The organism is Streptacidiphilus sp. PAMC 29251, from assembly GCF_054208735.2.
In genome coordinates, this window is record NZ_CM135725.2 from 5,040,033 (window position 1) to 5,150,853 (window position 110,821).

Here is a 110,821-nt window from a genome sequence, read left to right on the forward strand (position 1 = left end):
CTGTCCCGGCGCGTGCCCGGGCCGGCCCCGCAGATCCTGCGCCACCGCGGGATCACCCTGGACCGGGCCCGTCGGCAGGCGTCCGTCGACGGCACGCCGCTCGACCTCACCCCCAAGGAGTTCGCCGTGCTGCAGGCCCTGCTGGAGGCCCGCGGTGAGCCGGTCACCCACCGCGACCTGCTGCACCGGATCTGGGACGAGCACATGGACGCCCGCACCGGCGCGGTCCGGGCCACGGTCAGCCGGTTGCGCCGCAAGCTCGGCGACACCGACGCCGTGTCCGCCGACGACGGAAGCGGCTACCGGCTGTGCTGAGATCCCCGCTGGCCAGGCTCCCGTTCCGGGCCCGTCTCGCGGCCGCCATCTCGCTGTGGTTCACCCTGGCCACCGCCGCCCTGCTGGCCCTGGTGATCACCCTCGCCGCACACGGCACCGTGCAGACGCTGCACGCCATCGTCGGCGCCACCGACCTGGGCCGGTCCCAGCCCGCCACCTCGGCCGGCCCCGCCCAGCCCTGGTCCGGTACCACTGCCCCGGCCGCGAACGGCAGCCGGCAACCGATCGCGATCAGCCTCGCCGACCAGGTCAAGAACGCCGCCCTGCACCAGATGCTGCTCTGGTCCGGCCTCGGCCTCCTGGTGATGGCCCTGGCCGGCAGCGCGATGGGCTGGTGGCTCGCCGGACGCGCGGTGCGCCCGGTCCGCCGGGTCACCGAGACCGCGCGCCGGATCAGCGAGGAGAACCTGCACGAGCGGATGGCCAGCACCGGCCCCCACGACGAACTCCGCGAACTCGCCGACACCTTCGACACCATGCTGCAACGACTGGACCGGGCCTTCGACAGCCAGCGCCGGTTCGTGGCCAACGCCTCCCACGAGCTGCGCACGCCGCTGGCGGTCCAGCGCGCCAGCATCGAGGTCGGCCTCGCCGACCCGCTCCCGGCGAACCTGCACGAGGTCCGCGAGGACCTGCTGGCCGTCAACAGGGACGCCGAGCACCTCATCGCCGCCCTGCTGCTGCTGGCCCGCAGCGACCGGGGCCTGGACCGCACCGAGCCGGTGCGGCTGGACCTGGTCGCCGCCGCCGTGCTGGCCGAGCTGCGCCCGGTCGCCGAGGACCGCGGCATCGCCGTGCGCACCCTGCTCCAGCCGGCCGGCCTCGACGGGGATCCGGTCCTGCTCAAGCACCTGCTGTCCAACCTGGTGCGCAACGCGCTGCAGTACAACCATCCCGGCGGCGAGGTCGAGGTCACCGTCACGGCCGACCGCCTCAGCATCTGCAACAGCGGTCCGGTGGTGCTGCCGGAGCGCGTCCCCGACCTCTTCGAGCCCTTCCGCCGGCTGGACCGCGACCGGCTGCACGGCCCCGGCCACGGACTGGGCCTGTCCATCGCCCGCTCCATCGCCTCGGCGCACCAGGCCGCCCTCACCGCCGCCGCCAATCCCGACGGGGGCCTCACCGTCGAGATCCGCCTGCGCGCGGTGCCGGACGCCGGCTGAGCGGTCGGCGGCGTCGCGCGCGCTGCCGGCTACCAGGACCCGGCTACCGGGACTCCGGCCTGCGGCGGGCGTCCAGCCACTCGGCCCGGTTCCACATCACCGGCGTGCCACCGACCGGCTCGAAGCGGATGTCCGGGTCCTCGCTCTGGACCAGGCAGAGCATCCGCTGCCCGAAGATCGCCGCGCGCCGGGCATGGTCGGCCAGCAGGTCCAGCACGATCTGGGCGGATCTGGGGCTGGCCCGGGCGAACGCCTGGTAGCCGGTGAAGCCGAGGACAAAGCCCGCCGCGTCCTCGGGCACCCCGTAGTCGCGGGACCCCACGTCCCGCAGGCAGTCGTTGAGCGCGTCCAGATTGGCGCCGTAGTAGTCCGGGAAGTCCAGCGCGGCGGCGATGTCCCGGTGCAGGTCGGCGTCACCGGCCCAGCCGGAGGCGTCCAGCACCACCACCGCGTAGCGGTGCTCACGGAAGAGAGCGGTGCTCTCGTCGAAGAGCTCCCGTCGCCAGAACAGGGTGACGAAGGTGTTCGCCACCATCCGGTAGTACAGGTCGTCGTCGGGACGGGTCTGACGAGCGGCGTCGGAGGCGGTCACGTCGGCCGAGACTACTCCGCGGGCGGATGATGGGGGCATGGAGATCCGTGTCGAAGCCACCGAACTGCCCGGACGCTCATGCGCGGCCGGCCCCGACTTCCCCGGCGCCGACAACATCCACGTCGGCCTGCAGCGCAAGGACCGGCCCGGCGAACTGCTGGACCTGCACCCGGGTGACGCCCCGTCAGCCCGGTGGACGGTGCCGTGCACGGCCGTGGCCACACCCGCCGGCACCGAACTCAGCGGCCCCTACGTGCAGAACCGGCTCGGCGGACGCTTCCTCTACCTGTCCTGGGGATCGGTCGATCCCGCCGGGGAGTTCAGCATGTTCCGCCGCGCCAAGCTGATGCTCGACGCCGTCCCGGCCGACACCCTGGCCGCAGCGCTGCGCTCCGGCGGGCTGGTCGCCCGACTCCCGCTCACCGACGCCAAGGGCCGGCCGCTGTGCGGCCGGGTGCCCGCGACCCTGGTGCACTGGGCCGCGGCGCCGGCCCCGGCGCCGCAGCCCGAAATCTGACCTCACGTTCCGCCGCTGCCGCGCGTCTTCCCAGCAGCAGCAGAAACACTGCCGCAGAGGAGGGCTCCCGATCATGGACTCACGTCACGCGCTCGTCGACACCGTGCTGGGCGCGGTCACCGTGGTGGCCTCGGACCAGGCCGTCGTCGGCCTCTACTTCTCGCACCACTGGTACCTGCCTCCCGCCGACAGCATCGGCCCGAGGGTCGAGGTCCAGGGCGACGCCCTGCTGGAAGCGGTACGGACCCAGCTGACCGAGTACCTGGCCGGGGACCGGACCGCCTTCGACCTCCCCACCGCCACCCAGGGCAACCCGCTCCAGGAGCGGGTCTGGGCCATGCTGCGGGAGATCCCCTACGGCGAGACCACCACCTACGGTGAGCTCGCCGAACGGCTCGGCGACAAGGCCCTGGCCCAGGCGGTGGGCCAGGCCAACGGCCACAACCCGATCTCCATCATCGTGCCCTGCCACCGCGTGGTGGGAAAGAACGGCAAGCTGACCGGCTACGCCGGCGGGCTGGAACGCAAGCAGTTCCTGCTCGAGTTGGAGGAGCCCGAGTCGGCCAGGGCCGCCAAGCTGTTCTGACAGCCCGGTCGAACAGGAGGGTGATGAAGCAGCCTTTCGAACAGGTGGTGTCCGAGCACGGCGACACCGTGCTCCGGGTGTGCCGGGCGGTGGTCGGCGTCCACGACGCCGACGACGCCTGGTCGGAGACCTTCCTGGCCGCGATGCGCGCCTACCCGGACCTCCCGGCGGACGCCAATCTGCAGGCCTGGCTGGTGACCATCGCCCACCGCAAGGCCATCGACCTGGTCCGCGGCCAGCAGCGACGCCCGCTCCCGGTGGAGACCCTGCCCGAGCAGCCCTCGGCGATCGGCCTGCCGGAGTCCGCCGACCACGACCTGTGGGACGCCGTCAAGGCGCTGCCCACTAAGCAGCGGCAGGCCGTCGCGTACCACCACTTCGCCGGCCTGCCCTACAAGGACGTCGCCGAGATCATCGGCGGCACCGCGGAGGCGGCCCGCAGAGCCGCCTCCGACGGGATCAAAGCCCTGCGGACCACCGTCCCCGACGCATACGCGAAAGGAGCAACCCCATGAACGACGAAACTGCCCTGCTCGCCCGGGCCTCCGCCGAACCCGGCGCGCTCGAACGGCTGCACCGCAGGCTGGAGCAGGCCGCCGCCCGCGACGGGCTCCTCGACGTGGCGTACACCACCATCGACACCCCGGTCGGTCGGCTGCTGCTCGCCTCGACCCCCCGCGGACTCGTCCGCGTGGCCTACCAGGTCGAGGACCACGACAAGGTCCTGGAGACGCTGGCGACCAGGCTGAGCCCGCGCGTCCTGCGCGCTCCGCGGCGGCTGGAGCAGGCGGCCCGGGAGATCGACCAGTACTTCGCCCGGTCCAGGACCAGCTTCGACCTGGCGCTGGACCTGTCGCTCTCCAGCGGGTTCCGGCAGCTGGTGCAGCGCCACCTCCCCGAGATCGCTTACGGGCAGACCCAGAGCTACGGCGAGGTCGCCCGGCTGGTCGGCAACCCCAGGGCGGTCCGCGCCGTCGGCTCGGCCTGCGCGACCAACCCGCTGCCCGTCGTCGTCCCCTGCCACCGCGTCGTCCGCACCGACGGCACCCTCGGCGGCTACGCCGGCGGCCCCGCCGCGAAGTCACTGCTGCTGAACCTGGAGACGTCAAACCTGGAGACCCCGCAAGCAAGTTGACGCTGCGGCGGTGCCGTCACCGCCCCGCGCCCACCGGGTTCCAGAGCTGGCGCCTGCTGTAACGGGGCTGCCACAGCAGCCGGTTGAGGTAGCCGACCGGAGCCGGCAGGGCCTTGAGGAACTGTCGCCGCTCGGCCGCCGGAGCGCCGTCGAGGATCCAAGGAACGTAGACCGCCGCGCCCTTGACCCCCTGGCGGCGGCGCATCTCCCCGGCGAAGGCGCGCCAGTCCGCCCGGGTCAGCGCGGACTGGATCAGCGGGAGGGTGCTCGTCTCCTCGTGCTCCAGGTGGGCGACCAGCGCCACCGTGAGCTCCCGCAGCGGCCCGGCCAGAGCACCGGGGCCGGCGGGGCCGCTGGACCCGTCGGCCAGGGCCTTGTCGACGGCCGCCAGCAGCGGATCGATCTGCGCGTGCTCCGCCTCCATCTGCTCCAGCAGCACCAGGTCGCGCGGGTCGGTGACGGCGCCGAGCAGGCGGGGCCAGAGCACCGTGTCCTCGACGGTGTGGTGGAGGTGCAGCTGGGCCTTGAAGTTCTCCCAGCCGGCCCGTACCTCCGGGGTGTCCGCCCGGCCGGCGGCCGCGGCCTCGGCGAACCGGTCCAGGTCGCGCCGGAAGGCGTGGTGGGTCACGTACATCATGGTGAAGTCGATGGTGTCGGTCATGGCTGCTACTCCTACTGCTGGAAGGCGGCGGCCTGCTGGAAGGCGGCGGCGTGGTCGGCCGCCCAGTCGGCGAAGCCGAGCGCGGGACGGCCCAGGAGCCGCTCGACGGTGTCGGTGGAGGGCCCGGGGCGCCGTCGGCACTCGGCCAGGTAGCCGAGCAGCCGGTCCGGCACGTCCTCGCTGAGGCCCTGGGCCAGCATCGCCGCCCTGACCTGCTCCGGGGCGACCTCCTCCCAGCTCAGGTCCCTGCCGACGGCCGCGCCGATCAGCCGGACCTTGTCCCGCTGGTTCAGCGGGCGCGGGCCGGTGAGCGCATAGGCCCGCTCGGCGTGGGTGTCCTCGGTCAACGCCCGGACCGCGACGGCGGCGACGTCCCGTTCATGGATCGCCGAGGTGGCGGCGTCGCCGTAAGCGCCCCGGACCACTCCGGTCCCGCGGATCTGCGGAGCCCAGGCCAGGGCGTTGGCGCTGAAGTCGCTGCACCGCAGAAAGGTCCAGCGCAGTCCGGACGCCCTGGCCGCGTCCTCGACCGCCCGGAAGCCCTGGGCGAAGCGCTGGTACCCGCCGCCGTACTCCACGGTGACGGCCGACAGCACCACCACCCGCCGCACCCCGTTCGCGGCGGCCAGCGCCAGCAGCTCGGCGGTGGCGTCCCCGACCGCACGCGGGCTGAGCAGGATCGCCTCGACCCCGCGCAGGGCCGGCGCCAGCGTGGTCGGATCGGACGGATCGGCCCCCAGCACCTGGACGCCGTCCGGCAGCCGGGCCGCGGCCGCGGCCGGGTCCCGGGTCACCGCCGTCGCCCCGGTACCGCGCTCCAGCAGCAGTTTCAGGGCCTCGCGCCCCACGTTCCCCGTCGCACCGGTGATCAGCATCATGACGTGCCCTCTCCGGGATCCGGCTCGCGCCGGATACCCTGGCCTCGTAGGCCATAAGTTATGAGGACGATATCATATGAGTTTCGTAGTATCTGAAGACGGAGCGGATCCACGGCACCACCGGCGGCTGCAGACCTCGGTCCGGGAGTCGCTGCGTGAGCTGAGCGTTCAGCTCTCCCTGCTGAACAACCAGGTCGGCGCCAGGCTGAAGCTCAAGGAGGTCGACGTGGACTGCCTGGACCTGATCAGCCGGCACGGTCCGCTCAGCCCCAGCGCCCTCGCCCGCCGCGCCGGGCTGCACCCCGCCACCATGACCGGCATCCTGGACCGGCTGGAACGCGGCGGCTGGATCGCCCGCGACCGCGACCCCGCCGACCGCCGGGCCGTCCTGGTCCGCGCCCTCCGCGACCGCAGCGCCGAGCTGTTCCAGCTCTACGCGGGGATGACCGGCTCGATGGAGGCGATCTGCGACGACTACTCGGACGCCGAACTCACGCTGCTGGCCGATTTCCTGCGCCGCACCGTCGACGCGGGACGGCAGGCCACCGACGAATTGGCGGCCGACTGAGGCCGGGCGAAACCGAGGCCGGGCGAAATCGGTTGGCTCAGATCCCCAGCGAGGGTGCGGGGAAATGAATCTGCAACTGGTAGACGAGTTGGGCCCACCAGCCGGTGATGAGCAGAATTCCGACCATCACCAGCATTCCGCCGCCGATGCGCATCACCGCCTGGTAGTGGCCCTTGACCCAGCTGAACGCACCGAGCGCCCGCCGAAAGGCCACGGCCGCCACGATGAAGGGAACCCCGAGGCCGAGGCAGTAGACAGCGGTCAGCAGCGCGCCCCGGCCGGCACTGGCCTGATCGGCGGACAGGCTCAGGGCGGCGGAGAGCGTCGGCCCGATACAGGGCGTCCAGCCGATACCGAAGACGATGCCCAGGACCGGCGCGCCGATCAGTCCGACCATGGGCTTGCGGTGCGTGCGCAATTCACGCTGGGTGAAGCCGGGCACGAATCCCATGAACGCGAGGCCCATCAGAATCGTCAGACCGCCGGTCACCAGGTCGATCATGCGCTGGTGCGCCAGCAGTTGACGGCCGAAATACCCGAAAAGCGCGCCCTCGGAAACAAAGACCGCGGTGAAGCCGGCGATGAACAGCACGGCCCCCAGCAGCATCCGCCCGCGCCGGCGCCCCTCGGCGTCGGCCAGGTCGACGGCCGAGAACCCGGTGACATACGAGAGGTAGCCCGGCACCAGCGGCAGCACGCAGGGGGAGAAGAACGAGACCAGGCCGGCCAGCATCGCGATCGGGACGGCCAGCAGCAACGCACCCGAGGTCACCGTCTGGCCGTCGCCGAGCGCCAGCAGGATCGGCGCCGCAGCGGTCAGGCCGTGAGTCGGTGGAGGGAGCATACCCATGAGTCTCCCACGCCCCTTTTCAGCGACCGCAGGCCCCCGCCCCCCAGTCGTGGCCCGGTTCAGAACGCGTACCTCACCCGCAGCCACGGCGCGTGGGCCGCAATCAGCTCCCGCAGCCGGACCAGGGCGTCGTGCTTGATGCCACGGGCATAGCGGACATTGAGGGCGCCGTTCTCCGAGCGTTTGGCCTCCTGGGCGGCCGGCTGCCACAGCAGGTCCTCGGCCCGGGGATGCCAGCCGAGGTTGACCTCGTGGAGCTGCTGGTTGTGGGTCAGCATGATGATCTCGGCGGCTGCCTGCTGCTTCACCCGCGCCGGGAGGACGTCGTCGAGGTGGGCCAGCAGCCCGCCCCAGTCCCGCTGCCAGCCGGGGCGCAGCACCACCGGCGAGAGGTTGAAGTGGACCTCGTAGCCCGCGTCGAGGAAGTCGGCCGCGGCGGCGATACGGTCCGCGACCGGGCTGGTGCGGATGTCCAGCAGCCGGGAGTCGTCCGCGGGCATGAGCGAGAACCGCACCCTGGTGCGGCCCTGCGGGTCCAGCCCGAGCAGGTCGGGATTGACGAACTTGGTGGCGAACGAGGCCTTGGCGGTGCGGAGCAGGCGGAACGCGGCGATCAGGTCGGCGGTGTTGTCGCAGACCAGGGCGTCGACGGAGCAGTCGCCGTTCTCGCCGATGTCGTACACCCAGGACTGCGGGTCGCACTGGTTGGGCTCCCGCTTGGGGCCCTGCGCCCGGACATGGCGACCGATGTGCGCGGTGATCGCCTCGATGTTGGTGAACAGGGTGATCGGGTTGGCATAGCCCTTGCGGCGCGGGACGTAGCAGTAGGCGCAGGCCATGGCGCAGCCGTTGGCGGCGCCGGGGGCGATCCAGTCCGCCGACCTGCCGTTGGGCCGGGTGCTGAGGGACTGCCGGACGCCCAGCACCAGGATCTCGGTCTTGACCCGGGTCCAGCGGGCGACATTGCCCTCGTTGCCGTGCAGGGAGGGGATGCGCCAGTGGCTGGCCACCTCGGTGACCGGGACGCCCGGCAGCCCGGCCAGGATCTGCCGGCCGCGCGGGGAAGCGAGGGCGGCGGGTTCGGCGTACACCTCCCGCACGTCCAGCATCCGCCGCGCCTGCGGACTCCCCCGAAACCCGCCCCCGCCGGGCGGGGCGGCGGGCCCCGCCTCCTCCCAGCCGAACAGCGGAAGCTGGTCCACGGCACTGCTCCTGTCCTGTGTCACCAACTGGCCGTACCCGCCGGGCCTATGATCCCGCCATGGTCATAGTGATGGTCCTCTTCGCCACGCTCGGCATCGGAGTGACGGTATTCCGCGCGGTCAGGCGACGGTGGTTGGCTGCCGCCGCCTCACTCCTGGGAACGGCCTGCGCCGAGATGGGCTACGCCAGCGTGATCACCCATCAGTCATGGCTCGCCGCCGCTGCCACGGTGGTGGCCTTGGGCGGCTCCGCAGCCCTGTTGGTCCTCATGCGCCGCAGCGAGCGACCGACAGCCGAGCAGCAGCCGGACTGAGGAGCGCGAACCAGCCGATGAGCGCATGGCACTGCACCGGGATGCGGTGGGCGACCACCGGACCGGCGTTGACCTGGTCCTCCCCGACCGGCGGTGAACAGGAGTCGCGACTCCCGCTGCCGGGCGGCCCGCTGGCGTTCACGGTGACCGGCGAGCGCCGCTGCGTCGGCATCTGGCGCAACGGACGCCGCCTCGCCTGCCCGCTGCGCACCGAAATCGCCGGACGGACCACCAACCCGCTCTGCCCGGACTGCGCCGCCCTGGACCGCCGCCACTCCATCGCCGCCGACACCGCCCTCGACGACCCGCGCCCCTTCCACCTCTATCTGGCCTGGTTCGGACCGGACCTGGTCAAGGTCGGCATCACCGCCGCCGAACGCGGCCGGCAACGCCTGCTTCAGCAGGGCGCCCTGGCCCACACCTGGCTCGGCCAGGGCCGGATCGCCGGCGTCCGGCGCACCGAAGCGGCGCTCGGTGCCGCCCTTCAGCTCCCGGACCGGATGTCCCACGCCCGCAAGGTCACCGCCCGTTCCATCGCCTCCCGACCCGGCCAGGCCGCGGCGGAACTCGCGGCCTGTCACCACGCCGCCCAGGCCTCCACCGCCTGGCCGGAGACGGTGACCCGGCTGCCGTTCACGGCCCAGGACCACCTGGCCGCCTACCACCACGACCGGGCCCGTCCACTCCAACCGGACCGCGCCGTCGGCCACTTGGCCCCGGACGACACGGTCGCCGGCGACCTGGTCGCGGTGGTCGGCCCGGACGCCTACCTCGCCGGCGAGGACGGCGTCCTGCTGCTGGACCTGCGACTGCTGGCCGGCTGGCCCCTGGCGAAGGCCCAGCGGCCACGGACGACAGCGGCGACCAGTCCCCTGCCTCGGTCCGCCCCCGACGAGGCGCAGCACGGCCTCTTCTGACACCGGGCCGGGCGCGAGCCGGCTGATTGGCGCACCCCAGGGAAGGCTTCCGGGTCCATCCGCACCTGGAGCTGACCGTCTCGGTGGCGCGGTCCGTCAGCCCGGTCACCGGCTCCAACTGGGAAGGCGTCGGGGTCACCCCGGACGTACCGGTCCCGGCCGAAGAGGCCCTGGAGGCCTGCCTGCAGCACATCCGGGTTGCGTCGCCCGCATAGGATTCCGAGAATGCGCACCCCCTTTCCCGCCGTGGCCGCCACCACGCTGCTGACCGCCGCCCTGGCGCTGCCGGCGGCCACCGCGTACGCCGCCGATCCCGCCCCGACCCCGGCGGACGTCACCGCCGCCGTGTGGTGCGGCGGAAGGCCCTCCGACGGCACCGCCCTGGTCTTCGTCGACACCCGGTTCTCGTCCAGCCTGCTCAGCTACGGCAACGAGTCCCTGACCGCCACCGGAAAGCTCCTGGTCCAGCAACCCGACGGAACGCTGACCCCCTACGCAGGCCCGTACGCCCTCGGGTTGGAGTTCGGGACCTACGGCGTCAGGACGAGCGGCGGGACCGTGGCCGCCGACGGCAGCTTCACCGTCTCCAATCCCATGCCGGAGTCGTCGGGCCGGCAGCAGCTCGCGCTGTCGGTCGCCATCGACCGCATGGCCTTCTGCGGGCCTTCGGCAGCGTCCGACCCGGTCACCGAGCCGACCCGGATCGTGCTGGACCACACCGGCGTCTCGGACGTCGCCGCCTGGAAGCCCACGACCGTCAGCGGAACCCTGGAGTACCAGGCCCAGGACGGAACTTGGCACCCCGCCACCGGCCAGCCGCTCACCCTCTCCGGCCCGGACGTGATGCAGTCCGCCACCACGGGCGGCGACGGCCGCTTCTCCTTCACCCAGACCGTGGAGAACAACCCCACCCACTGGACCCTGAACGCCTGGGACCACGTGGCCGGCTGGGACGAGTACCTGACCGGCACGTCCGCCGGTTTCGACGTCGCCTCGGTCGTCCAGAGCGCCACGCTGCACCTGGCCTCGGCGAAGGTCGACGCGCACTCACGGCTCTCGGTGTCCGTGACCGCCGACAGCACCGACGGCGCGGTGCCCGGCAACGTCCTGTACCTGCAGCAGTCCGCCAACGGCAGGACCGGCTGGACCACGGTGGACCGGATCCCGGCCAAGCCGCTCCCGGCCGACAGGAGGGTCACCCTGACCGTCGGCAACCCGCACGGCTACTGGCGGCTGTACTCGCCGGCCGCGACCCGCTTCCCGGCCGCCTACAGCAACACCGTGCACACCACGGTCCACGCGACGAAGCTGACCGGCGGCAAGCCGAACCACACCACGGTCCGTAAGAACGGCTCCATCAGCTTCAGCGGCCACCTCTCCCAGCAGGCCGCCACCGGGCCCTGGACACCCGTCGCCCACAGCTATCTGACGCTGCTCTTCCGCCCGCTGGGCGCCAGGACCTGGCAGGTGGCGGGCCGGGTGAGGACCGACAGCCACGGTGCCTACCGCATCAGTGCCAAGGCCACCACCGGCGGCACCTGGACGGTCGCCTGGTACACCCCCGACAGCGCCCACGTGGACGCCCAGGGCCCGCAGACCTACGTCCACGCCTGACCGCGGTCAGTGGCCGCCCGCCGGGGCGGAGAAGTTCGCGAAGCAGTTCCTGATCACCTTGAGCGCCGGGGTGTTGAGGATGTCCATCGGGTCGGCGGCGGTCACCTTGGCGCTGGACGCCAGGGTGGAGTTCTCCAGGTCGAGGTACCACCAGAAGATCCCGGCCACGTGCCGGGCCTTGGCGACCTGGCAAGCCGCGGTGTCCCAGTTGACCTGGATCTGCGGATCGAGGGAACCGGAGGCCTTCCACACGTACGGGGCGCTGTAGGCGCCGTCCTGCGGGACGATACCGACCTCGGAGAAGGTGAGCGTGGACAGCTTGCCGGCGGAGTACGGGTCGAGCGCCGCGTTCCAGCCCTTGACCAGATCGGCGACCGTCGCCGTGTCGTCGGCGTGCTTCATCGGGAAGTACGCGTCGATGCCCAACCGGGCGTTCGGAATGCGCACCGTTTCGGCGGCGATCCGGTCGAAGTTGACGCTGTCGACGAGATCACCGCTGTAGATCGACGCCAGCCCGCCGGTCAGGGTCTTCCAGTCGGCGGTGTACTTCTCCATGGAGGTCAGTTCCGTGCTGACGTTGAAGGCGTCCACGTGCTGCTGTTCGGCCAACCGGGCATAGGGCGTGAGGAAGCGGCGGTACGAGGCGAACCAGGCGCCGCGGTCACTGGGGGTGATCGACCCGCGCCAGGCCTTGGCGTCCTCGGCGGTCAGCGCCGCCTCGTTCAGCGTGGGGCGCAGCGTCACCCGCAGTCCGGCGGCTTTCGCGGTGGCGATCAGCAGGCTCAGTCGCGCCGTGCTGGGAGTCATCGAGTGAGCGGCGGAAAGACTGTTGGAACTGACCCCTCCGGTGACGAAGGGGAAGGAGATGGATATCCAGTTCGCGTTCAGCCGGACCACGTCGTTCACCGTGGCGTCGATTTTCGAACGAGTGGTCCTGTCGCTCTCCGAGGGGTTGGCCTCCCAGAAGACGTCCACCCCGAGTTGCGTCTGTCCCGGGACCCAGGGATGGGCGACCCTGGCGACGCCGGGGTAGCCCTTGGCGCTGGTCGGCGTCGGGCTCGGGGTCGGCGTCGGGGTGGCTGTCGGCCGGAGCGTGGCGATCGCGGCCGGGCTGCTCGTCACCGGTGAGTCGTCCCACGGCAGCAGGTCCCGATGACGACGCTGAGCCCGCACAGCGCCGCCAGCCCGGAGACCAGCAGGACGGCGTCGCGTCGAACCGTGTGAAAGCCGCCCTTGCTAAGCCGGCTTCGCGATGACGACAAACTTGTTCTCCTCACGCTTGATGAACCGCCACAGTCCGCGGATCGCACCCCAGGACTCCAGCAGCGAGAAGAGCGGGATCAGCAGGAGGACGGCGATCATCTCGTGTTCCGTGCGCCGGGTGCTCACCGAGACCCGGCAGTTGATCTTCAGCCCTTCCCAGTAGGTCCAGACCGCATAGGCCACGTTGAGGGCCCAGAGCGGCAGCACCGCGTCGGTGACCGGGCTGGTGTTCATGGTGCCGGTGAAGGAACCGACGAGCAGGATGACCGCGATGTGCTGGAGCGGGGCCAGCAGCCAGGCGGTCACCGAGTAACCGATCATGGCGCGCTCCCGGAACGGGATGCTCTTGTTCGTCGCCAGGCCGATCAGTCCCCAGGCCCAGCGGTCGCGCTGCTTGACGAAGTCGCGCAGGGTCGCCGGGGAGGCGCCGTAGCAGCGGCCGTTGAACCAGCCGGCCTGGCCCGGATAGCGCTTGGCGAAGATCAGCGCCCACTGGGCGTCCTCGACGATCGCCTTGGGGCCGAAGTCCCAGCCGATCTCGGCCTCGATGTTGGCCCGCATCACCAGGAGTTCGCCGTGCACGCCGGCCAGCGGGGTGCCGTGCCCGGTGAACACCGAGAACTGGGCGAAGTCCGCGGCCGGCCGCGCGGAGTCGGCGAGCCAGGTGAGCTTGTTGTGCGCGTTCTCCCTCGGGTAGGTCAGGATTCCCTGGCCCATGTGCTTCGGGGGATTGCGCCGGTCGCCGCGGCGCTGCTTGACGATGAACCGGGCCAGGGCGAGGGCGGTGTCCGATCCGACGGCGGTGTCGTCGTCCATGTGCAGGACCCACACGTCGTCGCGGGCCTCGTCCTCGGCGATCCGGACCTCGTTGGCGTAGTGGTTGGCCCGCGCCTTGAACCGGGTGCCGTTGGCGGTCCGGTAGGCCTTGGGCACCTCCAGCACCCGCACCCAGGAGTAGCGGCGGGCCAGCTCGGCTATCTGCTCGGTCGCGGCGCAGCCCTCCTCGGTGACGATGTCCACCCGCATCGCGGGGAACCGTCCCGGCAGGTACCGGCAGTAGGAGACGACCGAGCGCTCCAGGGCCGGGTAGGTGTCCTCCCGGCCGATGGTGGGCACCACCACGATCAGGCTGTCGATGTCGACGACGGGGGCCTGGTCGCCCCAGTAGTTGTCGATGGACCGGATGTGCCTGCGGGTGGCCAGCAGACCGCACGCACCGATCAGCGACCCCACCACGGGGAGCGACCACCAGACCGTGAGCAGCCAGCTGAACCAGCTGCGCGGTCCGTGGTCGTAGAGCAGGAGGAAGCAGAGCACGATGACGAACGGCACGACCATGGTCTGGATCGACGGACGCCACGCGAGCAGTTCGCGCAGCTGCACCGCGCTCGCCGGAAGCTCTCCGCCGATGTCGAGGACCGGGATGACCAGGGTCTCCGAGTTCACACCGGAGAAACTCGCCTTGCCCCGGACCGGTAGGCCCGGCTCTTCGCCGTCGTCGTCGCCGTCACGGGGGAGGACGTGCTCGGTCGTCAGGCCAGTCACTCGAACCCCCCGCATCCAATCGATCTTCCGCATACCTTCACGTGTGGAAGGTGATCGTAACGCACACCATCAAGACCATGTTCAACCGAGGTCTGTGCGTTTATGTCGTATTGCGGACAGAAATTCCCCAAGAACGGATTGACTGCCCTCATCAGCCATACCGTAGTATTCATCCGCTTGAGGCTCCTGCTGATGCATGAAGCCGCCGGGCCCAGTGGCAGCAGACTTCGGTGGGCGGATCAATATGAGTGCGACAGCGGTGACACCCCCTCAGCCCGAATCCACCGATGAATGACCTGTCCGAGGCCTGGACATAACGACGCGGATGCCCTCTGACCTGGGACGATGGGACTTCCTACAGAACCAAGTCGCCAGAACGAGAGAACATCCGCGAGATGCAATCCTGCCATGCCGCCACAGCGGTTTCCGCCGTCTTCGACGAGCCGAACCTGATCGCCGATGCCGGGCTGCTGTCGCTGGTCCGGCTGGCCGAGCGGGCCGGCCTGCGGCAACTGGCCGCGTCCGCGCTCCGCATCGAGGGCGCCGACAACAGCGGCGGAGCCAACCCGGCCGCCAAAGTGATGTCGCTGATCAGCGCGATGTGCGCGGGCGCGGACAGCATCGACGACGCGGCGCGGCTGCGGCACGGCGCGATGGACCGCGCCTTCACCTCGGTCCGCGCGCCCTCCACCCTGGGCACCTTCCTGCGCTCCTTCACCCACGGCCACAACCGCCAGCTCCACCGCGTTCACCGCGACTTCCTGGCCCGACTGGCCCGCAGCACCCCACTGCTGCCCGGCGCCGACACACTGATGTTCATCGACATCGACCCCACCCACCGCCGCGTGTACGGCCACGCCAAGCAGGGCGCGCAGGTCGGCCGCCTCAAGGGCCAGCGCACCCTGCACCCGATCCTGGCCACCCTGTCCACCCCGATCGCCCGGCCCGTGATCGGCGCGGTCCGCCTGCGCCGCGGCAAGGCCGCCGACGTCCGCGGAGCCGAGAGCTTCGTGAGCGAGGCCCTGGCCATAGCGAAGGAGACCGGCGGCACCGGGATCCGCCTGGTCCGCGCGGACAGCAAGTTCTACACCGCCGACGTGGTCGCCGCCTGCCGCCGGGCCGGCGCCCGATTCTCCCTGACCACCGGCATGAACCCCTCCATCGCGGGCGCGATCTCCCGCATCCCGCAGGAGTCCTGGACGGCGATCCGCTACCCGGACGCCTTCGTCGACCCCGACACCGGCGAGATGGTCTCCGACGCCGAGGTCGCCGAGATCCCCTACACCGCCTTCACCGGCCGAAGGAAGTCCGAGCACGTCACCGCCCGGCTGATCGTGCGCCGGGTCCGCCGATTGAACGCCGAAGTGGCCCAGGGTCAGGGCGAGTTGTTCACCGCCTGGCGTTACCACCCCGTCTTCACCGACAGCTCCTTCGCGGTGCTGCAGGCGGAACTGCACCACCGGCAGCACGCCGTGGTGGAGCAGGTGATCGCGGACGGGAAGTCCGGGCCTCTGGCCCACCTGCCGTCCGGGAACTTCCAGGCCAACGCCGCGTGGCTGACCCTGTGGGCGATGTCGCACAACCTGCTGCGGGCCGCCGGTGCGCTGACCTCGGTCTTCCACGCCAAGGCCACCACAGCGACCCTGCGCGCCCACCTGGTCCACGTCCCGGCCCGGCTCGCGCGCACCGCGCGCACCAAATTGACGGTGCATCTGCCCGAGCACTGGCCCTGGCGCGACGCCTTCACCGCCCTGTTCGAGGCCGTCCACTCCCCACCGCCGCGCCCGGCGGCCTGACCGCCACAAGATCCCGCACCGCGACGGCCCGACGGCCACCGGCGACAGCGCCACCAACCGCTCCCGACCCCGCACAACCCCTCGGACAGGCCGCGACCCGCGCACGGCGGCTACCGCACACCCTCAACCTGTTGCCCCCAGCGGCCGACCGTCCACGGGCAGGAGAGCAACCCCGAAATGATCAGCCGGTGGATTCGGGCTCAGGTGTCCAGTGATCGGCGGGGTGCCCGGTCCGGCCGCGTACGCGTGCCCTTTCCGCCACGGATGGGACGCCAGCCGGCCCTGGACGGGATCCGCGGCGGCGCCGTGCTGCTGGTGATCCTGGCCCACACCGGAGCCCTGACCTGGGGTTGGGTGGGCGTGGACGTGTTCTTCGCGCTGTCCGGCTTCCTGATCACGACCCTGCTGTTCGAGGAGCGCGAGCGGAACGGCCGCGTCTCGCTGCGTGCCTTCTATCTGCGCCGGGCCCGCCGCCTGCTGCCGGCCCTGTTCATGCTGCTGGCCTTCATCACCGTGATGCAGACCCGGTTCGGACTGTTCCCGAGCTCGTGGCCGCTGTGGAAGCAACTGGCGTCGACGCTGCTCTACCTCAACAACTGGGTGATGGCCTCGGGGGCGAGCCCGCTCGGGCCGCTCACGCTGACCTGGTCACTGGCCCAGGAGGAGCAGTTCTACCTGTTCTGGCCGGTCCTGCTGTGCGTGATGTGGCGGCTGCGCTTCCGTCCGACCGTGGTGCTGCTGTTCCTGGCGGCCGTGCTGGTCGGGGTCTACTGGTACCTGCCCCGGTTCGGTTTCGACGCCGATCCCAACAACTACTACTGCATGCCCGACCGCTTCGCCGAGCTGCTGATCGGCTGCACGGCGGCGGTCCTGCGCAGGTACCGGGCAGTCCACCACCTACTGCGCTGGAGCCTGCCCGGCCTGGCCTTCCTGGTGACGATCGGCTACGCGGCGCAGGTCACCGGGTACGAGCTCAGGCCGCGCCTGCTCGTCGCGGCCGTCGCCGCCTCCCTGCTCGTGCTGCACGGGGTCACCGGGCCGCGCAGCCTGCTCTCGCGGGTGCTGGGCCTGCCGCCGCTCCGGTACATAGGCAAGATCAGCTACGGGCTGTACCTCTACCACATGGCGATGCTGATGCTGCTGGAGCAGGCGCTGCCCGACAGTTCCTGGAAGTTGCGCACGGCCGTCATCCTGCCGCTCGCGGTCGGGGTCGCCAGTCTGTCCTGGCACTTCATCGAGTCGAAGTTTCTGGTCACCGCCGCACCGGCCCACTCCGTGCCCACCACGGTGGAAGTGGCAAGGATCACGCCGACCGATCCGGCGGACAGCCGCCGGGGGCGTCGCGATTCCGGACGGCGCAAGCGTTCCGCCGATGCCTGAGACGATGTGCGGCAACAGGAGCACCGGGCCGGCCTGTGCCGCCGACCAGCGTTGCTGCGATTCTGCTACGGGCCGGTTAATTCCTGCGAAATTCAATATGCCATTCCGGGGCGATCTGCGCCCGCTTTGGTAGATTTATGGTCGCTACAAGCCTGTAAATCGGACATAATCGGCCGTGGCCAGCAATGATCTCCACGTGATATCAATCAACTCGAGATCCGCGCCTTCGCGCCAATCCGCGTGCCCCTGCCAATGGCCCGGCCCGGACCAGACCCGCACTCCCCCATAAACCCGCAAGGAACTGAACTCATGGCACAGGCGCTTCTGTTGGTGGGCGGCAAGGGCACCCGGCTGCATCCGCTCACACTCACCCGACCCAAGCCCATGGTCCACGCGGCGGGCGTCCCGATCATGGAGCACCTGCTGGGCCGGGCCCGGGACGCGGGCATCACCAGGCTCGTGCTGGCGACCTCGTACCTTCCGGAGGCGTTCCAGTCGTACTTCGGCGACGGATCGCGGTTCGGTCTGCAGCTCCGCTACGTCACCGAACGGACCCCGCTCGGCACCGGCGGGGCGATCCGCAACGCGGCGCGGGAACTGACCTGCGGTCAGGACGAGCCCGTGGTGGTGTTCAACGGCGACATACTCTCCGGCCTCGACATCGGCGTCCTGCTGGAACGGCACCGCGCCTCCCGGGCCGCGGTGACCCTGCACCTCACCCGGGTGCCCGACCCGCGCGCCTTCGGCCTGGTGCCGACCGACCCGGACGGCAGGGTGCTGGAGTTCCTGGAGAAGCCCAGCACCCCCGAGGAGATCGTCACCGACCAGATCAACGCCGGCTGCTACGTCTTCCGGCGCTCGGTCATCGACGCGATCCCGTCCGACCGGGAGGTGTCGGTCGAGCGGGAGGTCTTCCCCGGACTGCTGGCCGCGGGCGAGTTGCTGCACGGCATGGTCGACGACTCCTACTGGCTGGACCTCGGCACCCCGCAGGCCTTCGTCCGCGGTTCGGCGGACCTGGTCCGCGGTCTGGCCCCCAGCCCGGTGCTCTCCGGCGTACCGGGCGAGTCACTGGTCCTCCCCGGCGCGCTCGTCGCCGACTCGGCGGTGCTCACCGGCGGGACGACCATCGGACGCGGAGCGGTGATCGAGGAAGGGGCCCGGATCCACCGAAGTGTGGTCCTGGACCACGCACATGTGGGTGCGCGTGCGGTGGTGCGGGATTCGATCATCGGCGAGTACGCGACCGTGCTCCCCGACGTGGAACTGGCCGGCGCCGTCATCGCGGACCGCGGTTCCAGCAGCTCCGACAGCTCTGACAACTCCGACAGCTCCGACCGGCAGGTCCTCAGCACCGTGGGCGCCTGAACCGAGCCCGCGCAGTTCCTCCGGTCAGGACGTGATCGTGATCGAGTTCGCGATCTGGTCCATCACGCTCAGCGCGGGGGCCTGGTCACTGTGGTCCAGGCAGATCTGCAGGACCGGCACGGCGGTCGCGGTCGACGACGGGCTGATCGCGATCACCCCGCAGTAACTGTCCGGCACCAGCGTCTGGTTGGCCAGGGTGGGAACGTGCCACAGCGCCAGGTATCCGCTGTGGCCCTGGATGCTGACCGCTGCCTGCTTGACGGGTGCTTGGTTGGGCTGGCTCTTGTTGGCCAGCTGGGCGGCGTAGAGCAGTTGGCCCATGCCCAGCACCAGGTTCCGGGTGTTCGACCAACTGCCGCTGAAGGCCCGTGTGTTCTGCACCGCAAGTCCGTGCGCACACACTCCGGTCCCGTGTCCGGGGCAGCGGTAGGGAAGGTCCGCGTACCGGGCGTCGGACGGGGACTTCGGGTCGATCTGCTGCTGCCAGCCCGCCGGAAGCATGAAGGACATCTTCGACTGCGGACCCCCGATCCGCTGACCGCCGGCGATCGCGACGCCGCCGACCGGGGCGGTGCCGAAGAAACCGTGCGGGCTGAGCGGGTCGGCCACCGTGGACGAGGCGGAGGGCGTGGCGATGGCCGTCGGGGTCGGATCGGCGGCGGGGCTAGCGTGCGACCTGCCGACGAAGAAGCCACCCGTCGCCGCCACCAGCGCAAGCACCAGTCCACCGACACCGATCAGCAGCCTGTTGCGCTTGGCGTTGGGATCCACCGTCTCGAACACCACGGGCTGGGGTCGACCGGCGAGCGGCGGTTCCTCCAGCCGGGGCGGAGCCGCCCGCCGCAGGGGCTGGTAGGCGCCGAGCGCGGGGGACTGCGTGGCCGGAAGCAGGTCCGAAGCACCGGTGCCGGTAACGGAGTTCATACCGAGGGGCCGCACCGGCGAAAGCTGTGTGGTGGCGAAGTCGGGCCCGGCCTGAGGAGGCTCGGTACTGTCGCCGGCCGGCTGGGAGTGCTCGGTCCAGGACGCACCGTCCCACCAGCGAACCGTGTCTTCCTTGCCGGACGGATCGTCATACCATCCGCTCGGTGTACTCCCAGTCGTCATGACCCGTAATCTTATCGGATCAGAAGACGACAGAAGCGATGATCCAGGTGGCCGAAATCCGGCCCCCCGCTTCCATCCGTAGGCCCCGGATCACCCTCAGTCGACCGATCCTGATCAGGCTCACTGACGGACAGCTCTGAGCTCGCGGATCAGGGCTCGGACGGAGACGCTTGCGGCCAGCTCCGGAGTGGTGAGGTAGCCCACGGAACGGGTCGGCGCTCCGGTCCGAGATCGGTGATCTCGATTCCGTCCGGTGCTTCGTTCAGTGAGAGCGCCGGCATGATCGCCATGCCGAGACCCCTGCTCACCATCGAGAGCACTGCTCCGTCGTCCTCGGTCAGAAAGGTCGCCTTCGGAATCCAGTCCTGCCCGGCCCACCACTGGCGGGTGTAGGAGCCGCAGTTCTCGTGCCAGTCCACCAGCGGCAGGGAGCGCGGGTCGGGGTGGCCGGCCGGGTGCACCAGCGAGTAGGGCTCCTCGATGAGTACGTCGCCGACGAGCCCGGCGAGCCCGGCGGACTCGAAGCCGGCCCCGGCGCCGATGCCGGCCCCGACCGTTGCGATGCCCAGGTCCGCGCGCCCCGCGGCGACCTCCCCCGCGGTGCCCGCGCCCAACTCGCGGACGACACGCACCTGCGGTTCGATGCCGGGGTGGCGGGCGGTGAGACGCTCCAGGACGGGCGGCAGCAGATGGAGGGCGGCGCTACGGAACGCCGCGATGCGCAGCGGGCCGGCCACCGTGCCCCGCTCGGCGCCGCGGGCCTCGGCGGCCAGGGTGTCCAGGAGCCGCAGGACCCGGCGGGCGTGGGCAGCGGCGGCGACGCCGGCCGCAGTGGGCGTCGCGCCCTTGCGGCCGCGTTCGAAGAGGACCGCTCCGACCTTGCGTTCGGTCCCGCGGATGGAGTGCGAGACCGCGGACTGGGTCAGCCCGAGGACTTCGGCGGCCGCCGAGAACCCCCGCTCGCGGTCGACGGCCACCAGGATGCGGAGCTCGTGCGGGGCGAGGTCGGTGGCGGCAGCCGCGGTGGGTGGTGCGGGGGCTCTCCGGGCTACGGCTGCCATAGGGGGTCCCACCTGCTTCTATGAGGGCCCTTCATGGATCGGGCGGTTGCATGAACGCAACCCTCTGCCCGGCCTCCGCATTCCTCCGTACGGTCGCCGTCATGTCCGAGACCGCGCTCACCGTGCACCAGACCGCCCGTCCCCATGGCTTCCCCACCCCCGACCACTTCGCCTTCACCGAGTCCGCGATACCCGAACCCGGCCCGGGAACGGCGCTGGTGGAGAACCTGTACTGGTCCGTGGACCCGTACCACCGCGAAATGATGGACGGGGACTTCGCGCTGAACGCCCCGCTGGAGGGCCGCACCATCGGCCGGGTCGTGGACTCCCGCGACCCGGCGCTCCGCGAGGGCGAGATCGTCTTCCACCGGCAGGGCTGGCGCACCCACACGGTCGTCACCCCGGCGGAGGCGCGTGCCATCCCCCGTTTCGACGGCGTTCCGCTCTCCGCGCACCTGAGCATCCTCGGCGGCACCGGCCTGACCGCCTACGTCGCTCTCACCCGCATCGCTCAACTCCGCGAGGGACAGGACGTGTTCGTCTCGGCGGCGGCCGGCGGTGTGGGCACGGCCACCGGGCGGCTAGCCCGGCTGATGGGCGCGGGACGGCTGGTCGGCAGCACCGGCAGGGCGACGAAGGCCGCCTACCTCACCGAACACGTCGGCTACGACGAGGTCTTCGACTACCACGACGGTCCGGCGGCCGAGTTGCTCGCCAAGGCGGCGCCCGCCGGGATCGACCTCTACCTGGACAATGTCGGCGGGGAGCAGCTCGAAGCGGCGATCTCCGCGCTGCGGGAGTACGGACGAATCGTGCGGATCGGCACGATCTCCCAGTACAACAGCACCGGCGCGCCCCACGCCCTGCGCAATCTTCCCGACATCGTCGAGAAGAGCCTGCGCATGGAGGGCTTTCTGGTCAGCAACTACCGTGATGTGCAAGAGGAGTTGTACGAGTTCATGGTGCCGCACCTGCAGAGCGGACGCGTCACGCTCGACGAGACCGTGGTGGACGGCTTCGGCGGCATCGTGGACGGTTTCCTGGGGATGCTGCGGGGCGAGAACCAGGGCAAGCTCATCGTCCGGGCGGACGGCGCGTCCGGTGCGGGCCTCTGAAGGACCGGGGACGGGCGAGGGGCCGCCGGTCAGGTTCGACCGGCGGCCCCTCAACGTGCTGGATGTGCCTCAGGGGGCGTAGTAGCCCAGGACGTCGGCAGCGATATTCGTGGTGCCGAAGCGGTTGTAGAAGTCGACCTGCCCCGCGTTGACGCTGACGACCACCAGGTTGGAGATCGTCTGCTTGGCGGAGAAGTCGATCCCGGTGCTGGCCGGGGGGGTGGGGCCGTGCGGGAAGATGCTCACGAACCCGTTCGCGGTGGGAGCGACCACGGTGACGTTGAGCACCACCGCGGTGGCGTTGCCGGGGACGCCGCCGACGCCGGTGACCGGCACCGCCGTGGTCTTACCGGCAGTGAGGGCCTTGAAGCCGTTGGTTCCGCCGCGGGTGTGTCGACCAAGTGCGTCGGCGCGAGGGCGTTGAAGCTGGTGCCGCCGGTGGTGCTGTAGTAACCGGTGACATCAGCCGTGGCGTCGACGGTGCCGGCGAAGTTGCTGATCGTGACGTTGCCGTCGCTGTCCACCGGGACGATCACCGTGTTGGCGAGAATCTGCTTCGCGGCGAAGCTGACGCTGGTCGCGGCGGCCGGGCCGGCGTTGCTGGGGTAGACCCCGAGGTAGCTGCTGTTGGTGCCGTTGATCGCGGTGACGTTCAGGGCGAGTGCGGTGACACCGGCCGGGATACCGGGGGTGTCGGTCGCCTTGATGGTCACCGTGGAGCCGGCGCCGAGCTTGGCGGCCGTGCCGCCGGGCTCACCGACGCCGGAGCGGGTGTCCAGCATGTGCGCGGCCGGAATCGGGGTGAAGCCGGAGCCGCCGGTTCCGGTGCTGCTGAAGTAGCCGGTGACGACCGCGGCGACGTTCACGGTGCCGAAGCGGTTGTAGAAGTCGACCTTGCCGCTGCTGGTGACCGGGACGACCACCGCGTTGGGAACGGTCTGGCCCTTGACGAAGGTCAGGGTCGCGGCCCCGTGGCCGATGCCGTTGCCGGAGACGCTGACATAGCTGCTGGTGCTGGGGTTGATCGCGGTGACGCTGAGGGCGACCGCGGTCACGCCGGTGGCGGGGACATTGTCACCGGCGGCGTTGTTGGTGACCGTGGCGGTGTAGGTGGTGTTGGCGGGAATCGGCGTGGTGTAGTCGCCGACGTGGTACGCGGCCCGGGTGTCGAAGACGCGGACCGGGGTGATCGGGAAGAAGCTGCCGCCCGCGCTGCTGGCCTTGGTGCCGCACAGCTGGCCCACCAGCCCGGCATACTTGGGCGTGCCCAGACCGGTGGCCATGTCGTAGCCGGCCGTGGCGGCGTACTTGCCGCCCTTGTAGCCGGACGGGGTCCAGTCGTTGTTGCCGGAGGTGATGTCGGTGAAGGCGGAGCCGTAGGTGGAGCGGGCCGCGTTGTAGACGATCGGGTTGAGCTGTCCGACCCGGCCGTTGGCCTTGCAGTCGGCCGTGGTGGTGGCCAGGGCGACGATGGAGGCCCAGGTGGGTGCCGCGGCGCTGGTGCCGCCGAGGATGTACCACTTGCCGCCACCCGTGGTGATCGGGTAGCCGGCGCCGGGGTCGGCCAGGGCGGAGACGTCGGGGACCTGCCGGCAGACCTGGCCGGAGGCTGCGGAGCAGGTGTTGCTGTAGCCGGAGCCGGCGAAACCGGTCTGGTAGAGCAGGTCACCGTTACCGGTGTTCCAGCGGTTCGAGACACCGCCGCCGCCGGCTCCGCCGGTGCTGGCGCCGTAGTTCCAGGTCGCCTGCTTGAGCGTGGAGCCGCTGCCGTTCATCCAGGTGCCGCCGACCGCGGTGACGTACGGCTGGCTGGCCGGGTCGTCCACGGCCAGGCTGGCGTCGTGGCCGCCGCCGTCGCCGTTGCAGTCGGTGGAACCGGCGTCGCCGGAGGCGGAGACCACGGTCTGACCCTGGGCGGCGGCCTCGGCGAAGATGTTGTTCTCCGCCGCGAGCTGGGCATCGCTGGGGTTCAGGTCACAGGTGCCCCAGCTGCTGGAGAGGACCTGGGCCTTGTTGTCGCTGACCATCTGCTGGTAGACGTCGAGGACGTTCTGCTCCGAGGCGACATCGGCGTCGGGGCCCTCGTAGTCGATGACCGAGGCACCCGGAGCGAGCTCCATGATGTCCTCGATGTCCAGAGCGGCCTCGACGCCAACGCCACTGGTCGGGGCGGCCGTCACGGTGTGGCCGCCGTCGACGGTGACGGTGCTCCAGGCGGAGCTGATGCCGAGGCAGGACTTCCAGTCGCTGATGGCCGACTCGAGGACGTCCTCCAGCTCGAACACCGCGACCGTCGTTCCGGTGCCCGCCGTGGTGGTGTGGGGCAGGCCGTAGGCCGCGGCGAGGGAGGAGGGGCTGTAGTAGTCCCGGGTGTCGAGCTTGTCGTTCGACTTGAGGAGGTTGGTCAGGCTGGCGCAGAAGTTGGGGCCCGCGGCGTTGGCGGTGAGCGCCCGGGAGCCGACCGCGGTGCCGGTGGTCTTCCCCGCCGCGACCGGCGTGGTGTGGTGGCTCTTCATCACGCTGAGGTTGTTGAGGCCGGTGATGCCGGACACCTCGGCGGCCACTCCGCTGGGCAGCGAGGGGGCGGAGGTGTTCAGGTAGCTCTCGGTCCCGTCGGACAGCTTCACGTTCGTGAAGCCGGTGCCGAGCGCGTGCGAGGCCGTGGCGACGCTGGCGGTGACCGGGATGGACAGGCCGTCCTTGCTGAGGGCGCCCGGCTTGAGCCCGGCCGCGCGCAGGGCCTGGGTGACGCTGTCGACGGTGCTCTTGGAGGGGCCGAACGCCGAGGCGAACTGACCCGTCGCGAGGTAGTGGTGGTAGTTCGCCGACTTCGGGTCCGCGACCTGGGCGACGAAGGCGCTCAGGGCCGCGGGGTCGCGCGGCTCCAGGTTCACGGCCAGGTGCAGCGTGGTGTCCGCCGCGACGGAGCCGCTACGGACCGCTCCGGCGGGTATACGGGGCGCGCTGCCGATTCGCTTGGGGGTCAGTTTGGCCGCGTTGTCACCAGCGGTGGAAACCGCCTGGGCGGTGCCGGCGAGGCCGGCGACGAGGCTGAAGGCAGCGACGGTCGACAGCGCTGCGCAAGCGGCTGTCCGGGCGGACCCGGACCAGGGGGAGAGCATGCAGAGTCTCCTCGAAGCAATGGGCGTTACATGGGCTCTGTTGGCAGGAAGCTGGGCGAGAAAGCACACAGGGCAGCTGTCAGCTTCTGTGGAGAGACGCCCCCGCATGGTACTGATGCGTTTATCTGATGAGCCGCTTATTACTACCAGAGCCTGTGAAGCTTCCGCCCACCGGGGTGGCCGTCGTTACCGCCGCTCCGTCCCGCTGGGAACGGGGGCCGGGTCGAGCGGGTGTGGGCAAATCACCCTCCGCGGCATAAAGGATGCGAAAACTTTCGATGTCCGCCGCAGGCGAACCGGATTGGCACGCAAAGGAATTGGCGACGGCCTTCGGTGCACGCGTACATTTCACGCACACAAGTGCCACAGCCGCTTTGTCTCTATCGTTCCAGGGGGACTTTCCCGCGTGAGTATCCGCACGACCATTCCACGCGTCGCCTCGACCGCCCTGATCGCGGTCCTGCTCGCGCTCCCCGCCACGGGGGCGCGTGCGGCCGAGGACCCGAGCTCGGCACCGACGCCGGGGGCGTCCGCCCCCGCCCCGCCCTCGCCCTCGCCGAGCGACTCCGCAAGCCCGACCGCTTCACCGACCGATGCACCGACGGGTTCGCCCACGCCCCCGTCGTCCGCGTCGACCGGTCCCAGCTCCCCGGCGTCGCCGACGGACGCACCGTCCACCGATCCCTCGGCCTCCGCTTCCGCCTCCACCACACCTGAGCCGACCTCCACCCCCACGCCGACCTCGCTCCCCATTGCCACCCACGCCGCGGAGACGCCGTGGGCCACCAGCGGCCAGAACGGCTACCCGGACCACGGCCGGGTGGCTGTCTGGGCATGGGTCCAGGGCGCCACTCCAGGCAGCCTGAGCACCAGCGCCGAGATCACCGCGATCACCATGCACTTCGCTCTGCACGGTGCCCCGGCGGGCACTCCGGAGGCCGGCACCCAGTCCGACTTCGGCACCAAGCGCACCGAGAACGGTTCCTGGGTCGTCTCCACCGACACCAAACTGCCGCAACTCGGCCTGTACGACCTCTCGGCGGAGCTCACCGACAGCAACGGGAACCACGTCCTGGTCCCCGACGTGGGGCAGTTCGAGTACTACCCCGTGCTGACGGTCCTCTCGCGCAGCGCCAGCCCGAGCACGATCGACTTCGACCACCACACCGTCGCGATCACCGGGAAGGTCTCCCTGGTCGACCCCCGCGACGGAAGCAGCCTGCCCACCGCAGGCACCGCCCTCACCCTCACGGACGACTACTTCAGCAGTTCGGGCAGCATCGTCGCGACCGTGGACGCCGACGGCGACTACACAGCCGACACCGTGGTCGACCAGGCCAACGCCGACTTCCACGCCGTCGCGGCGAGTTGCCCCACCACCGCCTTCCCCTGCTACCTGGCCCCGGACCAGCAGCCCGAGACCGCGGTGAACGCGGTCACCGAGCCCACCCGCATCCGGATGCTGACGCCCACGACCCTGTACGGTCCGCTGCACGGCAGCGTCACCTTCGCCGGCATCGTGGAGCACCTCTCGGGGAGCACCTGGCTGCCCACCCCGGGCATGCACATCAACGACACCGGCGGTCCCGAGGGCTACACCCAGAAGGTCGCCACGACCGGTGCGGACGGGATCTTCCACTTCAGCACCAGCACGACCAGCAGCCACAGCTTCGACGACTACTACAACTTCAGCCCGTTCCTCGACAGCGGATCGTCCGGCCCCACCGTTCAGGCGCATGTCGTCGCGGCGTCCTCGATCGCCTCGTTCAAGGTGACCGAGGACGTCTACGCCGACGCGCTGATCAGCGGCAGGATCACCGCCGCCACCGGAACCCCCGGTGGTCTGGTCGACGTCCAGTACTCCGCCGACAACCGGCACTGGTCCCGGGTGGGCACGGTCAAGGAGCCCTACGGCGACCTCGGGATCACCGCCTACAACGGGACCCACGCCGGGTGGTGGCGCGTCTACTACCGCGGGACGTCCGACTTCGCCCCGGTCTACAGCAAGAGCGTGCACATCGCCCGTACCGTCACCAGGATCACCGGCGGGCGGCCCAGTACCGCGCATCCGCGCCGCAACCAGTACGAGGCCTTCTCCGGTTCACTGCAGCAGTACGGCCACAGCTGGACGGGCATGGCGCACGCCAAGGTCGGGCTGTTCTTCCGGCCCACTGGCAGCAAGACCTGGTACCAGATGGCCACGACCAGGACCGACGCCCACGGCAGGTACTCGCTTCGTGCCAAGGACCCCGAGGGCGGCACCTGGTGCGTCGCCGACATCTGGCCCGACGCGACGCATCTGATCGCGGACGGTCCGGCGGTCTGGGTGGGCGTCCACTGACCTCGCCCCGCTGAGGCGGTACGGACGGAAGAACGACCTGTGGCCCGGCGCCGTCCAGCGTGATCACCGATCCCCCCCGGGCGGCGGTGTCGCGCGGGGGCCGAACTACGGGGCATGGCGTGTCAGCTGGTGAAGTCCATGTACTTCCAACTGGTGTACGTGGTGGCGTTCACCGAGTCGCCGGAGGCGCCCTCGACGTAGACGGCGCGGACGCGGGCGCGGAGGGACTTGCCCGGGGCCCCCAGTTTCACCGCCACCTTGCCGCTGCCCGCGAGCCCGAAGTACTCGGAGTCGGAGGTGTACCAGTGGCCCTGGTAGTAGACCTGCAGGTCGAGCCGCACCATTCGGCCCTTGTAGTAGGGCATGGAGGTGGTGAAGACCGGCGAGGTCGTCCGGTGGAAGTACGCGTACGTGGTGGAGCCGATCTTCGCGCTCTTGTACTGCTTCGACAGCACCGTCGAGACCCGGGTGTACGCGTACGAGTGGGTGCTGACCGTCTTCGACGCGGTGCGCTCGTCGCCCGCGTAGACGGTGGTGAACGTCCAGTTGCGGTGCATGATCACCGAGACCGACAGGTTGCCGGCGGAGTTGACCGTGCCGCTCTTCAACAGCCGCTTGCCCTGGTCGGCGCCGTACGGGTCGCCGTAGATCGCCACCGTGCGGTTCTTGTACTCCGCGCCCAGGTGCACCGTGTAGGTGGCCTTCGCGCCGTAGGAGTAGTGCTTGCTGTTGTTGGTGACGGTCAGCGTGGGCACGGTGCGGGAGACCGCGACCTTGGCCGGGGTGCTGACGGCGGTGTGCGTGGTGTCGCCCGCGTAGGAGACCGTGTAGGTCACCGTGCCGCCGACCGTCGGGGTGTCGCTGAAGCTGAATGTGCCGCCGGAGCCGGTGGTGACCGATGCCAGCGCCTTGCCCTTGGGTAGTCCAGGTCGGTACGGGTGACCGTCAGCCTGACGCCGGTCGGCAGCGGCACTGTGGCGCTGATCCTGCCGGTGACGGTGAGCTTCTTGGCGCGGGTCGCGCCGGCGGGGGCCTTCACCGACAGTGTCGGCACGCTGAGCGTGGGACCGGTGAAGACCTTCAGGGTGTAGCTGTCCGCGCCGTTGCCGGAGGAGTTCTGGACCTGCTCCAGTGCGTAGACCTGGGACCCGTCCGGGTCCCAGGCGACCTGGACCGAGGCCGCGCCGGTGGCGTAGGTGCGCACCGGCTGGGCCGCGTTCGGCTGGAAGATCCGGACGTCGCCGCCCTTGTCGACCTGGGCGACCAAGCCGCCTGGGGAGATGTCGGCGGTGTCCCACTCGTTCTCGGCGGGGTAGGTGCCGGTCTGGACGTAGGAGCTGCCGCTGTAGCTCATCCGGTCGTAGCCGTCGAGCAGCAGGCCGCCGCCGGGGATCAGGTCGACGTCCTGGATCTCGTCCGGGGTCCCGGCGCCGTAGCCGGCCACCTCGTTCTGCAGTTGGGGCGTGCCGCTGGAGAGGTCGAAGAGGCGCGCCTCGCTCGGGGACTGGCCCTGGGTGAGGCCGGTCAGCTCGTTCGGCTCGGCCGTGGAGGCGCTGAGCAGCTCCGGGTTCCAGAGCTCGTTCTGGGCGACCTGAGCCAGCGCCACCGTGCCCGACGAGTCCACGGAGCCGAGGTTGCCGTCCCACTGGTCGCCGTAGCTGAACCAGAGCTTGCCCGCGGCGAAGGCGACGCTCACCGGGCCGTCGTTGGTGGCGATCGCGTAGCGGCCCTTGACCGCGAGGGTGGCCGCGTCGATGGCCACGATCTGGTGGGCAGTGGGCGAGGCGGCGTACACGGTCGAGCCGTCCGCCGAGACGGCAAGGCTGTCGACGCCCGCGATGCCGGTGACCGAGCCGAGCTTCACACCGTTCCGGTCGGCGGCGTAGACGGTGCCGGCGGTGGTGTCGCCGACGAAGACCCGGTCCAGCGGGCCGTCAGCGACAAGGCCGCCGACCGAGGTGGTGGTGACGGCGGTGGCCGCCGACGCGGTTGCCGCGGTGCTGATACCGAGCACGACCGAGCCGAGCAGGATCGCGGCCGCGGTCGCTATGGATGTGCTGCGCGTGCGCACAGGTGTATGCCCCCAAAGACGTGAAGAGCCCGGCGCGGTGGGGCGGTCGGGACGGACTGCTCCGCCCCCTCGCAGCGGCCGTCCGCGCAGCTCAGGCTGTCGGCACGGAGTGTAAACCATCGCTGCGACAGTCCGCCCCGGCTTTCCCGTGCACCCCGCCGCCGGCACTGTCGGAGCCGCTTCGTTGACACGGAAGTCGAGCTGACGGCCGGGTGGGTCGGCCCGAACCCTCCCGAGGCTCGGGCCCCACGACTGACAGCCGACGATACTCGTACCCCTACTGGTTCGGCACTGCCTCGGGCGTCGCCTCGTCCGTCGCGGAACGGCGTCAGCCTTGGATGCGTTTGGCCAGCGCCGCAGCAAGTACAGCAGCCACGGGAGTACCGAAGAAGCAGATGAGGATCCAAAACGATTCGCCGCTGGCAAACGTGATCACCAGGTTCTCAGCGAAGAAGGCAGTACTGGCAGCGAAGGCAGCACGCCCCGGGTGGGACGGCGTCTTCGTGGGCTCCTGCGGCAAACCAACTGGTGACTTGGCCAGGGCCAGCGCGGCGCCTACCGCCAGGCCGGGAAGCAGCCCGAGAGCCCCTCCGACTGCGATGGCCTCTATGCCTATTGCCAGGCTGAGGAGGCCCAAAAATCCAGGGCCGCCCATGAATTGGACAGCGGATTCGATTGCGTCGCCCACCATGATGATCGCAAATGGCGCTGCCGATACAGCCATGCCATACGCGGCTCCACGCAACACGATTGTCGACCTGAGCTGCATTGTTTCCCCCCGGCGGGGATTATGACACGTGATCAGCACCTGCCCAAGAGGCCCTGCTCCGCAGGACCACGAACCGTCCCCTTGAACGGCTACCGCACAGCCGATCCCCAGGCCCCGGATCCAGTACTGGCGCGAGCCGCTCTCTCACCCGCAGTGAGGGCCATGAACCCAGAAACCCGGTGTCATCCGCCTGCCCAGCGCGTCTAGGCTGCCTGCCTCGGCTCCGCCGTCTGGGCCCTGCGCACCACCACGTCCTACGAGGACGCCCTCCGCACCGCCGTGGACCTCGGCGGCGACACCGACACCGTCGCCGCCGTCACTGGCGGCCTCGCCGGCGCGGTCTACGGACTCGACGCCATCCCCCACGGCTGGTCCGCACCGCTGCACACGCCACTCCCCGGAACCGGCGGCCGCATGCTGAACGCCGACGACCTGACCCTTCTCGCCCTCCGGCTCGACCAGCCCTCCCGGGCCTGACCGCGGAGGAGTCAGTCGATCGGGGGCCATGCACCATTCAGCAGGTGGCGGGCCCCCTCGACGATCCGGTCCTGGTCCAGGCCCACGGCCGCCCCGGCGACCCGTCGACCCGTCGACCCGTCAGATGAACAGCTCGCGCGGGTCGATCGCCAGGTACACGGCCCAGGCCTGCCGACTGTGCGGCAGCAGCCCCCTGCCGTCACCGGAGAACAGGCTCAGCGTGCCGTCGTTGGCGGCGGCGTAGAGGTCGTTGTGCCCGTCCCCGTCAGCGTCGCCGACCGCGAAGAGTCGCACGGACTGGGGCACTCCGCTGGTGATCAGGTGCCGTACGCCGAGCACGCCCGAGGCCGTGCCGGGGTACAGCCACAGCTTGCCCTTGCTGTCCCGGGCGGTCAGGTCGGGTCTGCCGTCACCGTTCAGGTCACCGGTGCCGACCAGCGCGGTCATCCCGTTCCAGCCGGCGCCCAGCGCGCGCCGACCGCTCAACGTGCCCCGGGCGTTGCCCGGGTAGACCCACAGGTTGCCCTTGGCGTCCCTGGCCACCAGGTCGTTGCGCCCGTCCCCGGTCAGATCGCCGATGCCCACGAGCGCGGTCATCCCGTTCCAGCCGGCACCCAGCGCGCGCCGGCCGCTCAGCGTGCCCTGGGCGTTGCCCGGATACAGCCACAGATTGCCCTTGGCGTCCCGGGCGATGACGTCCTCACGCCCGTCGCCGGTGAAGTCACCGTGCCGCACCAGGGCCGTCATGCCGTTCCAGCCGGGGCCCAGGTTCCTCTGGGTGCCGTCTCCGTTGAGCACCCACAGGTTCCCCTCCACCGAGCGCATCAGCAGGTCGCTCCGGTCGTCACCGCGGAAGGAGCCGAAGTCGTGCGGCGTGGGGGACGTGGACCAGATGTACTGCGGCGATTGCCAGAGGATGTACTGCGCTCCGTCCTCGGCTTCGTGCCTGGTCGGTGCGAACCGAATCGACCCGATGTGACCGTTCATCCCGACGAACTTGGTCTTGCCCCAGTCGTAGTGCGTAGCGTCGGACGATGGGCGGGTGGAGATCAGGTTGTAGCCGGCGCCCGGAGGGGACGAGTAGTTCGTCGAGGGGAACAGGGATACGTACGAGGAGGTCCGGTTGACGAAGGACCTGGTCCGGGCGCCGGCCAGGCCGAGGTCGCGGTGGCTGCCGTGGTAGATCCACATCGTTCCGTCGGCGATCTCCCCCGAGAAGAGGCAGAAGTCGCCCCTGGGACAGCGGTCGCCGGTCATGCTCGAGTCCGAGGCCGAGGCCGCTGTGGCCCCGGTCAGCGAGCCTGCGAGCACGCCGAGCAGCGCCGTACCCGTCGCCAGAATCCGGGCGACCCGACCCGCCACCGTACGTCCCACCATGGTTTCCCCCGCTCCCACCACCGCACATCCGTGCGAGTTTCGGTGAGCAAAGTACTACAGCACCCTGCCCTGCCTCGGCTGATCGGGCCAAAGCACTCCACAGCGTCGACGGCGTACGCGTGACCGTGCAGTCCCGCGCTGAGCTCGGCCACCTGCTCGGAGGGCGGGGTGACCGTGATGCGCGTGGGGCTCCTCAGACGGGTTGCCGCCCTTCCCGCTCCGGCGACCCGGGCGGGTAGTCACTCGGCAGCCATCTCCCGACACTGAGCATCCGGGTCTGGTACTGCTTCGTGTCAGGTGCCAGGAGCCGATTCAACCCGAGGTCGTCAACGTCCATCCACGACTGAACCACCCGGTTGTCCGGCTGGTTCACGTTCCCGACGACGCACGTCAGTGCCCCCTGCACCAGCTCCACGCCCTTCGATGGCGACTGCACCCGCGCCGTGAACGGAACGAACAGAGCAACGCGCGTCAGCACGAACCCACGGTCCTCAAAGTTGGGTGCCAGGTCGTCGTAGTCGAGATGGCCATCGCCACGCGGGACCGGCGTCTCAGTAAGCGTCAGCCGACTCAGCAAGGCACCAGCCTCCCGGTCTTCGAGGTGGCCGGCGACCCGCTCACGAATGAAGCCGAACGGATCATCGAAGAACTGGGCGAATAGCTGGACAGGCTTGTCCGCGCGCACGAATGCGGCGAAGGCCTCCGAGTCCTGGATGCCCCTCCCACCAGGTACCTCATCCATGCCCTGTCCCCCATGCTCTGTCGAAGCCCGGCTACCGCTGACCCCAGCCAGCGTAGGGCCGTGACCAGAATCAATCGGCCGCTTGGCATCCCCCGCGGTCGCCTTGCTGAACCACCGCCAACCAGCTGCCAACCCCCGCCATGAACCAACCGGCGCCCGCCGACTGGGCCGTGGACATCCCGGAGTCGAAGCGCGACCGCCGGAGACCTCGTCTTGACCGATGCCGAGAGAGCAGGTGCGGGCGCGGACACCCTGCCCATGAGTTGACGGTTCCCGTGTGCGAACATGTGACGCCTGTGCAGGGGGAGTACGCAGGCGGGGGACGCACAAGCATGCCCTTGGCTCGGAATCCCGGACGGGGAGCGCACTCTATGAACACCATCCACCGAGCGTCGTCCGCCGTGGTTTTCTGCCTGGTACTCGGCATCGCCACGGCCGCCTGCGGCACTACGACCACGACGCAAGCCGCGTCCGCCCCGGCGAGCCGAGCCGCCGCGGCTCCAGAGGACCCGCTGGCCTCGCTCGGCGGTCCCGCGACAGTCGCCAAGGCGTACACCGACCTCGGCACCGCCGCGTCGGTCCATATCGTCAGCCATACCAGCGATGGCAGCCAGGAGAGCAACGTCAATCTGCAGATAGAACTGGGCAAGGGCTGCTCCGGCACCGTGAATTGGACCGGAACCGGGTCGATCCAACTCGTGGTCATCGGCACTCGGCTGTGGATGAAGCCGGACGCCGCCTACTGGAAGGCCGAAGGCAAAGCCGTTCCTGCCGGCGTCCACGGCAAGTACCTGCTCGGCTCCACGACGGATGCGCGCTTGGCCTCGATAGCCGGCTACTGCACCATGACCAAGACCATGGCAGCCGGAAAGTCGGACCTGTCCGGCATGAAGAAGGGCGCGCCGACAACCGTCAACGGCCAGAAGGCGCTGAACATCAGCGATACCAAGTCCACCTGGAGTCTCATCGTCTCCGACACGGCCACGCCGGAGATACTGCAGGTCATGCAAACCGTCGGCGCAGCAAGCGGCTCGTCGCAACTCGACCACTACAACGTGCCGGTGACGCTCACGCCGCCCCCGTCGAGCGAGGTCGTGGATGGCACCGCGTACGGCATGTGATCCATAGCAGGGCATTTCGGCCGACACCACGCCCAGGATCTCCGCGATCACGGCGGACCCCGGCCGTCGCCCTCGGTCCGGGACGTCATCGGCCTCTGGCCCACTGCACTGGCATGCTGGCTTGTCGTGGTCTTGAGAACGATGATGATGCTCATGGGGAACCGCGACGACGAACTCATGGCACTGTTTCGCAGCCTGGATGACCCTGACTGGATGGAGCGTCCCGCGAGCTTCGATGGCGCAGCAGTCGTCGAGCGCTTTGATCGACTGGTCTCACGTGTCGAAGACACGTTCTACTACCAGTGCTCAGCCGATCGTTGGACTCAGGATTCCAGCGAATTCGCTCGTTTGACGATTCCCGAGCAGGCGACCGTGTGCAGGGAGCGGATCGTCATCTGTGTGAGCAAGTTCGGCAACCTGGCCATGACCGCAGCGGAAAACCCAGGTGCTTACCTGGACCTGGACGATGCGATGACCGAGGGCGCGATAGATAGTGGTGACCGGACCCGCGTCGAGGCCCTGCTGACCGATGCTGGCTACGTCGTCGTCTCGGAGAGCTTCCTCGGCCGCCGGTACGACGGGGTGAGTGACCTCGCGCGGTATCACAGCGCGCAGTATCCACCGGATTGGTGGGACAGGTTCTTCGGCGTCATGTAGGTCGGACGCCATCCATCCATGATCAGCGGGCCTCACCGACAGCAGGGAACGCACTCGCCGGCTCCCAACCCTGGGCGCGCGCCCTTGACGACGTGCCCAAGTCTCCGGGAGCCGATGGCCCGGATGGGGCCACTCGACACCTCGGACGGCGGCGCTGGTCTACCAGCACGCCAGCAGTGATCGGGGCCGGGTGATCGCTGAGGCCCTGACGCTGCTTGCTCCAGCGGTCAGGGAGAAAGGCGAAGACGAGGGCAGGGCAACTGGCTTGCCTGCACCGGTCTGATTGGGACACGCTGACCTGGCACCGGTCGGGGCACCAATGAACCCCAAGCCTTTGGCATGGGGTTCTGCGTGAGGTGGGGGCGAGAAATGGGCAAGAGAAAGCGCGCGCCATCGTGGGCACAGGTGCCGACGAGCATCACGATCTTCGCAACGCCGGAAGGCTGGCGGCACAGCATCTGGGCGGGTGGGTTCCTCTGCGGGCGCCTGGACCTGCCCGCGGGGGCCGGCGACGACGACGCCAAGGCGGCCGCACAGACGTTGATCATCGGCCTCGCCGCGGATTTCCATGACGTCGCCCTGGAGATCGACTGGACCGCCGGCGAGACTCCACACTCCTGGAACGGTGAGGCGCGCCGAGTAGGGACGTGAGGCGCCCGGCCCAGGCTTCAGGACCGCGCGGGGTCCCTCCGGGCGATCGGGCAAGCAACGGGCACGCGGACTCGAATTGGTCTAGATAATAAAGAACCCCGGCCGCTTGGCCTGGGGCTTTGCACTGGAGCGGGTGACGAGAATCGAACTCGCGCTCTGAGCTTGGGAAGCTCTCCAGCTTACGCGGCGTTTCCGCAGGCCAGAGGCTTGCAGCTTGCCAATTCGCCCCTGCTGAAGCTGAATTATTTGACCCTCATTGTCCGCCGCATACCGCTCCTACCGGTGCGCTACCCGTGCGCTCGCTTCGATCCGGCCGACCACATGAGGAGGCAAGGAACCCCACATGTCGGCACCCACGCCGACGTCCCCATGCCCGGGCAGGCGCGGCTTGAGCCTCCCGCACCAAGCTCACGAGCACTCGCGCGCTCGGATGACCACTCGTACAGACCTCCGATTGTCGGCAGCCTTCGCCTTGCCCTCCTAGCGATGTTCACTGGAGGTCACCAGCCACAACACTCCGTACACACTTGCCGGTCCCCCGGGACCAACTGCGGGAGGGCGTCATGAGCTCGAATCCGGAGGACTCTGCCGACACGATTCCCTTACCGGGCTGCCTGCGGGGGGACGGTGTCTGCGTGATGGGGAACCAGCCACGCAGGAAGCGCCGCTTCGGGCAGATCCGCCAGTACCGCTCGGGGCGGTGGGGAGCGCACTACCTCGGCCCGGACCTCCAGCGGCACCGCTGCCCGCACCCGCTGGCCACCAGACTCGAGGCAGTGGGATGGCTGTGCGGGATCGAACAGCACCTGTCACGCGGTGACTGGCGCAGCCCCAAGGGCGGAAAAGTCTCCTTCCGGATCTATGCCTCGTCCTGGGTGGAGGAACGCGTCCTTGCCGCCACCACCGTGGACCTCTACCTCCAGCTCCTCAAGAAGCACCTCCTGCCCTACCTCGGCGACTGGGACCTGGACGAGATCACCCCACCGCGCGTGCGCACCTGGAGGGCCCAGCGGCTCAAGGCGACCGGCCCCACCGTGATCGCCAAGTCCTACCGGCTGCTGAAGGCCATCCTGGAGACCGCGGTCGACGACGAGCTGATCCGCCGCAACCCCTGCCGGATCCCCGGCGCGGGCAAGGAGCACGCACCCGAACGGCCCATCGCCACCATCAGCCAGGTCGACGCCCTCGCCGACGCGGTAGGGCCGCGCTGGCGGCTCATGGTCTACCTCGCCGCCTACGGACCCGCCCGCCCCGAAGAACTCGCCGCCCTGCGCCGCCGCGACGTGGATACGGAGTTCGCGGCCGTACGCGTAGCCCGGGCCGCCCCCGAACTGCACACCGGTCAGCGGGCACTGGGGGTCACGAAGTCTCCCGCCGGCGTGAGGATCCTGATCCTGCCGGGGTTCCTTCGGCTGGAGATCAAAGCCCACCTCGAACTGTTCGCCGATCCCGGGCCCGACGGGCTGCTGTTCATCGACGAGCACGGCACTCCGGTCAGCCGCTCGATCCTCGGGCGCAGGTGGCGCAAGGCTCGCACTACCGTCCGCCTCCCCGAGGACTTCCACTTCTACGACCTGCGACACACCGGCCACACCCTGGCTACCCAGAACGGCGCCACCCTGAGAGACACCATGGTCCGCGCCGGCCAAGTCTCCGAGCGCGCAGCCCTGATCTACCAGCACTCCAACCGACAACGGCAACAGGACATCGCCGACGCCCTCGATCACGCAGTTCGAGCCCACCGCCAACGCCCCACCCAACGCACCGCTGGACCCGCACGGCCCTGACGCCCCCGAGGCCGGCAGCGGTGGACCGGTTCCCTCTCTACGAGCCGCTCCCGCGGAGCTGGAAGCCTGGCGGGTAGGAGCGCCGCAGTGCGGATCGCCCCTACGCCGATGGAAGTGCGTCCGGAGGCGTGCGGGCGGACGTGTAGTCCGGATTACCCCTGCGCTGGCGGGGATCGTGCCACGCGTGCAGTACTCGAAAGGACCAGTTACCGCGTTCGACGGATGCGGATCGGACCGCGAGCCTGAGCCGGTGTGATGGGGTGACCACCTTGGGTGATCTGGACCTTACCCGCTGCGGCCAGACGCCACGCGGCCCGGCGGGTCGGTTCCATCAGCGCCCGCCACCCGTCGTCCTCCCCCGTGTACGCCGCCCGGGCAGCATCGGAGGGGCAGATCGTGGCCCCCGGCTCCCGGTGATCCAGAAGGGACATGATGGCCTGCTCGACCATTGTGTCGACCTGCCGTTGCTCCTGCGCAGCCATGCGGACTCACTCCTCGACATCCAGCTTCTCCAGGCCCTGTTCCCATCGTTCGCGGCGCTGCTGCGCGGACAGTTCCCACCAGGGCGTGCCCCGCTCCCCCAGAGCCGTCTTCGCCGTGTGCACGCGGGACCGGGCCTTGTGCTCCGCCTCGGCGTCCCCGGCGGCCAGGGCTGTGCGCACGGCACGGCGGCCCGCCATCAGATGGTGCCGCAAGCGGTCGGCCGTGGCCTCGGGCAGCGAAGGGTCCGTCGCGCGCCATCGGCGACCGCCGATCACGACGTGGTGGCCGTCCGGCGTCTTCTCCGGTGGTTCTCGCTGGGCACGCACGAACACCATTCTCCGGCGCACCTGCCGAAGGCGCGAGCGGCCCAGGCCCAGGAGCTGCGAGGACAGGCTCGACGCCTCGGGAACCGAGTGGCGACTGGGTGCGCCGCTGGCGTTGAGGCGTGTTCGGGAACGTCGCCGGGTGGGGGTCACCTCTGGGCGTCGTGGTCGGGGACCAGGCGGGGGCCAGGTGGGTCTCTTGGCAGTGCTTGCGGTGGCCGGTCCAGCGCTGCTGGGGTCACCGTGCTTTGTGGGCGGCGTCGGCGTGCCCGACGCCGATCCGTTGCGATGGCTGCTTGCGCAGTATGTGGCGTCGAAGGCGCAGGCAGTGCGGGAGTGCGGGGCAGGCGAGGGGCGCCGTCCAGAGCGGAATCCTCGGCGCCGAGGGCACCCCGGTGACAGGGCTGTTGCAAGGTCGGGTAATCTTGTGAACTCGCTGGTCAGCGTGCCGTGTCCGGGATAGACGAAGCTCCGTTGTGGTCGATGACCTCACAAGTCCTCGACAAACAACGGAGCTTCGGTGATTCCTGAGTCTGCCATGTCCAGTCGGCTTCCATGGGGCGCGGGGAGCGTGTCGCCTGGTGCCACGGTGTTCGCGCTGGTCAACGGCTTGCGTGACCCGCGTGATCCGCGTGGGCGGCAGTATCCGCTCGGTGCGGTGCTGCTGGTCGCGCTGTGCGCGCTGTCGTGCCGGTTCGAGTCGTTCCGGGCGATGGGGCAGTGGGCGGCCGCGGCGCCGGCGTCCACGCTGGAGCGGCTCGGATTGCGCCGCTGCGGGGTCTTCGGGCTGGTCAGGGCGCCGAGTGCGTCCACAATCCGCCGGGTAGTCGGTGCTGTGATGCCCGGCGGGCTGGAGGGGCTGCTGCGAGCCTTTGCGGTCCAGGCGCGGGAGGTGGCGGTGGACGGCAAATGTCTGCGGGGCTCGCGGGACCAGGCCGGGCAGGCGGTGACGGTACTCGGGGCGATAGTGCAGGACGGCACACTGGTCGCGCAGCAGCGGGTTCCCGACAAGACGAACGAGATCACCGGGTTCGCGGCGCTGCTGTCGGTGCTGGACCTGGCGGGGGCGGTGGTGACGGCGGATGCTCTGCATACGCAGCGTGACCATGCCCGGGTGCTGGTCGAGGAGTTCGGTGCACACTACGTTTTCACGGTCAAGCGCAACCAGCCCGAGCTGTGGACGGCGTGCCGGGCGGTGCCCTGGGAACGGGTCAGCACGTCCTCCCGGTCCACGGTCCGAGCGCACGGCCGGGTGGAGACCCGCATCATCCAGGCCGTGACCTGGAACGATCTCGACTTTCCGCACCTGCGACAGGTGGCCCGGCTGACTCGGCACCGCACCGACAGCAAGACCGGGAAGCGTTCGCGGGAGACGGTGTACGTGATCACGGACCTGTCGTCGGCGCAGGCCGACCCGCAGATGATCGGGGCTTACGTCCGCGGCCACTGGGGAGTGGAGAACAAGATCCATTACGTTCGTGATGTTGCCTTCGGCGAGGACGCCTCCCGCATCCGCACCCGCCACGGAGCCCAGAACATGGCCACCTTGAGGTCAGTCGCCATGAACTTCCTCCGCAGGAGCGGGAGTTCCATCGCCGATGCACGTCGAGCCATGGCCCTCGCGCCCCACACAGCCCCGCTCGAACTCTTCGGCATCCCTACTGACCTGCACGTTCACCCATGAAATCCGACCTTGCAACAGCCCTGCCCCTCAGATGCAGCCGTCCACCGAGATCTTACTCAGCCCGAGACCGATCATGCGGTCGTACGCCTCCCGGGCCAGGGCGTGCACCTGTTCAGCGATCCCGAGTCCGGCCCACTCCTTGACGCGGCGTCGGATCGTACGGTCGGAGCATCCGGGCGTGGCGATCCGCTCGTAGCCCGAGCCGTGGACCAGCGCGAGCACGATGTGCTCGAAGACCGTCCGGTCCGGGACCCGGCGTCGGTGACAGCCCAGCGGATGGTCCGCGGCGAACTCGCCACGGGCGGGCAGGAGCGCAGCGAACTGGTCCCAGAGGGGTTCGAGCAGGCAAGATGGCAACGCGGGCACGGCCGTCCTTCGTGATCACTGAGCGTAGAGAACATCCCAATGCCGTTGTCAACCAGCCGCCGTGACTGCCGGTATTGCTTGGTAGCACGCTCCGTCGCGGAGCATCGCCCACAGCACGTTCACCCGTCGTCGCGCGAGCGCGATCAGGGCCTGCTTGTGCCCCTTGCCCTCGGCGCGCTTTCGGTCGTAGAAGATCCGCGAAGCCGCGCAGGATTTCAGGCTGGCCATCGAGGAGAGGTAGAAGACCCTCAGCAAGCCGCGGTGGTAGCGGCGGGGGCGGTGCAGGTTGCCGCTGACCCGTCCGGAGTCCCGGGGAGCTGGGGCCACGCCTCCGTAGCCGGCCAGGCGGTCGGCGCTGGCGAAGGCATCCATGTCACCGCCGGTGGCCGCAAGGAACTCGGCCCCGAGCTGGCTGCCCATCCCGGGCAGGCTGCGGATCACCTCGGCGTGCGGGTGCTCGCGGAACCTCGCCTCGGTGAGGGCGTCGAGCTCGGCGATCTCCTCGTCCAGGGCCATCACAGCCTTGGCCATCCGGATCACCATCGCGGCGGCGAGCTTCTCGCCGGGCAGTGCGGTCTGCTGGGCCTGGGCCGCCTCCAGCACGGTCTTCGCCAACGACTCGGAGCTGCGGACCTTGCGGTTGCGCAGCCAGGACTCGATGCGCTTGGCCCCGGTGCGGCGGATGGCGGCCGGGGTCTGGTAGCCGGTCAGCAGGACGATCGGACCCTTGTTCGTCAGGTCCAGTGCGCGTTCCAATGCGGGAAAGTATTCCAGCAGTTGGGCACGCAGCCGGTTGATCTGGCGAGTGCGGTCGCTGACCAGGTCGGTGCGGCGGGTGGTGAGGATGCGCAGGTCGACCGCTATCGGGTCGCCGGGCCGCAGCCGGCCCAGGTCGCGGCGCATGCGGGCCTGGTCGGCGATGACGAAGGCGTCCTTCGCGTCGGTCTTTCCCTCGCCGCGGTAGGTGCCCGTGGCACGGTGGACGGCCAGACCGGTGAGGTAGGCCATCGGCTGGTCGTGGTTGAGCAGCAGGCCGATCAGTAGCGCGGCGCCGCCGTGGTTGATGTCCACCGCCCACAGCACATCACCGTCGATGCCCAGGACGTCGCGGATCAACTCCAGCAGAGCCGGCTCGTCGTTCAGGACACGACGCGACAGCAGCCGCTCGCCCCGCTCGTTGAGCACCACGCAGTGGTGATGCTCCTTGCCGATGTCCACTCCGGCCCAGACCTGCGGCACAGCTACCTCCGTCAGCTTGTCGTCAACAAATCCCGCAGACGACCTCGCCGACGTAGTCCTACAGAGCGATCAAGTCGCACATCCCAATTGGCGGTCGGGTCGTCGCGGGGCTCCGGGCGGCCATGTTCTCTGAGCCATCCGATCGGCTCCTCCATGACAGCCATACCCAGAGCCCCCGGGCCCACCGATCTTACGAGTGACCAGTTCGAACCCTCTTGAAAAGTAGGACTCCATGATCACCTGGACCCGTGCCCGCACTGCATCCACCCCACCCGATCACTCGACAGCGACTGCCTATTGCCGGTCGGTCTTACTGATCGACAAGTCCCTGTCAGAGAGGGGAACGCAGACAACCTGGTGCGGCAGCTCAATGCCCGTAACCGCGATCACGGGCAAGTATGACTCGGCACCACGACTCCTCCTGGCGGCCACGCTACCGCCCCGGCATTCCTGCCACGCCGGGACACAGTCCTGAGGCGCGTGGGAGCGGCAGGCCCAGACCGGTGCTCGGTGGCGCTCGCAGCCGAAGCCCCGTCCGCTCGTCGGCCTCTCTGCCTCAAGGGGCGCTCACGGGGACAGTGGAGCGATGCGGGTCACGACGTAGATCTCCCGTTGCCGCCCGCCCGCGTACCGGGCGACGGTGACCTGGACGAGGGCCTCGATCCTCTTGCCCAGCAGGTCGTCCCGCAAGCGTGGGGTGACCGCGGCCTCGGTGCGTGCGCTGATGGTGGTGCCGGAGTCCAGCTGGATCAGGACCGATCCCCGGCGCAGGCTGGCCTCGATGAGCTCCCCTTCGAGCAGACGCGCATCCGGCTCGCTGAACCGGACGTCTTCGCTCAGGCCCTTGAGGCGCAGGGCGGCTCCGGTGCTGAGCGAGACGGTGCGTGCTTGGTCGGAGTCGGGCTGCCAGGTCATCTTGAGGCTGGCGTCGTGTTGGGCTAGGACTCCGGTGAAAGTGGCCAGGTGGCCGAGTGCTCGTTGGCCCAGGGGGAGGAGTTTCTCCAGGAGCTGTTCCTGGGCTCCTGCGGACTCCTGGTCCTGGGCCAGGTCGGTGATGTCCAGCAGCGTCCCAACGGCGTCCGGGAGCAGCCTCGGGGTGGATCCCGGCGGTGGGGCCTCTCCTGCGTCCAGTGGCAGGTGTCCCTGTCTCCAGGCGGGTGCGGCCGTGTCGGGGCCGTAGAGGTGCAGTCCGTAGGAGGAAGGGAAGGCCGGGGCGGAGCGCAGTTGGGTGGCGGCGGTGATGTATCCGGCTACCTGTCCGGCAATCGTCGGTGTGCCCTCCAGCGCCTGGGCGACGGCGGTGACGAGGTTTTGGAGGGAGGTGAAGAAGGTGCCGAGCAGGGAGATCGAAGCGCTGTGGTCGATCACTGCGGGGCCGTCCAGGGCCAGGTCCAGCTTGGCTGCCCCGCTGGGCTCCTGGTCAGGTGGGAATCCCGCCTGGCTCAGGAGGCGGTCGCGTTGCTCGCGCAGGAGGCTGGCGTGGGTGGGCGGCGGTCCTGGCCGGGTGTCGGGGGTGCGCTCGCGCAGCCACCGGCGAGCGGCTTCGCGGTCGCCGCCCGGAGGGAAGGCTGTGTTCACAGTCGTACCTCCAGGTAGCCGCGGCGGGTCGTCGGCGGCGTGGTTGCGCTCGTGCCCTGGGTGGCCGGGGCGCGGCGTGCACGTTGCCAGATCTCATCGTAAAGACCCAGGGACTCTCGCCTTTCGCCGTTCTGACAGTTTTGGGGTCTCAGGCGGCGGCGTTGGTGCTGGCGGCGGCCCATGCCTGTTGGACGGCGCGGATTTCCTGCTCGGTGGGCTGACCTGGGCGGGTGGGCACAAATCGGGCGGCGATGATCACTCGGCGGAGCTTGGCGACCATGTCGGACAGCGAGGGGTCGGTCTTGCTGGTGTACCAGGGTGCGCGTCGGCGGTGCTCGGCCACGTCGCCGGGCTGGTGCCCGTGGAGCGCGTACCAGGCCACGGTGATCGTGTAGCAGTACAGGCCGAAGGGCACGGTGCGCTCGACCGCGGCGCGGGTGCGGTTGTGGGCCTGGCCGGCTCCGAGCAGGCCGCGGGCTTCGGCGAAGGTGACCTCGATCGACCAGCGCCTCGCGTAACGGGTGATCAGCTCAGCGGCGCTGCCGGCCAGGTCGGTGGTGACCAGGGCGAGGTCGTAGCCGGTGTCGGTGGCGTCGTCGCGCAGCATGATCACGCGTACGGTGCGGGCGTGGAAGGAGCCGTACCACAGGCAGGTGACCTCGGCCAGGTACACCTGCTCGGTGCGCTGGTAGCGCGTGACCCGCACGGGAGCGAAGTCGGCGGTGGCCGCGAGTTGGGCGGGCGTGCCCAGTCGCGCGCCTTTGAGCGCGGGGCGCCCGCGTTTGCCGGTCGGGGCGGGGCCGGGGCGAACAGTACCGAGGAGGCGGGCAGCCGGGTGGTGAAGGTGCAGGTCGCGGGCAGGTCGCGCAGGGCCCTGCCGTGGTAGGCGGCGTCCGCGACGACATGGATGCGTCGTGCGTGGTGGCAGGCCGCCAGCAGTCGGATCATGGACGCGGCGATGTCGACCTTGCTCACCCCCTGCTTGGGGCGCCACAGCCGGGCCAACAGCGGCAGGCACACCGGCCGGGCCAGGAAGGGCAGGTCCACGACCAGCCCGAGCACCACGAAGCAGGTCCCGCGCCCGACACCCCGGGGGCCGGTGGCCGCGCCGTCGTGCTGCCAGGCCGCACCGAAGACCTTCTTCCCGCGCCGCTTGAACAGCGTGTCGTCCACCGCGACCGTCAACACCGCACTTTCGGGCAGGAGGTGGCGCACGACCAGGTGGGACAGGGAGACGCCCAGCAGGTCGGGGTTCCAGCTCGCGCGGGAGAAGAAGGCGTGGGCGCGGTCGTGGGACCAGGTGCGTGTCAACCCCGCGCCGGTGAGCATGCCGGTCACCGTGCCCCGGCCGGTCTGTGCGATCAGGCCCGTGACCAGCGCCGCGAAGGTGGTGAACGTCGGCGCGGTGAAGCAGCCTTGCAGGAACGTCAGCACCGCCAGCAGCGAAGCGGGTACGGTCGAATCCGGAAGCATCGGCGGGTCCCTTCACAGCAGGTGACGCAAGCACCGCCGATGCTTCTCCGCTGCCCGGCCCCGCGCCGCCGGATCAGGCCCCCATCACTCACACGAGCACCCCCACGACGACTGTCCGTTCTGGCCTGTTCGATGGTCGGTCAAACTGTGATGAGCTGGTCTGATCAGTTCCACCGAGACGTTGGTGAGGATGATCGCTCTCAGTAGTTCTGATGATTGTTGGAGCTCGTCAGGCCGTGTGCATCAGCCGGAAGCGCTGGGCCAGCACCTGGGTGTCGTCGTCGACGGTGAAATCGGGGTCGCCCAGCTCCTCACGCACCTCTGCGCTGTGCCAGAGCCTTTCGTGCACAGCTCGCCACTCGGCCACTGACTCGTAGTCCTCGCCCTCGTCGAGGGCGTGCTGCAGGTCGACGTCGGCGAGTCGGACTATCCGGACCTCAGTCAGTTCGATCACCGCGACCCGGCGCTCTTCGGAGTCGACCACCGCCGACAGTTGGCCGACCTTGGGCAACGGCTCGTTCTCCCGCTCGTATCCCAGGACCAGCCCTGAGGTAGAGGTCTTGTCGCCGGACAGGACCGCGGCGACCAACTGGTCCCGCAGCGGCCCGGGGAACTCGAACTCCATCAGGGGAAGATCATTGAGGTTCATGCCACGCAGGTTACCGAGCCTGTGGCCCGGAGGCTCACGCATTTTTCACCATGCCATCGCATCCTCAACTCCACTGAGAATCAGCAAGATGAGCGAGAGCGGACAACGACCAACGAAATCGTCGAAAGTCGAGGGGACTGGAAGGCCTGCAGATTGTGCGCGCCCATCTGCGGCCGTAGATCGTCGACCGCCAGCTGGTCGGGCAGGCGCGTGAAGTAGGCGTCGATCCGCAGGTTGAACTGCTTGATGCACGACTCCCGGGTGCACAGCTGCTCGATGTAGACCAGGTCCTGGGTGTCCAGGGCGTCGTATGCCTCGGGGTCGAAGCCGTAGAAGACGTCGATGTCCGAGGGATCGGGTTTGGAGCTGATGAAGCTTCCCGCCATCCAGGTCCGCGGCTCCTGGCCCAGCAGGGTCTGCAGGATCAGCACGTGCTCGGACCAGTTCTCCCAGAGGTCGGCTCGGCGCTGTGATCGGGAGAAGGCCGGTGCCGTGACGAACTGGTCCCGGACCTCGTCGGCTGTTGCCGCGTACCGGCCCAGGGGGAGCAAGCCGGTGGCCGGGTCGAGCGGCGGGATCATGGACGGCTCCGGCAGTCGAGATCGGGTTGGCCGACTCACCTTCTTCCGCCAGATCGGCGGCTCCGTCGCCCTGGCCATCGCCGGCAGCCTGTACGCCGACACCCTCACCCACAACATCGGCCACGGACTGCACCACGCCCAGGCCACAGCCACCGCCAGTGCGCTGCCCTGGCTCTGCGTCATCGGCGCGACCGCCACCTTCCTCGCCGCGGCCGTCCTGCCACCCCCCGCAGCCCCCTCAAGCAGAACGCCTCCACCAGCGCCTCGCTCAGCTCCCTGGCCTAATGATCGTCGATCTTGAGTGGTGCTGGTCGAACAGGGTCTCGTTGGAGTGATCGCGGCAGGTGCGAGACATGAAAGCAGGGCCTCTTGGTAGCTCGTTGGGCCTCTACGCCAATACCCCACGGACATGTCGGACGCGCAGTGGGCCGCGGTCCGTCCGCTGGCGCCGGTGCCGGGCTGGCTGCAGGGGCGCGGCGGGCAGCCGGAGGCGTACTGCCGCCGGATCCCAGGCTGCGGCGATGTCCGGCGCCCCGTGCCCCGGATGCGTGTGGTCGGCGAACGCGGTGCTGGTGACAGCGGCCATGGCCGGGGCGGCGGCCAGGACGGTCAGTGTGCGCTTGGCTGTGCGGATCTTCATGGCATCTTCCTCGCTGGTGTCGGTCAGTCGGCGGCGTCGGCCGATGAGTGACGTGACGGTCAGGGTAGGAGGATGATCTTGCCGAGGGCGGTGCGGCTGGAGGATTCGGACAGTTGCAGGGCGGCGGCGGCCTGGGTCAGCGGGAAGCGGGCGGCGATCTGCGCGCTCAGGGTGCCGTCGCGCAGCAGGCCGAAGAGTTGGGTGAGGTCGGTGCGCATCCGGGTCCGGAATGCCTCGCGCTTGGCCGACTCCGGCTTGCCGTGGCCCGCCCAGACGTCGTAGAAGCTCGCGTGCTTGCGCGTGGGCAGGTAGTTCCAGAGCGCCAGTTTGGCCAGCAGTCTCAGGAAGTCGAAGATGATGGGGCTGGTGTCGTTGAGTTTGGCCGCGATGCTGTAGACGACCAGCGTTCCGGTGCGGTTGAGCAGCCGGTAGGAGCGGTTGACGCTCGCGTCGCCGCGGTGGTCGAATACGGCGTCCACGCCTTGGGGGGCCAGCGCCCGGACCCGGGCGGCCAGGTCGGTGTCCCGGTAGTCGATCGGCTCCACACCCAGCGCGCGCAGCGCGTCGTGGTGGCGGGGGCTGGCTGTGCCGATCACGCGGACGCCCGCGTGGCGGGCGAGCTGCACCAGGACCGTGCCCACCCCGCCGCTGGCGCCCAGCACCAGCACGGTCTGGCCGGCCTGCACCTTCGCGCTGCGGTGCAGCATCTGGTGGGCGGTCAGGCCGTTGACGACCAGCGTCTCCGCCTCCTCGGCGTCGACGCCGTCGGGCACCTCCACCAGGTCGGCGGCGCTCAGCAGGACGGCGCTGGCCCAGCCGCCGGTCTTGGTCAGCGCGGCGACCCGGCGGCCGACCAGCGCATGGTCCACCCCGGGGCCGACGGCCTGGACGACGCCGACCAGGTCGTAGCCGGGCACGAACGGGAAGGCAGGCTGGCCGTAGTAGCGGCCCCTGCGCATGGCGCTCTCGGCGAAGGACACGGCCGTCGCCTCGACCCGCACCAGCGCCTGCCCTGCGGCCGGGGCCGGCAGCTCGCGCTGGACCCGCCGCAGGCCCGACGCCTCGACCTTGCCCGGCAGCACCATCTCGGTCGCGGTCACGGTGGCCCCGGCGGTGGCATTGGTTTCGGTCATGGCCGACTCCTCAAATATTTGCGACTGTCCATCGCTCTGTTAAGAGTCGTAACTATGCTCTCTGACGTCATAATGAGTCAAGTGGTAACTTTGAAGGGAGGCGAAGCGCGATGCCGGAGCCGGAGATGATCCTGCGCGAGCGGCCCCGGCGCCAGACCATGAGGCAGGTCAGGGCGGCGGCCGTGCCGCAGGTGGAGGAGAGCGGCGCGGAGGCGCTGTCGCCGGCCGGGATCGAGGCGGTGCCGGCGGGCCTGCGCCACCGGTACGTTGCCGCGGTGGGACCTACGCTAGGCGTTACTAGCCGTCGCGTGAAGCAAAACCCATCCGATCCCGGATATGTCGTTACTATGCGAGGATGACTAACAAGCCAGCGGTGAGCAGGCGTGAGCGGTTGCGGGCCCAGACGCTCCAGGAGATCCAAGACGCGTGCTTCGCGATCATCGACGCGGACGGCGTCGACGCGCTGACGATCGCGGCGATCGCACGCAGCATGGCGATGTCCGCCCCTGCGGTCTACCGCTACTTCCCGTCCCGGGACGCCCTGGTGGCGCACCTGGTGACCCTGTCCTACCAGCAGCTCACCACAGCGATGGGCCAAGCCGTGGCCGCCAGTGGACAAGAGCCGCGCGCGCGGGTGCAGGCACTGGTGGCCGCCTACCGCGGCTGGGCGCTGGGCCACCGACGCCGCTACGGGATGCTCTTCGGCGAACGCGCCGCGGACCTGCCCCCGTCCGCAACCGCGCAGACCCCGCTGGACCAGGCGATGGCACTGCTCATCGACATGCTCATGGCCGTCCAAGGCGCCCCGCCGCCCGACAGCACCGGCGACGCCGCCCTTGACGGGCAGTTGCAGCAGTGGGCCCGCGCGCAGGAACGGGCCGACACCCCGCCGAGCGCCGCCCGCGTTGCCATTGTGATCTGGACCCGGATCCACGGGATCGTGAGCCTTGAACTCACCGGCATCTTCGACAACCACACCATCGAGGCCCAGCGGCTCATCGACCTGGAGATCGACGACGCCGTCCGTTCCCTGGGGCCGGCCAACGCGAGAACTCAACGGCGTTGACCTGGCTTCAGCTCTTGGGCTGTGGCCTCCGCCGTCGGCGTCTTCGGCATCAGCGCCGTGATCGTCCCGCCCCAGCGCTCGCCTGTGGCGACAACGAGGCTACCCGCAAAGGTTACTGGGGAGCAGCGCCGGATCCGGCTCGTCTACGAGATGAGCGGGCCAACGGTGCCCGCTGACAGCGTGACCCGCGTCAGCTTCATGACCACATTTAGTTGCGGCGACCCGGCGACGGTCGGGTCGGTGCCTACAAGGTCCGGTGCGAGGGCGTTGCCGCCGAACGACAGGTCGGTGATGTACCCGAAGGCGCGGTGGTCGGCGGGGTCGTGCAGGGCTGCCACGACCATCGAGCAGTCGTAACCCCGGGGAACAGTCGTCACGGTGCGTCCTATCTGCTGGCGTATCGGTCGACGACAACGATGCGGCACACATACGAGGTCATACAGCGAGAACGGAAAAGTCGCGGACCCGTCACGATCCTTTGCGCAGAGCGGAGTTGCTGGATATACCAGCCACCTCCTGGAGCCGGCCCTCGGCCGCCAGGGCGCCCCGCCGGCGGGGGCCCGGCCCGGCGGTACCCATATTCCGAGTACCCCTCTTTGCAAAACGCGGTGGCCGACTTCACAGGTTGTGGTGTCAGTCAGGAGGGACGGTCGGGTCCAGGCTCCGGCTGCTCGGCGGACTGGGATGGGGGCTGGTCGAAATGGACGTCGACCTCTTCGGTGGGCTTGTAGGTCTCGGTGGTCGCGTAGGAGGTGTAGGCGCGTTTGTCGGCGCCGGTCAGCGTGATGTCGTCGGCGAAGGGCGCGAGCAGGTTCCGCGGCCACAGCCGCTTCGCGCGTACCACGCCGCACTGCGCGCACAGCAGGAAGGTCAGGACTCCGGCATAGATCCAGGTCAGCAGGCCGAGCACGATTCCGAACATGCCGTAGGTGGCGGTGGCGCCACGCAGCGTGTGGTTGATGCTGTAGGTGCCGACAGCAAGGGCTCCCTGCCAGAGCACGGCGGCGGCCAGGGCTTCGGGCCACAACTGGGAGCGGTGCAGGCGGTGGGCGGTCAGGATCCGGTAGGTGAACCGGAGCAGGGCGGTGTTGACGGCCACGGACAGGGCCACCGCCCCCAGTCGGGTGCCCCAGGCGATGTCCAGGCCGAAGGCGTGGGAGGCGGCCGCTAGTGCGGCCAGGGCCGCGGTGGCCAGGACGCCGAGGCCGAGCAGCGCGACCAGGAGCAGGCTGCGCAGGCGGGCCTTGAGCGGGTTGGGGCGCTGGTGCTGGGGCACGGCCCAGATGCGGTTCAGGGCGCTCTGGGCGGCCTGGGCCACGCCCAGGGCGCCGTAGAGGCTGCCGGCGATTCCCACCGCCAGGGCGAAGGGGTTGCCGTGGAAGGAGTGGATGTTCGCGCCGATCTGGTCCCCGACGACGGGGAACTGGCGCAGCGTGGAGTGCAGGACCTGCTGCTGCAGGTGCAGGTCGTGGTGCAGGGCGAAGCCGAGCCCTGTGGTGAGCAGGAGCAGTAGCGGGAACAGTGACAGGAAGCCGTAGTAGGTGATCTGGGCGGCCAGGTAGGTGCCCTGGTCGTCGACGAATTTGTAGACCACGGCCAGGGGCAGGCCGATCCAGCGGTGACGGCGCTGGTAGCGGTCCAGGCGGGTGACGAGGGTGCTCAACAGCGGTCTCCTGCGGTTAGCGAATCTGCTCCGCATGCTGGCCGACACGTCAGGGCACCGGTCCGGGTGTCGACCGGGCTGCGTCGTAGGGCCGCGTTCGGGGCGGTGATACGCAAACTACCCCGGCCGCGAGCGGTGAGACACGGAGAACGGGGCGACCACGGCCGACAGCCCACCATGGTCGCCCCGCAGGGCGCGGTGCCCCCTTCGTACAGCCCGAGGGCTGCTCGGCGGCAGGGAGTTCACGGTCTCCTGTAGGTGCCGGGGTCCTGGTTTCTCCTTCCTGGGAGGTGCCTGGCAGAATCGGCCGCGTGCAGCTTTCCGAGCAGTTCACTGTGAGCCCCGAGCGGGAGGCCGGCATCCTGCCTCAGGTCAGGAGTTCGATTCGCAAGCGCAAGGCGGCGGTGACCACCGGCTTGGCGCTGGCCGGGCTGGGTGTCTCCACGTACTACGGCGGCCTGCTCGGTGCCGCTGCCTCCCGCCACCCGATGGCGGACCACCTGGTGGCTGGAGGCAGCGCACTGGTGTTCCTGGTCTTCGCGCTGGTGGCGGTACGCGGGGCGACGCAGGACCTGCTGTCCTTCGTGCCCTCGCGCTTCGGCGACAGCAGAGTGACGACCCTGCGGGTGCTGTGCCTGCTCAGCGGCTATGCCGTCGTCGTCCTGGGGGCCTTGAGCCTGCTGCACGTCCCGTGGAGCCGGCTGATCCTGGGCGGTGCGCTGACCGGGGTCATCGTGGGCATCGCGGCCCAGCCGGTGCTGGGCAACATCTTTGCCGGCCTGGTCCTGCTGACCGCTCGCCCCTTCCACGTCGGCCAGGACGTGTGCATCCAGTCCGGGGCGCTGGGAGGCCGGATCCAGGGCCACGTGACGGACATGACCCTGCTGTTCGTCGAGCTGCGGACCGCAGAGGGCACGGTACTGCTGCCCAACTCCGCCGTCCTCAGCGCCGCCATCACCCCCCGCCCCCACCCGCCGACCGCTGCAACGCCGGATTCCTCCCCACAGCCGAAACGCTGACCGGGCCCCGCCCCGCCCCCATCGTCCCGGGTGTGCTGGGCGACAAGCGATGTGATGGCCCGTCGGCTGACCGGCTTCGCCGCGCCGTCCTGGCGTGGTGCGTGAAGGACTCGATGACCAGCGTGGCAGATCTGCCCGGGCGGCCAGCGGACGGGCAGGACGTTCGTCTGCGGCCCAAGATCCCCGGCGGGCGCATGCCGTACGCAGGCCGCCCGGACTCACCCGGATGCCTCCACGCCCCTACGCCGCGGACACGGGCCGAAGGAGGAGGATAGAGGCGGCCAGGAGTCCGAAAGCTCTTGTGCCGCTTGCCGGTGGCTCGGATTGCCTCTTCACCCGGCACCGAAGGTCTCCGTCCGACTCCGGGCGGAGACCTTCGCCCTCACGGCGCGACCACGACCCGCACGGGATGCTCTTGGGTGCGATGAACCTGCTGGGCCGCATCAAGGCCCTTGACCCACTGCACCGGGCAAGCGGCGGTCAGTTCGCGGTCTACAACCGGATCTTGCCGACCGTGTCCCCCCGCTGTTCAACAGCTCTGACAGGGTTACGCGGCCCTCCTTGAGCTTGTTCAGGCGCTCGCTGCGGTCGCGGCGCACTGCCAGTGCTTTGGCCAGCGCCTCGGCGTGGTTGGTGTCCGTGAGTGGGGGAAGCGCTACAGCCGTCTCAACACGGAGAGCGGGTCAGCGCTTGAGGGCCACGCCCGCGTAGACGGAGCACTCGACGTCGCTGAACGGCTCGGTGTCCGTATCGGGTCGCCAGGTCGGGCAGGAGACCAGTCCAGGGGAGATGATGTCCCAGCCCTCGAAGAAGCGCGTGAACTCCTTCAGGGTGCGAACCTGGGCGGGGGTTCCGGCGGCGTGGTAGGCCGCCACGACGCGCCCCCACTCGGCGGGGGCGAAGTCGGGGGTGGCGTGGGACATCACCAGCGCACTGCCTGACGGCAGGCCGGCCTTGTACTGCTCGACGATGTCGAAGGCCCCCAGGGCGTCGGGCACGAAGTGCAGCAGCGCGTTCAGGCTCAGTGCGACCGGCTGTTCGAAATCGAGGTTCTGGCGGACCACGGTGGACTCCAGGACCGTCTGGGGGCTGGTGGCGTCGGCTTCCACGTAGGCGGTGCGGCCCTGGTCGGTACCGATCAGCAGGTGGCGGGCGTGAGCCAGGACGATGCGGTCGTTGTCGGCGTAGACGACCTTGGCGGCCGGGTTGACCTCTTGGGCGACCTCGTGGACGTTGGGTGAGGTGGGGATGCCGGTGCCGATGTCGAGGAACTGGGTGAAGCCGGCCTGGGCCAGGACCCGGGTGGAGCGTTGCACGAAGGCGCGGTTGGCCCGCGCCGAGCTGCGCAGCCAGGGGGCACCGGCCAGGGCCTGGCCGGCGGCCTGGCGGTCGGCCTCGAAGTTGGTGACCCCGCCCAGGAAGTAGTCGTACATCCGCGCCGTGTGAGCGCGGTCCAGTTCCAAGTCGATGCCTTCGTAGTCCGTCACGTCGCTCCCCCGCGGTGGTCCTCGGTCGCCTTGATTCCACCTTGCCTGGCGGGCCCTGGCGAATGCTGGCGAATCAGTGGGATCGTGCCCGAACGGGGAAGGCGTCACTGGTCGCCCGCATGGCGAAACCGGGCCGCATCCCCGGCCTGCGGGCGTGGTGGTGGAGGAGGGGCGGTCGGGGCTCCCGGGTCCTGATTGGTCACGATTCGGATTCGCTTGCATACGCAGAGCATCGATGCGATTCGATGCTCTTGTAAGAAAGCAACCGGCGCTGCACTGGCGCGCCGGTCGAACAGAGAGCAGTCGAGCGTGAACAACGATGACCGTCCGGCTCGTGCGCACAGGGGAGGAACGCTGGTGGGTGAACTCGGCGAGGAGTCCAGCGCTCCTCAGCGCCGCCGTCTCAAGCGCCTGACCTTCCAGGCGTTCTGCGACACCCACGAGCGGGCCTGGACTGCTTTAGCGCGTACGCAGATCGGCGACCAGGCCACCGCGGACCTGGTCGTGCTGTCCATGAAGACCCACCTGTCGCGGGTGTGGGACACCGCGATGCGCCACCCCGTACCCGCCGCCTACGCCTGGCGCATGATCACCGTCCACGTCAACGACTGGCTGGCCGACGAGCCCCAGGACCAGGTCGAAGCCACCACCTTCACCAGCGTCATCAACTCCTTCCGGGCCATGGCCGCACACGCCCTGGAGGAAATGCCCGAACAGATCGGCCTGTACTCCGCGATCCTGGCGCTGCCCGACCGCCAGCGCACCTCGGTCATCCTCCGCTACGTCCTGGACCTGGACGAGGCCACCATCGCCGAGTACCTGGAACGGCCCATCGCCACGGTGCGCTCCAACCTGCGCCACGCCCGCGAGCGCCTGGCAAAGCAACTCAAGATCAACTGCCTGCCCGACCGTGGAGGCCAGCCGTGACCACCCTGCCCCCGCCCCCACACCAGCACCTGGAGCAGCCGTCCCAGCCTGCGGCGGCTCCCCTGTGCGGAACCGAGCCGCCGACCGTCGCGGTCCCGCGGCCGGTGCGCGCCCATGCCCAGCACATCGCCGAGGCCCGCCAAGCCCGCTACACCACCGCCCCGGTCAACTCCCCCACCCGCCACGAGCAGGCCGAATCCGAACTGCGCACCCTGGTCGCGGTGCTGATGGACGCCCCCGAGGCCTCAGCTGGCCTGCACGCCCTGGTCAACGAGCGCCAAGTCCAGCCCGAGGGCGCGGAGATCTTCGCCGCCCTGCTCTACCTGACCGGCCGCACCGACGCCGCCGAGTTCTGGTGGCGCTTCGCCGGCGGCTCCGGCAGTTCCACCGCCGCCTACTGCCTGCACCTCTACCACCTCTCCCAGGGAGAGCCCTCCGACGCCGAGTACTGGTACGGCTGGTACAAGCACCTGACCACCAACCAGCCCCCACGCGCCCGCGTCCTGACCGCCACCCGCCCCCTGCTGCCCGCCGACGTGCGCCGCGACATCATGATCCGCTCCAAGCTCGGCCTGGACCTGCGCCTGCCCGCCGCCATCGAAACCGTCATCAACCAACTCCCCGTCACCGACGACGACCCCGACTTCGGCGAAGTACCCCAACCCACCGGCTTCACAGCCCACGACCTCCAACTCCTCACCACCGGCTGAGTGCGGTGATGCCCACCGCTTCAGCCCTCGCGGACCAGCGCACCTCCTCGATCACCCCGCCTACCGTGGGGCCGTCCAGGTCGGGCACGGGTGCCAGCGTGTCGTGCCGGTCCTGGGGCAGCTCCGTCGCGGCCAGAGCCGCGACGGAGAACAGGGAGTGTGGAGGGAAGCGCACGCGCTGACCGGGAGGGTGCCGGGGGCAGGGCCGGGGGTGGTCGGACCGGCCCTGCGGGCGTCAAGCTGGTGCGACCAGGGAGCGGGCTGCTGCGTCCTCGCCGGCTTCCAGGAGGGTGGCGGCGCGCCCCACGATCTTCGCATCCGGGGTGCCGACCACCTCGGGGTCCTTGTCGGTGTAGTCGAAGCGGGCCAGGACGCTGCGCATGGCCTCGATGCGCGCACGCTTCTTGTCGTTGCTCTTGACCACCGTCCAGGACGCGTGGGCGGTGTCGGTGTCCTGGAACATCGCGACCTTGGCCTGCGTGTACTCCTCCCACAGGTCCAGCGAGGCCAGATCCATCGGGCTGAGCTTCCAACGCCGTACCGGGTCGATGCGGCGAATCGTGAACCGGGTGCGCTGCTCGGCCTGCGAGACCGAGAACCAGAACTTCACCAGCAGGATGCCGTCGTCGACCAGCATCCGTTCGAACATGGGAGCCTGGTGCATGAAACGCTGGTACTCGTCCTGGGAGCAGAAGCCCATCACGCGCTCCACACCGGCGCGGCTGTACCAGGAGCGGTCCAGCAGCACGATCTCTCCGGCCGAGGGCAGGTGGGGGACGTAACGCTGGAAGTACCACTGGGCGTTCTCGCGATCGGTCGGCTTGGGCAGGGCCACCACCCGGGCGCCGCGCGGGTTCAGGTGCTCGGTGAAGCGCTTGATCGTCCCGCCCTTGCCGGCCGCGTCCCGCCCCTCGCACACGATCACCAGCCGCTGGCCGGTGTGCTTGACCCAGCCCTGCAGCTTCAGCAGCTCGATCTGCAGCTGACGCTTGCTGCGCTCGTACTGCGGGCGCGTCATTCGCTCGCCGTACGGGTAGTCCTCGCGCCAGGTCTCTACGGCGGTGCCGTCGGGCCGCACCAGGACCGGCTCGTCCTGGTCGCTGTAGTCCACCCGCATTCCAGCCAGCAGATCGTCATCGCCCGCTCGCTCACTGTCCGCTCCCATCGACAGGCCCCTTCCTCACCGACCGCTTCGCACGTGGCCGCCCGGCCACACACCAGACGCCTGCCCCGCCGCGCCGGTCCGAAGAGCCCGCCATGGTGATATCGGCCACCGGCAGCAGGTCGAGGATGCGGGAGCAGACACTGACGGTGCTCATACACGGCAGAGGTTCCTCTTCGGCCGTAGGCCCGACCCGAGGAACGCGTAGCTGACACGAAGAAGAGCAGAACCGGCAGCTCACAGCTTGATCATTGTTGGGGCGTCAGGTCTGGATGGGGTCGAAGCGGACGGTCAGGCCGAGGGCGTTTGCTTGGCGGATGATTCGCTTGAGGGCTCGTTCGGGGTTGGCCTGGGTGTGGTGATCGGCGCCGAGGTCGCGGTAGGGGACGTGGTCGTGCAGTACGTGCCAGATCGCGATCACGATTTTGTGCATGACGGCGACCAGGGCGCGCTGGTTGCCGCGGCGGGCGGCGATCCGCCGGTAGTAGGCGGCCAGGTAGGTGTCCTTCTGTTTGATCGCGGCCATCGCGGCGGTGCCCAGGATCCGTTTGAGGTTGGCGTTGCCGCGGCGGATGTGCGTGGACTTGTTCACCCCGGCGGACTCGTTCATCCCCGGGCACACCCCGATCCAGGAGGCGAGGTGGCCAGGAGTCGCGAAGTGCGCCATGTCGCCACCGGTCTCCGCGAGGATGATCTGCGCGGCCCGGGCTGCGATCCCGGGGATGGAGTCCAGGTTCCCCAGGTCCTGGTCCCTGTCCGCGCTACGCAGCAGTTCGGCGATCCACTCGTCCAGTTCGGCGGTCACGGTGGCCAGGTGGTCGATCTGGGCCAGGAGGTGCCGGCACATGCGGGCGTGGTGCCCGGTGAACGTGCCGTCCAGCGCCGCGGTCAGGTCGGGGATTTTCTTGCGGGCGGTGGAGACGGCCAGGTCGGCCAGCTGTGCGGGGTCGCGTTCGCCCTCGATCAGCGCGGCCAGGATTCGCCGGGAGCTGACCCCGGTCACGTCGGTGAGCACCGAGGTCAGCTTCAGGCCGCTGTCCTCCAGTTCCTTCTCCAGCCGCTGGACCTCGCGTACCCGCTCGACGCCCAGTTCGGTGCGCCGCCGGGTGACCTCGCGCAGCTCGCGCACCGAGCGCTCGGGCACGAAGGAGGCCATCACCATTCCCGAGGCCGCCGCGCGGGCCAGGAACGCCGCGTCCGAGGGGTCGCTCTTGCGTCCGCGGATCCCGCGCAAGTGTGCGGGGTTGACCAGCATCAGGTTCAGGCCGGCGTCCTGCAGCGGGTAGAACACGCAACGCCAGTAGTCCGATGTCGCCTCCAGGGCGACCACCTCCACCGCGCGCTCGGCCAGCCACTGGGCCAGCCGTCTCATCTCGCCGGGGACCGTGTCGAACCGTTCCGTTTCCAGCGCCCATGTTCCGGACCGCTTCGGGTTGGGGACCCGCACGCACACCACGACGAACCTCTTGCCGACATCCACGCCTGCCGCACGCAGGAACAGCACCTCGTCGCGCACAACCGCCTTCGCCATCGCCCACCACCCACCCTTCCACCGAGGAACCGTCAGGAGCGGACCGCCCGAGGGGTCAAGGGAAGTGAAGAAACTGACACACGTGCTCCCGCACGGCCATCGGCCGGCCTGGCACAAACCGTAGTTCCCGTGCAGACCCCAGTGCCATTCTGGATAGCGAGCTCGAGAGCACCACAGTTACACCGGCATCCCGGACGGCCCGCCCCTATTCTTCCCTGACCCGTGGAGTCCGCGCAGCGTCCTGGGAGCTCTGGATTGGCACACACGGCTGGTCGGCCTCGGGTGGAGCGTTCTCGGTAGCGGCCCAGCTGGCGAGGAGGGTGAGGGCGTCGTGGTCGGGGGTGCCTGGTGCGGCGCGGTAGGCGGTGAGGGTCAGGCCGGGTGCCGGCACGGACAGACGCGGTGCCGGCGTTCGCGGCCGGTTGGGGCCTCAGGTGTGCTTGCTGCCGGTCAGGTGGGCGTACAGGACGACGTTGCCCAGGTATCCGGTACGGCTGCTGTACCCGCCACCGCAGGTGACCAGGCGCAGTTGGGGGTCCTTGGTCGGACCGTAGACGCGGCTGTTGGGGAAGGCGTCCTTCTCGTAGACCTCGATGGCGTCGACGGTGAACAGGGCGGCGGTGTGGTCCTTGCGGTCGATCTCGATGGTGTTGCCCTTGTGGAGGGAGCCGAGGTTGTAGAAGGCGGCGGGTCCCTGGTGGGTGTCGACGTGCCCGTCCAGGATGGCGTTCCCGGCGGTGCCCGGGGCGGATGCGCCCCGGTACCAGCCGACAAGGTTCTGGTCGGTGTCGTCGGGCGTCTGCAGCTTGCTGGCGCCGTCCAGGCCCAGCGGGGTGATCGGGGCGTCGACCCCGATCGCGGGGATCTTGATCCGCAGCGGCGCCGAGGCGGGCAGTCCCTTGGTCTGCGGTGCCCGGGTGGGTACCGCGGGCGGGTGGGCGTGCTGCGCGGTTCCTGCTGCTGTGGTGGGGAAGGCGTCGACGGCTGTCGGCTGCGGCGGGTGCTGGGACTGTGACCCGTCGTAGATCAGCCACGTTCCCGAAGCAAGAGCGGCAGCCAGCGCCAACCCGAGCGCCCCGCGCTGCCGGGTGCAAGAGGCGAGCCTGGGATCCCGGTGAAGGGCGCGATGCGCCCATGACCGCACCCTGGGCCGGCGGCCGACAGGCGTGGCAGGAGACACGGGGGCGATTCCTTCCGATGTCCGCGAGGTCGATGAGCCCGGGGTGGAAGTGCCGGATACCGGCCGTTGGACACCCCCCGGGGGAGACCAGTCCGCTCCATGCCTCGGGCCTGGCAATCTCTCCGTAGTCGCCGGGCCTGGTCGCCCGGTGAGACCGCCGGGCCTGGCCGTACCCGGGGCGATCGCCCCGGGTACGGCCAGGCCCGGTCAAGCACGTGTGCCGGCGCGGGCTACGCGGGCCAGGTGAAGTTGGTGACGTCCCCGCCGGTGACGACGACCCGGGCGACGGGATGCCGGTCCTCGGCGGGGTGCCAGATGTTGTAGGCGCCCGCCGTCAGGGACGGGAAGACGGCGGCGTACTGGACCGGTCCGCTGCCGCGTCGTTCCCGCACGGCCACGTGCGTCCTGACGGTCCCGTCGTCCACCGGGCTGAGTTCCACTTCGGTCCCGAGCAGGTCTGCTGGGGTGTGGATGACCAGGGCGCCGACGTCTCCGCCGATGTCGACCATGACGCTGCCCTGGTGGCTGGGTCCGTAGACCTCCCCACTGGCGTGGCTGCTCCCGGCCACGTGCGAGTGCCCGTCCGCATGCAAGTGCCCGTGCGCATGAGCAGGGTCGTGGTCGTGGGCTGCTGGTGCGGTCAGTGGCGCGCTCACGAGGCGTCGGTGTCCGCGTCCGGGCCGCCGGCCGAGCCGGTGGGGGCGCCGACGGTCTCGGGGTGGAGTCCGGCCCGGTGCTTGAGGACTGCCGCACCGGCCAGGGCCGCACCGGTGACCAGGGTGGCCCCGCCGACGATCTTGGCTGTGTCCTGGCTGTGCTGGCCGCCGCCCAGACCGGTGTCCGGCCCACCGTAGGGGGTCGTGTTCAGGTCCGGGGCCGGAGTGTTGTCGTTCGGGTTGAAGTAGCCGCCGTGCGGGGTGCCCAGGTAGGGGAAGCACCGCAGGTAGTGCACCGTGTTGTCGGCGCTGACGTCGGTGTTGCTGGAGGTCAGGCCCTGGGTGATGGCGCCTGCGGCCTTGTCGGGGGTGTAGGTCTTGTCGACGAGCGCGTAGGTGGCTCCGGCCAGGGCGCGCAGTTCGATGGTGGTCACGTCGTCGAACACGCGGCGTCCGTTGGGGAACCCGGCCGCGTCCATGCCGATCAGGCCGAGGTTGCTGGGGTTGCGCATGGTCGGGGGGACGGCCATGTTCAGGCGCAGCATGTCGGCCTGGACGGTTCCGGTGTTGTTCTGGAAGCCGGGGACGATGCCGGCGGGGATGCCGGTGAGCAGGATCGCCAGCAGGTCTGCGCGGGGCTTGCCGGAGGCATTGAGTGCGGCCAGGTTGGGGAACGCGCCGGGGTAGAGGACCGGGAGGAGCTGGGAGAGTTCGGGCTTGGAGACGTGGGCGGCGAACTGGCTGTCGCCTGCCGGGTCCTGGGAGTTGAAGAGGTCCTTCTTCGGGATGGGGATCAGGACCTCGTTGAACAGCGGGTTGCCCAGGCGCGAGACCTGGACGAAGGGGCCGGTGTTGACGATGGTTCCGTCGTTCTCGTACATGCGTGAGCGCTGGCGGCTGGCGGTGGCGTAGACGCCGATGACGGCGTCGGGCTTGGCGGGGTCGGTGGGGGTGTGTCCGTCTGCGGTCAGGTCGGACTTGGGGACCTGGAGGGCGATGGACTGGATGTTCTTGGCCTTGGGGCCGTTGACTCCGGGGGCGGCGGGCATGCTGGAGCCGATGTGCAGGTTCTGGAACGGGCGCAGGTCGCCGAGGTCGAAGATCGCGCCGATGTCGACGTAGAAGCCTTCGGCGCGCTGGCCGGTGAACACCCGGCAGCCGCCGGGCAGGGTGTGGATGGCCTGCTCGGCCAGCTTCGCGTAGTTCGGGGTCGACAGCGGCCCCACGTTGCAGGGCGGGCAGGGCAGGTCGGTGCCCAGGACCGTGCCGGTGTTCCTGGCGCCGCCGTCCTTGCCGCCGCCGGCGTGTGCGCCGTGCGTCACCCGGGTGACGGTGGCGTACTGGCGGCGGTTCCAGTTCTTGCTGTGGATCGACTCGATGGTGCCCACGTTGTAGAGGAACGTGTCCGGGATGGTGTTCACGGTGCGGAACCGGAACTGGTAGGTGATGTCCGGTACGGCGTTGCCGTTGTTGTCGATGTGGATCTCGTACAGGACGTCGTCGCCGAACTCGTCGAAGTTCGGTCCTCCCGCCGGGTCCTCGAAGGGGCTGAAGTTCGCGATCAGGGTGACGGTGTCGGGCTTGTCGGGGCTGACGAAGGCGTAGACGTCGGTGTTGTCGGCCACCGGGTCGTTCGAGATCGCGGGTGCTTCCTTGTGCGAGGACACGCTGACTTCTCTCAGTTCGGGACGGGGCAAGCGGGACGGGGATGTGCGGGACGGGGTTGAGCGGGTGGGGCGGAGCAGGGGGGTCAGGCTCCGGAGGCGGCGACGCGGGAGAGCGCGGCAGCCAGCTGGGGGTCGCGGTGCAGGACCTCGCGCTCACCGACCATCACCGCGATCTCCCCGGTGTGCGCGTTCTTCACGTACGCCATCAGCGGCCCCTCGTGGCTCACAGCCCCGACGGCATTGCGCGGAGCGGCATGCTTGGCCGAAGCCGCGTGGGCGACAGAGGAGGGGATCAGGACGGTGGCCCCCAGTGCCGCGGTGCTCAGGGAGGCGTGCTGCAGGAAGGTGCGGCGGGAGGACTGCTCAGCCATGTCGGAGTTCCTTTGCTGTTCGACGAAGTACCGCCGCCAGAAGAGCGGAGGGACACAGCCGGGCACGGCGCACGCCCGGCCTGCTAGCGACCACGCATCACCATGCGAGGCCACCCGCATTCGAACGGTAAGCACACAGCCACCTGACTGCCCGTCGGATTCCGCCAACCGGCTGTCGGACCCAGGCAGTCGCGATCACCAATGCGCGCCCCACCAGCTGCAGCCCCCGCCCTGGCCGACGCGCCGTGGGCCCGTGCCCGCGCCGCCTGGCCGGGCAGCTGCAGGTACGGGTCGCATCAGAACGCCGCGCGAGCGGTCACCGAACGGGTGACAGACTCAGGAATCGGAGCAGTCCGTGGTGTCCTGGCCCGAGCCGTCGTGGTCCTCGTGCCGGCCCCAGCCCTGCTGGTCCCAGCCGGTGGCGTGCCAACCGTCGTGGCGGCCCGGGCCGTAGTTGCCGTGGTGGTAGCCGCTGTCCTGGTGGCCGCCGTCTTCGTTGCTGCAGCTGTTGCCGAAGCTGGGGTTCAGCAGCCCGATGACGTTCAGCGAGTTGCCGCACACGTTGACAGGGATGTCGACCGGGATCTGGACCACGTTGCCCGACAGCACGCCGGGCGAGTCGAACGCCGCACCGTAGGCGTTGCTGTCGGCACTGGCCGCCCCCGCTCCGGCGAGCAGCAGCGCGCCCGCGCTTGCGGCGAGCAGCGCGCACTTGCGAATCAGACCCATGGTTCTCCTTCAGGACGGGGCGATGACCGGGCCGCCTGCAGGTAACGCGCCACGGTCTGTGCTCTCGTCCTACAAGCGCTCACGAAGAAGCGGGCGCAGACACAGCGGACCGAACTGGACGGATTCACCCCTACGGACCAAAGGCCATGCGGGCGTCCGGGTCGGCCTTCCGCGGGTCAAGCTCTGCCGCTCCCTGCGCCAACGGTGGGCGTCAGCATGTACGCAGGACTCTGGACCGACGACGCTCAGTGCTGGGATGCCGGGGTCTCCACGGATTCCCGGGGCACGGTGGGTGTGGCAGGGTCTGCTTCGGCCAGCGCGGACACCACCGGGTCCGCTGCCGTCGGGCTCTGCGCGACCTCGGCACCGGTTTCGGCGTCGGTGCGCAGGGCGTGCGTCTCGGCCTTGAGAATGCGCAGCGACTTGCCCAGGGAGCGCGCCGCGTCCGGCAGACGCCGGGAACCGAACAGGACCAGAACCACCAGCGCGATGATCAGAATCTCCATGCCGCGGTTCTCGAACACCTGACACCCCTCGTCGTGCTGCTCGTGATTGGTCGCAGACGCCGGTCTCACCGGTGCTGTCGTGCCTTCTCTCACCGTGCCTCCTGCTTCCGGTCTCGGCAAGCGGTCCGCGCCCGTTCGGGGCCCGGGGGGAATCCAGGGTGTCCCGCCCACGGGTCCGATCCCTCTGCCGGGGTTGTCGGTGCACGCGCCCGGCGCACGGCCGCTTCCTGCGTGCGCCCTTTCCGTGATCCGTTCGCGTGCGTCATGGTGGGAGCTATGGGCGTCTGTTGGAGGTGCGTCGCGTGCGGCTGGACCAGGTGCAGGCCGGTCGGGGCTACCGGGTGGAGGTCCCCGTCACCTGCCGCCCCGGCGGTACCCGGTGGAGCGGCTGGGTCTGGACCTGTGGTGGCACTTGAGCCTGCTGCGCGGCTCCTACTTCGAACTGTCCGTCACAGATCCGCAGGTCGCGGTGGGTTCCCAGCAGTGGGTCGAAGGATGGCGCCTGATCAGACGCGGACTGGTCGAGGTTGAACTGACCCCTCGGCAGCGGCAGGTCCTGGGTCTGCCCCAGGACGCGGCCCCGGGTCTGCGGATCCGCGGGACTCTGTGCGGCCCGGCAGGAGACCGGCTCGACTGGCCCGACCTGACCACCGTGCGCGTGCCAGCACGCTGGCTCCATCCCCTGGGCACCGAGCGCCCCCAAAGGCATCACGCTACTTCCTAGCAGTCGGGAGCGGCTCCGCTGATCTGCCCTCCTTGGCGATCCGTGACAGCTTGGATGAGCGGGTGCCGGAGGAGGCAATGCCGTGCCACCCTGACGCTCCTGCGAACGGCGCCCTGGTCAGCGTGCATGCCTGTACGGCTGCTGTTCCGTGAGCCAGCCCGGGACCTTGGTCCCCTGGTGGCAGGACGTTGGTGAGGTGCCTGGCAGGGTCGGGGGCGGTAGCGTTGGTGGTGCGGCAGGAGATCGACGCCAGATGGCGGTGGATCCTGGTGTGCGTCCCCACCAAGGGGGCGTCAAGAGAAAGTAGTACCAGCGTCGGCATGCCTGCCAGGCAGCCTCTTTGTGACGCGAGGGCGAACCCAGTCGAGAAATCCTGGGCTCCCGGTGCTACGAATCTCATCCGCAGGTCTCCGGGAGTCCCTTTCCACCTTGGAGACACTCATGTCGGATCTTGAGCACAACAAGCAGGTAGTCGTGGACTACTACCAGACGGCGTTCGGTGGCAACCCGCAGAAGGCGATCGCGGACCACTTCGGGCTCCGCTACGTCCAGCACAACCCCGACGCCCAGGACGGCCCGGAGGCGTTCATCGGCTTCGTGACCTGGCTGCGCGGCGAGTACCCGAACCTGCGCCTGGACATCAAGCGCGTGATCGCCGAGGGCGACCTGGTGGTCACCCACTCCCACCTGGACCTGGAGCCCGGCAACCCGGACCAGCCCGGCCGGGCCCTGGCGGACTACTTCCGCCTGGAGGACGGCAAGGTCGTCGAGCACTGGGACGTCATCCAGGACGTCCCGAAGCAGTCCGCCAACACCAACGGCATGTTCTGATGACCACCCCAGGCCAAGCCCGGACCCCGGCGGAGACGGTGCGCCTGCAGTACCTGGCCTCGGCGACCGGCGACATGGACCTGTGGCGCCAGGTGGTGGCCCCGGATGTGGAGTGGACCGAGTCGGCAGGCTTCCCGCTGGCCGGCACCTACCGCACCCCGAGGCCACCATCGAGGGCGTGTTCACCCGGCTCGCCCAGGCGTGGGAGGGCTGGACCACTCACGACGACACCTATGTGGTCGACGGCGAACGCGTGGTGGTCCTGGCCCGCTACAGCGCCCGCAACAAGGCCACCGGCAAAACGATGCGGGCACGCGTCGCGCACGCCTTCACCGTCCGCGGCGGCCTCATCGTCCGTATGGAGCAGATCGTCGACTCCGCCACCGTCCACGCCGCCATGACCTGAACGGCCGGCGCGACCAGATCGCACCCAAACCGGCCGCGGCGCGCCCGCCGATGGCAGGCATGCACGTTATCCACAGGCCGTGGACGGCTTCCACTGGCGTCGGTCGGCCGGGAGCCACGCTGCGGGCCTGGGCGTCCATGCTGCACGGGTACCGAATCGAACCCACCCAGGAGATCCACGCACTGCGGATGCTACGCACCGTCCTGCACGGATTCGCCTCCCTGGAAGTCGTCGGCGGGTTCCAGTTCAGCACGGACATCGACGACAGCTTCACCTGGATGATCGCCTTCCTCGACCGCGGGCTGCAGGCCATCACAGCCACCAATGCAAACAGCGCCGCCGCTGATGGCGATTGCTGAAGGGACCCTGCCGGATTGTCAAGCCCACCACCGCGTGCGGGAGGTCATAGCACCCTCGGGGAAGTGGCCACTGCACGGTGCGGTCGCCCATGCTGTCCCCTCAGTGTGCTCAATCGCGCGAGCGTGCTCGTAGTTCGGACGTCGGGGCGGGGTTTCGGGGACCTGCAAACACTGACAGCGGAGAGTGACGGGACTCGGTGAATCGCAGAGCCCCGTGAATATCAGAGTGTCGTAATGAGTCGCTACGGTCGATATCTCCCTGCGTGGCCTACGGTCGTGCCAGCGCGGCTGCCAGCTTGCGCCTCACCCGTCAAGGGATCGATGCATGGATGCCGACGACCCTCGTGGGGATGTTCCGTCCCCGGCGAGCGACCAGCCCGCTCCCGGTGTGAACGCTGCGGCAGGGGCTACCACCGGTCCGGAGAACCCGCCCCCGGACGCGCGCGGCAGCAGCCCGTGGCAAGCGGCGGCAGGCGGCGGTGCTGCGCCGAAGGGTGGTCGGCTCAAGGCTGCGCTCACCGCGGGTCCGCCGCCCGGCCCGGCCCGCCCGGAGTTCTGGCGCAGTCCGCTCCGGGGGCCCTGGCTGACCTCGGTCTTCGGCCTGGTCCTGCTGTTCGGCATTCCGGTGATGTTCGTGACCGGCCTGCTGTCGTACGCCGCGTACAACCCGGATCTGGCGGCGGTCAACGACCAGACGCCGGACAAGGGCTGGCTCGGCTTCTACCTCTTCTCCTGGCCCACCGACCCGTCCTGGCTCTACCGGCTCACCCAGGGCGTCCATGTCACTCTCGGCGTGGTGCTGGTCCCGGTGCTGCTGGCCAAGCTCTGGTCGGTGATCCCCCGGTTGTTCTCCTGGCCGCCGATCCGGTCGGTGGCCCACGCCATGGAGCGGCTGTCGCTGCTGCTCCTGGTCGGCGGCGCACTGTTCGAGTTCGTCACCGGGCTGCTGAACGTGCAGCTGCACTACCTCTTCCCCGGCTCGTTCTACACCCTGCACCTCTACGGTGCGTGGGTCTTCATCGGGGCTTTCGTCGTCCACGTCGCCTTCCGTATCCCGACAATGGTCAAGGCCCTGCGCAGCCGCCGGCTGCGTACCGAGCTGCGCATCCCCGCCTCGCAGACCCGACCCGAGCCGCCGGACGAGACCGGGCTGGTCTCACCGCGGCCGGCCCCGGCCACCATGTCCCGGCGTGCCGCGCTCGGCACGGTCGGCCTGGGCTCGCTGGTCCTGTTCGTGGTGACCGCCGGTCAGAGCATCGGCGGCTCGCTGCGCCGCACCGCCCTGCTGGCCCCGCACGGCCAGGATCCCGGCACGGGACCCAACGGCTTCCAGATCAACAAGACCGCCCAGGCCGTCGGCATCCGAGCGGGCGACATCGGCCCGCAGTGGCGGCTGGTGGTCCGCGGCCCGGGATACGAGCGCACGCTGACGCGGGCCCAGGTCCTGGAACTGCCCCAGTACGAGGCCGCGCTGCCCATCGCCTGCGTGGAGGGCTGGTCCACCGACGACCAGCACTGGAGCGGGGTGCGGCTGCGGGACCTGGCCGTCATGGCAGGATTCCACGGGCAGGCGCCGGAAGTGTTCGTCGAATCGGTGCAGCGCGGCGGATCCTTCGCGGCCACCGTCCTGCGCGGCAACCAGGTCAACGACCCGCGTTCGCTACTGGCCCTGCGAGTCAACGGCGAAGACCTGTCGCCGGACCACGGGTACCCCGCGCGAATCATCGTCCCGGCCAACCCCGGGGTGCACAACACCAAATGGGTGACCCGGCTCACCTTCGGAGCCTCCTCATGAAGCGCCTTCGGACGACCAGCCTGCGCGAGCGCTACGGCGCGTCCCCGCTGCACCTGCTGCTGGTCCTGTGCTCCTTCGCCCTGGCCCTGTACGCCGGACTGCGGCTGCTCAAGGGCAACCCGGTCTCGGTCGCCCTGTGGTTCATCGGCGCCGCCCTGCTCCACGACCTGGTCCTGCTCCCCCTCTACACCGTCACCGACCGCGCCCTCCAACACCTGCTCCCGAACCGGGCAGGGGAACAGACCCGGGCCGTCGCCGGGCGGATCAACTACGTCCGCATCCCCGGCCTGGTGTCCCTACTGCTCCTGGCCGTCTGGTATCCGCTGATCCTGCGCCGGGTTCCGGACTACCAGAGCACCACCGCACTAGCCCCGGGCAGTTTCCTCGGACACTGGCTGCTGATCACCGCCGCCCTGTTCGCCGCCTCTGGGCTGTGCCTGCTGATCGCCATGCTCCGCCGCGCCCGAGGATCCCCTGGGCGAAAGCCTGCGGTGCGGCGGAGCTGACGCCCCGGCACCGGCCCTGCCTCGGCGCGCCGCCGCACCCGCGAGCACCAGGCACAGCGCGGGAAGGTAGGCCTGCTGCTGCAGGGCTCCCCCCGACAGGTACACGACCTCACCGGCCACCGGCAGGGCGAGCCACTCCCAGCAGCCGTCCAGCACGACCAGGGCCACCACCAGCAGCGCGTACCAGGGGAACGCGGGGGTGACCACGAACAGGGCGGTACCGGTGACAGTCAGCGCGCCGCGCGACGGTGCGTCCGGATCGCCCGAGCGCAGCACGTACAGGACTGCTGCCAGCACTACGGCAGCGGCGGCCAGGGGCAGCAGGTTCTGGGGGATGGCGAGCAGGGTGAGCAGGCCGAAGCCGGTGCCCTGGTCGTACCCCTGTTCCTGGAGGTAGCCCGGCAGGTATCCGAGCACGCCCAGGCCCGAGGCGAGGACGTAGGGCGTGTAGCTGAGCAGGAAGGCGAGTGCGGCGGCGGTCGGCAGCAGCAGGTCGCGAACACCGAAGCGGCGGCCCTTGACCAAGCAGCCGGACATGGCGCCGGGTAGTGCCAGCGCCGGGATCAGCTTGGTTCCGGTAGCCAGGCCGAGCATCACCCCGCCCGTGCCGCGCCTGCGGTCGGGGACCAGGCCCAGGCCGCAGACCATCAGCAGCACGCCCAGGGTATCCACGTGTGCGTCGTTCACGGCCCAGGCCGCCACGCCGGGACACTAGCCCCACAGTGCCGCCCGGTGCACGGGCAAGCGGGTGCGGCGCAGGACCAGCAGCAGTGCGCCGGTGGTGGCCACGGCCAGCAGCGCGCCGCCGGCCTGGGCCGCACCGATGCCGGGACGGCCGGTGAGATGGCCGGCCGCGTGCAGGGCCAGGAACCAGAGTTCCGAGACGGGCGGGTAGATGGTGTGCACGCCTGGCCGGTTGATGTAGGTGCAGATTCCGCCGGCCTGGTGCAGGTCCCAGCCGGTGCAGTGGCCGGTGACCGGGAACAGCGCCGGGTTGTCGGCCCTCAGCTCGGCCAGGGCCGGGGCGGTCGGGGCGTCGGCGTAGGGGGAGATGCCCGCTGCCTGGACCTGGCCGTCCCACAGGTAGCGGTAGGCGTCATCGCTGGTCCGCGGCGGTGCGAGCAGCCCGGTGAGGGCCACCGCCAGACTGCCCAGGAGGACCATGGCGGTGATACGGCGGGCCGGAACCCGCCGCGCCAGCACGACCGCGAGCGTGAACAGCACCAGGTCCGCCGTGTACCAGCCGTACAGCGGGACCTGGTCTCCCAGCGTGCCCGAACTCGTGAAGGTTCCGCCCAGCGCCGCGACGAGAGCGGCCAGTGCCAGCACGCACGGCCACGTCGCAGCGCCCGAGGAGACCTGCTCCGGGTCGGTGCGGGGCGCACTGGTGTCGGACATGACGGTGCGCTCGCGACGTTCGCGTCGCCCCGACCTGCTCGACCGTTCCCGACGGGGTCGGTAGGGGTCAGTGGCTGCCATAGCGGCCGGTCTGGCGTCGTAGGGCGAGGAAGTGCCGTCCCTGACTGGTCCACGCGTCGGCGAGGGAGAATCCCGCGCCGACTGCGCAGCGCAGGGCAGCAGGTGCGCCCAGCCGCGCCCAAGGGAAGGCGGGCCCGCTGCGACCCCTGGCGTTTTCCACGCTGACGGTGACACGTTCGTCCAGGTCCCCGGGTTCGACCTCGACCAGCAGCACCCCATCGCGGGCCAAGAGCTCGGCGGCCCGGCGCAGCAGGGCGGACGGGTTCCCGCCGATGCCGAGGTTGCCGTCGGCGAGCAGTGCGGTGCCCCAGCGGCGCTCGCCCGGCAGGGGGTCGAAGACCGATCGGCACAGGGCGTTGGCGCCCAGGCCCCGGGTGCGGGCCACCGCTGTGTGGGTAATGTCCACCCCCAGGGCGGGAAGACCGCGGGTCTGCAGTTCGGCGACCAAGCGGCCCGGTCCGCAGCCGATGTCCAGGGTCGGCAGCCCGCGTCGCAGACAACGAGACAACAGGGTCCAGTCGGCCGGCCCGGGCGGGGCGCACCAGCGTTCGACGTCCAGGGGGTGTCGGTGGCCGTCGTCGCGGCGCAGCCACAGCGGCCCCCTACCGGTTCGCATCGCCTCGGTATAGGGATCATCGGACCAGGGGTGGGGGTGCCGGGCAGGAGCGAGGATCCCGGGAGGGTTCACCCGGCCACGCCCTGAGAAGCTCGCCGTGCTGGTGTTTGTGCCCGGCCAGCCGGGTCAGTGACGGTGTGCCAGAGCCGCGCGAAACGGCTGTCCGGTGCCAGGGCGGCGACCTCGGCGGCGTCGGCGACCGTGTCCACGTCGTTGAGCACCGGCAGGGTTGCCACCCGCAGCCCTGCCTCGGCGAGCCGGTCCCGCAGCGCCGTGCCCGTCGACGGGTGGGACATCGGCACGCCGAGCAGCAGACGGCGTGCCAGGTCCGCGTTGGGGCGGGCCAGGCCGAAGGCCCAGAACCCGCCGTCGGCGGCCGGCCCGAACCAGGCGTCGGTGTCCGTCCTGGGCGCCCACGACAGCGCCTCGGCGAGCACCCGAGCCGCCACCTGCGGGGTGTCCATCCCCACCAGCAGTGCGGGCGGACCGGCCGCTCCCTGGTCGACGGCAGCGAAGGCAGCGGCCAGCCGGGCGTCCAGGCCGCCGTCGCTCTGCGGCACGACCTCCCAGCCTGGCGGTAGCCAGCGCCCGACCGGACCGTCCAGGACCAGCACCCGCCGCCCGGCCGGCACCCGGGCCAGCGTCTCGAAGGTGTCCACCAGCGCCGCCTCGGCCAGCCGGGCGGCCTGCTCAGGCGAGCAGGCCGGCGTCAGCCGGGTCTTGACTCGCCCCGGCTGCGGGGACTTCGCGATGACCAGCAGCGTGGGCAGCGGAGCGGCGAGGATCGCGCGCATGTCGTGGATCGCCTGCCGGGTGCCCCGCAGGGTGCCGGTGACTTTCGAGCGTCCGGCCCGGGGCCGGTAGCCGACGTCCCGCTCGGCGATGCGCATCCCGGCCGCGGCACCGGAGAGCACCATCTCCAACGGATAGCCGCAGCGGCGGTCGCCCAGCCCCAGGTCCAGCAGCCGGTCCCGGCCCGCGGCCCGCATCGGGCCGAGGTCGTGCAGGTCCGCGCCGGTGCGGGCGCGCAGCCTGCGGGCCAGTTCGGCGTTCGCCAACCGGGCGTGTACGGGCCAGACGCCCCGCCCGGTCGGGCGCCGACGTCCCAGCACCAGATCCGCCGTGCCCGCGGCGACGGGGGCGACCAGGCCGGGCAGCTCCGCCGGATCGAGCGAGGCGTCACAGTCGCAGAAGCACACGTACGCAGCCGTCGCCGCCAGCAGCCCGGCCTGGCAGGCTGCTCCGAAGCCGCGCCGGGGCTCGGTGACCACCAGCGCACCCAGGGAGCGGGCCAGCTCGGCCGAACCGTTGTCCACCACGACCGCGCGGTAACCCTCCGGCATCCGCTCCAGCACCCACGGCAGCGCGGCCGCTTCATTCAGGCAGGGCAGCACGACATCCACAGTCTGCGCAGCGGAACCGGTGGGGGAGTCTGTCATGGTCAAACGCTATGGGCAGCGAGCGGAGAAATGCCGCATGACACCTTACAGATTCCCTACGGCGATCCAGCCGGCCCGGGGCGCCCACGGCAACGCTGATATTCCGTCACTACTGAACTTGAATCCGTGATGTCGGGGTCTGCTGCTCGGTGATGGGGCCCGACTTGCGGCTTCCCCACGACGCGGGAGTACGAGGATGATGTCCGCGTGATTCGAGACCTGCCGCCGTTGCCGTTGCCCCAGTACGCCGTGCTCCGGATCGGCTGCTCGCCGCGGGTGCCTACAGAGATCGCCGCCGATCTGCGGCAGACTGGCGTGCCGGCGGGACTGATCGGCTACGAGTACCGACCGCTGGCCGAGGCGGCAGTTCTGGACGGGTTCAGCGAGGGCGGGGTGGTCGTCTTCGGGTCCTGCAGTCTGTTCGGGCTGATAGGCATCGATGTGGCTTCGCGCCTCATCGTGCACATCCCCAGCACCGAGGCTTCGGTCGTCAACCACGTGAACCGGGACCTCGGGGCCTTCCACCGGTGCGTGGCGGCCACTATCGCCCGCTCGGCCCCGGTACTCGCGGATCGCGTAGATCAGCCGGGACCGCTCGCCGGGCTTGTAGCAGGTCATCTCCGCCATGGAGACACGGCCCGAGCCCCGTCCGCGCACCCGGACGACCGGGGTGGAGCCCCGGCGACCCCAGGTTCTGGCACGCGGCGGCGTCATCGACTGGCTGGCCTCGTCCTCGAAGACCACCCAGGCTCCGTTCACCGCCGCGGTGCTTTTACCCGGGGCCACACCTCCCGCTTCCACAACTCGACCGCGTCGTCGTCGCGTTCGATCGCGCGCCGGGCGGGCAACTGCCAGGACCAGCCATGCCGCCGCAGTAGCCGCCACGTTTTCTCCACGGTGTACGAGACGTGGAACAGGCGGCCGATCAGTGTCTGCACTCGGGCCAGCGTCCACCGCTGGTCGGCCCACCCATGGGCCAGCGGGCCTCGCTCCAACTCCTGCTCCAGCCTGGCTATCTGCGTCTCCGACAGTCGAGGTCGGCCAGGCGATCCCTTCGACGCCAACCCGGCCAGGCCCTCCTCGCGCCACTGGCGCCGCCAGCGTTCCACCGACCGCTCCGAGACACGCAACGCGGCAGCGATCTCCCGGTTCTTCTCGCCGGCCTCGAAGCCAGTCACGGCCTGGAGCCGGACCCGCTCTCGCCCGGCCCTCTCGGCGTCGGTCAAGCCGCCGCCCTGCGGATACCTCACCCCACCAGGACTACCGAAACCACCCGCACGCTGTCCGGCGAACAGCCCGACATCACCCAATCGAGTTCAGTAGCTGTGCAGCTGAGCGCAAGCGAGGGCCGCCACGCCAGCAGCGGAGTCCGGGCATCCGTTCGATCACGGAATCCGTAGCTACGCGGCCCGCATCATGCACGAAGACGCATAGCCCGTGTGGCCTCCGTCCCGTGGTCGACCAGTTCCGACAAGAGTCGCTGTGGTAAGACCGCCTCGCGCTGCCTATGCCAGTGCTTACCCTCATGATCAGCGTCTATCTCAGTGCGGGGCGGCCAGGCGTTGAAGGCACGCATCATCCGTGCATGACCTTCCCTAGGCGGCGGGAGGTGCGAGATGGTTCTCATGGAAGCAGCCGAGACCATGCCCGCTCCCGTGAAGTATGCGCTCGAGTACGTGAGCACACGGTGCGATGTACCGCGCCGATCAGGTTGCCGTCGGGATCGCGCAGATGCGCTGGTGAAGGGTCCGAGGGCACCGGTGTGCAGATCTGGGCAGGCGGACAGGTGCCCTGCGACCTGGACCTGCGTCATGTCGGTGACCAATCAAGGGTGCGAGTTCCCGCGTGTTAGCGCGCGGCGTGGGGGGCAGTTCGCAGCCTGGCTGATGGAGGTTGATCTTGCTGGTGCCAAAGGCCAGCGCGTGGCGTCCCGCGCCGAACGTGACCGGGTGTATGCCGGGGCAAACGCCGATAGAACCTGACGGCCCGTTTGATATCCGCGACGGGCAGGACCAGGTGATCCAGGCCGGTGATCCGCGTACCGCCGGTGGGCTCAGGATCACCTGGACCGAATGCCGGACAGGGTTTGCCCAGGCCCAGGCGAGAGCAACGCGCATGAAGGTTCGAACAGCCGCCGCCGACGGGGTGAGCGCGGGTCAGGTCTTCTTCTCGTCGTGGCCGCCGAATCCCTTGCGCATCGCCGACAGGGTCTTGTCCGCGAACTCGTCCGAGTGCTGTGAGGCGAAGCGGGAGTAGAGGGCGGCGGTCAGGACCGGGGCCGGGACGCCTTCATCGATCGCCGCGATCGATGTCCACCGCCCTTCCCCGGAGTCCGAGACGCGGCCGGTGAACTCCTTGAGGTCCGGGGACTGGAACAGGGCCGAGGCGGTCAGGTCCAGCAGCCAGGACTCGATGACACTTCCTCGGCGCCAGACCTCGCTGACGGCGGCGGTGTCGATGTCGAAGCGGTAGAACTCGGGTTGTTCCATCGGTGCCGTCTCGGCATCGCCCTGGACAGCGAGTTCACCGGCGTCGGCATGCTGGAGGATGTTGAGGCCCTCGGCGAGTGAGGCCATCATTCCGTACTCGATACCGTTGTGGACCATCTTCACGAAGTGGCCCGCACCGTTGGAGCCGCAGTGCAGGTAGCCCTGCTCGCTGGGGTGGGGCTCGCCTGTGCGGCCGGGGGTTCGCGGCACGGAGTCCATGCCGGGGGCGATGGTGGCGAAGATCGGGCGGAGGCGGTCGACGGCTTCCTTCTGTCCGCCGATCATCAGGCAGTAGCCGCGGTCGATGCCCCACACCCCGCCGCTGGTTCCGCAGTCGATCAGGTCGATGTCGTGCTCTTGGAGGGTGGTGGCCCGGCGGATGTCGTCGCGGTAGTAGGAGTTGCCGCCGTCGATGATGGCGTCTCCCGGGGCCATGTGGGAGGCCAGTTCGTCGATGACGGTGCCGGTGATGTCACCGGCCGGAACCATCACCCAGGCGGCCCGGGGCTGGGTGAGCTTGCTGACCAGGTCGGCGGTCGAGCTCGCGCCGACGGCGCCCTCGGCTTCCAGTGCCTGGACGGTGTCCTGGTCGGTGTCGAAGACCACGCAGCTGTGGCCGTCGCGCAGCAGCCGGCGGACGATGTTCGCGCCCATTCGGCCCAGGCCGACCATACCTAGTTGCATCGGAGTGCTTGTCGTCATCGTGGGAACTCCATTCGGGGTGCACAGGTGCCAGGCGCGCGGAGCGGGTGTGGGGGCTATGCGGTCTGCCAGGAGAGGTGGTCCTCGCCGAGGGTGTCCGCCGTCTCGGGGCCCCAGCTGCCGCGTGGGTAGGGCGTGGGCGCGGGCGGTTGCCGGAGCAGGGGTTGCAGGATGCGCCAGGTCTCCTCGACGGCGTCCTCGCGGGTGAACAGGGACCGGTCACCGGTCAGCGCGTCGTGCAGGAGGCGCTCGTAGGGTGTGGGGGGCTTGCCGAGTTCCTGGGCGAACGCCAGGTCCAGGTGCACGTCACGGGAGCCGGTTCCGTCCGCGGCCTTGGACAGCATCGTCAGGCGCATTCCCGGTTCGGGGTCGATGCGCAGCACCAGTTGGTTGGGGCCGGTCTGGTCGGGCAGTTGGAGGAAGGGCTGGGGCGGGGGCTGCTTGAAGATCAGCCGGACGTCGGTGGCGCGGGTGGCGAGTTCCTTGCCGGCCCGAAGGAAGAACGGCACCCCGGCCCAGCGGTCGTTGCGGACCTCCAGCCGCAGTGCCACGTACGTCTCGGTATCGGAGCCGGTGGCCACGCCGGGGACCTGGTCGTATCCCTGGTACTGGCCGCGCACGCAGTGCGCGGGGTCTGCGTCCGCGATGCAGCGGAACACCTCGGTCTTCGCGTCCCACAGTGCGTCCGGTCCGGTGTCCCGCGGGGGCTCCATCGCGACCAGGGCCAGGACCTGCAGGAGGTGGTTCTGGACCACGTCCCGTAGTGCGCCGACCGCGTCGTAGAAGGCGCCGCGGTCCTCAACTCCGAAGTCCTCGGCCAGGGTGATCTGCACCGCGGCCACGTGCTCGCGGTTCCACACCGGTTCGAGCAGGGCGTTGGCGAAGCGCAGGCACGACACGTCCAGGACCGGCTGCTTGCCCAGGAAGTGGTCGATCCGCAGGATCTGCTGCTCGTCCAGGACCTGGTGCAGTTGCGCGTTCAGCGCCTTGGCCGAGTCGGCATCGTGGCCGAACGGCTTCTCGACCATCACCCGGCTGCCCTTGGTGAGGCCGGCCCGGCCCAGCTGGTCCACGACACCGGCGAACAGCGAGGGCGGGATCTCCAGATAGAACAGCGGCCTGGAGCAGCCCTTCAAACGGTGGGCCAGTTCCCGGTAGGTGGCCTGGTCGGCGAAGTCACCGCCCAGATAGCTGAGCCGGTCTGCCAGGCGCTGGAGTATCTTGTCGTCCACCGACTTCTCGGCCGCGCCCACCGCCTCCTTCATCGAGGCGTGCAGCTGTTCGGGTGACCAGTCCTCCAGCGCGACCCCGATGATCGGGCAGTCGAGCAGCCCGGCCTCCTCGAGGCGGTACAAGGAGGGGAAGGTCATCTTGTGGGCGAGATCCCCGGTGATCCCGAAGATCACCATGGCATCGCAACTTTGACCTGCGGTTTCACTCATCCTCAGCCATGACCTTCCCTCGGCGCCTGATGCGATCCGCGACTGTCTCGACCACGGCCCCGCATGAGGCGGCTACCCCTTGCGATCAGACCGAACCGGGGCGAAGCCGCGACGCGGCCTGCAGGCGGGGTGCCCGGCTCGGGATGCGCCCATGGCGTGAGAGGCCGCCGGTGCCGGTTCTCCTTCAGGGGGACCAATGAATAGCCCGGGCGAGGAGCTACACCCACGCGGCCGGCACCGATATCTCCTTGGCCGCGGTACCCGCAGGCGTCCAGCGCATCCTGGCCCCGGTGGGGCTTGACCTGGTTCGCATCAACTACCCCGGCTCCGACCACGCCTGACCATCCGTACACCTCATTGACCTGGTCCGCCTGCATCCCGTGGGTGCGCCGCGGACGAGGGAGGCACCTGACCATGGGCCGGTGACGGTGGCTGACCGGTCCAGCCTGGTGGTCGGTCGTCAGCCGGTGCTGGTACTGGTGCTGCTGGTCTGTAGTCTGGCGAGTTCGGCGGCCCACCGGGTGGTGTGGGCGGAGATCTGGGCGCGGTCGCGGGTGGGGACGGAGCGTTTGTCGTCGCGGACCTGGGTGGTGCGGCGCCACCAGGCGTCGTGGTCCTGGTCGGTGGTCGCGCTGTCGGCAAGGTGGCTGTAGTGGGCGATGAGTCGGTCGGCGGTGGCCTGGAAGTCGGCGTAGAGGTCGGCGGTGTCGGCGTCCTCTGGCTGGGGCGGCACGGTCATGGCCAACTCCTTCTGGTGGGTGGAGGCTGTCCAGGACAGTCTCTCCGCGCGGAGGGGTCCTAACGCCCCCGGACACGGCCAAGCCCCGTGGGTACTCGCCCGGCGCCGCGGATGCGGGCGCGTGCGCGTCCCCGCACATCTTGTTCATCTCCCGGACTTGGATCCGGGCCCGGCCGTGGGCATACGACCTGTAAGCCCGTGTGGGCCCGCCGCGCGGCCGGGCCCGTCAAGAGCCGGGCTTGGACGCGGTGGTGTGTCGGACCCTGATCCATGGAGGCAACGGATGCTGGTGGAGCTACAGGAGGAAGCGGCGCTGGAGCGGGTGCGTGAACAACTGCACCGCCGCTACGACCCGGTGGTATCTCCGGGCGAGGTGGACCGGGTGCTCCGGCGTACCCGGCACCGATTCGAGGGCCGCCCGGTGCGTACGTTCGTACCGATCCTGGTCGAGCGCTCGGTCCGGGTGGAACTGGACCAACGCCCGTAGGGCGACGCAGGCGCGGGGCCGCACCGTGCGGAACAGTCTGCCCGCTACCAGGGCTGCGGCTTCGCCCCGGCCAGGCCTTGTGCCGTCCGGTACTGGCGGGGGAGCTCCACGCGTAGGCCTCGGTGTTCTCCCACCATGTCGAGGTCACGCAACTCTCGCGGTGGCAGCACCGTGATGGTCCCGGCCTGGCATGAGCGCGATTCCCCGGTCGGTCCGAGAAGGGCTGCCCGCCGGTTGCGACTGTGTCCGCCGCGCATACGTCGGGTCCTGAACCGAGCTGCGATCGCCGGGTTCCCGGCGGACTCGGAGCCCTGGACCCGTCGGTGTGCAGCGGCCTGCCAGGCGCGGTCTACGGGGGCGCCGGTCAGGTCCAGCCGGGCAGGGCGAGTCCGGTGTAGGCGGTGGGGTCGACCTGGGCCTCGCCGGCGGCGTCGGCGAATGCCTGCAGGGCGCGGACCATCGTGCCCCGGTGCTCCTCGGGCATGGCGGCCACGACTTCGGCGATCTCGGCTTGGCGGCGTTCGGTGACCGCGTGCACCACCAGACCTCCCGCGCCGGTGGCGACCAGGCGAACCACTCGGCGGTCCTCGGGGTCCGCGGTGCGTTCGACCATACCGGCCGTGGTGAGACGGTCCACCATGCGCATCGCGGTCGAGGGGTTGACCGCGAGCTGCTCGGCCAGGCGGGACAGGCTGGTGGCACCGCTGGTGTCCAGGACCACCAGCATCCGGAACTGGGGGACGGTCAGGGTGTCCTCGACCGCGGCCAGCGACCGGGCGGAGATGGCGACCAGTACACGGGAGGCGGTCACCACGGCGGCGACCATGGCGTTGATCGGGGCGGGTTCCTGGGACGGCAGGAGTTCAGGCATGACAGCAGTTCTACCCCCTGCGGCGCGCCCGCACGGTGACGAGGGCACCTCCGCCTTTCTTTAGACAGTGCAAACATTGCATACTGCAAGCATGGACGAGCCTGTAAGCACCAAGCCCCGACCGACCTCCGGGCGCATATCCCCGGCCGCGCCGATCGCGCTGCAGCGCGGACTGTCGCGCCTGTGGGTGGGTCTGCGCGAGTCCAAGGGCGGCTTGGTGGCATTGGCGCTGGCGGTGGGTGCGGGCGCGGGACTGGGCGCGGTCGCGTTCCGCTGGATGATCAGGACGTTCACGCTGCTGCTCTCCGGCCACACCGACTACTCGGCCGCAGGCCACGCCGCCAACCCGCACGTGCCCTGGCTCGGGCGGTTCTTCGTGCTCCTGGCCCCGGTCGTCGCGGGGCTGATCTACGGGCCGCTGGTCCAGCGCTACGCCCGCGAGGCACGCGGCCACGGGGTGCCCGAGGTCATGTACGCCGTCGCCCGTCGCGGCGGAAAGATCGCCCCGCAGGTCGCCCTGGTCAAATCCCTGGCCTCGGCGCTGTGCATCGGCGGCGGCGGCTCGGTGGGACGCGAGGGCCCGATCGTGCAGATCGGCTCAGCGCTCGGCTCCAGCCTGGGGGGCTGGGTCAAGGTCGCCGAGGACCGGCTCAAGGTCCTGGTCGCCTGCGGCGCCGCCGGCGGTATCGCCGCGACCTTCAACGCCCCGCTGGCCGGGGTGTTCTTCGCGATGGAGCTGATCCTGGGCGACTTCACCGCCGAGTCCTTCGGCATGGTCGTCCTGGCCTCGGTCACCGCCTCCGTCATCGGCCGCGCAGCGCTGGGCGACAACCCCTTCCTGCACCTGCCGCCCTTCCAGGTCCAGCACCTGTCCCAGTACCTGCTGTTCGCGCTGCTCGGACTGCTCGCCGGAACCCTGGGCGTGGGCTTCAGCAAGGTCCTGTACCGGATCGAGGACGCCTGCGACAAGGTCTGGCGCGGCCCCGAATGGGCCCGCCCGGCCGTCGGCGGCCTGCTGCTGGGGCTGCTGCTGCTGTTCCTGCCCGAGATGTACGGGGTCGGGTACCCGGTGCTGGAGAACGCGGTCGGCGGCAGGTACGTCATCGGATTCCTGCTCGTGCTCCTGGTCGGCAAGATCGTCGCGACCAGCCTGACCATCGGCATCGGCGGCTCCGGCGGTGTGTTCGCCCCCTCGCTGTTCATGGGCGCGATGCTCGGCTCCGCGTTCGGCGCCGCCGCCCACGACCTGGTACCCGGCGCTGCCGGACCGGTCGGCGCCTACGGCCTGATCGGCATGGGCGCCGTGTTCGCAGGAGCTGCCCGCGCCCCGATCACCGCCGTGATCATCCTGTTCGAGCTCACCGGCGAATACACCGTCATCCTGCCGCTGATGACCGCCATCGTGCTGGCCACCCTGGTCAGCCGCGCCCTGTCCCACGACACCATCTACACGGCCAAGCTGCGCCGCCGCGGCATCGACCTCGACGCCGGACCCGACACCTCCCCCTTCGCCGGGATCACCGTCAGCGCGGTCATGGAACCGGTCCCCGAAGCCCTCCCCGAGACCATGGCGCTGACACAGGCGGCGGACCGGCTGGCCGCCTCCCCGCACGGCGTCCTGCCCGTCCGCGCCACCGACGGCACCTACCTGGGCACCGCCACCGCCCGCAGCACCGCCCAAGCCCTGGCCGACGGCACCCACCCCATCAGCACCCTGGCCACCATCACCCACCGACCCGCCACCATCACAGCCGCCGACGACCTCACCGATGCCCTCGACGCCCTCGCACACGCAGGCACAGCCGGACTGCCCGTCCTGGACCCCACCCGCACCCGACTGGCCGGCTGGATCACCTACGAATCCGTCCTGGCCAGCCTGCACCAGCCCAGCACCGCATCTGACGAACCAGCCACAGCAGCCCACTGACCCCGGTACGACCCCCGGACCGCGCCGCAAACCCGAGAGGCCCCATGCCCACCAGCCCCAGCACCATCACCGCACACCTGTGCACTGCCCTGAACACCGGAGACCGCCTGCCCCTGAGCCAGATCCTGCACCCCCGACGTCCGCTGGACCCCGGCAGAACAGCACACCTGGTTGGCGACCAGCCAGTCCCGCAGTTCCAGCAGGTCATCGCTCATGGTGGAGAACGTGCGCACCTCGTAGTGGATCCGTTTGCCCGGACCGGGGACCCGGATGCAGACCTTGCACTCACTCTTGCCCAGGTCCACCCCGGCACACCGTTCGACGATGACATCCATGCCCCTGACCTGCCTCTCTCCGCAAGGCTCTGCTGTGCGGTCGGCGGTGCCCGCCCTTCCGGGGCTACAGGATTCGAAGACGCTCTCTTGCGTGCCCACGGCAACAACACTGGAGTCCTGCACTCAGCCCCCGCGTCCGACTAACTCACGGGCTCAACGGTCAGCACCAAGCGGGATCGACGTCATCGGGACGGGCACCAACCCCGAATTTTCCCGGCCTCGGGGCGGGACCGGAAGGGACCGGGGATGACTAACTCCAAGGCTCGGGTGCGGGGGCGAACAGGAGCCGGGCGCAGGCCACGGTCGCTGCCAGGGCCGCTTGGTGGCCCTGGCCGCGATCGTGGTCCCAGAACCCGACCAGGAGTCGTCCGGGGCCGTCCACGACGTGGGCTCCCAGGTCGGATCCGGGCGCTGCCAGGTGGGCGACGGTGTGCAGGCGGCCGTCGATGCCGACGGGCTCACCCGCGCTCACCCGGTAGACCGCCTCTCCGATCACGACCGTGCCCCTAGTGGACAGGCGGGCCCCGCGGCCGGCTTGCAGGAACAGCTCACGCGTGTCGACCGCGGCGTGCACATGCGCCCGCAGGGAGCTGGCCCCGGTCATCGCCGCCCCCACCAATCCCTCGGGATCCTGGTAGTAGGCCAGCGCGTACACCTCGGCTTCGTGCCAGCCGAGCACAGCGCCCAACTCCTCGTCCCACGCGGTACTGCTGAGCCCCTGCGGCATATCCGCCCCTTCGGTCCCGCTCGACGAGCGAACCACTGTGACAGCACGTCCCGCAGGGGCACCAATCGCACCGCGCGCAGCACGTTCTGAGCGCCCCCTGCAGCCGCGTGGGCCGAAGGCGTTGTTGCCCTGCCTTCTCCGGCCGCACGCGGCGGATGGGCATCCGCGTTATCCACAGGCTGTGGACAGCCCCCACTGGCATTGGACTGTCCAGCGGGCCATGCCGCGGGGCGTCGGCGAGCGCTGTGACCGGGGGCCGCGCCGCGCCCAGCACGCGTGTGCGACGGCTGGCGCATGGCGCGGCACTGTTCCGCCCCTGCGGTTCCGGCGCACCGGGGCCCTTGCGGGCCTCACGGCGGTCGCCGGGACGGCGGGGTTCTGGCCTTGGATCAGGCGGTGGGTGCGGCCGTGTAGTGGGAGCGGTTCCTCTCCCCCGTGACGATGGCCACGGTGCCTTCCTTCGCCAGGCTCTTGAGGACGTTGCGGAAGTTGGTCGCGTCCGAGGGCTTCCACTGGTCCCCCATCACGGTCCGGGACAGGTCCGTGGCCGACTGTGGCTGCGAGGCGGCGCGGAGGGTGGCCACGATGGTGGGGCGATCTGCCCGGACCGGCTTCGCGGCCGACACGGGTGCGGCCTCCGGTACACCAGCCACCGCAGCGGCGGCCGATTTCCGTGTGTTCTTCCTCGGTGCGGCCTGCTTGGCCGCCGGCGCCTTGGAGCCGGGCTTTCCCTTACGCGCGGCGGGAATTCGCGCGGTTGAACTCGATGACTTGTCCTCGGCGATGCCTGCTGCGGGGAGGTCGCCCTTCGCGGCCTTGGGCGCGGCCTTCTTTCGCGTCGTCCCGGCCTTCTGCGCAGGCGCCGCGGGGGGAGCGGTAGCGGAATAGAAGGCCGTGCCTGACTGCGCCGACTTCTCGGCGTGTCCAGCCGTCAGGAGTGCGGCCAGGGCGCGGCGAATGCCCTGGACGGCCGAGGGCGAAGCGTCGGGGCCGCTTACCGCGGTTGCGATCTCGGCGACCTTGTGAATCCCAGGGGTGGTGTTCAGGTATTCGAGGACCTGGTCCTGGATGGTGCTGCTCGTCGACCTGGAAATGGGCTCGGTCTGCTGGCCCTGGGTGGCTGGGGCGCTGTCGGGCAGGGCTCCCACCACGCCGTCGCCCTGGACCAGTTCCGCAAGGTCGGGGGTCACCGTGCTGGCTGCGGCCTTGCGCGAGCGACGCGATCGCGCGACCGTCCCGGAATCCTTGGTCTCGTCGAGTTCGGCCAGCGTGGAAACCAAGAGGTCACGGCTGTCCGTCAGGACGTTCACCGACGCCTGCTTCAAGTTGAGTTCCCGGTCCAGCTCTACCACCGCCTGCTCGGCCTGGGCCAGTTCCAGGTTCAACTGCTCCAGTTGACCGGTGAGGTAGTCGCGGATCCCGGCGAGAACCGCTTCGAGCCTGGTGGTTTCTGTGTCTGCCATGAGCGCGGTACCCGTCATTTGAAGCCATTGTGTTCCCGTGATGGTAGACACATCCGCTGCGCGGTGTGGCGTGATGGGTCCACATTCCCTCGTTGTCGGTATGCGCAACAAGGTAGTTGGGGTGTTCGCGGCGCGGCTATCACCGCGGATATACAGGATCGCCCGGACACGAAATCGCGGTCAACGGCGACTCAACGATCCCTGGAACGGGTGCTTCGCGCATTGCACCAACTGGGGGCGAATGCCGCATCGTTCCACTCCGGTTGTGCCAGTCGGCTGCCCGGCGCTCCGGTGGGCGTGGTAACTGACTGGCAGCGTGTCGCTTGTCGTCGCAGGCCGTGGGGCGGGGTAGATGGTTGGCAACGGTTCGTCGTGTGATGAGGAGGGGTCAGGTGAGTTTCGGTCGGTGGCTGTTGGCGGCCTCGGGGGCGCTGGTGCTGTTGGTGTGGGCGGCTCGGCGCCGTGAGGTCGGGCGCGAGGTGCGCGCGGCCGGCCGCGAGCACCGTGCGTTGGCCAACGCGGCGGACTGGGCGCTGCGCCGGGCGTGCTTCGCGGCCGACCGCGACCAGATGGTGCTGGTCACCGTGGACGAAGTCCTGGCCAGGGCCATGGAGGACTTCGGATTGGTCAAGGTGGGCCGTCAGCACGCGGCCACGGTGCTGCGCGAGCGCCTTGGTCTGCTGGGTGGGCGTGCCGACATCGTCACCGACGCCGACCTGGATCAACTTCCCTCACCCCGTGCAGCCTGCGCGGGCCACCGGCCGTTGTGGGGACGCCGCCGACCGGCCTGGTAGCGGGCCACACCGCACTGGCCACCGGGCTCCCTCACGGGGCGCCGCCACGCGCGGGCGCTGCCCTAGGACGTGAGCGGCCATCTGCCCGCAGCTCCCCCGTTGTGCCGCGGCACCCGCTTCGCGGCAGCGAGCGACGGCGCCCCGCCGACAGCTGCGGGCTGTCGGCGGGGCGTCGTCGGGTTCCGGGGTTGTCAGGCCGGGACGATGTTCTCGGCCTGCGGGCCCTTCTGGCCCTGGGTGACGTCGAAGGTCACCTTCTGGCCCTCCAGCAGCTCGCGGAAGCCCTGCGCGTTGATGTTGGAGTAGTGGGCGAAGACGTCGGCGCCGCCGCCGTCCTGCTCGATGAAACCGAAGCCCTTCTCGGCGTTGAACCACTTCACGGTGCCACTGGCCATGCTGATCTCCTTGACATGCGCAGCCGCCGGTGCCCGCACTGTGCGGCCACCGCGTTCGGCCCATCTCGTCTGTGGCGCCTTCCCGGGCAGCGAAACGCCCGTGATCGCGATCACGGGCGAGTACGACTCGGAACCACGACTGCTCCTGGCGGCCACGCTACCGCCCCGGCATTCGCGCCACCACAGGACACGGCCCTGCGACGCCCCGGCACAGCGCGGCGGCAACAGGACCCGGCCAGTCCGCCCCCGGCAGTATTCTGGGGTGCTCGCAGCCGAAGTCCTGTGCACTGACCGACCCATCTACGTCAGACAGGGCCGGGCGTTGACCGAGACAGCCTGATGAGGGCGCTCACTACATCCCCCGTCGGCACCCGCCCGCGCGACGGTGAGCAAGCCGTCACCGGTATGAGGGGTCTTCGGGGAAGCCACTGCGCCGGGGCATCTGGTCACTGTGCCGTGGAGAAGCGCTCCCGGAGCAGTTCGCGCTGGCGGGCACCCAGGCCCTGGATGCGCCGGTTGTCGGCGATCTGAAATTCCGCCATGGTCTGTGCGGCGCGGACCTTCCCGATGCCGGGCAGCGCTTCGAGCAGTCGGCGTACCGGGATCTTGCCGACCGTGTCTCCTTGCGTGCTAAGCAGTTCGGACAGGGTGACGCGGCCCTCCTTGAGGCTGGTCAGGAGTTCGCTGCGTTCGCGGCGCACGACCAGGGCTCTGGCCAGCGCGTCCGTGCGGTCGGTGGCCGTGAGTTGGGGCAGCGCCATGATCGCTCCTTGTCGCGGTGGCGATAGGCGTCGTCACCGTCCGGTGGTGTGGTGACCTGTATCTTCCCGGCTCCCCGCTGCCCATGCCTCTCCGCCTGGCCAGGGCCGGCTTTGCTGGGACCAGTCCGCGGGGGGCTTCGTGCGGCCGGGTTCCAGCCCGGGAAGTCCGCGCTTGCTGGGCGCTGGTGCGGGCACACGTGTCAGGGCCGGATCTGCCTGCCCCGCGGGGGCGCTCACCGCGTCGGCAGACCCGGTGACGGGGCAGCGCACCAGAGCAAGGGAGCACGGACATGCCGCACTCGTACGACCAGACGAACCTGTAGGACTACCAGCAGGAGGTGGCCCATCCGGAGGCGGACCGCGCCGAGCCAGGGGTGGTCACCGGCTACACCGTCCATGCCAGCGACGGGAAGGTCGGCACGGTGCTGCGCACGGACACCACACCCGGGCAGGCGCACCTGACCGTCACCACCGGCCCCTGGTTCCTGGGCAAGCAGCTGGTGCTGCCGCTGGGCATCATCGCGGCCGTCGACCACGAGGAACAGAGCGTCCTGCTGGCGTGCACCCGCGCCCAGGCCAAGGATGCCCCCTCCTACGACTCCCACGACCGGGACGCCTTCGCCAGCTACCAGGAGCGGGCACTGACCTACTTCTCGGGGGCCGAGCCCGCGGACCGTTTCGCTCCTTGAGCCCTCACGCGTACCAGGGCAGGAAGCGGCGTGGGGCTGCTGCCGGTCCGCCCGCAGACGACGCGGCCGGTGACGCCGCCCAGTGTCGCGCAGAGCGGTCGCGGCCTCATAGGCCCAGGTCCGGGCCTGGCCACCGTCCTTCTGGGCGGCCAAGCCAGGCCAGACCGTGGTGCGCCGCCCTGCTCGGGCATCGCCGGGGCTGAGGTCTCACGATGGGGCGGCGTGGTTGCCGGGTTCGTTGTTACGTCGCGCGACCCGGTCGCCCCAGGTCGTCAGCAGGCTGACGGTGCGGCTGCCCAGGCGTCGGCCGGCTGCGGTGCCGCCCGTGTTGTGCCCGGGAACGGCTGCGGCCTTGGGCAGCAGCCGGTTGGCCAGGGTCAGCGCCCGTACCGTGGTGGCCGGGGCCAGGCCGTGGGCGCGTACCGCGATCTTCGCGGCCGGAGTGAGGACGAGTTCGGGGCGGCGGTAGAGCGAGCCGGACCACCGGTTCGCCCGGCGTGCGGTTGCGCGGATGGGGTCCTGGCGGTCAGGGGCGCGGGTTGGTGGGCGGGGTGGAGGTGTCGAGGAAGAACGCGTCGATGGACTGGACGGCGTGGATGAAGTCGTCGAGGTTGACGGGCTTGGTGATGTAAGCGTTGCTGTGGTTCCGGTAGGCGCCGCTGACGTCGTCGGGGGCGTTGGACGTCGTCAGGACCACCACGGGGATGATCTTCAGTGCGTCGTCGTTCTTGAGGATGTCGAGGAGTTCGCGGCCGTTCATGCGCGGCATGTTCAGGTCGAGCACGATCAGGTCCGGCAGGGCGATGGCCGGGTCGCGCAGGCGTTCCAGCGCGGCGACGCCGTCCTCGACCTGATGGATGCCGCGGGCGGCGCCGCGCTGCAGCAGGGCCTCCTCGATGAGCATGGCGTCCGCGGGGTCGTCCTCGACCAGCAGGATGTCGTAGGGGCGGGACGCTGCCAGGGCGGCCATCATGTCAAGAGGCTCCGGTCCGGTGTCAGGGGTGCGCGGGAATGTGCGGGGCGGGAGCGGTGCAGGCGCGGACGGGTCACCGCGCGCGCCCGCTGCTCTCGATGATATCGGGCCGCTGCGCACCAGCCACAGTGCGGCCAATCCCGCACGGCCAACGGCGCACCGGCGCGTGCGGGCCCGCCGAGGGAGCGCCGCCCACCCCCGCGCACGCCCCGGTCGGGAACGGCATATTCAGGGTCGTTGGACGGGGGCGGTACAGTGTCGGCGCCGACGCGGCGCTGCCCCGGTACCGATTCCGGGTTGTGGGTCGGCTGGGCGAGAGGTACGCGCGTGTCCGAGCAGCACCCCCCGCAGGCGGGCCCTCGCATACCGCTGGGATCGCGGTGGACCACCCGGCGCTGGCTGACCGTCGGCGTCAGCGGCGCCCTGGCCGTCCTGCTGGTGCTGGGACTGCTGGGGGCATGGGTGCTGGCGCGAGCCACCTCGGTGACCGATGCGATGGTCAACACCGGCTCGCCCGCGCTGACGAACTCGGTGCGCCTGGAGATGTCGCTGATCAACCAGGAGACCGGCATCCGCGGCTACGGCCTGTCGGGGCAGTCCCAGTTCCTGGAGCCCTACCGCTCCGGGCTGGCGGACGAGAAGACCGCCGTGGACAAGCTCCACACCCTGCTCACCGGGGACCCCGTCGCCCGCGCGGACCTGGACGCGGTCCTGGCCAAGGCCGCGGTGTGGCAGGGCGACATCGCCGAGCCGATCGCCGCCTCGCCCCCTGGGGCTCCCATCGCCCTGGCCACCAGCCGGGCGGACCTGGGCAAGCAGCAGTTCGACGCGATCCGGGCCGTGGCCGCCACCCAGCAGGCCCACCTGATGAACGAGCGCAACGAGAAGTACAACGCCCTGCAGAGCGTGCAGACCCTGCGCGACTGGATCTTCGCCGCCATCGCGGCGGTGATCCTGCTCCTGTCCGCACTGATCTTCACCGGGCTGCGCCGAGGGGTGACCTCACCCCTGGAACAGCTGTCGGACGACGTGCGCCAGGTCAGCGCCGGCGACTTCACCCGCCCGGTCACCACCACGGCGGGCCCAGCGGACCTGCGGCTGCTGGCCGCCGACGTGGAGGGCATGCGCCGGCGCCTGGCCGACGAGCTGGACTTCACCGACCAGGCCCGCCAGCGCCTTAACGAGCAGGCAGCGGACCTGCAGCGCTCCAACGCGGAGCTGGAGCAGTTCGCCTACGTGGCCTCCCATGACCTGCAGGAGCCGCTGCGCAAGGTCGCCTCGTTCTGCCAGCTGCTGCAGCGCCGCTACGCCGACCAGCTCGACGCGCGCGCCGACCAGTACATCGCCTTCGCGGTCGACGGCGCCAACCGGATGCAGACCCTGATCAACGACCTCCTCGCGTTCTCCCGCGTCGGGCGCATGCACCAGGAGTACACCCCGGTGGACCTGGAGCAGGTGTTCAACACCACCGTGGACGCGGTCAGTATCGCCGCCCAGGAAGCGGGGGCCCAGATCACCCATGACCCGCTGCCCACGATCAGCGCCGACAGCACCCAGATGGGCATGCTGCTGCAGAACCTGCTCACCAACGCGATCAAGTTCCGCGCCCCCGGCCGGCCGCCGCGCATCCACCTGGAAGCGCGCCAGGACGGGGACCTGTGGCGGTTCGCGATGACCGACAACGGCATCGGCATCGGCCCCGAGTACGTCGAGCGGGTCTTCGTGATCTTCCAGCGGCTGAACACCCGCGAGGCGTATGCGGGCAACGGCATCGGCCTGGCCATGGTCAAGAAGATCGTCGAGTTCCACGGCGGCACCATCGCGGTGGACCCCGACCACACGCCGGGCACCCGCATGGCCTTCACGCTGCCCACCACCGCCACCGCCCCCACCACGGACCCCGTCACCCCCGAACGGCTGCCCGATCCCGGCACAGCAGCCACCCCGGCCCAGGACACCGCCCCATGACCTCCCCCCAGTTCTCCCCCGCCGGCCGCACCGACCCGGACCAGGAGCACTACCGCATCCTGCTGGTCGAGGACGACGCCGGAGACGCGCTCCTGGTCGAGGAACTGCTGGCTGACACCAAACTCGGCCACAGCCTGACCTGGGTGCCCACCATGGCCGCCGCCATGGACCAGGTCGGCCGGGCCGCCCCGGACTGCATCCTGCTGGACCTGCACCTGCCCGACGCCCACGGCGTCCCCGCCGTCACCGCCGTCCAAGCCGCCTGCCCCCACGCGGCCGTGGTCGTCCTGACCGGACTTGCCGAGACCACCGCCGGCTCCCAGGCCGTCGCCGGCGGCGCCCAGGACTACCTCGTCAAAGGCCACGTCGAACCCGAACTGCTCACCCGCGTCATCCGCTACGCCGTCCACCGCAAGGCAGCCGAACGCGCCACCGCCGAGCTGCGCGAGAACCGCCTGCAGGCCGCTGAGAACATCCGCCTGGAACGCGGTCTGCTGCCCGCCCCGCTCCTGCGCACCGACGATGTCACCGCGACCACCCGCTACCTGCCCGGCCGCCAGCGCGCCCTGCTCGGCGGCGACTTCCTCGACGTCGTCCAGACCGCCGACGGCCAGGTCCACGCCGTCATCGGCGACGTCAGCGGGCACGGCGCGGACGAGGCCGCCCTGGGGGTGTGCCTGCGCATCACCTGGCGCGCCCTGACCCTGTCCGGGCAGCGCGGCACCGCCCTGCTGTCCTACCTCGAACAGGTCATGGTCGCCGAACGCCCCCGCGCCGACATGTTCACCACCGTCACCACCGTGGCCATCGACCCCGCCGCCAGGCGGGCCACCCTCCACCTCGCCGGCCACCACGAACCCCTCCTGCTCACCGGCCGCACCGCCCAGCAGGTCAGCTGCGCCCACGGCATCGCCCTGGGCGTCGCCCCCGGCCTGGAGCACTGGCCCGCCACCACCGCGGACCTACCCCCCAGTGGGGCGCTGCTGCTCTACACCGACGGTCTGACCGAGGGCTACCGGGGACCAGGCAGCGAGCGCCTGGACGTCACCGGCCTGATCGAACTGATCACCCAGGCCGCACCCCGCCCCACCGACGTCCTGCTGGACCAGGTGGTCTCCAGCGCCCAGACCCTGAATGCCGGACGCCATGCGGACGACCTCGCTGTCCTCCACCTCGCCTGGCGGTGACCGAAGCCGCCACGCACCGCATTCTCGGGCGAGCCGGTCGGCGACCTGGCGCGTGCGGACATCGAGCCAGCGCGCGGTCGCGCGGTGATTGGCGGTCAGCCGTTGAGTTGGGCCAGGGCGGCGGTCAGGTTGGGCTGGATGTCGAAGAACGGCCGGGTGCCGGTGGTGGTCAGCGGCGCGCACCGTCGTGGTCGGCATGGCTCCCTCGGTCGCGATCACCCTGGTGGAGCTGGGCCTGGACCTGCACGGCATCCGCACCGCCCAGAACCTGGGCGCCGGCCTGCTCTACCTCCAGCACGAGGGGCGACCCTCCAACGGCGCGCGCACCGCACCTGCGCCCAGTGTCTTTAACCGGCGCACATCCGCGCAGCTCACTGCCCCGTTTACGCCGTTCGAGTGGGGGCACACGCTGTTGTAGGAGAGTGATAACTATGGGTCCCGTCCTTCTTGTTCTGCTTCTCGCCCTGATCCTCGGTGGCGCCGGCTTCGCGATCCACATCCTGTGGTGGATAGCCATCGTCGTCTTGGTCCTGTGGGCGCTTGGGTTCGTCTTCCGCGGCGCCGGTTCCGGCGGCAACCGCGGGCGTTGGTACCGCTGGTGACCACCCTCACCTGAGGTACCGCCCTGCTTCACCGATGCGCCGCCCACCTCGATGGTGGACGGCGCATCGCCACGTCCAGGCACGCTTGGCCTGATCCGGGGTAGGTGAACGTTGTGTGGCAGGTGGGGAACGGTCCTGCATGGACCCATACCGTGCCCTCCTACCGGTCCCCGCCTGCCACACCCTCAACCGCCGGGGCGCGGGCCCCACTGGGTCACGCGCACTCTGGTGCCGCGCTGGGGGGACCAGTCGATTCGGAACTCGTCCAACAGGCGCCGCGGCCGGTCCAGGCCCGCCACCGCCCCGGGCCGGCGCTCATCATCACCGGGCGACACCCCAGGCACTGCCGGCTCCCGCGGGTCGTCCTGGAAGACCAGGCAGACCCCGGTTCGCCCGGGGCGAGCCACGGCCTGCATCCGCACAGTGCCTGCGCCGGCGTACACGAGCATGTTGAGAGCCAGTTCCCCGGTGGTGGCGACCAGTAGCATCACCTGCGCGTCGTCCAGATGCTGTGCGCGGGCGAAGGCCCGGACCACAGCCCGCAGCCGCACCACGTCCTGCGCCGCGGTCACCACCATCAAGGCGGCACGGGGCTGGGGTGTCACGCCGCTCTCCTTGGCCAGGGCAGCGTCACCTCAACGACCCGCCCCACGCCCACTGCCCCGACCTGGGCGATCCATTCCACCGGGACCAACACGAAGGAAGCGCCGCCCAGCCGGTACGGGCGCCTGGAACACTGCACGCATGACTGAGCGCCGCCCTCTCGGACCCCCCGACTTTTCCGCCCCCACGGCTGCCGTCCCCGTGGGCGACCGGCAGAACCTGTCGCCCATCGACCAGGCGATCTTCCAGAGCCCTCCCGGCGGCGCGAGCGAGCCCGCGGCACCCGAACCGCGCCCCCGGACCGGCGGCCCGCTGTTCTCCGACACCACCAGGTGACAACCGCACCGCTGGCCGGGCCGGGCAGGGCCGCCCGGTCTCATTGGGGGGGGATGGCGGGCGGCCCCTGTGCTCTCAACGAGTGAGGACCGGTGCGGTCACAGCGTGCGGCGTGTGGAGGCAGACGCGCGCCCCGGCGAGGCGGCGTGGTCACCGGTAGAGCGGGGTACTGCTGCGCCGCCCCGGGCTACTGCGCCTCCTGGTCGTCCTTGGCCTGCTCGCGGGCCTTCTCGTGGTCGGCCAGAACGTCCCCGACCTCGGCGAGCTGACCCTGCAGGGCATCGACCTTGTCGTTGAGGTCACCCTCGTGCTCGACCAGCGACTGCAGCTGGATGCCGTGGAAGGAGGCGATGGCCAGCACGGCCTGGCTGTTGCGCAGCAGTTCACTCATCAGCGCCTCGATGAGCTGCTCGGCGTGCGCGTTGGTGGCGTAGTCGTGCTCGGCCATGATCCGGTCGCGCTGGGCGGAACGGTTCTGCGACAGCAGCAGCACCGGGCCGGTGTAGGCGGCCTGCACGCTGAAGAGCAGGTTCAGCAGCACGAACGGGTAGGCGTCCCACTTCAGGAGCAGCCCGGTCAGGTTCAGGGCGATCCACAGCAGCACCAGGACGCTCTGGATGATCAGGAACCGCCAGGAGCCGATCTGCGCGGCGATGTTGTCGGCGAGCAGTTCTCCGCGGGTGCGCTCCTCATGCAGCTGCTGGGAGATCGGATGCCGCAACGGCGCCACCCTGGCCTGAGGGGAACTCCTCTCGTCCAGGTCGGCTGCATCGGGGTTGGCCACTGTGGAGCTGCTGGCAGTCGTGGTGGTCACAGTCGCACTCCCGCGGATGGCATGGGTCAGCCCGCCGAACCGGTCGGCGGGCTGTCAGAGGGGTCAAGCGGCCCTGATTATCTCCACCGCGCCGCACCCCGCGTGCGGGGTGCGGGTATGGACAAGGTAGGGAATCCGCGACCGGGTCGAGCCGTTCCGCTCCGGATGCCCGGTGCCCACTGCTGTGCGTTGCGTCGGCGCCTGTTGGCCCTTAGGTGTCCGCGGTGATGTCCTCGGACGGCCGATCGCGGGTCAGGGGGTCTGGGCGGCCAGGGCCTGGTCGGTGCTGGGGTAGCTGGCCAGGACCGTGGCCAGTCCGACGATGGTCAGGATGCGCTGGACGTTCGCGGGGACGGCGGCCAGGGCGAGGTCGGTGCCGGCGGCGTGGGCGTAGTTGCGGGCGGCGATCATGGTGGTGATGCCGGTGGAGTCGCAGAACGTCAGGTGTTCCAGGTCCAGGACCAGCAGGTTGCCCGGGGTCAGGGTCAGGGCGGCCAGGGCTTCGCGGACCTTCGGGCCGGAGTGGTAGTCCAGTTCCCCGTTCAGGTGCAGCACGGTGCCGGTGGGGGCGGTACGGACAGTGATGGCCAGTTCGCTCATGGGGTCTCTTCGGTGCTGGTGGCGGGCACGCCCAGGGCGAGCAGGGCGGTGTCGTCGTCCAGTCCGCTGCCGAAGGATTCCAGCAGGCCGGTCAGGGCCGTGATGGCTGCCTTCGGGGTGGTGGGGGCCAGGGCGGTGGCGAAGTCGTGCAGGGCCTGGTCGCCGTAGCGGTCGCCCTCGGCTGCGGGGTCCGCTGCCGCTATGGCGCTGTGGGCCTCGGTCAGGCCGTCGGTGTACAGCAGCAGGGTGTCGCCCGGTCCCAGGGGCACGGTGGTGGTGGTGATGTGCGGGTCGGGCAGGACGCCGATCAGCTGCCCACCGGGGGTCTCGACCCAGTCGGCGGTGCCGTCGGCGCGCAGCAGCAAGGCGGGCGGGTGGCCGCCGCTGGCCAGTGTCAGCGCATAGCCGCCGCTCGGGTCGGGGGTGAGCAGGCCGAAGACGACGGTGCAGAACCTGGGGTCGAAGCCGTGGTACTCGTGCTGGAGCACGGTGTTCAGGTGGGAGACCACCGAGGCGGGGTCGGGGTCGTAGGCGGCAGCGGCCCGCAGGGTGTAGCGGGCGAGCGAGGTGACCGCGGCTGCGGGTGCGCCTTTGCCGCACACGTCGCCAAGGAACAGGCTCCAGCGGCCTTCGGTCAGTGGGAAGACGTCGTAGAAGTCGCCGCCGACCTCGTCGGCGGAGGCGATGGAGTAGTGCGCGGCCACCTGCATTCCCGGCGGGGCGCTGAGCAGCGGTGGCAGCAGGGAACGCTGCAGGGTGGCGGCCAGGCGCTGCAGGCGTTCGCGCTCGACCTCCACCAGGACACGGGCCTGCTCAGCCTCGCGGCGGGCCTGTTCGGCTTCCTGGGTTCGCTGTTCGGCGTCCTTGCGGGCGCGCAGCAGTTCCGTCTCGTAGGCGCGGCGCTCGCGCGCGTCGACGACGGTGGTGCGGATCAGCAGGGGCTGCCCGTCGCTGCCGGTCTTGACCTGCGAGGTCACCAGCACCGGCAGCCGGGTCCCGTCGGCTGCTTTGAGTTCCAGGGCGATGCCGTTGACCTGGCCCTGCATCTGCAGCAGCGGCCCGAAGTGCGTCTCGTGGTAGAGCTTCCCGCCGACGGTCAGCAGGTCCGAGAAACGGCGGCGGCCCACCAGGTCCTGGCGCCGGTAGCCGAGCCAGTCCAGCAGGGTGGTGTTGACCTTGGCGATCTGCCCGTCCAGCAGCGTGGACAGGTAGCCGCACGGGGCGTTCTCGTACAGGTCCTCGACGTTGTCCTCCAGCAGGGAGGAGAACACCGCCCGCTCGTCCAGCGGCTCCCGCTCCGGCTCCTCGGGATCCAGGGCGCCGTCCGGGCCGGCCGCGGCCATCACCGCGCGCCTGCCGTGAACGCTGTGATCGCCTGCGCAGTGGCCTGCGAGGCACTGAGCTGCGGGCAGTGCCCAGTCGCCTCCAGCGTCACCAGTTCGCTGCCCGCGATGGCGCCCTGCACGAACGCACCCACACCCAGGGGCGCGATGGCGTCGCTGGTGCACTGCAGCACCAGGGTGGGCACGGTCACCTTGGCCAGGTCGCCCCGGTTGTCGGACAGGAACGTGGCCCGCGCGAAGCTGCCCGCGATTTACCGAGGCGGGTTCAGTGCGGCCGACATCGAGGAGCTGCTGGAGTCGCTGGATTCGAACTACCTGGGGTGGTCTGGTGCGATGGCTCCGGTGATCATGGGCAATCCGGAGCGCCCCGAGCTGGGGCGGAGCTGGAGAACAGCTTCTGCCGCACCGACCCGGTGGGCGAACCGCTCCGGGGCGCGCACCGCCGCCAGCACCCCGATCATGGAACTCACCGAGTGGCCCACGAACGTCACCGGCCCCAGGTCCAACTCCGCCAGCAGCTCCAGGACATCGTCCGCGTACCCGTCCAGCGAGGCGTGCCGCCGCGCGTCCCAGGCCGACAGGTCGGATCGGCCCGCTCCGAGGTGGTCAAACAGCACCACCTTGAATCGCTCCGCAAGGGCGGGCACCACCAGCCGCCACATGTTCTGATCGCAGCCGAAGCCGTGGGACAGCACCACCACCGGCCCCTTCTCCTGGCCGGTCACCGTCACATGGTGCCTCGCACGCGCGTTCGTCATTCCGGCGTCCTGCCATCTCCGCGCGAAGACCGAGGTTCCGCACCCTACTGGAGACCCACAGCACTGCCCGCCGCATCAGCTCCTGCAAGATCATCGGGGGCCTGTGGCGGCATCTACTCGGGGCTGCTCGCAGCGCAGGGCACAGTGGCGATGACGCTCTTGCCACCGGCTCGGGTGGGGACGATGTGCAAGTGGGTGGTCAGGGTGAGAAGCAGATGCCAGCCGAAGCCGCCGCGCCCGGCCAGGAGATCAGGGGTGCGGGGCCGAGGTGGGGCCGGGCTGGTGTCGGTAACGGCGATGGTCAGCTGAGTGCCGTCCTCGCTCAGGTCCAGGGCGCACACGCCGAGGGCGTGCCGCACCGCGTTGGTGACCAGTTCGCTGACCAGCAGCAGCGCGTCCTGCACGCAGGTGGCAGGCAGCGGTCCGCAGGTGGCCAGGAACCGCACCGTCTGATCATGGGCCGCACTCACGGCCCCGGGCCGGTCCTCGAACGTCATGGTGCTGTGGTGTAGGAGGGATGAGCCTTTCCCGATATCCATGTGCTCTGCCTCCCGTGTTCCCCCGCTGAGCGCCTGCCCGGCCTGCTGCCATAGATGCAGACCGACGGGAGCTTTGCCCAGATTGGTCGGATTCGCCCCCTGACGGCCACCCAGCCGTATGCCCGCGCCGTTGAGCAGTCTGCCAGTTCTTCACCACACCTCCCGCGGAACGCAGCGCCGCCTTTCCCACAGGGGAGTACGTGTCGGGGGACGGCGTGCGGCAATGATCTGCGTCCTGCGGTGGTGAACTCTCGGATGCGGGGTATGGGCCGGGTGCGCGAGCGCGAGTACGCGTCGTTTCGCCTTCATGGGGCTCCTCATGCGGGAGGTACCAGCGAAGGATGCCGATGACCAGCACCCAGCTCATCACCGCCCGCCCCCACCGCACAGCACCCGCGACGGCTCCCCTAGCGGCACCGGCCCTTACACAGCCGTACGGGGACCTCGATCTTTCGGACCCGCGCAATGCGACGGCCACCGACGCGCGGGCGATGTCGAAGGTCCTGTTCGCGCGGATGGCGGTGCTGGAGGAGGGGACGCACGAGTACCAGTACGTGCGCAACACCCTGATCGAGCTGAACCTGACCCTGGTCAAATTCGCCGCGCGCCGGTTCAAGACCCGCAGCGAGCCGATGGAGGACATCATCCAGGTCGGCACGATCGGATTGATCAAGGCCATCGACCGGTTCGACCTGGCCCAGGAGAACGAGTTCCCGACCTTCGCGATGCCCACCATCATCGGCGAGATCAAAAGGTTCTTCCGCGACACCAGCTGGGCCGTCCACGTACCCAGGCGCCTGCAGGAGCTGCGGCTTCAACTGGCGAAGGCCACCGATGAACTGGCGTTCGCCAACGACCGCCCGGCGACCACCGCCGAGCTTGCCGCGCACCTGGAGCTGACCGAGACCGAGGTCCGCGAGGGCCTGGTGGCGGCCAACGGCTACTCCGTCAGCTCCATCGACGCCGGCACCCCTGGCGATGAGGACGGCGGGGACGGGTCCGCGTTCACCGCCCGCCTGGGCGAGGTCGACCCCGGCATGGACCTGGTCATCGACCTGGAATCCCTCAAACCCCTGATGGCGCAACTGAGCGAGCGGGACAAGGCGATCGTGTCGATGCGCTTCGGCGCGGAGATGACGCAGTCCGAGATCGGCGCGGTCCTGGGCTTCTCCCAGATGCACGTCTCGCGGCTGCTGTCCCGCATCCTGACCACGCTGCGCGCCCAGCTGCTGGCCCAGGACTGATCCCGGTGACCTCCATCCCCGTGCAGCTCGACGTCGGCGTGGTCGCCGAGATCAGCACCACCGAACTCCTGACCCGGATCCAGCGCGCGCACGACTGGGCGCAGCTGGAGTCGGCGAAGAACTACGAACTGGTCGAGGACCACCTCCAGGACGGCGCGACGCTGCAGGCCCTGGCCCAGCAGTCACGCGCCGCAGCGTTCGAGGCCGTACGCGTCGTCCTGGAGGAAATCCTGGCCCCGGGCACCCACGCCCCCCTCGCACCCCGGGTCTGAGCACCGCCAGAATCGGGCCAGCTTGTCCTTCCCCTTCCGTGCCTGGCCTTCGGGCTCACGCCCGACGTTCAGGAGCATCGCCATGAGCATCCCCCCGCCCAGTAGTCCTGCCGAGACCACCAGCAGACCCGGCGACCCGGCCGCGCTGCGCACCCGCACCGGAGCGCAGTCCTGGTTCTCGATCGGCTTCCGCCTGAGCCTGGGCGCGCTGCTCGCCTACTGGCTCGTCCAGGCAGTCCAGCACCTGCAGGACATCCTGCTGCTCGTTCTGCTCGCCCTGGTCATCGCCGTCAGCGCGGACCCCTTCGTGGGGCTGCTGACCCGCCGCGGCCTCAAACGCACCTGGTCCGTCGTCATCGTGATCATCGGACTGTTCCTGATCCTGGGCGGCCTGTCGACCCTGTTCATCGCCCCGATCACCAACGAGATCAATGCTTTGGTCCACAACATCCCCATCTGGCTGCAGCAACTGCACGACCACCACTCCTTCCTGGGGCAGATGGAGGACCGCTACCACCTGACCGACAAGGCCAAGTCGGCCCTGGGCACCGGGAGCGGCAACGTCCTGGACGGCGTCATGGGCGCGGGGCAACTGGTCGCCACCACCTTGACCGGCCTGTTCCTGGTGATCACCCTGACCATGTACTTCCTCGCCGGCCTGCCCTCCCTCAAAGCCTTCGGCCTGCGCTTCGTGGCGGGCAGCAAGCGCGAACACGCTGCGGAGCTGACCGACGAGATCCTGCTGCGCACCGGCCGCTACATGCTCGGCAACCTCGCCACCTCCGTCATCGCCGGAGTCGCCACGTTCATATGGCTCGAAGCCTTCGGCGTCCCCTACCCCGCGGCGCTGGGCGTGTTCGTCGCCGTGATGGACCTGATCCCGATGGTCGGCTCCACCATCGGCGGCATCGTCGTGGCCCTGGTCGCCCTGGTCGTTTCCCTGCCGGTGGCGATCGCCACCGCCGTGTTCTACATCGTCTTCCGCGTCGCCGAGGACTACCTGATCATGCCCAGGGCCATGAAGTACGCCGTCGACGTCCACCCCCTGGTCACTATCCTGGGCGTCCTGATCGGCGGATCACTGCTGGGCATCATCGGCGCCCTGCTCGCCATCCCGATCGCCGTCGCGATCGGCCTGATCCTGGACGACGCCGTCTTCCCCCGCATCAACCGGCGCTGACCCGCACACGCGGAAAGAGGGGTCCGCCCACGGGCGGACCCCTCTTCCGTTGCTCTGGTCCGGTCAGTCCTTGACGGCGTCCTTGACCTTCTCGACAGCCTGCTTGGCGTCGCCCTTGGCCTGGTCGCCCTTGCCCTCGGCCTCAAGGCGCTCGTTGCCGGTCACCTTGCCGGTACCCTCCTTGACCTTGCCCTTGAGCTTGTCCGCAGCGTTCGAAGCCTTGTCGTCGGCACCCATAGTCGTCTCCCTCATCGGTTCGAGACAGGGACTGCCTCAACCCCTCGCCTACCCCGCGATCCACTGGCCACCGGTACAGGCAGCCGCAGCTTTCGACACGTCCGGCAGCCAGGACCCGCCAGAGCCGGGACGCCAAGGAATTCTGACCGCAGTATCCGCAGGTCACCGGCATGCCCAGGGTGTCGGGGCTAGGGTCTGGGGGTGAAGAGCACCTTCACCCACCACGACAAGGACAGCCAGGAATCGACTACCTGATGCCGCACCAGCACGCCGCCGTTGCCTGTGTGCCCTCCCAAGGGAGGCGGTGCGCTGCCCACCCACCGGTAACGGGCGGCCGGGGTTTTGTTCGACCCCCCGGCAACGGTGGGGTGCCGCACAGATGCAATGGCGCGTCGGACCGCAGAGCCGGCCTGGCCCGGTGTGCTGATCGTGCTTTGCGGCGCGTCGCCGTTGTCAGCGGCGCCAACGGGTTCCGGTGTGGTGGGCTTGCGCCGATGGACACCGACCGACAGCCGTACCGGGCCGGGGACGCCGATCCGGATCATGGCCTGGAAGCACAGATGGCCGCCGTGGCCACGGGCGACCGCGACGCCTTCACCGACCTCTACGCCGCCCTGTTCCCCTTGGTGCGGGCAGGGGCGCTGCGGGTGCTGCGGGACCGCGCCCAAGCCGAGGAGGTCGCGCAGGAAGTGATACTGCAGCTGTGGGAGACCGCCGCACGCTACCGGCCCGAGCGCGGCAGCGTCATCGCCTGGACCCTGACGATGGCCCATCGGCGCTCGGTGGACCGCCTGCGCCACCACCAGGCGGGAGTGCGACGCGACCTGCAGGAGGCCAGCCGCCACCAACCTCCTGCCCACGACAGCGTCCTGGAACAGGTGGAACAGCACCTGGAGCACCAGGAGGTACGCCGGCGCCTGCACAGCCTGACCCCGTGCCGGCGCCAGGCGCTGGAACTGGCCTTCTACCAGGACCGCACCCACGCGCAAGCCTCCGAACAGCTGGGCATCCCGCTGGGGACCTTCAAATCCCGCGTCCACGATGGACTGCTGCAACTGCGCCGCAGCATGGAGGATCCCGCATCCGACAACGCCCGCCCAGCGGCGGCGCCACCACGCCAGGGCTCCGCAGGGCCGAACCTCATGGCTTGTCCGCCTCCGCGTTGAGCCGGGTGCGGCCACCTCTGCTCATGGGCGCGTGGGGCTGCGCTGGATGGGGGGCTGGGGGCCGTCGGCGGTTGTGATGATCTGGTCGACACCGCACATGGACAGCAGGCGCTTGACCGGATCCGTGGGGGACACGAGGACCAGCGATCCCCCTGCGCCTACGGCCTGGCGCAGGACGCGCAGCAGCGCGTTCAGGCCCATGGAGTCGCAGAAGGACACCTGCGCCATCTCCAGGACCAGGTCGCGGTGGCCGCGCTCGATCAGGTCCAGAGCGGTAGTGGTCAGCACGTCGGCTCCGTCCAGGTCCAACTCCCCGGCGAGCGCCAGCACGGCGCGCGGTCCCTGCTGCTGTACCTGGAGGGTCAACGCTGACGGCATGGTCCAGGCTCCGGGGGCTGTTGAGGGCCTGTCGCGGTCGGAGGTGACCGGGCGGCTGGTGAGGATGTGAGGCCACACTATGTCCAGGGAAGCGAACCCGGCATGCCGGTCCCCGCACCCACGGGGTGATCGTGTACGGAGTCTGGTCCGGCCGCAGCCTGCCAGGCAGGGAACGGAACGGCCCCGGCCGGTGGCCAGCCCCATCAAGCACCGCGTCGGCGAGGGGCAATCGGTTCGCACCGGGAAGGCGTGAGAACGCCAGAGCGGGACAGGAGGTTCACCGAGGCAGCAATGCTGCTGTTTCAGTCCATACCGGGTGTTAGCTCACCTGTCGGCGAAGGGTGTTTCCGTGGAGAACGGCGTGTGGGGCTACCAGGAGAACTCCGGCTACCAGGCCGGCACCGACCTGAGCGGGTACAAGGTCGAGGCGACCGACGGCCACATCGGCAAGGTCGACAAGCACTCCGCCGACGTGGACGCCCAGTACATCGTCGTCGACACCGGACCGTGGATCTTCGGCAAGCACGTCCTGCTCCCCGCCGGCACCATCACCTCCGTCGACGCCGACAACCAGACCGTCCAGGTCGGCCGCACCAAGGAAGAGATCAAGAACTCCCCGGAGTTCGACAAGGACAAGCACACCGGTGACGCCGACTACCACCAGCAGGTCGGCACCTACTACGGCAACAGCACCCGCGGCGTCTGACCGCACCCGCGCAGCAAGCCGCAGGCCCGCACAGTTCCACTGTGCGGGCCTGCGCAGGTCCTGCTACCGGCTCCATGCCAGATGTCGTCCGGGCACTGCGGGGATACACGTGGACTGTTCACCTCCGCCTGCGCGGATGGCACGTGCGCGGGCTGGACTCAGGTCCTCGACTGTGCGGCGGCGTTCGCCGGCGGTCTGGATGGTGTTGTGCTGCTCGTTGGCAGCGGGGCTGATGAGGACTGCGGCTCTGGTGCCGACGGAGGCGACGGCGACGGCCCACAGTTCCGCGCGAACCTTGGCGGACAGGGTGCCCACGTAAAACCGGGGGCTGGTTCCAGCATCCAGCGGCTGAGTGCCCTGCGGAGGCGGCGGTGAACCGGCTTGGACGGTGTCGCGGTGCGCGTTGGGGAGGTCCTCTCCGCGCAGGCGGAGGTGAGCCGGACAGCACGTTGTGGAAGGATTTTGCGCCTGGATCAGAAGAAGCCCCTCGTCGACAGGCTGTCGACCGTCTACCGCATTCCATATCTGACATCCAGCGGGGCGGCTGCTCAGCGGCCCGGTGGGGTGAGTCCGCTCTCGTAGGCAAAGATGACTGCCTGGATCCGGTCGCGCAGCTGCAGTTTGGCCAGGACCCTGGCGACATGGGTCTTGACAGTGGTCTCCGACAGGACAAGTCGATCGGCGATCTCCTGGTTGGTGCGGCCGGCTGCCATTTCTGTGAATACCTGCCGCTCGCGCTGGGTCAAGGGGGCGAGGGCGTCCTTCGCGGGCGTACTCGAACCAGTGCCGTGGAAGGTCCCGGCGTAGGTGTCCAGCAGGCGGCGGGTTGTACTGGGTGCCAGGATCGCGTCGCCCGCGGCGACCGTGCGGATGCCCGCGATGAGTTCCTCGGTCCGGGCATTCTTGAGCAGGAAGCCGCTGGCTCCTGCGTGCAGGCCGGTGAAGGCATACTCATCGATGTCGAAGGTGGTCAGGATCAGCACCTTCACATCCGGCAGGTGAGCGGCTATGTGGCGCGTCGCCTCGATCCCGTTCGTTCCGGGCATGCGAACGTCCATCAGGACGACGTCCGGCCGCAGCGCTGCCGCTTGGGCAATGGCCTGAGCGCCGTTCGCCGCCTCTCCCACCGCCTCCATGTCGGCCTGCGCATCGATGATCATCTTGAAGCCGCGGCGCAGCAGGTCCTGGTCGTCGGCCAGCAGTACCCGGATGGTCATGCGGCACCTGCCGGGTCGTTCACGGCGAGGTCGGCGAGGACTTCCCAGCCGCCGCCGCGGGTCGGGCCCGCGTGGAACCGGCCCTGGTAGAGGGCGGCGCGTTCGCGCATCCCCGCCAGTCCGTGCCCGGTGGCCGCCTCGTGCGGCGGTGTGGCGGGTTCGCCGTCGTTGGTGACCTGGATCCGGACGCGGTCCTCGCGGTGGGCGAGGGTGACGATGACGCGTCGGACGTCGCGGCTGTGTTTGAGCACGTTGGTCAGGCTCTCCTGGACGATGCGGTAGATGTTGAGCTGGGTGGTCGGCGCCAGTTGGCCCGGTTCGCCGGAAACCGAGAGTTCCACCGTGAGGCCGGCCGAGCGGGCGATGGCGATCAGGTCCGTCAGTTGCGCGATGCCGGGCTGGGGCACGAGGTCCGCTGATCCGGCGCCGCGCAGGACGCCGAGGATGCGTTGCATCTCGGTCAAGGCCTGGCGCCCGACCTCCGAGGCCTGGGTGACAGTCTCGCGCACGGGCCCCTCGGGAGCCGTGGCGGCGGCGGCGTCATTGAGGGTGATCATGACGGCCAGGCTGTGGGCGATGACGTCGTGCATCTCGCGGGCCATCCGGGTGCGCTCCTCGGCCACCGCGATCCGGGCCCGGTGGTCGCGGTCGCGTTCCGCGGTCTCGGCTCGCTCGATCATCGAGGCAAGATAGGCCCGCCGGGTGCGGACGTACAGGCCGATGACCAGGGCGGCGGTGACCGTCCCGGTCGCCATTAGTCCGGTCAGCCACTGGCGGCCGTCCGGTGTCCACCGCAGGGCCGCCATGACGACGCCGGTCTCGGCTACGACCAGGGCTGCCGCGAGCAGCCAGCGGCGCTGCTCCCAGACGCCGAGGGAGTAGAGCATGATCAGCACCGCCGGGACGGCGGCGAAGGCCACCACATCGACCAGCCATGTCGCGAGGCAGACCGCTGCGACCAGAGCTGCGGCGGTCGCCGGGGCGCGACGGCGCAGGGCAAGCGGCGCTGCCAGCGCCATGTCCCAGTACGGTGCGGAGGCGTTGCGGTAGTCGGGGCCGTTGAGGTCGGCCAGCGTCGCCACCAGAGCGACGCCGCAGGCCAGCAGGACATCCGCTACAAGCGGACGTGCTGCTGGCCAGGTGCTGCTGCGGTTGGCGGACATGGGTTCAGCGTCTCACTCAGGCGTCGCGGCGGCGCAGGGTGACCGCTGCCGCGATGGTGGCGACAGCTGCCCAGGCGCACAGTACGAGGACGCCGGCTCCCGGGGACAGATGGGGTGCCTCGGGCTGAGCGACCGTGAACGCCTCTCCGGCCTGTGAGGGGAAGAACTGTGCGATGTGCTTGCCGGCCGAGCCGAACAGGCTGAAGAGCTGGGGCACGACGAAGATCAGGGCGAAGAAGCTGACCAGTGAGCCGGGGGTGGAGCGCACCATCCAGGCGATCATTCCGCCGATGACCCCGGCCAGGACCATATAGAGGCTGGTGCCCAGTACGTACCGCCACACTCCCGGGTCGGAAAGGGAGAACCCCGGACGGGACTGGCTGATCACGGCCTGCGAGATGAGGAAGGTCACGACGGTGACGATGGTCATCACTACTGCGGTGATCACGAAGAACACCGTCAGCTTGGCCCAGAGCACCGGGATGCGCTTGGGGACAGCGGCGAAGGTCGAACGGATCATGCCGGTGCTGAACTCGCTGGACACGAAGAGCACGCCCAGGGCCCCGATCAGCAGCTGTCCCAGGAAGTAGCCCTGGAGCGGCGCAGAGGCGGCCAGGTCATTGGAGTCCTGGTTCCCGGTCAGGTGGCGCGTGTTGAAGCCGATGACCAGCCCGATGGCCAGCATCCCGACCACGGCCGCGCCCAGAACGGCCCAGGTCGAGCGCAGACTGCGCCACTTGATCCACTCGGACTTCACCGCCCTGGCGAGGGAGACCGGCTGGCTGTCGACGCGGGTGGCGGCGCTGCGCAGAGCAGTGCCAACCTCAGTGGTAGTGCTCATGCGGCGTCCTCGGTGAACTCGACGGTGGAACGGTAGTCGACCGATTCGTCGGTCAGGGCCATGTACGCCTCTTCCAGGGACGCAGCATGGGGGGCCAGCTCCAGGAGGACAATTCCGGCTGCCGCGGCGGTCCTGCCGATGTGGTCGCTGGTCAGGCCCTCCACCTCCAGCGTCTGCGCCGCGATGTCGCGCACGGTCACCTCGGGACCGGCCAGTAGCCCGGCGAGCTGCCCCGTCTGGGGGGAGCGGACCGTGACGATGTCAGCGGACGCGCCGGCGATGAAGTCCGCCATCGACTGGTCCCGCAGCAGCCTGCCCTTGCCCACCAGGATGATGTGGTCCGCGGTCAGCGCCATCTCGCTCATCAGGTGCGAGGACAGGAAGATGGTGCGGCCCTCGTCGGCCAGGCCCTTGAGCAGGTTGCGGATCCACCGCACCCCGTCCGGGTCCAGCCCGTTGACCGGCTCGTCGAGGATCAGCGTCTGCGGATCCGCCAGCAGTGCCGAGGCGATGCCGAGGCGCTGGCCCATGCCCAGGGAGAACGCGCCGGCCCGGCGACCGGCGACATCGCCCAGTCCCACCATCCCGATCACCTCGTCGACCCGCCTGGCCGAGATTCCCGCCGTTGCCGCCATCGCCAGCAGATGACTGCGCGCCGAACGGCCGGTGTGCACCGCCTTCGCTTCAAGGAGCGCTCCGACCTCAGCCAACGGACGCCGGTGCTCAGCGAACGGCTTGCCGTTCACGGTGACCGATCCGGATGTGGGAGAGTCCAGCCCCATGATCATCCGCATCGTCGTCGACTTGCCCGCACCGTTGGGGCCCAGGAAGCCGGTGATGACTCCCGGCTCGACGGTGAACGACAACCCGTCGACGGCCAGCTTGTCCCCATACCGTTTGGTCAAACCCTCGGCCCTGATCATGCGTCCTCCAGAAGTTCTCCGACTACCGCTCCAGCCTAGGAAGCCGCCTCCCCTCCCCGAGTCCTCCGACCGAGGTGTCTTGGGCGCCCGGAGGGTCATCCGGTCGGACGACCCGGCGCAGTCCACCCCGGATGAATCAGCAACGGAATCCGATGACGAGCCTCTCGAGGACAGGAGGTGTTCCGGATCTTGAAGAAGGGAGCAGGTGTCGGCGCCCTCGACCACGCAGGGTGAATCCCCGTCCCGCCGATCCACCCTAGGGGAGACGTCAGGGTCGACCGAGACTTCAGGCGGACTGCGCTCCCATGCCCGTCCTAGCAGGATCGAGACCGTACCTGGGGGATGGCATTGTTCTCTTCCACGGAAGGCATAGTCATGGGCTCGATCCCGTCGTGCCGCGCCGGGTGCTCATGGCCCTGTCAGCGATCGGAGTGGTCCATATGACAGACGATGACAGCATTGCGAGAGCGCCGGCTTCCCCTCGAGTGCCGACGAACCAACAGGTCACCAGCGACCAATTCACCGCGCACATCGAGCCGTCCCTGGCGGTGAACCCGCGGAACCCGAACAACCTACTCGCAGCATGCCGGGTCTTCGAGGGGCCTTTGATCGGCATCGCCGCCTACGCGTCCTTCGACGCAGGCGCCACCTGGTCCGGCACCGGCATGTTGCCCGGCGTAGTCCCGGACGCGGACGGCAACGCAACCGCGGCCTTCGACGCACAGGGCCGAGGGTTCGTCTGCGGCATAGCAGCGAAGGGAGCAAGGCGACGCGGCGACACCCACCTCTGGACCACAGGCGACGGCGGCCGCAGCTTCCGACCGCCGGCCACCGCGATCCCGGGCGACGGTGGCCTGACCGACCACCCCTCCCTCGCGATCGACCAGACACCTGCCTCTTCGCCACCCTGCCTCTACGTAGCTGCCAGGCTCTACGGCACATCGGACGACGGGGTGGTGCTCACTCGTTCCCACGACAGCGGATACACCTTTGAGAAACCCCGTCACCTCGACCCGGACGCCGGAGCACAGGCCGCGTCCCCGGTAGCCGCCGCCGGGGCCGACGGCTGCTTGAGTCTCGTGTACCTTGTCGCCGATGCCTCCGGCGACATCACCGTACGGGCCTTGTCGTCCACCGACCAGGGCCGCAGCTTCGGAGCCCCGACAGCACTGGTCCAGGTCAGCAGCACGGCACCCGACCTGAGACCGGTGACCGCCAAAAGCGGTCCGGCGATCGCCGCCGCGCCTCAAGGCGCAGTGGTCGTCGCTGCGATAACCGATTGGAACGACGCCACCGGGGCCTCGCAGATCCTTCTGTGTGCTTCCGCCGACCACGGCCGAACCTGGGGCGCGCCAGTATCCGTGGCCACGAGCCGGCAGACCGTCTTCCTGCAGCCCCAGCTCGCTGTCGACAAGATGGGGCGGATCGCTGTATCGGTCTACGCGCTGTCCATCGCTGAAGCCCGCATGGACGTCCTTCTCTTTCTCTCCGTGCCCGGGCGCGTCGCCTTCGGTCCGCCACGCCGCGTGACCACCCAGTCCTTCGATCCCATCCAGGCCGTCAATACCGGCAGCACCCGCTGGCTCGGCAACTACCAAGGTATTGCCGCCGCGGGCAGGACAATCCATCCGGTCTGGACCGATACCCACACCGGCGACACGCAGATCCTCACCGCCGCACTGACCACTGAGTGGGCCGCAACCGAACCTGCACTATGTTGACGGGCACCGTGGACGCGGAGAGCAGGCTGCGAGGCGGGTCGCGTCCTCGGCCGGCGGTGGGCCGCTCCCGCCTTCTGCAGCCGGCCTGGTCTCAGCAGCGGTGCGAGCCCGGCGGGTCACCCGGAGCCCTTGTTGATGCGACGGCGCACCAGTCGAGTGCTCCGTAGGCGACTCACGCATGTACTTCAACGGCTGCGGCGGCCGACCGCCGGAACCGTAACACCACGCTAATCGTCTACAGTCTTGTAGACGTTCATGTTCTCGCCTGGTTCTGTTCGATCGGATGCTGCACCAGCGCAAGCCTGTGTTTCCTTCCTTCCAGCCACCGGGGATGCCGACCGAACCCACAGGCGCCAGCGCGCGAGACGGTCGTAGAAGGCCCGCGCCGTCCTCCCGGCCGATGGGGCAGCCGGGAGGACGTGAATAAGAGCCCGCGCAGATAGGCGTGTGCTCATGGGCGGTGGTTCGGGCGATCGTCCCAGCGGTGGGTGGTCCATGCCTGTCGGATCAGGCTACGGACGGTTATGACGGTGTCGGCGAGGTCGAAGAAGGCGTTGATGACGTGGGTGCGGCGTTCGTAGCAGCGGGCGAGTCGGTGGAAGGCGTTCTGCCAGGCGTGTGTGCGTTCGACCTGCCAGCGCTGGCTGGCCTGGATCGGTGCTTTCTCGCCCTTGTGCGCGATGCGGCCGTGCAGCTTGCGCGCGCTCAGTTCGCTCCGGGTCTTGTCCGAGTCGTAGCCGGCGTCCAGGTGCACGGTGATGTCGTCGGGTAGCGGGCCGAGGTCGTCCAGCAGGTCCAGGGTCGGGGCGAGCAGTGGGGAGTCGTGGCGGTTCGCGCCGGCGAGGATCCGGCCGAGCGGGATTCCGTAGCCATCGGTCATTCCCGAGCGTTTCAGGCCCTGTTTGCCGCGATCGACCGGTGATCGTCCGGCGGCCTCGCCGCCACCGGGGCCTTGGTGATGGAGCCGTCGATGGCGATCTGGTCGAGCACGAGCCCGACCATCCGGTCGTAGGACTCGAGCGCGATCTGCTTGAACCGGGCGAAGACGCCGAGCCGGATCCACTCGTCGCGGCGGTTGCGGATAGTGGTCGCCGAACAGGTCGAGTCGGCGATGGCTTCGTAGGAGCAGCCGAACCGCAGCAGTTGCAGCAGCTTGTCGAACACGATCCGGTCGCTGATGCGGGGGCGGTGGCACCCCAGCGGATGGGTCGGATCGACTGTCGGCCGCTCGGGCAGCAGGGCTGCGAATTGGTCCCAGAGCGGGTCGGTCAGCCATGATGGCAGGACGGGCACAGGTCTCCCCGGTGATCACAGAGCGTCGTAACTCCATGATCGCCGGGACCTGTGCCCGCCTTGCTGCCGGGGCTCCCCACACCGCCTATCTGCACGGGCTCTAATCCTCAGAGAGGCCGTCTACGCTGTTGTAGTCGCCTCGTGGCACTCTGATGGACGACACCACTCTCCTCCAAGGGCCCCGGCAGCAGGGGACGAAGGGCGATCACCTTGGCAATGACCGAGCCCCAGCGCCGGCACCACGGAGAGCTCGAGGCGGGGGTCCTGGCCGTGCTTTGGGCAGCCGAGCAGCCGCTCACGCCTGCCGACGTCCAACACGCCCTGCCTGGGGACCTGGCCCGTACCACGGTGAACACCATCCTGGCCCGGCTCCAATCCAAGGGCCTGCTCACCCGCACCCGTGCGGGGCGCGCCTTCGCGTACGCACCCGCGCAGGAGGCGCAGGATGCGGCAGGGCTCGCTGCCCGGCGGATGCGTACGGAACTGGAGAGGGAGACCGACCGGCAGACCGTGCTCAGCCGCTTCGTCTCCGGCCTGAACCCGGAAGACGAGGAATCGCTCAGGAGCCTGTTCCAGGCCGAGAGCGAGCGAAACCGGCCCGTGGATGAGGGGAGGACCGCATGACATTGACCGTCTGGGCGCCCCTGGCATTGCCGCTGTTGCTGGCTCCCCTTCTCTCTCTGCCCAGCATTCGCTCGCTGCCGGACCGGCTCCCGCCACGAGCGGCCGTGTGGCTGCTCACCTCGACCTGCGTCGGCTTGGCTGGAGCTGGCACCGTCGCACTTGGCCTGCTGTCCCTGGCAGCCCTGCTGCAGCTTCCGGTGGTCGCCGCCCTGGGCCAGCTGGAACTGCCGGTCGCCCGTCATCTCGCTCCCCCGGCAGTGGGGCCGGTCGGCGCGGTCGCCGGCCTACTGCTGGTGGCAGCCGCCCTTCGCACCGTCCAGGTTCTGGCCCACCATCGGCGCCAGTACCTCGAAGCCCGCGTGCTGGTAGCAGTCCACGGTGCGGGAGGAGACCTGGTGGTGGTGCCCGATACCCGGCCGGACGCCTATGCGCTGCCCGCAGGCCTGCGACGTGGCAGCCCAGGACGCATCGTCGTGACCGCCGGAATGCTTCGAGCTCTGGCCAAGGATGAGCGCGACGTGCTGCTCGCGCATGAGCGGGCCCACCTGTCGGGCCACCATCACCGCTTCGTCCTGCTTGCCGACCTCGCCATCGCCCTCCACCCGCTGCTGCGCCCCCTGCGCGACGGTGTGGCCTACAGCGTGGAGCGCTGGGCGGACGAGGCCGCCGCCGACAGGCTCGGCGACCGGCGTCTCGTCGCCCAGGCGGTCGGCCGGGCAGCCATGGCCACGCTGGCCCACCGGCGCGAGGCGACCGCAGGAGCCGGCGCCACGCTCGGCATGGCGGCGGGGCCGGTACCGCGCCGGGTGGCCGCCCTGCTGAACGACAGTCCGGCAGCATCGGCACGAGGCGATCTGCGCCGCCCCGTCGTTGCCGCGACAGTCCTGGCCTCGGTACTTCTGCTCTCCAGTGCCACCGCGTGGGATGCGGCCACCGACCTTCACCAGCAGGTCGAAGCGGGCCAGCAGTACTCACTCATCCATGAGCGCAGCGAAGACCGTTCCGCTGCCGTTCCGGGGGAACGTTCATCGAACAGCGCGTCCTTCACTGGCCAACTCCTTGAACACGCCGCGTCGATGGGGCGGTGGTGGTCGCTGAGTTGACGGGAGGAGTATTGACCAGGTGTGCCTGCGTGGTTCAGACGGTCAGCAGGCAGGAAGTGATCGTTTTGCCGTGCGGTGAGTGAATGTCCAGACTGTCGGCCAGATACGCAATCCGGTGCCATCCCAGGCTGCCCGTCCCCTGAGCAGGCGCCCGATGTCCGTCCTCGTTCGGACACCGATCAGACCCAATGGGGTTGAAAGAACTACTGCCCGGTTGTCGCAGGTCGGCGACGATGCCCGGTCTTCCAGCTGCCTTCTCGGATGCCCCGTCCACTCGACGAGTTGCAAGACCAGGGCGATGATGACTGCCGGGCCCCGGCGGGCAGAACTGACCGTGCCCAGGGGTAACGGCTCTACGGGCCGGGGATCTTGATCAGCGCGTCCACGGTCACGTCCTGGCGGGTGCAGTAGAGATCGGCAGCAGTGCCCGCCAGGACATCTGCGTCCTTGGTGCCGTAGGTGGCCGCAAGGCCGGCAATGGCTTTTGCCATGGGGTCGCCCGCGCTCAGAGCTGCGCAGAACTGGCGCCCGGCCGCAACTATGGAGGCCGGGTCGAGCATGTTGACCAGGTCCGGTGCGTTGGCCTGGGCGGTGGTGACGTAGGCGGAGTTCTGGGCCGCGGCAGCGATCGCCGCGCTACCGGTCACCACCGGCAACCCACTGCGCGGACCAGCCTGGGACGAAGTGCAGCCGGCCAGTGCGAGTAGGAGCCCGACCGCGGTGAACATGAGAGTTCGACGCATCCTCGAAGGATCGCAGCAATGGGTAAGGCCACCACCGTCGCCAAGGTGAGTGTGGGGGCGGAGGTGGCACTGTTCCTGACGGGTCACGGGGGTTCGGCTCTGCGCGGCCGGCTTCCGCAGACAAGGCCGGCAAGGACCAGGGGCGTCCGGCTATCCGCCGGTTGACCTGGGAAGCACGTCTCGTGTGGTTGCGGCCGCGGGCGTCAGCGGGGGACGCCGCCCAGGGTGCGGCGCCAGCGGGCCTCGGCGAAGGAGAACAGCCCGAACGCGATCAGGCCCAGCGCCACCAGGATCAGCACCAGCGGACCGAACGAGGTCTGGGCGAAGGAGCGCAGGGTGGCGTCCAGGCCCTTGGCCTTGCTCGGGGTGTCCGACAGCGCGGCTTTGAGGGCGAAGAAGCCGACAGCGGCGATGATCACACCGCGGGCGATGTGACCGGCCTGGCCCAGGCGCAGCACGAGGTTCCGGGTGCGGTAGGTCATCCAGCCGGTGCGGAGCCGTTCGGCGAAGCGCTTACTGACGGCGTGGGCGACGATGGCGATGCCGACGACGATGGCGACCAGTGACAGCACGACCATCAGGACGCGTCCGTCGTCCGACTGCAGCAGCCGGGCGCTGACGTCGTGGGCGGTGTCGTCGGAGGTGGTGGGGGTGCGGCTGTGGGCGAGGAACTGGTAGATACTCCAGGCGCCGATGGCGTAAATGACGGCGCGGACGGCGTCCAGGAGACGGTGGCCACCGCTCTCGGCGGAGACGGTGGCGCGCACCGCGCGCCACAGGGCCAGGCCGACGAAGCCGATGACCAGCAGCCAGAGCAACAGGACCCCGAAGGGCTCGCCGGCGATCGCGACCAGGGCTCCCGCACGGTCCAGGTCGTGGCGTCCGTAGCCGAGCCCGACCAGGAGCGCCAGGATCCCGATGACGAGGTAGACCACGCCGCGGGCGATGAACCCGGCCCGGGCCAGGCCGCTGATCGCCCCGGCCCCGGCCACCCGCCGGGCGCCCCAACTGCCGCTCTTCCCGGTGCGCGTGGCGCGCTGGCGGGAGCCGCGGCTCCGGGAGTTGCCGGTACGGCGGGTGCGGCTGTGACGTCTGCCGGACAGTGTCCAGTCCATGTGTGCCTCCTGCCACTCCGGCTGCCCCAGTCCTCTGACCGAAAACCGTTCCACACGCCATGTTTGACGCTTCGTCGTAAAATGATGGAGACGGACCATCACTGACGGTGCGGCTTGCTCCCTCGACCGCGTGTTCGTACCGGATGGGGGTATCCGGCCCTCATGGGACGACTCCAGAACCTCGACGTACGCCTGTTCGACCGCGTGGCCGCCGCGCATCCCCGCGGACTGGACCCGGTCCTGCCGCGCCTGGGACGGAGCGCCAACCACGGAATGCTCTGGGTGGCCGGGGCCGCCGCGCTCGGGCTCTCGCGCAACCGGAGCGCGCGCCGCGCCGCCATGCGCGGCATCGGCTCCCTCGCCCTGGCGTCCACCGCCGCCAACGTCGTCGCCAAGCAGCTGGCCGGCCGCCGACGCCCCGTCACCACCGCTGTACCGATCGCACGCCGACTGCTCCATCCGCCGATCACCACCTCCTTCCCCTCCGGGCACGCCGCCTCGGCAGCAGCTTTCGCCACCGCTGTGGCCTTGGAGTCACCCTGGCTGGGCGCAGCCGCGATTCCGCTGGCAGCGGCGGTGGCGGGTTCGCGCGTCTACACCGGAGCCCACTACCCCAGCGACGTGCTCGCCGGAGCAGCACTGGGCGTCGGCATGGCCGCGCTCACGCTGCGGTGGTGGCCGCTGCGCGACGACGCCCCCGCAGCCGCGGCCCGGGCCCGGGTCCAGGTGCCGGCCCTGCCCGAGGGCCGCGGGCTGGTCGTGGTGGTCAACAGTTCCTCGGGCAGCGCCGACAGCGTGGAGACGGACCTGCTGGCCCAACTGCCCCAGGCGGACCTGCGGATCCGCGAGGGCGACCAGGACCTGCTCGCCCTGCTCGAACAGGCCGCCGCCGACGTCCAAGCAGCCGACGGCGACAGCGCGCTGGGCGTGGCCGGAGGCGACGGCACCATCAACGCCGCGGCCCTGATCGCGGCCAAGCACCGGCTCCCGCTGGCGGTCTTCCCCGGCGGCACACTCAACCACTTCGCTGCCGACCTGGGCATCTTCACCCTGCAGGACGCGGTCGACGCCGTCCAGGGGGGCCACGGCGGATCAGTGGACCTGGGACGGGTCACCCCCAAGGGCGCCACCAACGGCAGGTCAGAAGGCGAGCCGGAAGCGGCCTACTTCCTCAACACCTTCAGCATCGGGGTCTACCCCGAACTGGTGCACGCCCGCGAGTCGCTGCAGAAGTACCTCGGCAAATGGCCCGCCCTGGGCGTGGGACTGGTCCGGGTGCTGGCCCAGGGC

General features: G+C 69.9%; 110 protein-coding genes and 11 pseudogenes (2 of these 121 only partly in view). 50 read left to right on the forward strand and 71 right to left on the reverse strand.

Translation table 11 applies throughout. The features are described from left to right. Together ACXKR8_RS23695 and ACXKR8_RS23700 are read left to right on the forward strand one after the other, a co-directional pair. Positions 1-315, forward strand: partial view of a response regulator transcription factor gene (locus ACXKR8_RS23695; protein ID WP_458274875.1) — the end only. Its footprint begins 342 nt before the window's first position; the window shows 315 of its 657 coding nt (coding positions 343-657); its start codon lies beyond the left edge, outside the window; the stop codon is at positions 313-315. Further along, positions 309-1,499: a sensor histidine kinase gene (locus ACXKR8_RS23700; protein ID WP_458274876.1), complete on the forward strand. Its 1,191-nt coding sequence runs from the start codon at positions 309-311 to the stop codon at positions 1,497-1,499. Before ACXKR8_RS23695 ends, ACXKR8_RS23700 begins: the two co-directional genes overlap by 7 nt. Positions 1,500-1,542: 43 nt before the next feature. Here ACXKR8_RS23700 and ACXKR8_RS23705 read toward each other — a convergent pair whose 3' ends face one another. After that, complete coding sequence (locus tag ACXKR8_RS23705) at positions 1,543-2,130, reverse strand: barstar family protein (RefSeq protein ID WP_458274877.1); 588 nt, start codon at positions 2,128-2,130, stop codon at positions 1,543-1,545. Here ACXKR8_RS23705 and ACXKR8_RS23710 point away from each other — a divergent pair. From ACXKR8_RS23710 to ACXKR8_RS23725, 4 genes are all read left to right on the forward strand, one after another. Continuing rightward, positions 2,129-2,608 carry a DUF5990 family protein gene (locus ACXKR8_RS23710; protein ID WP_458274878.1) on the forward strand — a complete coding sequence of 160 codons (480 nt, stop codon included), beginning with the start codon at positions 2,129-2,131 and terminating at the stop codon, positions 2,606-2,608. The genes ACXKR8_RS23705 and ACXKR8_RS23710 overlap by 2 nt on opposite strands. A 73-nt stretch (positions 2,609-2,681) precedes the next feature. After that, positions 2,682-3,194 carry a methylated-DNA--[protein]-cysteine S-methyltransferase gene (locus ACXKR8_RS23715; protein ID WP_458274879.1) on the forward strand — a complete coding sequence of 171 codons (513 nt, stop codon included), beginning with the start codon at positions 2,682-2,684 and terminating at the stop codon, positions 3,192-3,194. Positions 3,195-3,217: 23 nt separating this feature from the next. Next, a complete protein-coding gene (locus ACXKR8_RS23720) occupies positions 3,218-3,709 on the forward strand; it encodes an RNA polymerase sigma factor (RefSeq protein ID WP_458274880.1) in 492 nt (163 codons plus the stop codon). Further along, on the forward strand, positions 3,706-4,329 hold the full coding sequence (locus tag ACXKR8_RS23725) for a methylated-DNA--[protein]-cysteine S-methyltransferase (RefSeq protein ID WP_458274881.1): 624 nt from the start codon (positions 3,706-3,708) through the stop codon (positions 4,327-4,329). Before ACXKR8_RS23720 ends, ACXKR8_RS23725 begins: the two co-directional genes overlap by 4 nt. Positions 4,330-4,345: 16 nt before the next feature. On the opposite strand, the gene ACXKR8_RS23730 is transcribed toward ACXKR8_RS23725, so the two are convergent. Then, complete coding sequence (locus ACXKR8_RS23730; protein WP_458274882.1) at positions 4,346-4,990, reverse strand: hemerythrin domain-containing protein; 645 nt, start codon at positions 4,988-4,990, stop codon at positions 4,346-4,348. 11 nt (positions 4,991-5,001) lie between these two features. Beyond that, entirely contained in the window at positions 5,002-5,868 is an 867-nt protein-coding gene (locus ACXKR8_RS23735; RefSeq protein ID WP_458274883.1) for an NAD(P)H-binding protein, read from the reverse strand. A 76-nt stretch (positions 5,869-5,944) separates the two neighbouring features. On the opposite strand from ACXKR8_RS23735, the gene ACXKR8_RS23740 reads away from it, so the two are divergent. Then, positions 5,945-6,436 (forward strand): MarR family transcriptional regulator, encoded by a 492-nt coding sequence (locus tag ACXKR8_RS23740; protein WP_458274884.1) that lies wholly within the window; start codon positions 5,945-5,947, stop codon positions 6,434-6,436. A gap of 37 nt (positions 6,437-6,473) precedes the next feature. On the opposite strand, the gene ACXKR8_RS23745 is transcribed toward ACXKR8_RS23740, so the two are convergent. Beyond that, entirely contained in the window at positions 6,474-7,280 is an 807-nt protein-coding gene (locus ACXKR8_RS23745; protein WP_458274885.1) for a cytochrome c biogenesis CcdA family protein, read from the reverse strand. Positions 7,281-7,345: 65 nt separating this feature from the next. Beyond that, positions 7,346-8,488: a spore photoproduct lyase family protein gene (locus ACXKR8_RS23750; protein WP_458274886.1), complete on the reverse strand. Its 1,143-nt coding sequence runs from the start codon at positions 8,486-8,488 to the stop codon at positions 7,346-7,348. Positions 8,489-8,547: 59 nt separating this feature from the next. Here ACXKR8_RS23750 and ACXKR8_RS23755 point away from each other — a divergent pair, with 59 nt between their 5' ends. The 4 genes from ACXKR8_RS23755 to ACXKR8_RS23770 are packed head-to-tail and all read left to right on the forward strand — an operon-like array spanning position 8,548 to position 11,333. Beyond that, entirely contained in the window at positions 8,548-8,802 is a 255-nt protein-coding gene (locus ACXKR8_RS23755; RefSeq protein ID WP_458274887.1) for a hypothetical protein, read from the forward strand. Positions 8,803-8,819: 17 nt separating this feature from the next. After that, positions 8,820-9,719: a DUF2797 domain-containing protein gene (locus ACXKR8_RS23760; protein WP_458274888.1), complete on the forward strand. Its 900-nt coding sequence runs from the start codon at positions 8,820-8,822 to the stop codon at positions 9,717-9,719. Between the two features lie 26 nt (positions 9,720-9,745). Then, a complete protein-coding gene (locus tag ACXKR8_RS23765) occupies positions 9,746-9,934 on the forward strand; it encodes a hypothetical protein (protein WP_458274889.1) in 189 nt (62 codons plus the stop codon). A gap of 10 nt (positions 9,935-9,944) precedes the next feature. After that, the gene (locus ACXKR8_RS23770) at positions 9,945-11,333 is read left to right on the forward strand and encodes a hypothetical protein (protein WP_458274890.1); all 1,389 of its coding nucleotides are present in this window, start codon (positions 9,945-9,947) and stop codon (positions 11,331-11,333) included. A gap of 6 nt (positions 11,334-11,339) precedes the next feature. On the opposite strand, the gene ACXKR8_RS23775 is transcribed toward ACXKR8_RS23770, so the two are convergent. After that, positions 11,340-12,455, reverse strand: a complete 1,116-nt coding sequence (locus tag ACXKR8_RS23775; RefSeq protein WP_462099826.1) for a glycoside hydrolase family 113 — start codon at positions 12,453-12,455, stop codon at positions 11,340-11,342. A gap of 114 nt (positions 12,456-12,569) precedes the next feature. After that, entirely contained in the window at positions 12,570-14,141 is a 1,572-nt protein-coding gene (locus ACXKR8_RS23780; protein ID WP_458266599.1) for a glycosyltransferase family 2 protein, read from the reverse strand. Between the two features lie 395 nt (positions 14,142-14,536). Here ACXKR8_RS23780 and ACXKR8_RS23785 point away from each other — a divergent pair, with 395 nt between their 5' ends. The 3 genes from ACXKR8_RS23785 (at position 14,537) to manB (ending at position 18,685) form a co-directional block, all read left to right on the forward strand. After that, positions 14,537-15,937, forward strand: a complete 1,401-nt coding sequence (locus tag ACXKR8_RS23785; RefSeq protein WP_458266600.1) for an IS1380 family transposase — start codon at positions 14,537-14,539, stop codon at positions 15,935-15,937. Positions 15,938-16,201: 264 nt separating this feature from the next. After that, a complete protein-coding gene (locus ACXKR8_RS23790) occupies positions 16,202-17,317 on the forward strand; it encodes an acyltransferase family protein (protein WP_458266601.1) in 1,116 nt (371 codons plus the stop codon). Between the two features lie 309 nt (positions 17,318-17,626). Then, complete coding sequence (gene manB, locus ACXKR8_RS23795) at positions 17,627-18,685, forward strand: mannose-1-phosphate guanylyltransferase (RefSeq protein WP_458266602.1); 1,059 nt, start codon at positions 17,627-17,629, stop codon at positions 18,683-18,685. 24 nt (positions 18,686-18,709) lie between these two features. Here the strand turns inward: manB and ACXKR8_RS23800 are convergent, their stop codons facing one another. From ACXKR8_RS23800 to ACXKR8_RS23810, 3 genes and pseudogenes are all read right to left on the reverse strand, one after another. After that, complete coding sequence (locus tag ACXKR8_RS23800) at positions 18,710-19,609, reverse strand: hypothetical protein (RefSeq protein ID WP_458275287.1); 900 nt, start codon at positions 19,607-19,609, stop codon at positions 18,710-18,712. Between the two features lie 78 nt (positions 19,610-19,687). After that, positions 19,688-19,792: pseudogene (locus ACXKR8_RS23805) on the reverse strand (DUF2510 domain-containing protein); the annotation flags it as partial. A 120-nt stretch (positions 19,793-19,912) separates the two neighbouring features. After that, positions 19,913-20,853: pseudogene (locus ACXKR8_RS23810) on the reverse strand (LysR family transcriptional regulator). A gap of 101 nt (positions 20,854-20,954) precedes the next feature. Between ACXKR8_RS23810 and ACXKR8_RS23815 the strand changes: the two are divergent. Next, entirely contained in the window at positions 20,955-21,968 is a 1,014-nt protein-coding gene (locus ACXKR8_RS23815) for an NADP-dependent oxidoreductase (protein WP_458266604.1), read from the forward strand. A gap of 69 nt (positions 21,969-22,037) precedes the next feature. On the opposite strand, the gene ACXKR8_RS23820 is transcribed toward ACXKR8_RS23815, so the two are convergent. Together ACXKR8_RS23820 and ACXKR8_RS23825 are read right to left on the reverse strand one after the other, a co-directional pair. Then, positions 22,038-22,214: a hypothetical protein gene (locus ACXKR8_RS23820; RefSeq protein ID WP_462099827.1), complete on the reverse strand. Its 177-nt coding sequence runs from the start codon at positions 22,212-22,214 to the stop codon at positions 22,038-22,040. Then, a complete protein-coding gene (locus ACXKR8_RS23825; protein WP_462099828.1) occupies positions 22,211-25,090 on the reverse strand; it encodes a protease pro-enzyme activation domain-containing protein in 2,880 nt (959 codons plus the stop codon). Before ACXKR8_RS23825 ends, ACXKR8_RS23820 begins: the two co-directional genes overlap by 4 nt. A gap of 406 nt (positions 25,091-25,496) precedes the next feature. Between ACXKR8_RS23825 and ACXKR8_RS23830 the strand changes: the two genes are divergently transcribed. After that, on the forward strand, positions 25,497-27,431 hold the full coding sequence (locus tag ACXKR8_RS23830) for a hypothetical protein (protein WP_458266606.1): 1,935 nt from the start codon (positions 25,497-25,499) through the stop codon (positions 27,429-27,431). A 122-nt stretch (positions 27,432-27,553) separates the two neighbouring features. Here the strand turns inward: ACXKR8_RS23830 and ACXKR8_RS23835 are convergent, their stop codons facing one another. The 3 genes from ACXKR8_RS23835 to ACXKR8_RS23845 all read right to left on the reverse strand — a co-directional run bounded on the left by ACXKR8_RS23835 (position 27,554) and on the right by ACXKR8_RS23845 (position 30,226). Continuing rightward, positions 27,554-28,267, reverse strand: a complete 714-nt coding sequence (locus ACXKR8_RS23835; protein WP_462099829.1) for a hypothetical protein — start codon at positions 28,265-28,267, stop codon at positions 27,554-27,556. Next, positions 28,264-29,502 carry a YncE family protein gene (locus ACXKR8_RS23840; RefSeq protein WP_462099830.1) on the reverse strand — a complete coding sequence of 413 codons (1,239 nt, stop codon included), beginning with the start codon at positions 29,500-29,502 and terminating at the stop codon, positions 28,264-28,266. Before ACXKR8_RS23840 ends, ACXKR8_RS23835 begins: the two co-directional genes overlap by 4 nt. 328 nt (positions 29,503-29,830) lie before the next feature. After that, a complete protein-coding gene (locus ACXKR8_RS23845) occupies positions 29,831-30,226 on the reverse strand; it encodes a hypothetical protein (RefSeq protein WP_458266608.1) in 396 nt (131 codons plus the stop codon). 258 nt (positions 30,227-30,484) lie between these two features. Between ACXKR8_RS23845 and ACXKR8_RS23850 the strand changes: the two are divergent. Then, positions 30,485-30,748 (forward strand): annotated as a pseudogene (locus ACXKR8_RS23850) (ADP-ribosylglycohydrolase family protein); the annotation flags it as partial. 120 nt (positions 30,749-30,868) lie between these two features. Here the strand turns inward: ACXKR8_RS23850 and ACXKR8_RS23855 are convergent. Both ACXKR8_RS23855 and ACXKR8_RS23860 read right to left on the reverse strand, forming a co-directional pair. After that, entirely contained in the window at positions 30,869-32,125 is a 1,257-nt protein-coding gene (locus tag ACXKR8_RS23855; protein ID WP_458266609.1) for an FG-GAP-like repeat-containing protein, read from the reverse strand. A 193-nt stretch (positions 32,126-32,318) separates the two neighbouring features. After that, on the reverse strand, positions 32,319-32,867 hold the full coding sequence (locus ACXKR8_RS23860) for a hypothetical protein (protein WP_458266610.1): 549 nt from the start codon (positions 32,865-32,867) through the stop codon (positions 32,319-32,321). A gap of 371 nt (positions 32,868-33,238) precedes the next feature. Between ACXKR8_RS23860 and ACXKR8_RS23865 the strand changes: the two genes are divergently transcribed. From ACXKR8_RS23865 to ACXKR8_RS23880, 4 genes are all read left to right on the forward strand, one after another. After that, entirely contained in the window at positions 33,239-33,988 is a 750-nt protein-coding gene (locus tag ACXKR8_RS23865; RefSeq protein ID WP_458266611.1) for a hypothetical protein, read from the forward strand. A gap of 153 nt (positions 33,989-34,141) precedes the next feature. Then, positions 34,142-34,645 (forward strand): hypothetical protein, encoded by a 504-nt coding sequence (locus tag ACXKR8_RS23870; RefSeq protein ID WP_458266612.1) that lies wholly within the window; start codon positions 34,142-34,144, stop codon positions 34,643-34,645. A gap of 369 nt (positions 34,646-35,014) precedes the next feature. Further along, positions 35,015-35,296, forward strand: a complete 282-nt coding sequence (locus ACXKR8_RS23875; protein ID WP_458266613.1) for a hypothetical protein — start codon at positions 35,015-35,017, stop codon at positions 35,294-35,296. Between the two features lie 638 nt (positions 35,297-35,934). Further along, a complete protein-coding gene (locus ACXKR8_RS23880; RefSeq protein WP_458266614.1) occupies positions 35,935-37,083 on the forward strand; it encodes a tyrosine-type recombinase/integrase in 1,149 nt (382 codons plus the stop codon). Between the two features lie 206 nt (positions 37,084-37,289). Here the strand turns inward: ACXKR8_RS23880 and ACXKR8_RS23885 are convergent, their stop codons facing one another. Together ACXKR8_RS23885 and ACXKR8_RS23890 are read right to left on the reverse strand one after the other, a co-directional pair. Then, positions 37,290-37,565 (reverse strand): DUF3253 domain-containing protein, encoded by a 276-nt coding sequence (locus ACXKR8_RS23885; protein ID WP_458266615.1) that lies wholly within the window; start codon positions 37,563-37,565, stop codon positions 37,290-37,292. A gap of 6 nt (positions 37,566-37,571) precedes the next feature. Next, on the reverse strand, positions 37,572-37,892 hold the full coding sequence (locus ACXKR8_RS23890; protein WP_458266616.1) for a hypothetical protein: 321 nt from the start codon (positions 37,890-37,892) through the stop codon (positions 37,572-37,574). Positions 37,893-38,478: 586 nt separating this feature from the next. Between ACXKR8_RS23890 and ACXKR8_RS23895 the strand changes: the two genes are divergently transcribed. Next, positions 38,479-39,573 carry an ISAs1 family transposase gene (locus tag ACXKR8_RS23895; protein ID WP_458266617.1) on the forward strand — a complete coding sequence of 365 codons (1,095 nt, stop codon included), beginning with the start codon at positions 38,479-38,481 and terminating at the stop codon, positions 39,571-39,573. Positions 39,574-39,603: 30 nt separating this feature from the next. Here the strand turns inward: ACXKR8_RS23895 and ACXKR8_RS23900 are convergent. The 7 genes and pseudogenes from ACXKR8_RS23900 to ACXKR8_RS23930 form a co-directional block, all read right to left on the reverse strand. Further along, positions 39,604-39,939: pseudogene (locus ACXKR8_RS23900) on the reverse strand (transposase); the annotation flags it as partial. Between the two features lie 48 nt (positions 39,940-39,987). Beyond that, positions 39,988-41,178, reverse strand: a complete 1,191-nt coding sequence (locus ACXKR8_RS23905; RefSeq protein WP_458266618.1) for an IS110 family RNA-guided transposase — start codon at positions 41,176-41,178, stop codon at positions 39,988-39,990. Positions 41,179-41,745: 567 nt separating this feature from the next. Beyond that, positions 41,746-42,756, reverse strand: coding sequence for a hypothetical protein (locus ACXKR8_RS23910; protein ID WP_458266619.1), 1,011 nt, complete (start codon positions 42,754-42,756; stop codon positions 41,746-41,748). A gap of 148 nt (positions 42,757-42,904) precedes the next feature. Continuing rightward, the gene (locus ACXKR8_RS23915) at positions 42,905-43,462 is read right to left on the reverse strand and encodes a hypothetical protein (RefSeq protein WP_462099831.1); all 558 of its coding nucleotides are present in this window, start codon (positions 43,460-43,462) and stop codon (positions 42,905-42,907) included. Next, entirely contained in the window at positions 43,366-44,229 is an 864-nt protein-coding gene (locus ACXKR8_RS23920; RefSeq protein WP_462099832.1) for a transposase, read from the reverse strand. Before ACXKR8_RS23920 ends, ACXKR8_RS23915 begins: the two co-directional genes overlap by 97 nt. Positions 44,230-44,458: 229 nt before the next feature. After that, positions 44,459-44,878 (reverse strand): ASCH domain-containing protein, encoded by a 420-nt coding sequence (locus ACXKR8_RS23925; RefSeq protein WP_458266621.1) that lies wholly within the window; start codon positions 44,876-44,878, stop codon positions 44,459-44,461. An 80-nt stretch (positions 44,879-44,958) separates the two neighbouring features. After that, positions 44,959-45,459: a DUF6932 family protein gene (locus tag ACXKR8_RS23930; RefSeq protein WP_458266622.1), complete on the reverse strand. Its 501-nt coding sequence runs from the start codon at positions 45,457-45,459 to the stop codon at positions 44,959-44,961. Between ACXKR8_RS23930 and ACXKR8_RS23935 the strand changes: the two genes are divergently transcribed. Then, positions 45,434-45,760 (forward strand): hypothetical protein, encoded by a 327-nt coding sequence (locus tag ACXKR8_RS23935; protein WP_458266623.1) that lies wholly within the window; start codon positions 45,434-45,436, stop codon positions 45,758-45,760. The two genes, ACXKR8_RS23930 and ACXKR8_RS23935, sit on opposite strands and share 26 nt — an antisense overlap. Positions 45,761-45,847: 87 nt before the next feature. Here ACXKR8_RS23935 and ACXKR8_RS23940 read toward each other — a convergent pair whose 3' ends face one another. Continuing rightward, complete coding sequence (locus tag ACXKR8_RS23940; protein ID WP_458266624.1) at positions 45,848-46,099, reverse strand: hypothetical protein; 252 nt, start codon at positions 46,097-46,099, stop codon at positions 45,848-45,850. 59 nt (positions 46,100-46,158) lie between these two features. Next, positions 46,159-47,232 carry a medium chain dehydrogenase/reductase family protein gene (locus tag ACXKR8_RS23945; protein WP_458266625.1) on the reverse strand — a complete coding sequence of 358 codons (1,074 nt, stop codon included), beginning with the start codon at positions 47,230-47,232 and terminating at the stop codon, positions 46,159-46,161. A gap of 355 nt (positions 47,233-47,587) precedes the next feature. Between ACXKR8_RS23945 and ACXKR8_RS23950 the strand changes: the two genes are divergently transcribed. After that, the gene (locus tag ACXKR8_RS23950; RefSeq protein ID WP_458266626.1) at positions 47,588-48,298 is read left to right on the forward strand and encodes a TetR/AcrR family transcriptional regulator; all 711 of its coding nucleotides are present in this window, start codon (positions 47,588-47,590) and stop codon (positions 48,296-48,298) included. Positions 48,299-48,441: 143 nt separating this feature from the next. Here ACXKR8_RS23950 and ACXKR8_RS23955 read toward each other — a convergent pair whose 3' ends face one another. Then, on the reverse strand, positions 48,442-48,675 hold the full coding sequence (locus tag ACXKR8_RS23955) for a hypothetical protein (protein ID WP_458266627.1): 234 nt from the start codon (positions 48,673-48,675) through the stop codon (positions 48,442-48,444). A 260-nt stretch (positions 48,676-48,935) separates the two neighbouring features. Beyond that, complete coding sequence (locus ACXKR8_RS23960; RefSeq protein ID WP_458266628.1) at positions 48,936-49,961, reverse strand: YihY/virulence factor BrkB family protein; 1,026 nt, start codon at positions 49,959-49,961, stop codon at positions 48,936-48,938. A gap of 311 nt (positions 49,962-50,272) precedes the next feature. Between ACXKR8_RS23960 and ACXKR8_RS23965 the strand changes: the two genes are divergently transcribed. Beyond that, positions 50,273-50,980, forward strand: coding sequence for a mechanosensitive ion channel domain-containing protein (locus ACXKR8_RS23965; RefSeq protein WP_458266629.1), 708 nt, complete (start codon positions 50,273-50,275; stop codon positions 50,978-50,980). A 683-nt stretch (positions 50,981-51,663) separates the two neighbouring features. Here the strand turns inward: ACXKR8_RS23965 and ACXKR8_RS23970 are convergent. Next, a complete protein-coding gene (locus ACXKR8_RS23970) occupies positions 51,664-52,467 on the reverse strand; it encodes an SAM-dependent methyltransferase (RefSeq protein WP_458266630.1) in 804 nt (267 codons plus the stop codon). Positions 52,468-52,824: 357 nt separating this feature from the next. On the opposite strand from ACXKR8_RS23970, the gene ACXKR8_RS23975 reads away from it, so the two are divergent. Then, positions 52,825-53,394, forward strand: a complete 570-nt coding sequence (locus ACXKR8_RS23975) for an RNA polymerase sigma factor (RefSeq protein ID WP_458266631.1) — start codon at positions 52,825-52,827, stop codon at positions 53,392-53,394. Beyond that, positions 53,391-54,104 carry a hypothetical protein gene (locus ACXKR8_RS23980; protein ID WP_458266632.1) on the forward strand — a complete coding sequence of 238 codons (714 nt, stop codon included), beginning with the start codon at positions 53,391-53,393 and terminating at the stop codon, positions 54,102-54,104. Before ACXKR8_RS23975 ends, ACXKR8_RS23980 begins: the two co-directional genes overlap by 4 nt. Here ACXKR8_RS23980 and ACXKR8_RS23985 read toward each other — a convergent pair. From ACXKR8_RS23985 to tatA, 9 genes are all read right to left on the reverse strand, one after another. Further along, positions 54,091-54,279, reverse strand: a complete 189-nt coding sequence (locus ACXKR8_RS23985; protein ID WP_458266633.1) for a hypothetical protein — start codon at positions 54,277-54,279, stop codon at positions 54,091-54,093. The genes ACXKR8_RS23980 and ACXKR8_RS23985 overlap by 14 nt on opposite strands. A 60-nt stretch (positions 54,280-54,339) precedes the next feature. Continuing rightward, positions 54,340-55,269, reverse strand: coding sequence for a polyphosphate kinase 2 (gene ppk2, locus ACXKR8_RS23990; RefSeq protein ID WP_458266634.1), 930 nt, complete (start codon positions 55,267-55,269; stop codon positions 54,340-54,342). Between the two features lie 259 nt (positions 55,270-55,528). Then, positions 55,529-56,797 carry an IS110 family RNA-guided transposase gene (locus ACXKR8_RS23995; protein WP_458266635.1) on the reverse strand — a complete coding sequence of 423 codons (1,269 nt, stop codon included), beginning with the start codon at positions 56,795-56,797 and terminating at the stop codon, positions 55,529-55,531. Positions 56,798-57,227: 430 nt separating this feature from the next. Further along, entirely contained in the window at positions 57,228-57,863 is a 636-nt protein-coding gene (locus ACXKR8_RS24000; protein ID WP_458266636.1) for a class F sortase, read from the reverse strand. Between the two features lie 344 nt (positions 57,864-58,207). Beyond that, complete coding sequence (locus tag ACXKR8_RS24005) at positions 58,208-58,633, reverse strand: hypothetical protein (RefSeq protein WP_458266637.1); 426 nt, start codon at positions 58,631-58,633, stop codon at positions 58,208-58,210. Next, entirely contained in the window at positions 58,630-60,300 is a 1,671-nt protein-coding gene (locus tag ACXKR8_RS24010) for a DUF4331 domain-containing protein (RefSeq protein ID WP_458266638.1), read from the reverse strand. Before ACXKR8_RS24010 ends, ACXKR8_RS24005 begins: the two co-directional genes overlap by 4 nt. An 83-nt stretch (positions 60,301-60,383) precedes the next feature. Continuing rightward, the gene (locus ACXKR8_RS24015; RefSeq protein ID WP_458266639.1) at positions 60,384-60,671 is read right to left on the reverse strand and encodes a twin-arginine translocation signal domain-containing protein; all 288 of its coding nucleotides are present in this window, start codon (positions 60,669-60,671) and stop codon (positions 60,384-60,386) included. A gap of 336 nt (positions 60,672-61,007) precedes the next feature. After that, a complete protein-coding gene (locus ACXKR8_RS24020; RefSeq protein ID WP_458266640.1) occupies positions 61,008-61,400 on the reverse strand; it encodes a chaplin in 393 nt (130 codons plus the stop codon). 245 nt (positions 61,401-61,645) lie between these two features. Then, positions 61,646-61,924, reverse strand: a complete 279-nt coding sequence (gene tatA / locus ACXKR8_RS24025; RefSeq protein ID WP_458266641.1) for a Sec-independent protein translocase subunit TatA — start codon at positions 61,922-61,924, stop codon at positions 61,646-61,648. 1,147 nt (positions 61,925-63,071) lie between these two features. Between tatA and ACXKR8_RS24030 the strand changes: the two genes are divergently transcribed. The 5 genes and pseudogenes from ACXKR8_RS24030 to ACXKR8_RS24050 all read left to right on the forward strand — a co-directional run bounded on the left by ACXKR8_RS24030 (position 63,072) and on the right by ACXKR8_RS24050 (position 66,527). Beyond that, entirely contained in the window at positions 63,072-63,461 is a 390-nt protein-coding gene (locus tag ACXKR8_RS24030; protein ID WP_458266643.1) for a nuclear transport factor 2 family protein, read from the forward strand. Further along, positions 63,461-63,867: pseudogene (locus ACXKR8_RS24035) on the forward strand (nuclear transport factor 2 family protein). Before ACXKR8_RS24030 ends, ACXKR8_RS24035 begins: the two are co-directional and overlap by 1 nt. A gap of 59 nt (positions 63,868-63,926) precedes the next feature. After that, a complete protein-coding gene (locus tag ACXKR8_RS24040; protein WP_458275071.1) occupies positions 63,927-64,226 on the forward strand; it encodes a TetR-like C-terminal domain-containing protein in 300 nt (99 codons plus the stop codon). A gap of 583 nt (positions 64,227-64,809) precedes the next feature. Next, on the forward strand, positions 64,810-66,021 hold the full coding sequence (locus tag ACXKR8_RS24045; protein ID WP_458275072.1) for a molybdopterin-dependent oxidoreductase: 1,212 nt from the start codon (positions 64,810-64,812) through the stop codon (positions 66,019-66,021). Then, positions 66,018-66,527, forward strand: a complete 510-nt coding sequence (locus ACXKR8_RS24050) for a hypothetical protein (RefSeq protein WP_458266645.1) — start codon at positions 66,018-66,020, stop codon at positions 66,525-66,527. The genes ACXKR8_RS24045 and ACXKR8_RS24050 overlap by 4 nt, the downstream gene beginning before the upstream one ends. A 711-nt stretch (positions 66,528-67,238) precedes the next feature. Here ACXKR8_RS24050 and ACXKR8_RS24055 read toward each other — a convergent pair. The 8 genes and pseudogenes from ACXKR8_RS24055 to ACXKR8_RS24090 all read right to left on the reverse strand — a co-directional run bounded on the left by ACXKR8_RS24055 (position 67,239) and on the right by ACXKR8_RS24090 (position 75,433). Further along, positions 67,239-67,925, reverse strand: coding sequence for a hypothetical protein (locus tag ACXKR8_RS24055; RefSeq protein ID WP_458266646.1), 687 nt, complete (start codon positions 67,923-67,925; stop codon positions 67,239-67,241). Between the two features lie 67 nt (positions 67,926-67,992). Then, the gene (locus tag ACXKR8_RS24060; protein WP_458266647.1) at positions 67,993-68,622 is read right to left on the reverse strand and encodes a methyltransferase domain-containing protein; all 630 of its coding nucleotides are present in this window, start codon (positions 68,620-68,622) and stop codon (positions 67,993-67,995) included. Between the two features lie 68 nt (positions 68,623-68,690). Continuing rightward, the gene (locus ACXKR8_RS24065; RefSeq protein ID WP_458275073.1) at positions 68,691-69,416 is read right to left on the reverse strand and encodes a TIGR04282 family arsenosugar biosynthesis glycosyltransferase; all 726 of its coding nucleotides are present in this window, start codon (positions 69,414-69,416) and stop codon (positions 68,691-68,693) included. Continuing rightward, positions 69,390-70,061 (reverse strand): annotated as a pseudogene (locus ACXKR8_RS24070) (glycosyltransferase family 2 protein); the annotation flags it as partial. The gene ACXKR8_RS24065 and the pseudogene ACXKR8_RS24070, both read right to left, overlap by 27 nt. 546 nt (positions 70,062-70,607) lie before the next feature. Beyond that, positions 70,608-71,311: pseudogene (locus tag ACXKR8_RS24075) on the reverse strand (IS630 family transposase); the annotation flags it as partial. 906 nt (positions 71,312-72,217) lie between these two features. After that, positions 72,218-73,252: a phosphogluconate dehydrogenase (NAD(+)-dependent, decarboxylating) gene (gene gnd, locus ACXKR8_RS24080; protein ID WP_458266648.1), complete on the reverse strand. Its 1,035-nt coding sequence runs from the start codon at positions 73,250-73,252 to the stop codon at positions 72,218-72,220. 56 nt (positions 73,253-73,308) lie between these two features. Beyond that, on the reverse strand, positions 73,309-74,694 hold the full coding sequence (locus tag ACXKR8_RS24085) for a glucose-6-phosphate dehydrogenase (protein ID WP_458266649.1): 1,386 nt from the start codon (positions 74,692-74,694) through the stop codon (positions 73,309-73,311). Between the two features lie 460 nt (positions 74,695-75,154). Beyond that, positions 75,155-75,433, reverse strand: coding sequence for a hypothetical protein (locus ACXKR8_RS24090; protein WP_458266650.1), 279 nt, complete (start codon positions 75,431-75,433; stop codon positions 75,155-75,157). Between the two features lie 283 nt (positions 75,434-75,716). On the opposite strand from ACXKR8_RS24090, the gene ACXKR8_RS24095 reads away from it, so the two are divergent. After that, complete coding sequence (locus ACXKR8_RS24095) at positions 75,717-75,920, forward strand: three-helix bundle dimerization domain-containing protein (protein ID WP_458266651.1); 204 nt, start codon at positions 75,717-75,719, stop codon at positions 75,918-75,920. Between the two features lie 364 nt (positions 75,921-76,284). Here ACXKR8_RS24095 and ACXKR8_RS24100 read toward each other — a convergent pair whose 3' ends face one another. Further along, the gene (locus ACXKR8_RS24100; protein ID WP_458266652.1) at positions 76,285-76,791 is read right to left on the reverse strand and encodes a MarR family winged helix-turn-helix transcriptional regulator; all 507 of its coding nucleotides are present in this window, start codon (positions 76,789-76,791) and stop codon (positions 76,285-76,287) included. Between the two features lie 217 nt (positions 76,792-77,008). Here ACXKR8_RS24100 and ACXKR8_RS24105 point away from each other — a divergent pair, with 217 nt between their 5' ends. Next, the gene (locus ACXKR8_RS24105; RefSeq protein WP_458275074.1) at positions 77,009-78,718 is read left to right on the forward strand and encodes a chloride channel protein; all 1,710 of its coding nucleotides are present in this window, start codon (positions 77,009-77,011) and stop codon (positions 78,716-78,718) included. A gap of 164 nt (positions 78,719-78,882) precedes the next feature. Here the strand turns inward: ACXKR8_RS24105 and ACXKR8_RS24110 are convergent. The 3 genes and pseudogenes from ACXKR8_RS24110 to ACXKR8_RS24120 form a co-directional block, all read right to left on the reverse strand. After that, positions 78,883-79,053: pseudogene (locus tag ACXKR8_RS24110) on the reverse strand (IS110 family transposase); the annotation flags it as partial. A gap of 250 nt (positions 79,054-79,303) precedes the next feature. Beyond that, positions 79,304-79,780 carry a hypothetical protein gene (locus ACXKR8_RS24115; protein WP_458266653.1) on the reverse strand — a complete coding sequence of 159 codons (477 nt, stop codon included), beginning with the start codon at positions 79,778-79,780 and terminating at the stop codon, positions 79,304-79,306. 389 nt (positions 79,781-80,169) lie between these two features. Next, positions 80,170-81,261 (reverse strand): hypothetical protein, encoded by a 1,092-nt coding sequence (locus ACXKR8_RS24120; protein ID WP_458266654.1) that lies wholly within the window; start codon positions 81,259-81,261, stop codon positions 80,170-80,172. A gap of 374 nt (positions 81,262-81,635) precedes the next feature. Here ACXKR8_RS24120 and ACXKR8_RS24125 point away from each other — a divergent pair, with 374 nt between their 5' ends. After that, the gene (locus ACXKR8_RS24125) at positions 81,636-82,037 is read left to right on the forward strand and encodes a hypothetical protein (protein WP_458266655.1); all 402 of its coding nucleotides are present in this window, start codon (positions 81,636-81,638) and stop codon (positions 82,035-82,037) included. 191 nt (positions 82,038-82,228) lie between these two features. Here ACXKR8_RS24125 and ACXKR8_RS24130 read toward each other — a convergent pair whose 3' ends face one another. Both ACXKR8_RS24130 and mihF read right to left on the reverse strand, forming a co-directional pair. Further along, the gene (locus tag ACXKR8_RS24130) at positions 82,229-82,432 is read right to left on the reverse strand and encodes a cold-shock protein (protein WP_380505530.1); all 204 of its coding nucleotides are present in this window, start codon (positions 82,430-82,432) and stop codon (positions 82,229-82,231) included. Between the two features lie 446 nt (positions 82,433-82,878). Next, positions 82,879-83,193, reverse strand: coding sequence for an integration host factor, actinobacterial type (mihF, locus tag ACXKR8_RS24135; protein ID WP_458266656.1), 315 nt, complete (start codon positions 83,191-83,193; stop codon positions 82,879-82,881). A 338-nt stretch (positions 83,194-83,531) separates the two neighbouring features. On the opposite strand from mihF, the gene ACXKR8_RS24140 reads away from it, so the two are divergent. Further along, positions 83,532-83,882 (forward strand): PRC-barrel domain containing protein, encoded by a 351-nt coding sequence (locus ACXKR8_RS24140; protein ID WP_458266657.1) that lies wholly within the window; start codon positions 83,532-83,534, stop codon positions 83,880-83,882. Between the two features lie 526 nt (positions 83,883-84,408). Here the strand turns inward: ACXKR8_RS24140 and ACXKR8_RS24145 are convergent. After that, positions 84,409-84,855, reverse strand: coding sequence for a response regulator (locus tag ACXKR8_RS24145; protein WP_458266658.1), 447 nt, complete (start codon positions 84,853-84,855; stop codon positions 84,409-84,411). Between the two features lie 327 nt (positions 84,856-85,182). Between ACXKR8_RS24145 and ACXKR8_RS24150 the strand changes: the two genes are divergently transcribed. From ACXKR8_RS24150 to ACXKR8_RS24165, 4 genes and pseudogenes are all read left to right on the forward strand, one after another. Then, positions 85,183-86,823 carry a sensor histidine kinase gene (locus ACXKR8_RS24150; protein WP_458266659.1) on the forward strand — a complete coding sequence of 547 codons (1,641 nt, stop codon included), beginning with the start codon at positions 85,183-85,185 and terminating at the stop codon, positions 86,821-86,823. Next, positions 86,820-88,010, forward strand: a complete 1,191-nt coding sequence (locus ACXKR8_RS24155; RefSeq protein WP_458266660.1) for a PP2C family protein-serine/threonine phosphatase — start codon at positions 86,820-86,822, stop codon at positions 88,008-88,010. Before ACXKR8_RS24150 ends, ACXKR8_RS24155 begins: the two co-directional genes overlap by 4 nt. Positions 88,011-88,185: 175 nt before the next feature. Next, a pseudogene (locus tag ACXKR8_RS24160) lies at positions 88,186-88,320 on the forward strand (STAS domain-containing protein); the annotation flags it as partial. A 121-nt stretch (positions 88,321-88,441) separates the two neighbouring features. Further along, the gene (locus ACXKR8_RS24165) at positions 88,442-88,612 is read left to right on the forward strand and encodes a hydrophobic protein (protein WP_458266661.1); all 171 of its coding nucleotides are present in this window, start codon (positions 88,442-88,444) and stop codon (positions 88,610-88,612) included. Positions 88,613-88,797: 185 nt separating this feature from the next. Here the strand turns inward: ACXKR8_RS24165 and ACXKR8_RS24170 are convergent, their stop codons facing one another. After that, positions 88,798-89,217, reverse strand: coding sequence for an ATP-binding protein (locus tag ACXKR8_RS24170; RefSeq protein WP_458266662.1), 420 nt, complete (start codon positions 89,215-89,217; stop codon positions 88,798-88,800). A gap of 139 nt (positions 89,218-89,356) precedes the next feature. Here ACXKR8_RS24170 and ACXKR8_RS24175 point away from each other — a divergent pair, with 139 nt between their 5' ends. Further along, complete coding sequence (locus ACXKR8_RS24175; protein ID WP_458266663.1) at positions 89,357-89,551, forward strand: hypothetical protein; 195 nt, start codon at positions 89,357-89,359, stop codon at positions 89,549-89,551. 187 nt (positions 89,552-89,738) lie between these two features. On the opposite strand, the gene ACXKR8_RS24180 is transcribed toward ACXKR8_RS24175, so the two are convergent. The 5 genes and pseudogenes from ACXKR8_RS24180 to ACXKR8_RS24200 form a co-directional block, all read right to left on the reverse strand. Further along, on the reverse strand, positions 89,739-90,365 hold the full coding sequence (locus ACXKR8_RS24180; protein WP_458266664.1) for a DUF1003 domain-containing protein: 627 nt from the start codon (positions 90,363-90,365) through the stop codon (positions 89,739-89,741). Between the two features lie 252 nt (positions 90,366-90,617). Continuing rightward, positions 90,618-90,965 carry an STAS domain-containing protein gene (locus tag ACXKR8_RS24185; RefSeq protein ID WP_458266665.1) on the reverse strand — a complete coding sequence of 116 codons (348 nt, stop codon included), beginning with the start codon at positions 90,963-90,965 and terminating at the stop codon, positions 90,618-90,620. Then, the gene (locus ACXKR8_RS24190; protein WP_458266666.1) at positions 90,962-92,308 is read right to left on the reverse strand and encodes a PP2C family protein-serine/threonine phosphatase; all 1,347 of its coding nucleotides are present in this window, start codon (positions 92,306-92,308) and stop codon (positions 90,962-90,964) included. Before ACXKR8_RS24190 ends, ACXKR8_RS24185 begins: the two co-directional genes overlap by 4 nt. Beyond that, positions 92,308-93,066 (reverse strand): annotated as a pseudogene (locus ACXKR8_RS24195) (alpha/beta fold hydrolase). Before ACXKR8_RS24195 ends, ACXKR8_RS24190 begins: the two are co-directional and overlap by 1 nt. A gap of 113 nt (positions 93,067-93,179) precedes the next feature. Next, entirely contained in the window at positions 93,180-93,563 is a 384-nt protein-coding gene (locus tag ACXKR8_RS24200) for an ATP-binding protein (protein WP_458266667.1), read from the reverse strand. Between the two features lie 389 nt (positions 93,564-93,952). Here ACXKR8_RS24200 and ACXKR8_RS24205 point away from each other — a divergent pair, with 389 nt between their 5' ends. From ACXKR8_RS24205 to ACXKR8_RS24215, 3 genes are all read left to right on the forward strand, one after another. Then, on the forward strand, positions 93,953-94,849 hold the full coding sequence (locus ACXKR8_RS24205) for an RNA polymerase sigma factor SigF (protein WP_458266668.1): 897 nt from the start codon (positions 93,953-93,955) through the stop codon (positions 94,847-94,849). 5 nt (positions 94,850-94,854) lie between these two features. Next, a complete protein-coding gene (locus ACXKR8_RS24210) occupies positions 94,855-95,121 on the forward strand; it encodes a hypothetical protein (RefSeq protein WP_458266669.1) in 267 nt (88 codons plus the stop codon). An 82-nt stretch (positions 95,122-95,203) separates the two neighbouring features. After that, positions 95,204-96,301, forward strand: coding sequence for an AI-2E family transporter (locus ACXKR8_RS24215; protein WP_458266670.1), 1,098 nt, complete (start codon positions 95,204-95,206; stop codon positions 96,299-96,301). 63 nt (positions 96,302-96,364) lie between these two features. Here the strand turns inward: ACXKR8_RS24215 and ACXKR8_RS24220 are convergent, their stop codons facing one another. After that, positions 96,365-96,538 (reverse strand): CsbD family protein, encoded by a 174-nt coding sequence (locus ACXKR8_RS24220; RefSeq protein WP_458266671.1) that lies wholly within the window; start codon positions 96,536-96,538, stop codon positions 96,365-96,367. Between the two features lie 494 nt (positions 96,539-97,032). Here ACXKR8_RS24220 and ACXKR8_RS24225 point away from each other — a divergent pair, with 494 nt between their 5' ends. Then, positions 97,033-97,704, forward strand: coding sequence for a sigma-70 family RNA polymerase sigma factor (locus ACXKR8_RS24225; RefSeq protein WP_458266672.1), 672 nt, complete (start codon positions 97,033-97,035; stop codon positions 97,702-97,704). Between the two features lie 21 nt (positions 97,705-97,725). Here the strand turns inward: ACXKR8_RS24225 and ACXKR8_RS24230 are convergent, their stop codons facing one another. Continuing rightward, entirely contained in the window at positions 97,726-98,070 is a 345-nt protein-coding gene (locus ACXKR8_RS24230) for an STAS domain-containing protein (protein ID WP_458266673.1), read from the reverse strand. A gap of 361 nt (positions 98,071-98,431) precedes the next feature. Here ACXKR8_RS24230 and ACXKR8_RS24235 point away from each other — a divergent pair, with 361 nt between their 5' ends. Beyond that, the gene (locus tag ACXKR8_RS24235) at positions 98,432-98,788 is read left to right on the forward strand and encodes a PRC-barrel domain-containing protein (protein ID WP_458266674.1); all 357 of its coding nucleotides are present in this window, start codon (positions 98,432-98,434) and stop codon (positions 98,786-98,788) included. A 63-nt stretch (positions 98,789-98,851) separates the two neighbouring features. Here the strand turns inward: ACXKR8_RS24235 and ACXKR8_RS24240 are convergent, their stop codons facing one another. From ACXKR8_RS24240 to ACXKR8_RS24260, 5 genes are all read right to left on the reverse strand, one after another. Further along, the gene (locus ACXKR8_RS24240) at positions 98,852-99,103 is read right to left on the reverse strand and encodes a type I-E CRISPR-associated endoribonuclease Cas2 (RefSeq protein WP_458266675.1); all 252 of its coding nucleotides are present in this window, start codon (positions 99,101-99,103) and stop codon (positions 98,852-98,854) included. A gap of 233 nt (positions 99,104-99,336) precedes the next feature. Next, positions 99,337-100,005: a response regulator gene (locus ACXKR8_RS24245; RefSeq protein ID WP_458266676.1), complete on the reverse strand. Its 669-nt coding sequence runs from the start codon at positions 100,003-100,005 to the stop codon at positions 99,337-99,339. Further along, entirely contained in the window at positions 100,002-101,168 is a 1,167-nt protein-coding gene (locus ACXKR8_RS24250; RefSeq protein WP_458266677.1) for a sensor histidine kinase, read from the reverse strand. Before ACXKR8_RS24250 ends, ACXKR8_RS24245 begins: the two co-directional genes overlap by 4 nt. Positions 101,169-101,184: 16 nt before the next feature. Next, complete coding sequence (locus tag ACXKR8_RS24255) at positions 101,185-102,009, reverse strand: ABC transporter permease (protein ID WP_458266678.1); 825 nt, start codon at positions 102,007-102,009, stop codon at positions 101,185-101,187. After that, entirely contained in the window at positions 102,006-102,932 is a 927-nt protein-coding gene (locus ACXKR8_RS24260; protein ID WP_458266679.1) for an ABC transporter ATP-binding protein, read from the reverse strand. The genes ACXKR8_RS24255 and ACXKR8_RS24260 overlap by 4 nt, the downstream gene beginning before the upstream one ends. Positions 102,933-103,372: 440 nt before the next feature. On the opposite strand from ACXKR8_RS24260, the gene ACXKR8_RS24265 reads away from it, so the two are divergent. Continuing rightward, the gene (locus tag ACXKR8_RS24265) at positions 103,373-104,653 is read left to right on the forward strand and encodes a sialidase family protein (RefSeq protein ID WP_458266680.1); all 1,281 of its coding nucleotides are present in this window, start codon (positions 103,373-103,375) and stop codon (positions 104,651-104,653) included. A 451-nt stretch (positions 104,654-105,104) separates the two neighbouring features. Here the strand turns inward: ACXKR8_RS24265 and ACXKR8_RS24270 are convergent. Beyond that, positions 105,105-105,946, reverse strand: a pseudogene (locus tag ACXKR8_RS24270) (IS5 family transposase). A 216-nt stretch (positions 105,947-106,162) separates the two neighbouring features. Here ACXKR8_RS24270 and ACXKR8_RS24275 point away from each other — a divergent pair. Both ACXKR8_RS24275 and ACXKR8_RS24280 read left to right on the forward strand, forming a co-directional pair. Continuing rightward, complete coding sequence (locus tag ACXKR8_RS24275) at positions 106,163-106,570, forward strand: BlaI/MecI/CopY family transcriptional regulator (RefSeq protein ID WP_458266682.1); 408 nt, start codon at positions 106,163-106,165, stop codon at positions 106,568-106,570. After that, positions 106,567-107,673, forward strand: coding sequence for a M56 family metallopeptidase (locus ACXKR8_RS24280; RefSeq protein ID WP_458266683.1), 1,107 nt, complete (start codon positions 106,567-106,569; stop codon positions 107,671-107,673). The genes ACXKR8_RS24275 and ACXKR8_RS24280 overlap by 4 nt, the downstream gene beginning before the upstream one ends. 353 nt (positions 107,674-108,026) lie before the next feature. On the opposite strand, the gene ACXKR8_RS24285 is transcribed toward ACXKR8_RS24280, so the two are convergent. Then, positions 108,027-108,416, reverse strand: coding sequence for a DUF732 domain-containing protein (locus ACXKR8_RS24285; protein ID WP_458266684.1), 390 nt, complete (start codon positions 108,414-108,416; stop codon positions 108,027-108,029). 203 nt (positions 108,417-108,619) lie between these two features. Further along, positions 108,620-109,531, reverse strand: coding sequence for a DUF1206 domain-containing protein (locus ACXKR8_RS24290; RefSeq protein ID WP_458266685.1), 912 nt, complete (start codon positions 109,529-109,531; stop codon positions 108,620-108,622). Between the two features lie 162 nt (positions 109,532-109,693). On the opposite strand from ACXKR8_RS24290, the gene ACXKR8_RS24295 reads away from it, so the two are divergent. Further along, positions 109,694-110,821, forward strand: the 5' portion of a protein-coding gene (locus ACXKR8_RS24295; protein WP_458266686.1) for a bifunctional phosphatase PAP2/diacylglycerol kinase family protein. It continues 375 nt past the right edge of the window; the window shows 1,128 of its 1,503 coding nt (coding positions 1-1,128); it begins with the start codon at positions 109,694-109,696; its stop codon lies off the right edge, out of view.

Bases quoted from the DNA above. Each gene is read 5' to 3' on its own strand.
- ACXKR8_RS23710 (WP_458274878.1), top strand. From the start codon at position 2,129: ATGGAGATCCGTGTCGAAGCCACCGAACTGCCCGGACGCTCATGCGCG.
- ACXKR8_RS23705 (WP_458274877.1), bottom strand. From the start codon at position 2,130: ATGCCCCCATCATCCGCCCGCGGAGTAGTCTCGGCCGACGTGACCGCC.
- ACXKR8_RS23715 (WP_458274879.1), top strand. From the start codon at position 2,682: ATGGACTCACGTCACGCGCTCGTCGACACCGTGCTGGGCGCGGTCACC.
- ACXKR8_RS23720 (WP_458274880.1), top strand. From the start codon at position 3,218: ATGAAGCAGCCTTTCGAACAGGTGGTGTCCGAGCACGGCGACACCGTG.
- ACXKR8_RS23725 (WP_458274881.1), top strand. From the start codon at position 3,706: ATGAACGACGAAACTGCCCTGCTCGCCCGGGCCTCCGCCGAACCCGGC.
- ACXKR8_RS23730 (WP_458274882.1), bottom strand. From the start codon at position 4,990: ATGACCGACACCATCGACTTCACCATGATGTACGTGACCCACCACGCC.
- ACXKR8_RS23735 (WP_458274883.1), bottom strand. From the start codon at position 5,868: ATGATGCTGATCACCGGTGCGACGGGGAACGTGGGGCGCGAGGCCCTG.
- ACXKR8_RS23740 (WP_458274884.1), top strand. From the start codon at position 5,945: ATGAGTTTCGTAGTATCTGAAGACGGAGCGGATCCACGGCACCACCGG.
- ACXKR8_RS23745 (WP_458274885.1), bottom strand. From the start codon at position 7,280: ATGCTCCCTCCACCGACTCACGGCCTGACCGCTGCGGCGCCGATCCTG.
- ACXKR8_RS23755 (WP_458274887.1), top strand. From the start codon at position 8,548: ATGGTCATAGTGATGGTCCTCTTCGCCACGCTCGGCATCGGAGTGACG.
- ACXKR8_RS23760 (WP_458274888.1), top strand. From the start codon at position 8,820: ATGAGCGCATGGCACTGCACCGGGATGCGGTGGGCGACCACCGGACCG.
- ACXKR8_RS23770 (WP_458274890.1), top strand. From the start codon at position 9,945: ATGCGCACCCCCTTTCCCGCCGTGGCCGCCACCACGCTGCTGACCGCC.
- ACXKR8_RS23785 (WP_458266600.1), top strand. From the start codon at position 14,537: ATGCAATCCTGCCATGCCGCCACAGCGGTTTCCGCCGTCTTCGACGAG.
- ACXKR8_RS23790 (WP_458266601.1), top strand. From the start codon at position 16,202: ATGGGACGCCAGCCGGCCCTGGACGGGATCCGCGGCGGCGCCGTGCTG.
- manB (WP_458266602.1), top strand. From the start codon at position 17,627: ATGGCACAGGCGCTTCTGTTGGTGGGCGGCAAGGGCACCCGGCTGCAT.
- ACXKR8_RS23800 (WP_458275287.1), bottom strand. From the start codon at position 19,609: ATGAACTCCGTTACCGGCACCGGTGCTTCGGACCTGCTTCCGGCCACG.
- ACXKR8_RS23815 (WP_458266604.1), top strand. From the start codon at position 20,955: ATGTCCGAGACCGCGCTCACCGTGCACCAGACCGCCCGTCCCCATGGC.
- ACXKR8_RS23825 (WP_462099828.1), bottom strand. From the start codon at position 25,090: ATGCTCTCCCCCTGGTCCGGGTCCGCCCGGACAGCCGCTTGCGCAGCG.
- ACXKR8_RS23845 (WP_458266608.1), bottom strand. From the start codon at position 30,226: ATGGCTGTATCGGCAGCGCCATTTGCGATCATCATGGTGGGCGACGCA.
- ACXKR8_RS23855 (WP_458266609.1), bottom strand. From the start codon at position 32,125: ATGGTGGGACGTACGGTGGCGGGTCGGGTCGCCCGGATTCTGGCGACG.
- ACXKR8_RS23860 (WP_458266610.1), bottom strand. From the start codon at position 32,867: ATGGATGAGGTACCTGGTGGGAGGGGCATCCAGGACTCGGAGGCCTTC.
- ACXKR8_RS23865 (WP_458266611.1), top strand. From the start codon at position 33,239: ATGAACACCATCCACCGAGCGTCGTCCGCCGTGGTTTTCTGCCTGGTA.
- ACXKR8_RS23870 (WP_458266612.1), top strand. From the start codon at position 34,142: ATGGGGAACCGCGACGACGAACTCATGGCACTGTTTCGCAGCCTGGAT.
- ACXKR8_RS23875 (WP_458266613.1), top strand. From the start codon at position 35,015: ATGGGCAAGAGAAAGCGCGCGCCATCGTGGGCACAGGTGCCGACGAGC.
- ACXKR8_RS23880 (WP_458266614.1), top strand. From the start codon at position 35,935: ATGGGGAACCAGCCACGCAGGAAGCGCCGCTTCGGGCAGATCCGCCAG.
- ACXKR8_RS23885 (WP_458266615.1), bottom strand. From the start codon at position 37,565: ATGGCTGCGCAGGAGCAACGGCAGGTCGACACAATGGTCGAGCAGGCC.
- ACXKR8_RS23920 (WP_462099832.1), bottom strand. From the start codon at position 44,229: ATGCTTCCGGATTCGACCGTACCCGCTTCGCTGCTGGCGGTGCTGACG.
- ACXKR8_RS23925 (WP_458266621.1), bottom strand. From the start codon at position 44,878: ATGAACCTCAATGATCTTCCCCTGATGGAGTTCGAGTTCCCCGGGCCG.
- ACXKR8_RS23930 (WP_458266622.1), bottom strand. From the start codon at position 45,459: ATGATCCCGCCGCTCGACCCGGCCACCGGCTTGCTCCCCCTGGGCCGG.
- ACXKR8_RS23940 (WP_458266624.1), bottom strand. From the start codon at position 46,099: ATGAAGATCCGCACAGCCAAGCGCACACTGACCGTCCTGGCCGCCGCC.
- ACXKR8_RS23945 (WP_458266625.1), bottom strand. From the start codon at position 47,232: ATGACCGAAACCAATGCCACCGCCGGGGCCACCGTGACCGCGACCGAG.
- ACXKR8_RS23950 (WP_458266626.1), top strand. From the start codon at position 47,588: ATGACTAACAAGCCAGCGGTGAGCAGGCGTGAGCGGTTGCGGGCCCAG.
- ppk2 (WP_458266634.1), bottom strand. From the start codon at position 55,269: ATGGGAGCGGACAGTGAGCGAGCGGGCGATGACGATCTGCTGGCTGGA.
- ACXKR8_RS23995 (WP_458266635.1), bottom strand. From the start codon at position 56,797: ATGGCGAAGGCGGTTGTGCGCGACGAGGTGCTGTTCCTGCGTGCGGCA.
- ACXKR8_RS24015 (WP_458266639.1), bottom strand. From the start codon at position 60,671: ATGGCTGAGCAGTCCTCCCGCCGCACCTTCCTGCAGCACGCCTCCCTG.
- ACXKR8_RS24020 (WP_458266640.1), bottom strand. From the start codon at position 61,400: ATGGGTCTGATTCGCAAGTGCGCGCTGCTCGCCGCAAGCGCGGGCGCG.
- ACXKR8_RS24030 (WP_458266643.1), top strand. From the start codon at position 63,072: ATGTCGGATCTTGAGCACAACAAGCAGGTAGTCGTGGACTACTACCAG.
- ACXKR8_RS24040 (WP_458275071.1), top strand. From the start codon at position 63,927: ATGCACGTTATCCACAGGCCGTGGACGGCTTCCACTGGCGTCGGTCGG.
- ACXKR8_RS24050 (WP_458266645.1), top strand. From the start codon at position 66,018: ATGAAGCGCCTTCGGACGACCAGCCTGCGCGAGCGCTACGGCGCGTCC.
- ACXKR8_RS24055 (WP_458266646.1), bottom strand. From the start codon at position 67,925: ATGTCCGACACCAGTGCGCCCCGCACCGACCCGGAGCAGGTCTCCTCG.
- ACXKR8_RS24060 (WP_458266647.1), bottom strand. From the start codon at position 68,622: ATGCGAACCGGTAGGGGGCCGCTGTGGCTGCGCCGCGACGACGGCCAC.
- ACXKR8_RS24065 (WP_458275073.1), bottom strand. From the start codon at position 69,416: ATGCGCGCGATCCTCGCCGCTCCGCTGCCCACGCTGCTGGTCATCGCG.
- gnd (WP_458266648.1), bottom strand. From the start codon at position 73,252: ATGACGACAAGCACTCCGATGCAACTAGGTATGGTCGGCCTGGGCCGA.
- ACXKR8_RS24085 (WP_458266649.1), bottom strand. From the start codon at position 74,694: ATGAGTGAAACCGCAGGTCAAAGTTGCGATGCCATGGTGATCTTCGGG.
- ACXKR8_RS24090 (WP_458266650.1), bottom strand. From the start codon at position 75,433: ATGACCGTGCCGCCCCAGCCAGAGGACGCCGACACCGCCGACCTCTAC.
- ACXKR8_RS24095 (WP_458266651.1), top strand. From the start codon at position 75,717: ATGCTGGTGGAGCTACAGGAGGAAGCGGCGCTGGAGCGGGTGCGTGAA.
- ACXKR8_RS24100 (WP_458266652.1), bottom strand. From the start codon at position 76,791: ATGCCTGAACTCCTGCCGTCCCAGGAACCCGCCCCGATCAACGCCATG.
- ACXKR8_RS24115 (WP_458266653.1), bottom strand. From the start codon at position 79,780: ATGCCGCAGGGGCTCAGCAGTACCGCGTGGGACGAGGAGTTGGGCGCT.
- ACXKR8_RS24120 (WP_458266654.1), bottom strand. From the start codon at position 81,261: ATGACGGGTACCGCGCTCATGGCAGACACAGAAACCACCAGGCTCGAA.
- ACXKR8_RS24130 (WP_380505530.1), bottom strand. From the start codon at position 82,432: ATGGCCAGTGGCACCGTGAAGTGGTTCAACGCCGAGAAGGGCTTCGGT.
- mihF (WP_458266656.1), bottom strand. From the start codon at position 83,193: ATGGCGCTGCCCCAACTCACGGCCACCGACCGCACGGACGCGCTGGCC.
- ACXKR8_RS24145 (WP_458266658.1), bottom strand. From the start codon at position 84,855: ATGATGGCCGCCCTGGCAGCGTCCCGCCCCTACGACATCCTGCTGGTC.
- ACXKR8_RS24155 (WP_458266660.1), top strand. From the start codon at position 86,820: ATGACCTCCCCCCAGTTCTCCCCCGCCGGCCGCACCGACCCGGACCAG.
- ACXKR8_RS24165 (WP_458266661.1), top strand. From the start codon at position 88,442: ATGGGTCCCGTCCTTCTTGTTCTGCTTCTCGCCCTGATCCTCGGTGGC.
- ACXKR8_RS24175 (WP_458266663.1), top strand. From the start codon at position 89,357: ATGACTGAGCGCCGCCCTCTCGGACCCCCCGACTTTTCCGCCCCCACG.
- ACXKR8_RS24185 (WP_458266665.1), bottom strand. From the start codon at position 90,965: ATGAGCGAACTGGCCATCACTGTCCGTACCGCCCCCACCGGCACCGTG.
- ACXKR8_RS24190 (WP_458266666.1), bottom strand. From the start codon at position 92,308: ATGGCCGCGGCCGGCCCGGACGGCGCCCTGGATCCCGAGGAGCCGGAG.
- ACXKR8_RS24200 (WP_458266667.1), bottom strand. From the start codon at position 93,563: ATGACGTTCGAGGACCGGCCCGGGGCCGTGAGTGCGGCCCATGATCAG.
- ACXKR8_RS24205 (WP_458266668.1), top strand. From the start codon at position 93,953: ATGACCAGCACCCAGCTCATCACCGCCCGCCCCCACCGCACAGCACCC.
- ACXKR8_RS24215 (WP_458266670.1), top strand. From the start codon at position 95,204: ATGAGCATCCCCCCGCCCAGTAGTCCTGCCGAGACCACCAGCAGACCC.
- ACXKR8_RS24220 (WP_458266671.1), bottom strand. From the start codon at position 96,538: ATGGGTGCCGACGACAAGGCTTCGAACGCTGCGGACAAGCTCAAGGGC.
- ACXKR8_RS24225 (WP_458266672.1), top strand. From the start codon at position 97,033: ATGGACACCGACCGACAGCCGTACCGGGCCGGGGACGCCGATCCGGAT.
- ACXKR8_RS24245 (WP_458266676.1), bottom strand. From the start codon at position 100,005: ATGACCATCCGGGTACTGCTGGCCGACGACCAGGACCTGCTGCGCCGC.
- ACXKR8_RS24250 (WP_458266677.1), bottom strand. From the start codon at position 101,168: ATGTCCGCCAACCGCAGCAGCACCTGGCCAGCAGCACGTCCGCTTGTA.
- ACXKR8_RS24255 (WP_458266678.1), bottom strand. From the start codon at position 102,009: ATGAGCACTACCACTGAGGTTGGCACTGCTCTGCGCAGCGCCGCCACC.
- ACXKR8_RS24260 (WP_458266679.1), bottom strand. From the start codon at position 102,932: ATGATCAGGGCCGAGGGTTTGACCAAACGGTATGGGGACAAGCTGGCC.
- ACXKR8_RS24265 (WP_458266680.1), top strand. From the start codon at position 103,373: ATGACAGACGATGACAGCATTGCGAGAGCGCCGGCTTCCCCTCGAGTG.
- ACXKR8_RS24275 (WP_458266682.1), top strand. From the start codon at position 106,163: ATGACCGAGCCCCAGCGCCGGCACCACGGAGAGCTCGAGGCGGGGGTC.
- ACXKR8_RS24280 (WP_458266683.1), top strand. From the start codon at position 106,567: ATGACATTGACCGTCTGGGCGCCCCTGGCATTGCCGCTGTTGCTGGCT.
- ACXKR8_RS24285 (WP_458266684.1), bottom strand. From the start codon at position 108,416: ATGCGTCGAACTCTCATGTTCACCGCGGTCGGGCTCCTACTCGCACTG.
- ACXKR8_RS24290 (WP_458266685.1), bottom strand. From the start codon at position 109,531: ATGGACTGGACACTGTCCGGCAGACGTCACAGCCGCACCCGCCGTACC.